Origin of the sequence: Bradyrhizobium sp. 956_D2_N1_4 (assembly GCF_052076025.1) — a bacterium.
In the GTDB taxonomy this organism is placed as follows: Bacteria; Pseudomonadota; Alphaproteobacteria; order Rhizobiales; family Xanthobacteraceae; genus Bradyrhizobium; species Bradyrhizobium barranii.
Genome location: NZ_CP197237.1, coordinates 4204721 through 4315652, shown reverse-complemented (window position 1 = coordinate 4315652; position 110932 = coordinate 4204721). Strand labels below are relative to the sequence as shown.

Annotated in this window: 116 protein-coding genes, 3 tRNA genes and 1 pseudogene (2 of these 120 cut by a window edge); 70 read left to right on the top strand and 50 right to left on the bottom strand. The window is 64.3% G+C overall.

Annotation, left to right across the window (positions count from 1 at the left end):
- A protein-coding gene (locus AB7535_RS20485; protein WP_028150047.1) for an ABC transporter substrate-binding protein crosses the window boundary here: on the bottom strand, positions 1-1237 show its 5' portion. Its footprint begins 53 nt before the window's first position; the window shows 1237 of its 1290 coding nt (coding positions 1-1237); the start codon lies at positions 1235-1237; its stop codon lies beyond the left edge, outside the window.
- Between the two features lie 42 nt (positions 1238-1279).
- On the bottom strand, positions 1280-2266 hold the full coding sequence (locus AB7535_RS20480) for an ABC transporter ATP-binding protein (RefSeq protein ID WP_063982479.1): 987 nt from the start codon (positions 2264-2266) through the stop codon (positions 1280-1282).
- 254 nt (positions 2267-2520) lie between these two features.
- Between AB7535_RS20480 and AB7535_RS20475 the strand changes: the two genes are divergently transcribed.
- On the top strand, positions 2521-3228 hold the full coding sequence (locus tag AB7535_RS20475; protein WP_085398689.1) for a GntR family transcriptional regulator: 708 nt from the start codon (positions 2521-2523) through the stop codon (positions 3226-3228).
- 14 nt (positions 3229-3242) lie between these two features.
- Here the strand turns inward: AB7535_RS20475 and AB7535_RS20470 are convergent, their stop codons facing one another.
- Positions 3243-3449 carry a hypothetical protein gene (locus tag AB7535_RS20470; RefSeq protein ID WP_063982481.1) on the bottom strand — a complete coding sequence of 69 codons (207 nt, stop codon included), beginning with the start codon at positions 3447-3449 and terminating at the stop codon, positions 3243-3245.
- A 355-nt stretch (positions 3450-3804) separates the two neighbouring features.
- Here AB7535_RS20470 and AB7535_RS20465 point away from each other — a divergent pair, with 355 nt between their 5' ends.
- On the top strand, positions 3805-5160 hold the full coding sequence (locus tag AB7535_RS20465; protein WP_071912614.1) for a metal-dependent hydrolase family protein: 1356 nt from the start codon (positions 3805-3807) through the stop codon (positions 5158-5160).
- 451 nt (positions 5161-5611) lie between these two features.
- Positions 5612-7375 carry a CYTH and CHAD domain-containing protein gene (locus AB7535_RS20460; protein ID WP_354114802.1) on the top strand — a complete coding sequence of 588 codons (1764 nt, stop codon included), beginning with the start codon at positions 5612-5614 and terminating at the stop codon, positions 7373-7375.
- Positions 7376-7494: 119 nt separating this feature from the next.
- Here the strand turns inward: AB7535_RS20460 and AB7535_RS20455 are convergent, their stop codons facing one another.
- The 6 genes from AB7535_RS20455 to AB7535_RS20430 all read right to left on the bottom strand — a co-directional run bounded on the left by AB7535_RS20455 (position 7495) and on the right by AB7535_RS20430 (position 13052).
- A complete protein-coding gene (locus tag AB7535_RS20455) occupies positions 7495-8118 on the bottom strand; it encodes a transglutaminase-like cysteine peptidase (protein WP_028154093.1) in 624 nt (207 codons plus the stop codon).
- Between the two features lie 330 nt (positions 8119-8448).
- Entirely contained in the window at positions 8449-9060 is a 612-nt protein-coding gene (locus AB7535_RS20450) for a PilZ domain-containing protein (protein WP_063982484.1), read from the bottom strand.
- A 68-nt stretch (positions 9061-9128) separates the two neighbouring features.
- Positions 9129-10295: an MFS transporter gene (locus AB7535_RS20445; protein WP_135216644.1), complete on the bottom strand. Its 1167-nt coding sequence runs from the start codon at positions 10293-10295 to the stop codon at positions 9129-9131.
- 52 nt (positions 10296-10347) lie between these two features.
- Complete coding sequence (locus AB7535_RS20440; protein ID WP_256376483.1) at positions 10348-11595, bottom strand: MFS transporter; 1248 nt, start codon at positions 11593-11595, stop codon at positions 10348-10350.
- 142 nt (positions 11596-11737) lie between these two features.
- Complete coding sequence (locus AB7535_RS20435; protein WP_439036803.1) at positions 11738-12535, bottom strand: alpha/beta fold hydrolase; 798 nt, start codon at positions 12533-12535, stop codon at positions 11738-11740.
- 37 nt (positions 12536-12572) lie between these two features.
- Positions 12573-13052 (bottom strand): GNAT family N-acetyltransferase, encoded by a 480-nt coding sequence (locus tag AB7535_RS20430; RefSeq protein ID WP_085398449.1) that lies wholly within the window; start codon positions 13050-13052, stop codon positions 12573-12575.
- 326 nt (positions 13053-13378) lie between these two features.
- Here AB7535_RS20430 and AB7535_RS20425 point away from each other — a divergent pair, with 326 nt between their 5' ends.
- The 5 genes from AB7535_RS20425 (at position 13379) to AB7535_RS20405 (ending at position 16920) form a co-directional block, all read left to right on the top strand.
- Positions 13379-14017, top strand: a complete 639-nt coding sequence (locus AB7535_RS20425; protein WP_085398446.1) for a Clp protease N-terminal domain-containing protein — start codon at positions 13379-13381, stop codon at positions 14015-14017.
- A 131-nt stretch (positions 14018-14148) separates the two neighbouring features.
- Positions 14149-15300 carry a zinc-binding dehydrogenase gene (locus tag AB7535_RS20420; protein WP_085398445.1) on the top strand — a complete coding sequence of 384 codons (1152 nt, stop codon included), beginning with the start codon at positions 14149-14151 and terminating at the stop codon, positions 15298-15300.
- Between the two features lie 3 nt (positions 15301-15303).
- Entirely contained in the window at positions 15304-15786 is a 483-nt protein-coding gene (locus AB7535_RS20415; RefSeq protein ID WP_354114801.1) for a DUF5680 domain-containing protein, read from the top strand.
- A gap of 109 nt (positions 15787-15895) precedes the next feature.
- Positions 15896-16312 carry a VOC family protein gene (locus tag AB7535_RS20410; protein ID WP_085398443.1) on the top strand — a complete coding sequence of 139 codons (417 nt, stop codon included), beginning with the start codon at positions 15896-15898 and terminating at the stop codon, positions 16310-16312.
- A 95-nt stretch (positions 16313-16407) separates the two neighbouring features.
- On the top strand, positions 16408-16920 hold the full coding sequence (locus AB7535_RS20405) for a hypothetical protein (RefSeq protein WP_085398442.1): 513 nt from the start codon (positions 16408-16410) through the stop codon (positions 16918-16920).
- Positions 16921-16941: 21 nt separating this feature from the next.
- Here the strand turns inward: AB7535_RS20405 and AB7535_RS20400 are convergent, their stop codons facing one another.
- The 3 genes from AB7535_RS20400 to AB7535_RS20390 form a co-directional block, all read right to left on the bottom strand.
- Positions 16942-17295, bottom strand: a complete 354-nt coding sequence (locus AB7535_RS20400; protein WP_085398441.1) for a cupin domain-containing protein — start codon at positions 17293-17295, stop codon at positions 16942-16944.
- 65 nt (positions 17296-17360) lie between these two features.
- The gene (locus AB7535_RS20395; protein ID WP_063982494.1) at positions 17361-18101 is read right to left on the bottom strand and encodes a metallophosphoesterase family protein; all 741 of its coding nucleotides are present in this window, start codon (positions 18099-18101) and stop codon (positions 17361-17363) included.
- A gap of 54 nt (positions 18102-18155) precedes the next feature.
- Complete coding sequence (locus AB7535_RS20390) at positions 18156-18485, bottom strand: hypothetical protein (RefSeq protein ID WP_094183804.1); 330 nt, start codon at positions 18483-18485, stop codon at positions 18156-18158.
- Between the two features lie 243 nt (positions 18486-18728).
- Between AB7535_RS20390 and AB7535_RS20385 the strand changes: the two genes are divergently transcribed.
- A complete protein-coding gene (locus AB7535_RS20385; protein ID WP_439036802.1) occupies positions 18729-20702 on the top strand; it encodes a DEAD/DEAH box helicase in 1974 nt (657 codons plus the stop codon).
- A 77-nt stretch (positions 20703-20779) separates the two neighbouring features.
- Here AB7535_RS20385 and AB7535_RS20380 read toward each other — a convergent pair whose 3' ends face one another.
- Positions 20780-21073 carry a hypothetical protein gene (locus AB7535_RS20380; RefSeq protein ID WP_231142222.1) on the bottom strand — a complete coding sequence of 98 codons (294 nt, stop codon included), beginning with the start codon at positions 21071-21073 and terminating at the stop codon, positions 20780-20782.
- 117 nt (positions 21074-21190) lie between these two features.
- The gene (locus tag AB7535_RS20375; RefSeq protein WP_085398289.1) at positions 21191-21697 is read right to left on the bottom strand and encodes a GNAT family N-acetyltransferase; all 507 of its coding nucleotides are present in this window, start codon (positions 21695-21697) and stop codon (positions 21191-21193) included.
- A 147-nt stretch (positions 21698-21844) separates the two neighbouring features.
- Here AB7535_RS20375 and AB7535_RS20370 point away from each other — a divergent pair, with 147 nt between their 5' ends.
- A complete protein-coding gene (locus AB7535_RS20370) occupies positions 21845-22231 on the top strand; it encodes a COG4315 family predicted lipoprotein (protein WP_063982498.1) in 387 nt (128 codons plus the stop codon).
- Positions 22232-22761: 530 nt separating this feature from the next.
- Positions 22762-23247: a phasin gene (locus tag AB7535_RS20365; protein WP_085398290.1), complete on the top strand. Its 486-nt coding sequence runs from the start codon at positions 22762-22764 to the stop codon at positions 23245-23247.
- Positions 23248-23539: 292 nt separating this feature from the next.
- Here AB7535_RS20365 and AB7535_RS20360 read toward each other — a convergent pair whose 3' ends face one another.
- The 3 genes from AB7535_RS20360 to AB7535_RS20350 form a co-directional block, all read right to left on the bottom strand.
- A complete protein-coding gene (locus AB7535_RS20360; protein WP_085398285.1) occupies positions 23540-24334 on the bottom strand; it encodes a Crp/Fnr family transcriptional regulator in 795 nt (264 codons plus the stop codon).
- A 143-nt stretch (positions 24335-24477) separates the two neighbouring features.
- Positions 24478-24906 carry a cupin domain-containing protein gene (locus AB7535_RS20355; protein WP_085398286.1) on the bottom strand — a complete coding sequence of 143 codons (429 nt, stop codon included), beginning with the start codon at positions 24904-24906 and terminating at the stop codon, positions 24478-24480.
- 64 nt (positions 24907-24970) lie between these two features.
- On the bottom strand, positions 24971-25525 hold the full coding sequence (locus AB7535_RS20350) for a PAS domain-containing protein (RefSeq protein WP_041958462.1): 555 nt from the start codon (positions 25523-25525) through the stop codon (positions 24971-24973).
- A gap of 466 nt (positions 25526-25991) precedes the next feature.
- Here AB7535_RS20350 and AB7535_RS20345 point away from each other — a divergent pair, with 466 nt between their 5' ends.
- Positions 25992-26798, top strand: a complete 807-nt coding sequence (locus tag AB7535_RS20345; RefSeq protein ID WP_014494322.1) for a rhomboid family intramembrane serine protease — start codon at positions 25992-25994, stop codon at positions 26796-26798.
- Between the two features lie 190 nt (positions 26799-26988).
- Positions 26989-27417, top strand: coding sequence for a CBS domain-containing protein (locus tag AB7535_RS20340; RefSeq protein WP_071912650.1), 429 nt, complete (start codon positions 26989-26991; stop codon positions 27415-27417).
- Positions 27418-27436: 19 nt separating this feature from the next.
- Here the strand turns inward: AB7535_RS20340 and AB7535_RS20335 are convergent, their stop codons facing one another.
- Positions 27437-28480: a patatin-like phospholipase family protein gene (locus AB7535_RS20335; protein ID WP_085398287.1), complete on the bottom strand. Its 1044-nt coding sequence runs from the start codon at positions 28478-28480 to the stop codon at positions 27437-27439.
- A gap of 244 nt (positions 28481-28724) precedes the next feature.
- Here AB7535_RS20335 and AB7535_RS20330 point away from each other — a divergent pair, with 244 nt between their 5' ends.
- Positions 28725-29798, top strand: a complete 1074-nt coding sequence (locus AB7535_RS20330; protein ID WP_354114799.1) for a hypothetical protein — start codon at positions 28725-28727, stop codon at positions 29796-29798.
- 274 nt (positions 29799-30072) lie between these two features.
- On the opposite strand, the gene AB7535_RS20325 is transcribed toward AB7535_RS20330, so the two are convergent.
- Entirely contained in the window at positions 30073-30966 is an 894-nt protein-coding gene (locus AB7535_RS20325) for a LysR family transcriptional regulator (RefSeq protein WP_085405333.1), read from the bottom strand.
- 103 nt (positions 30967-31069) lie between these two features.
- Here AB7535_RS20325 and AB7535_RS20320 point away from each other — a divergent pair, with 103 nt between their 5' ends.
- On the top strand, positions 31070-32053 hold the full coding sequence (locus AB7535_RS20320; protein WP_085405334.1) for an aldo/keto reductase: 984 nt from the start codon (positions 31070-31072) through the stop codon (positions 32051-32053).
- Between the two features lie 276 nt (positions 32054-32329).
- Complete coding sequence (locus AB7535_RS20315) at positions 32330-32560, top strand: hypothetical protein (protein WP_014494328.1); 231 nt, start codon at positions 32330-32332, stop codon at positions 32558-32560.
- Between the two features lie 44 nt (positions 32561-32604).
- Here AB7535_RS20315 and AB7535_RS20310 read toward each other — a convergent pair whose 3' ends face one another.
- The gene (locus AB7535_RS20310) at positions 32605-33597 is read right to left on the bottom strand and encodes a zinc-dependent alcohol dehydrogenase family protein (protein WP_349642925.1); all 993 of its coding nucleotides are present in this window, start codon (positions 33595-33597) and stop codon (positions 32605-32607) included.
- A 103-nt stretch (positions 33598-33700) separates the two neighbouring features.
- On the opposite strand from AB7535_RS20310, the gene AB7535_RS20305 reads away from it, so the two are divergent.
- On the top strand, positions 33701-34549 hold the full coding sequence (locus tag AB7535_RS20305; RefSeq protein WP_085405336.1) for a LysR family transcriptional regulator: 849 nt from the start codon (positions 33701-33703) through the stop codon (positions 34547-34549).
- A 69-nt stretch (positions 34550-34618) separates the two neighbouring features.
- On the opposite strand, the gene AB7535_RS20300 is transcribed toward AB7535_RS20305, so the two are convergent.
- The 3 genes from AB7535_RS20300 to AB7535_RS20290 all read right to left on the bottom strand — a co-directional run bounded on the left by AB7535_RS20300 (position 34619) and on the right by AB7535_RS20290 (position 36138).
- A complete protein-coding gene (locus AB7535_RS20300) occupies positions 34619-35020 on the bottom strand; it encodes a nuclear transport factor 2 family protein (protein ID WP_038944930.1) in 402 nt (133 codons plus the stop codon).
- Positions 35021-35041: 21 nt separating this feature from the next.
- On the bottom strand, positions 35042-35764 hold the full coding sequence (gene mddA, locus AB7535_RS20295; protein WP_094184572.1) for a methanethiol S-methyltransferase: 723 nt from the start codon (positions 35762-35764) through the stop codon (positions 35042-35044).
- 110 nt (positions 35765-35874) lie between these two features.
- A complete protein-coding gene (locus AB7535_RS20290; RefSeq protein ID WP_085405337.1) occupies positions 35875-36138 on the bottom strand; it encodes a DUF1127 domain-containing protein in 264 nt (87 codons plus the stop codon).
- A 152-nt stretch (positions 36139-36290) separates the two neighbouring features.
- Here AB7535_RS20290 and AB7535_RS20285 point away from each other — a divergent pair, with 152 nt between their 5' ends.
- A complete protein-coding gene (locus AB7535_RS20285) occupies positions 36291-37907 on the top strand; it encodes an alpha/beta hydrolase (protein ID WP_085405338.1) in 1617 nt (538 codons plus the stop codon).
- A 1078-nt stretch (positions 37908-38985) separates the two neighbouring features.
- Positions 38986-41448 carry a putative bifunctional diguanylate cyclase/phosphodiesterase gene (locus AB7535_RS20280; RefSeq protein ID WP_085405339.1) on the top strand — a complete coding sequence of 821 codons (2463 nt, stop codon included), beginning with the start codon at positions 38986-38988 and terminating at the stop codon, positions 41446-41448.
- Here the strand turns inward: AB7535_RS20280 and AB7535_RS20275 are convergent.
- From AB7535_RS20275 to thrS, 3 genes are all read right to left on the bottom strand, one after another.
- Positions 41434-42693: a serine hydrolase domain-containing protein gene (locus AB7535_RS20275; RefSeq protein WP_085405340.1), complete on the bottom strand. Its 1260-nt coding sequence runs from the start codon at positions 42691-42693 to the stop codon at positions 41434-41436. The two genes, AB7535_RS20280 and AB7535_RS20275, sit on opposite strands and share 15 nt — an antisense overlap.
- A 63-nt stretch (positions 42694-42756) precedes the next feature.
- Entirely contained in the window at positions 42757-43320 is a 564-nt protein-coding gene (locus AB7535_RS20270) for a nitroreductase family protein (RefSeq protein WP_028154760.1), read from the bottom strand.
- Between the two features lie 93 nt (positions 43321-43413).
- Positions 43414-45456 (bottom strand): threonine--tRNA ligase, encoded by a 2043-nt coding sequence (gene thrS / locus AB7535_RS20265; protein ID WP_085405341.1) that lies wholly within the window; start codon positions 45454-45456, stop codon positions 43414-43416.
- A 185-nt stretch (positions 45457-45641) separates the two neighbouring features.
- Here thrS and AB7535_RS20260 point away from each other — a divergent pair, with 185 nt between their 5' ends.
- On the top strand, positions 45642-46817 hold the full coding sequence (locus tag AB7535_RS20260) for an MFS transporter (RefSeq protein WP_085405342.1): 1176 nt from the start codon (positions 45642-45644) through the stop codon (positions 46815-46817).
- Positions 46818-46908: 91 nt separating this feature from the next.
- Positions 46909-47286: a hypothetical protein gene (locus AB7535_RS20255; RefSeq protein ID WP_028150242.1), complete on the top strand. Its 378-nt coding sequence runs from the start codon at positions 46909-46911 to the stop codon at positions 47284-47286.
- A gap of 60 nt (positions 47287-47346) precedes the next feature.
- Here AB7535_RS20255 and AB7535_RS20250 read toward each other — a convergent pair whose 3' ends face one another.
- Both AB7535_RS20250 and AB7535_RS20245 read right to left on the bottom strand, forming a co-directional pair.
- Positions 47347-47673 (bottom strand): GrlR family regulatory protein, encoded by a 327-nt coding sequence (locus tag AB7535_RS20250; RefSeq protein WP_063982511.1) that lies wholly within the window; start codon positions 47671-47673, stop codon positions 47347-47349.
- A gap of 168 nt (positions 47674-47841) precedes the next feature.
- The gene (locus AB7535_RS20245) at positions 47842-49167 is read right to left on the bottom strand and encodes an alpha/beta hydrolase (protein WP_071912671.1); all 1326 of its coding nucleotides are present in this window, start codon (positions 49165-49167) and stop codon (positions 47842-47844) included.
- 329 nt (positions 49168-49496) lie between these two features.
- Here AB7535_RS20245 and AB7535_RS20240 point away from each other — a divergent pair, with 329 nt between their 5' ends.
- Both AB7535_RS20240 and AB7535_RS20235 read left to right on the top strand, forming a co-directional pair.
- On the top strand, positions 49497-50864 hold the full coding sequence (locus AB7535_RS20240) for an APC family permease (protein ID WP_085405343.1): 1368 nt from the start codon (positions 49497-49499) through the stop codon (positions 50862-50864).
- A gap of 14 nt (positions 50865-50878) precedes the next feature.
- Positions 50879-52075: a hypothetical protein gene (locus tag AB7535_RS20235; RefSeq protein ID WP_085405344.1), complete on the top strand. Its 1197-nt coding sequence runs from the start codon at positions 50879-50881 to the stop codon at positions 52073-52075.
- Positions 52076-52203: 128 nt separating this feature from the next.
- Here AB7535_RS20235 and AB7535_RS20230 read toward each other — a convergent pair whose 3' ends face one another.
- The gene (locus AB7535_RS20230) at positions 52204-52413 is read right to left on the bottom strand and encodes a hypothetical protein (RefSeq protein WP_085405563.1); all 210 of its coding nucleotides are present in this window, start codon (positions 52411-52413) and stop codon (positions 52204-52206) included.
- 101 nt (positions 52414-52514) lie between these two features.
- Complete coding sequence (gene yidD / locus AB7535_RS20225; protein ID WP_085405345.1) at positions 52515-52853, bottom strand: membrane protein insertion efficiency factor YidD; 339 nt, start codon at positions 52851-52853, stop codon at positions 52515-52517.
- A gap of 248 nt (positions 52854-53101) precedes the next feature.
- Here yidD and AB7535_RS20220 point away from each other — a divergent pair, with 248 nt between their 5' ends.
- The gene (locus AB7535_RS20220; RefSeq protein ID WP_085405346.1) at positions 53102-53998 is read left to right on the top strand and encodes a hypothetical protein; all 897 of its coding nucleotides are present in this window, start codon (positions 53102-53104) and stop codon (positions 53996-53998) included.
- Positions 53999-54110: 112 nt separating this feature from the next.
- On the opposite strand, the gene AB7535_RS20215 is transcribed toward AB7535_RS20220, so the two are convergent.
- On the bottom strand, positions 54111-54566 hold the full coding sequence (locus AB7535_RS20215; RefSeq protein ID WP_085405347.1) for an iron-sulfur cluster assembly scaffold protein: 456 nt from the start codon (positions 54564-54566) through the stop codon (positions 54111-54113).
- Positions 54567-54806: 240 nt separating this feature from the next.
- Between AB7535_RS20215 and folE the strand changes: the two genes are divergently transcribed.
- From folE to AB7535_RS20195, 4 genes are all read left to right on the top strand, one after another.
- Positions 54807-55499: a GTP cyclohydrolase I FolE gene (gene folE, locus AB7535_RS20210; protein WP_063982517.1), complete on the top strand. Its 693-nt coding sequence runs from the start codon at positions 54807-54809 to the stop codon at positions 55497-55499.
- Between the two features lie 45 nt (positions 55500-55544).
- Entirely contained in the window at positions 55545-55967 is a 423-nt protein-coding gene (hisI, locus tag AB7535_RS20205) for a phosphoribosyl-AMP cyclohydrolase (RefSeq protein WP_085405348.1), read from the top strand.
- A 140-nt stretch (positions 55968-56107) separates the two neighbouring features.
- Positions 56108-57127, top strand: coding sequence for a lytic transglycosylase domain-containing protein (locus AB7535_RS20200; RefSeq protein WP_231142209.1), 1020 nt, complete (start codon positions 56108-56110; stop codon positions 57125-57127).
- A 180-nt stretch (positions 57128-57307) separates the two neighbouring features.
- The gene (locus AB7535_RS20195; RefSeq protein ID WP_085405350.1) at positions 57308-58483 is read left to right on the top strand and encodes a DUF2336 domain-containing protein; all 1176 of its coding nucleotides are present in this window, start codon (positions 57308-57310) and stop codon (positions 58481-58483) included.
- Between the two features lie 175 nt (positions 58484-58658).
- On the opposite strand, the gene AB7535_RS20190 is transcribed toward AB7535_RS20195, so the two are convergent.
- Entirely contained in the window at positions 58659-59237 is a 579-nt protein-coding gene (locus AB7535_RS20190; protein WP_085405351.1) for an Hpt domain-containing protein, read from the bottom strand.
- Between the two features lie 31 nt (positions 59238-59268).
- Complete coding sequence (locus AB7535_RS20185; RefSeq protein ID WP_008549760.1) at positions 59269-59814, bottom strand: response regulator; 546 nt, start codon at positions 59812-59814, stop codon at positions 59269-59271.
- Positions 59815-59986: 172 nt separating this feature from the next.
- Between AB7535_RS20185 and AB7535_RS20180 the strand changes: the two genes are divergently transcribed.
- Genes AB7535_RS20180 through AB7535_RS20170 form a run of 3 tightly spaced genes read left to right on the top strand, consistent with a single transcriptional unit; the run spans position 59987 to position 61426 of the window.
- On the top strand, positions 59987-60550 hold the full coding sequence (locus AB7535_RS20180; protein ID WP_085405352.1) for a DUF2975 domain-containing protein: 564 nt from the start codon (positions 59987-59989) through the stop codon (positions 60548-60550).
- Positions 60551-60552: 2 nt separating this feature from the next.
- On the top strand, positions 60553-60807 hold the full coding sequence (locus AB7535_RS20175) for a helix-turn-helix domain-containing protein (RefSeq protein ID WP_049807677.1): 255 nt from the start codon (positions 60553-60555) through the stop codon (positions 60805-60807).
- A 34-nt stretch (positions 60808-60841) separates the two neighbouring features.
- Complete coding sequence (locus tag AB7535_RS20170; RefSeq protein ID WP_085405564.1) at positions 60842-61426, top strand: hypothetical protein; 585 nt, start codon at positions 60842-60844, stop codon at positions 61424-61426.
- A 13-nt stretch (positions 61427-61439) separates the two neighbouring features.
- Here the strand turns inward: AB7535_RS20170 and AB7535_RS20165 are convergent, their stop codons facing one another.
- On the bottom strand, positions 61440-62219 hold the full coding sequence (locus AB7535_RS20165; protein WP_063982521.1) for an NAD kinase: 780 nt from the start codon (positions 62217-62219) through the stop codon (positions 61440-61442).
- A 250-nt stretch (positions 62220-62469) separates the two neighbouring features.
- On the opposite strand from AB7535_RS20165, the gene AB7535_RS20160 reads away from it, so the two are divergent.
- Positions 62470-64038 (top strand): S10 family peptidase, encoded by a 1569-nt coding sequence (locus AB7535_RS20160; protein ID WP_231142207.1) that lies wholly within the window; start codon positions 62470-62472, stop codon positions 64036-64038.
- On the opposite strand, the gene AB7535_RS20155 is transcribed toward AB7535_RS20160, so the two are convergent.
- Both AB7535_RS20155 and AB7535_RS20150 read right to left on the bottom strand, forming a co-directional pair.
- Positions 64025-65413 (bottom strand): serine hydrolase domain-containing protein, encoded by a 1389-nt coding sequence (locus tag AB7535_RS20155; protein WP_085405354.1) that lies wholly within the window; start codon positions 65411-65413, stop codon positions 64025-64027. The two genes, AB7535_RS20160 and AB7535_RS20155, sit on opposite strands and share 14 nt — an antisense overlap.
- A 109-nt stretch (positions 65414-65522) precedes the next feature.
- Positions 65523-66065: a tetratricopeptide repeat protein gene (locus AB7535_RS20150; RefSeq protein ID WP_028150223.1), complete on the bottom strand. Its 543-nt coding sequence runs from the start codon at positions 66063-66065 to the stop codon at positions 65523-65525.
- A gap of 251 nt (positions 66066-66316) precedes the next feature.
- On the opposite strand from AB7535_RS20150, the gene AB7535_RS20145 reads away from it, so the two are divergent.
- From AB7535_RS20145 to AB7535_RS20130, 4 genes are all read left to right on the top strand, one after another.
- Positions 66317-66685: a His-rich protein BRANT gene (locus tag AB7535_RS20145; protein WP_085405355.1), complete on the top strand. Its 369-nt coding sequence runs from the start codon at positions 66317-66319 to the stop codon at positions 66683-66685.
- Between the two features lie 212 nt (positions 66686-66897).
- Complete coding sequence (locus AB7535_RS20140) at positions 66898-67332, top strand: hypothetical protein (protein ID WP_187388016.1); 435 nt, start codon at positions 66898-66900, stop codon at positions 67330-67332.
- Between the two features lie 286 nt (positions 67333-67618).
- Positions 67619-68329, top strand: a complete 711-nt coding sequence (locus AB7535_RS20135) for an outer membrane protein (protein ID WP_085405565.1) — start codon at positions 67619-67621, stop codon at positions 68327-68329.
- A 251-nt stretch (positions 68330-68580) separates the two neighbouring features.
- Positions 68581-68823, top strand: coding sequence for a DUF6719 family protein (locus AB7535_RS20130; protein WP_038935984.1), 243 nt, complete (start codon positions 68581-68583; stop codon positions 68821-68823).
- A 33-nt stretch (positions 68824-68856) separates the two neighbouring features.
- Here the strand turns inward: AB7535_RS20130 and AB7535_RS20125 are convergent, their stop codons facing one another.
- Both AB7535_RS20125 and AB7535_RS20120 read right to left on the bottom strand, forming a co-directional pair.
- Positions 68857-69111 carry a hypothetical protein gene (locus tag AB7535_RS20125; protein ID WP_014494365.1) on the bottom strand — a complete coding sequence of 85 codons (255 nt, stop codon included), beginning with the start codon at positions 69109-69111 and terminating at the stop codon, positions 68857-68859.
- Positions 69112-69407: 296 nt separating this feature from the next.
- Positions 69408-69797 (bottom strand): hypothetical protein, encoded by a 390-nt coding sequence (locus AB7535_RS20120; RefSeq protein WP_063982526.1) that lies wholly within the window; start codon positions 69795-69797, stop codon positions 69408-69410.
- 102 nt (positions 69798-69899) lie between these two features.
- Here AB7535_RS20120 and AB7535_RS20115 point away from each other — a divergent pair, with 102 nt between their 5' ends.
- The gene (locus AB7535_RS20115) at positions 69900-70064 is read left to right on the top strand and encodes a hypothetical protein (RefSeq protein ID WP_014494368.1); all 165 of its coding nucleotides are present in this window, start codon (positions 69900-69902) and stop codon (positions 70062-70064) included.
- Positions 70065-70067: 3 nt separating this feature from the next.
- On the opposite strand, the gene AB7535_RS20110 is transcribed toward AB7535_RS20115, so the two are convergent.
- Positions 70068-70286: a hypothetical protein gene (locus AB7535_RS20110; RefSeq protein ID WP_041958446.1), complete on the bottom strand. Its 219-nt coding sequence runs from the start codon at positions 70284-70286 to the stop codon at positions 70068-70070.
- 218 nt (positions 70287-70504) lie between these two features.
- Between AB7535_RS20110 and AB7535_RS20105 the strand changes: the two genes are divergently transcribed.
- The gene (locus AB7535_RS20105) at positions 70505-72202 is read left to right on the top strand and encodes a methyl-accepting chemotaxis protein (RefSeq protein ID WP_085405356.1); all 1698 of its coding nucleotides are present in this window, start codon (positions 70505-70507) and stop codon (positions 72200-72202) included.
- Between the two features lie 226 nt (positions 72203-72428).
- Here AB7535_RS20105 and AB7535_RS20100 read toward each other — a convergent pair whose 3' ends face one another.
- Positions 72429-73190, bottom strand: coding sequence for a dienelactone hydrolase family protein (locus tag AB7535_RS20100; RefSeq protein ID WP_245344275.1), 762 nt, complete (start codon positions 73188-73190; stop codon positions 72429-72431).
- A gap of 87 nt (positions 73191-73277) precedes the next feature.
- Here AB7535_RS20100 and AB7535_RS20095 point away from each other — a divergent pair, with 87 nt between their 5' ends.
- From AB7535_RS20095 to AB7535_RS20075, 5 genes are all read left to right on the top strand, one after another.
- Positions 73278-73991: a class I SAM-dependent methyltransferase gene (locus AB7535_RS20095; RefSeq protein WP_085405358.1), complete on the top strand. Its 714-nt coding sequence runs from the start codon at positions 73278-73280 to the stop codon at positions 73989-73991.
- A 104-nt stretch (positions 73992-74095) separates the two neighbouring features.
- The gene (locus AB7535_RS20090) at positions 74096-75928 is read left to right on the top strand and encodes an outer membrane protein assembly factor BamB family protein (RefSeq protein WP_085405566.1); all 1833 of its coding nucleotides are present in this window, start codon (positions 74096-74098) and stop codon (positions 75926-75928) included.
- Positions 75929-75948: 20 nt separating this feature from the next.
- On the top strand, positions 75949-76362 hold the full coding sequence (locus AB7535_RS20085; RefSeq protein WP_085405567.1) for a GFA family protein: 414 nt from the start codon (positions 75949-75951) through the stop codon (positions 76360-76362).
- Between the two features lie 523 nt (positions 76363-76885).
- Positions 76886-77257 carry a hypothetical protein gene (locus AB7535_RS20080; protein WP_081369447.1) on the top strand — a complete coding sequence of 124 codons (372 nt, stop codon included), beginning with the start codon at positions 76886-76888 and terminating at the stop codon, positions 77255-77257.
- A gap of 115 nt (positions 77258-77372) precedes the next feature.
- On the top strand, positions 77373-78002 hold the full coding sequence (locus AB7535_RS20075; RefSeq protein ID WP_085405359.1) for a TerC family protein: 630 nt from the start codon (positions 77373-77375) through the stop codon (positions 78000-78002).
- A gap of 244 nt (positions 78003-78246) precedes the next feature.
- Here the strand turns inward: AB7535_RS20075 and AB7535_RS20070 are convergent.
- A tRNA-Thr gene (locus tag AB7535_RS20070) sits at positions 78247-78321 on the bottom strand.
- Between the two features lie 357 nt (positions 78322-78678).
- Between AB7535_RS20070 and AB7535_RS20065 the strand changes: the two genes are divergently transcribed.
- Positions 78679-79080 (top strand): hypothetical protein, encoded by a 402-nt coding sequence (locus AB7535_RS20065; RefSeq protein WP_085405376.1) that lies wholly within the window; start codon positions 78679-78681, stop codon positions 79078-79080.
- 99 nt (positions 79081-79179) lie between these two features.
- On the opposite strand, the gene AB7535_RS20060 is transcribed toward AB7535_RS20065, so the two are convergent.
- Entirely contained in the window at positions 79180-79884 is a 705-nt protein-coding gene (locus AB7535_RS20060) for a hypothetical protein (RefSeq protein WP_085405377.1), read from the bottom strand.
- A 122-nt stretch (positions 79885-80006) separates the two neighbouring features.
- Positions 80007-80480 carry a hypothetical protein gene (locus tag AB7535_RS20055; RefSeq protein ID WP_085405378.1) on the bottom strand — a complete coding sequence of 158 codons (474 nt, stop codon included), beginning with the start codon at positions 80478-80480 and terminating at the stop codon, positions 80007-80009.
- A 307-nt stretch (positions 80481-80787) separates the two neighbouring features.
- On the opposite strand from AB7535_RS20055, the gene AB7535_RS20050 reads away from it, so the two are divergent.
- A complete protein-coding gene (locus tag AB7535_RS20050) occupies positions 80788-81273 on the top strand; it encodes a hypothetical protein (protein ID WP_071912719.1) in 486 nt (161 codons plus the stop codon).
- 56 nt (positions 81274-81329) lie between these two features.
- Positions 81330-81845, top strand: a complete 516-nt coding sequence (locus AB7535_RS20045; protein ID WP_063982537.1) for a hypothetical protein — start codon at positions 81330-81332, stop codon at positions 81843-81845.
- A gap of 125 nt (positions 81846-81970) precedes the next feature.
- Here AB7535_RS20045 and rlmB read toward each other — a convergent pair whose 3' ends face one another.
- Positions 81971-82801, bottom strand: a complete 831-nt coding sequence (gene rlmB / locus AB7535_RS20040; RefSeq protein ID WP_085405379.1) for a 23S rRNA (guanosine(2251)-2'-O)-methyltransferase RlmB — start codon at positions 82799-82801, stop codon at positions 81971-81973.
- A 206-nt stretch (positions 82802-83007) separates the two neighbouring features.
- On the opposite strand from rlmB, the gene AB7535_RS20035 reads away from it, so the two are divergent.
- Positions 83008-83093, top strand: a tRNA-Tyr gene (locus AB7535_RS20035).
- 121 nt (positions 83094-83214) lie between these two features.
- Here AB7535_RS20035 and AB7535_RS20030 read toward each other — a convergent pair.
- Both AB7535_RS20030 and AB7535_RS20025 read right to left on the bottom strand, forming a co-directional pair.
- On the bottom strand, positions 83215-84246 hold the full coding sequence (locus AB7535_RS20030; RefSeq protein WP_085405380.1) for an LLM class flavin-dependent oxidoreductase: 1032 nt from the start codon (positions 84244-84246) through the stop codon (positions 83215-83217).
- A 138-nt stretch (positions 84247-84384) separates the two neighbouring features.
- Positions 84385-85308, bottom strand: coding sequence for a LysR family transcriptional regulator (locus AB7535_RS20025; RefSeq protein WP_041958437.1), 924 nt, complete (start codon positions 85306-85308; stop codon positions 84385-84387).
- A 114-nt stretch (positions 85309-85422) separates the two neighbouring features.
- Between AB7535_RS20025 and AB7535_RS20020 the strand changes: the two genes are divergently transcribed.
- From AB7535_RS20020 to AB7535_RS20010, 3 genes are read left to right on the top strand one after another with little or no spacing between them, the layout of a single operon-like run.
- Positions 85423-86781 (top strand): MFS transporter, encoded by a 1359-nt coding sequence (locus AB7535_RS20020; RefSeq protein WP_085405381.1) that lies wholly within the window; start codon positions 85423-85425, stop codon positions 86779-86781.
- Positions 86778-87281, top strand: a complete 504-nt coding sequence (locus AB7535_RS20015; RefSeq protein ID WP_071912729.1) for a GAF domain-containing protein — start codon at positions 86778-86780, stop codon at positions 87279-87281. Before AB7535_RS20020 ends, AB7535_RS20015 begins: the two co-directional genes overlap by 4 nt.
- 12 nt (positions 87282-87293) lie before the next feature.
- Complete coding sequence (locus AB7535_RS20010; RefSeq protein ID WP_071912731.1) at positions 87294-88541, top strand: metal-dependent hydrolase family protein; 1248 nt, start codon at positions 87294-87296, stop codon at positions 88539-88541.
- Positions 88542-88603: 62 nt separating this feature from the next.
- Here AB7535_RS20010 and AB7535_RS20005 read toward each other — a convergent pair whose 3' ends face one another.
- Positions 88604-90661 (bottom strand): ATP-dependent helicase, encoded by a 2058-nt coding sequence (locus AB7535_RS20005; RefSeq protein WP_085405382.1) that lies wholly within the window; start codon positions 90659-90661, stop codon positions 88604-88606.
- Between the two features lie 129 nt (positions 90662-90790).
- Between AB7535_RS20005 and AB7535_RS20000 the strand changes: the two genes are divergently transcribed.
- Positions 90791-91381 (top strand): TMEM175 family protein, encoded by a 591-nt coding sequence (locus AB7535_RS20000; RefSeq protein WP_085405383.1) that lies wholly within the window; start codon positions 90791-90793, stop codon positions 91379-91381.
- Positions 91382-91390: 9 nt separating this feature from the next.
- Here the strand turns inward: AB7535_RS20000 and AB7535_RS19995 are convergent, their stop codons facing one another.
- Entirely contained in the window at positions 91391-91771 is a 381-nt protein-coding gene (locus AB7535_RS19995; protein WP_071917383.1) for a YciI family protein, read from the bottom strand.
- Between the two features lie 196 nt (positions 91772-91967).
- Here AB7535_RS19995 and AB7535_RS19990 point away from each other — a divergent pair, with 196 nt between their 5' ends.
- A complete protein-coding gene (locus AB7535_RS19990) occupies positions 91968-92147 on the top strand; it encodes a hypothetical protein (protein WP_028149875.1) in 180 nt (59 codons plus the stop codon).
- 26 nt (positions 92148-92173) lie between these two features.
- On the top strand, positions 92174-92377 hold the full coding sequence (locus AB7535_RS19985) for a hypothetical protein (protein WP_085405384.1): 204 nt from the start codon (positions 92174-92176) through the stop codon (positions 92375-92377).
- Positions 92378-92387: 10 nt separating this feature from the next.
- On the opposite strand, the gene AB7535_RS19980 is transcribed toward AB7535_RS19985, so the two are convergent.
- On the bottom strand, positions 92388-93101 hold the full coding sequence (locus AB7535_RS19980) for a substrate-binding periplasmic protein (protein WP_085405385.1): 714 nt from the start codon (positions 93099-93101) through the stop codon (positions 92388-92390).
- 319 nt (positions 93102-93420) lie between these two features.
- On the opposite strand from AB7535_RS19980, the gene AB7535_RS19975 reads away from it, so the two are divergent.
- The 4 genes and pseudogenes from AB7535_RS19975 to AB7535_RS19960 all read left to right on the top strand — a co-directional run bounded on the left by AB7535_RS19975 (position 93421) and on the right by AB7535_RS19960 (position 97061).
- Entirely contained in the window at positions 93421-95835 is a 2415-nt protein-coding gene (locus AB7535_RS19975) for an ATP-binding protein (protein ID WP_354133639.1), read from the top strand.
- A gap of 331 nt (positions 95836-96166) precedes the next feature.
- Positions 96167-96240: transfer RNA gene (locus AB7535_RS19970), tRNA-Gly, on the top strand.
- 213 nt (positions 96241-96453) lie between these two features.
- Positions 96454-96621: pseudogene (locus tag AB7535_RS19965) on the top strand (GDP-L-fucose synthase); the annotation flags it as partial.
- A gap of 236 nt (positions 96622-96857) precedes the next feature.
- Positions 96858-97061, top strand: coding sequence for a hypothetical protein (locus AB7535_RS19960; protein WP_063986285.1), 204 nt, complete (start codon positions 96858-96860; stop codon positions 97059-97061).
- A gap of 124 nt (positions 97062-97185) precedes the next feature.
- On the opposite strand, the gene AB7535_RS19955 is transcribed toward AB7535_RS19960, so the two are convergent.
- The gene (locus tag AB7535_RS19955) at positions 97186-97950 is read right to left on the bottom strand and encodes an IclR family transcriptional regulator (protein WP_245344277.1); all 765 of its coding nucleotides are present in this window, start codon (positions 97948-97950) and stop codon (positions 97186-97188) included.
- Between the two features lie 202 nt (positions 97951-98152).
- Between AB7535_RS19955 and AB7535_RS19950 the strand changes: the two genes are divergently transcribed.
- From AB7535_RS19950 to AB7535_RS19890, 13 genes are all read left to right on the top strand, one after another.
- Positions 98153-98983: a transporter substrate-binding domain-containing protein gene (locus tag AB7535_RS19950; protein ID WP_354115495.1), complete on the top strand. Its 831-nt coding sequence runs from the start codon at positions 98153-98155 to the stop codon at positions 98981-98983.
- A 17-nt stretch (positions 98984-99000) separates the two neighbouring features.
- Positions 99001-99717 carry an amino acid ABC transporter permease gene (locus AB7535_RS19945; RefSeq protein ID WP_085405391.1) on the top strand — a complete coding sequence of 239 codons (717 nt, stop codon included), beginning with the start codon at positions 99001-99003 and terminating at the stop codon, positions 99715-99717.
- Entirely contained in the window at positions 99714-100532 is an 819-nt protein-coding gene (locus tag AB7535_RS19940) for an amino acid ABC transporter permease (RefSeq protein WP_245344279.1), read from the top strand. Before AB7535_RS19945 ends, AB7535_RS19940 begins: the two co-directional genes overlap by 4 nt.
- Positions 100529-101275 (top strand): amino acid ABC transporter ATP-binding protein, encoded by a 747-nt coding sequence (locus tag AB7535_RS19935; RefSeq protein WP_085405393.1) that lies wholly within the window; start codon positions 100529-100531, stop codon positions 101273-101275. The genes AB7535_RS19940 and AB7535_RS19935 overlap by 4 nt, the downstream gene beginning before the upstream one ends.
- 86 nt (positions 101276-101361) lie before the next feature.
- Positions 101362-102678 (top strand): NAD(P)/FAD-dependent oxidoreductase, encoded by a 1317-nt coding sequence (locus tag AB7535_RS19930; RefSeq protein ID WP_085405394.1) that lies wholly within the window; start codon positions 101362-101364, stop codon positions 102676-102678.
- Between the two features lie 59 nt (positions 102679-102737).
- Positions 102738-104054 (top strand): NAD(P)/FAD-dependent oxidoreductase, encoded by a 1317-nt coding sequence (locus AB7535_RS19925; RefSeq protein WP_085405395.1) that lies wholly within the window; start codon positions 102738-102740, stop codon positions 104052-104054.
- 475 nt (positions 104055-104529) lie between these two features.
- Positions 104530-105927, top strand: a complete 1398-nt coding sequence (locus AB7535_RS19920) for an MFS transporter (RefSeq protein WP_085405396.1) — start codon at positions 104530-104532, stop codon at positions 105925-105927.
- 119 nt (positions 105928-106046) lie between these two features.
- Positions 106047-106874 (top strand): 3-keto-5-aminohexanoate cleavage protein, encoded by an 828-nt coding sequence (locus AB7535_RS19915; RefSeq protein ID WP_085405397.1) that lies wholly within the window; start codon positions 106047-106049, stop codon positions 106872-106874.
- Positions 106875-107019: 145 nt separating this feature from the next.
- Positions 107020-108225 carry an MFS transporter gene (locus tag AB7535_RS19910; protein WP_085405572.1) on the top strand — a complete coding sequence of 402 codons (1206 nt, stop codon included), beginning with the start codon at positions 107020-107022 and terminating at the stop codon, positions 108223-108225.
- A gap of 137 nt (positions 108226-108362) precedes the next feature.
- On the top strand, positions 108363-109049 hold the full coding sequence (locus AB7535_RS19905) for an outer membrane protein (protein WP_085405398.1): 687 nt from the start codon (positions 108363-108365) through the stop codon (positions 109047-109049).
- Between the two features lie 218 nt (positions 109050-109267).
- Positions 109268-110497 (top strand): CaiB/BaiF CoA transferase family protein, encoded by a 1230-nt coding sequence (locus AB7535_RS19900; protein ID WP_085405399.1) that lies wholly within the window; start codon positions 109268-109270, stop codon positions 110495-110497.
- A gap of 25 nt (positions 110498-110522) precedes the next feature.
- A complete protein-coding gene (locus tag AB7535_RS19895; protein ID WP_085405400.1) occupies positions 110523-110636 on the top strand; it encodes a 3-keto-5-aminohexanoate cleavage protein in 114 nt (37 codons plus the stop codon).
- Positions 110637-110741: 105 nt separating this feature from the next.
- Positions 110742-110932, top strand: the 5' portion of a protein-coding gene (locus AB7535_RS19890) for a hypothetical protein (protein WP_014494475.1). 25 nt of this gene lie beyond the right edge of the window; 191 of the gene's 216 nt are visible here — the first part of the coding sequence; its start codon is at positions 110742-110744; its stop codon lies beyond the right edge, outside the window.

Below are 110932 nucleotides of genomic sequence, written 5' to 3'. Positions count from 1 at the left end.
TCACGGCGTTCCAGCAGGCGACGCCGCCCATGCGGTCCTCGTAGGAGCCGCCGTCGCGTACCGCGCCGGCCTTCTCGAGCAGCGAGCCGTCGGGCGCCTTGATGTCCTTCTCGGCCGGCTTGCCTTCCATCCAGTACGCCCACTCGTACGGCTCCATGTGCGCCTTCGCGGTCGAGAGCACGGCGGAGTAGTAGCCCTGGCGGTTGAGATAGGCACCGGCATAGCCGGACAGGAACCAGTTCACGAACTCATAGGCCCATTCGAGCTTCGCACCCGAGACGCCCTTGGAGACGCAGAAGCCCGAGGCCCAGGAGCGATAGCCTTCCTTCAGCGGCTGGAAGGTGCAGGGGATGCCCATCGAGCGGACCTTCGTCACTGCCGGCGACCACATCGACTGGATCACAGTCTCACCTGACGCCATCAGGTTGACGCTCTCGTTGAAGTCCTTCCAGAAGGCGCGGAATTGTCCCGCCTTCTTGGCTTCGGTCATCACCTTCATGGTGAGATCGATCTCTTCCTTGGTCATGTTGCCCTTGTCGGCATATTTGTACTTGCCGGTGGCTTCCACGACCATCGCGGCATCCATGATGCCGATCGAGGGGATGTTGAGGATCGAGGCCTTGCCCTTGAATTCGGGATTGAGCAGCTCGGACCACGAGCTGATCGGGCGCTTGATCAGGTCGGGACGAATGCCGAGCGTGTCGGCGTTGTAGACGGTCGGGATCAGCGTGACGAACTCGGTCGCCGACGTCGCGAACTTCTTGGAGTCCTTGCCTTCGAGATAGAGCACCTTCCAGGGCGCCGTGCCCTGGCCGCCGATCTTCTTGCCGCCGGGCGTCTCGCCCTTGGTGAAGACCGGCGTGATGTTGTCGAATTCCTTGATCTTCTTGGCATCGAGGGCAAGGATGTTGCCCGACGGCACGATCTTCTTCAGCGAGAAATATTCGGTGTCCAGCACGTCGAAGGAGTTGGGCTGGGTCATCACGCGCTTGGTGACGTCGTCGGTGGTCGCGGTGATGTATTCGATCTTGATGCCGGTGTCCTTGAGGCACTGCTTGGAGATGTCGTCGCCCTCGTTCACGGCGGTGCCGAGATAGCGCAGCACCTTCGCATCGGCCGACTTCACATAGGGAAAGCCGGTGATGGCGCCGGAGCCGGCGGCGAGGCCCGCGAGACCTGCGGTGCCCTTGAGCAGCGTGCGGCGGCTGACGCCCTTCGTCCTGGTGGTCTCGGTCATATCAGTCACTCCTCTGTTGCGCATTCCAGTGATCGATCGGCGCTATTGCAGGCGTTGCGCCTTGGCGGGATCCCAGGTGGCCAGCACGCGATCGCCCGGACGGAACGGGTGGACGTCGAAGGCGGCCTCGGGGAGGTGGGAGAACAGGGCGGTGCCGTCGTCGAGCGTGAGCGAGACGGCGATGTAGGAGCCCTGGTACTCGGTCTGGGTCAGCAGCGCCGGCGCGCCGAACGCGCCCTCGGCGAACGGCGCGATGCCGAGCTGATCGGCGCGCACGGCGATGAGGTTTCCGGCGTCGCTGAGGACGTTGTGGCCGCCGATGAAGCGCGCCACGAATTCGGTGCGGGGGCGGTGGAAGATCTCGCGCGCGGTGCCTTGCTGTTCGATCCTGCCCTGGTTCATCACCACGATGTGGTCGGCGAGCGCCATCGCTTCTTCCTGGCCGTGGGTGACCTGGATGAAGCTGATGCCGAGCTCGCGCTGAAGGCGCTTCAACTCGCCGCGCATCCTCACCCGCAGGAACGGATCGAGCGCGGAGAGCGGCTCGTCGAGCAGCAGGATCTGCGGCTCGGTGATCAGTGCGCGAGCCAGCGCCACGCGCTGCTGCTGGCCGCCGGAGAGTTGGGCCGGGAGCCGGCCCGCATAGGGTGTCATCGCCACCAGCTCGAGCAATTCGCCGGCGCGCCTGTGCCTGGTCGCGCGGTCGACGCCTCGCATTTTGAGCGCAAACGCCACATTGTCGAGCACGGTCAGATGCGGAAACAGCGCGTAGGACTGGAACATCATCGCCGTGCCGCGCTTGGCGGGCTCGAGGTCGGTCACGTTCTGCGCACCGAGAATGATGTCGCCTTTGCTGACCGCCTCATGGCCCGCGATCATCCGCAAGGTCGAGGTCTTGCCGCAGCCGGAGGGGCCGAGCAGGCAGCAATAGGTCCCGGCCGGAATCTTCAAATTGACGGTGTCGACCGCCAGTGTCGTGTCGTAGCGCTTGGTGACGGCGACCAGTTCGAGAGCGGCGGGAGTGGCCATGGCGTGTCCAAGGGAGGGGCGATGCTCCCGTCTCTCCGCAAGGTCCGTGCCAACCGCCCTTGGCCGGCTGAATTCCAGAACTGTGCAGCAGAGTCAGGTCGTTAGATCGAATCCGCCGCCTTCGGCCGTCCCAGCGCCCGTCTGCCTCGCTGCACACAAAACGGGCGCGGATTGTATAAACTTTCGCCTGTGATTGGATACAGGTCGTCGACTAACATTCAAGGCCGAACGTCGCCGATCGAGCCCTCAGACCCATGGCCGCCAAGACTCACCCGAAATCCGACGCGCCAGATGCGAACGATCGCGTCAGCCGTATCAGGGAGGGGGTGACCGCCGCGATCCTCGAGCATCGCCTGCTGCCGGGCACGAAGCTCGGCGAGGACGAGATCGGCGAGATCTACGGCGCGAGCCGCACGCTGGTCCGCACAGCGCTCCAGCAGCTTGCGCATGAGGGCATCGTCAACATCGAGAAGAACCGCGGTGCCTTCGTCGCGCGGCCGACGCCGGGCGATGCCCGTGAAGTGTTCGAGGCGCGCCGCCTGATCGAGCCAACCATCGTCGATCACGCGATCGATGCGGTGTCACCGGCCTGGATCGACCGCCTCCAGCAGCATCTCGCCGAGGAGCGCGAGGCGGAGCTGCGCGGTGACGCGCGCGCCTCGGTCCGGCTCTCCGGCGAGTTTCACCGTCTCGTCGCCGAGATGAGCGGCCACAGCATCTATCTTGGCTTCCTGAAAGAGCTGATCGCGCGCTCCTCGCTCATCATCCTGCTCTACCGCCGCCACGACACGCCGGCCTGTGGCACCGATCATCACGCCGGCATCGTCGCCGCGATCCGCAAGCGCGACAAGCAGGCTGCGCGCGTGCAGATGCTGTCACATCTGGACGAGATCGAGGCCGAGCTGTTCTTGAAGGATCCCGCCGCCGACGAGTTGCGGCTCGCCGACGTGCTGGGCGTGTGACCGCCTGCCGTCTGTCAGAACGGACGTTCCTGATTTCGCCTCATGATCTTGAGCACCAGCAGGACGGCTCCGAGGACGAGCAACAACACGCCGACGAAAGTCATGCCGCTGTATTCGAACGTCACGCCTACGGCCGTCAGCAGGCATCCCAAGATGATTGCGATGAGCCCGCCGAGCTTCTTGGCCAGCAGGATGCGTCCGTCACTCGTTTGCGCCACCATGTTACGCCTCGTCATTTGAATTCTACAGACGACCGCAAGCCCTCCTGCCCAGCGGCTCAAGTCGCGTAGACCGCGCAGGATCGTACTCCCGAGCGAGAAAGTTGCAATCTACCGTTGCTGGCGGGTCGAAATCGATAGTGCGTTTTAATTTGAGTTCGACGCGAGTGCGACAGGTGCACTTACCCATTTGCCTATCCAACTTGATGGGGACGCTTCTCTTCGCTCCGTATGGCTGATTTGCAAAACCTCCCTGTGGTTGCAAATTGACTCGATGCGGTTTGCAGGCATCAATCCATAGCTGCATCGCGCGGCGTCAGCTGGCTGGCGTTCGCCCGGATCTGCGTGGAGATTGGACATGTGGGGTTGGACCACGCCGGCCGGACTCTTCAGAGCCGCCGCATTGCTTGTGTCGATTGGAAGCCTCGGCAGCCCGTTGCCCTTACGAGCCCAGCAGGACTCCGCCGTCCTGTTCCGCAACGTTCGGATCTTCGACGGAAAGAATGCCACGCTCTCGGCCGCGTCCAACGTCCTGATCAGGAACAGGAAGATCGAGAAGATTTCGACCGCCGATATCGCGGCCACCGGTCAGGTGATCGACGGCGGCGGCCGCGTGCTGATGCCGGGACTGATCGACGCACACTGGCACGCGATGCTGGTGCGTCCGACGCCGATGGCAGCCCTCGCAGGCGATATCGGCTACAACAATTTGCTCGCCGCCAGTGAGGCGACGGCGACGCTGATGCGCGGCTTTACCACCATACGCGACATGGGCGGACCGAGCTTCGGCCTCAAGCAGGCCATCGACGAGGATCTCGTCGCCGGACCCCGCATCTATCCGTCCGGTGCCATCATCACCGTCACCAGCGGTCATGGCGACTTCCGGCAGCTCTCCGATCTGCCGCGCACGATCGGCGGAATGCTCAGCCGCATGGAGCTGATCGGCGGCAGCATGGTTGCCGACAGCCCCGACGAGGTGCGCGTGCGCGCGCGCGAGCAACTGATGCAAGGCGCGTCGCAGGTCAAGCTCACGGCGGGCGGCGGCGTCGCATCGCCCTTCAGTCCGCTCGATGTCTCCACCTTCACCGAGCCCGAGCTGCGCGCCGCTGTCGAGGCCGCGGACAATTGGGGCACCTATGTCGCCACGCACGCCTATACGTCGGTCGCGATCCAGCGCTCGATCGCGGCCGGCGTGAGATGCATCGAGCACGGACATCTCATGGATGAGGCGAGCGCGAAGCTGATCGCGGAGAAGGGCGTCTGGCTGAGCACGCAACCATTCCTTGATATCTCCGGCGCCGCGGCGCTGGGACCGTCGGAGCAGGACAAGATGCGGCAGGTCGTTGCCGGCACTGACCGCGTCTATGCGCTGGCGAAGAAGTACAAGATCAAGACCGCGTTCGGCACTGACGTCCTGTTCTCGAAGGCATTGGCGGACAAGCAGGGCTCGATGCTGGCCGCACTGACGCGCTGGTACACGCCGGCCGAAGCGCTGACGATGGCGACGTCGACCAACGCTGAACTCTTGAGCCTGTCGGGCCTGCGCAATCCCTATCCCGGCAAGCTCGGCGTGGTCGAGGAGGGCGCGCTCGCCGATCTCCTGCTGGTCGACGGCAATCCGCTCGACGACATCAAGCTTGTCGAAGATCCCGCGAAGAATTTTGTGGTGATCATGAAGGACGGCAGGATCTACAAGAACAGGCTCGCGCATTGATGCGCGCTGGGCAGGTGTGAGCCCGCGAAATTCAATCGCTTCTAGTCGCGCTCGTCAGGAACCGGCTTTCCTGGTCGAGAGCCTTTTGCGATCTCGGGGAGCGCAGGAGGCCGCGCGGGGCTTGTCACAATCTCCGGCCTGTCACCATCGGAGGCGTGACTTCTGAGCGTCTCCAAAACCAGAAAGAATTTTTCTGCTAGCATGAGTCAAGCTCGCTGACGCGTTCATCTCGGTTTCGAGAACGCCGAGATTCGCTATCAATTCGATCACTTACTGTACGCGGCGGCAATTTAATTCGTCACGCCGGACGAATTATGACAGTCCTGCCCGATCTTTAGCGTCGCGCATGGCGCATGTGGACGATGATGCGTTGCGACGTAACGTTGCTATTCCTTGCGGGCCTGACGAGCTATATGCTGCGCTCTGTCATCAAACTGTCATGTCACCGGAAATGTTGAAATCAGACGCTACACCGGCTCGCAAAACCATGAGCGCGCCGGATGGGAATCCTGTCCTCAAGGACAGGAACAAGAGAACGCAAGTCGTCGCCGGCTTCCTCAGGCAACGTGACGCAGCCGAGCCCGACCCGGAACATGCGATCGTCGAGGGCGCTGTGATTGATCAGACGCCATCGCAAGACACGACGCCTGCACCGGAGCCAGCCCAGTCCGGCACTGCTGCGCGTCCCGCCGGTGAGATCGAGCTCAAGCTGCTCGTCGATGCCGCTCGCATGGCGCATTTCAACGCCGCGCCGGTCATCACGGCCAATGCGCGCAACAAGGGCACGCGCAAGCATCTCAAGTCGGTCTATTACGACACGGCCGAGCGCCTGCTTCGGCGCAATGGCCTCAGCCTGCGCGTCCGCCAGAGCGGCGCGCGCTTCGTGCAGACCGTGAAGACGGACGCTGCGGACGATCCGCTGCGCCGTGGCGAGTGGGAGGCGAGCGTGTCGTCGCTTGCGCCCGATCTCGCTCTGGCGATGCCCTTCATTCCGGAGGAGCTTCGTAGCCACCTCTTGGCGCAGCCGCTCGAAGCCGTCTTCACAGCTAACATCCGTCGTCATGCGAGGATGATCGACTTGCCGTCCGGCACGGTCGAAATCGCCTTCGATCAAGGCGAGCTGACGGCTGGCGATCGCACGCTACCGGTGAGCGAGATCGAGCTTGAGCTGAAGAGCGGCAGCGCCAGCACGATCTACGAGGTCGCGCTGCGGCTCGCGGAGCAGGGCGCGGTCAAGCCGTCCATCCGTACCAAGTCGGCGCGCGGCTTTGATCTTGCCGCCGATGAGCCGCCCCCGGCACGTCGTCCGCGAAAACTTCGCCTCGATGCGTCGGTCACGCTCGACGAGGCCTTCGCGACGATCCTGCGCTCCTGCTTCCTCCATCTGCTTCAGTCGCTGCCGGCCGCCGAGGACGGGCGCAACCCGGAAGGCGTGCATCAACTCCGCGTCTCGCTGCGCCGGCTGCGATCGGCGCTCGACCTGATGCGATCGGTCGGCGCGCTCAGCAATCTCGACGCGCTGCGGTCGGAGGTCAAATGGCTGGCGCAAGACCTGTCCGCCGCCCGTGATTGGGACGTGTTCCAGCTCGATACCTTGCCGACGATCGCACAGGCCTGTCCATTGGTCGCCGGCTTCGATGCGCTGGGCCGGGCTGCGGCCGAGCGCCAGTCGGACGCCTATCGCAAGGCGCATGATGCGCTCGACGATCGCCGCTGCGCCGTGTTCCTGATCGGCCTCGGAAACTGGATCGAGACGCGAGGCTGGCGCAACGACGTTGCCGCCGAAGATCTCGGCCAGCTCGCCGAACCTGCCGTCGATTTCGCGCGACGCATCTTGTCGGAGCAATACGCCAAGGTGCTCAAGCGTGGCCGCCGCTTCAAGTCGCTTCCCGCCGAGGAGCTGCACCGGGTGCGGCTCGCGACCAAGCGGCTGCGCTATCTCAGCGAGTTCCTGCTGCCGCTGTACGAGGATCGCAAGTCGGCGCGACGTTTCTCGCGCAGGCTCGCAGCCTTGCAGGAGGAGCTTGGCGCATTCAACGATATGGCGGTCACGGCATCGCTGCTCGATGGGCTCGGTACTGAACCCGACAGCGCCGTCGCGGCTGCGGCGATCGCCGGCTGGCAGGCACGTGCATCGATCGGCGTGCAGCCCGCTTTGCAACGCACGTGGCGCGATTTCACCGCCGCGCGCGTGCCCTGGTCGTCGCAGGGCTGATTGCTCGCCCCAAAAAAAGTTGCGGCCAGCCATTGGGGGATGGCTGGCCGCGCGCGAACCGGTCTGGGACGGGGAGGGGTGGGGATGTGACCGGGCCGCGTAACTCGTTTTCCTGACTGCTAGTTCTTGGCGCTGGCGGTGGAGACCGCCGGCTTGGTGTCGCCGAGCGAGACCCAGACATTGGGGTCGCTCTGTGACTGGCGCTTGACGAAGCGGTAGCCGGTCTCCGTCCAGGCAACGACGTTCTCGTTCTGATTGTCGAGAACGAACTCGCCCTTGTCGGTCTTCACCGTCAGCACCGCGTGTCCTTCGCCCTTCTTGTCCCGCACGACGGTGATGAGCAGGGCCTCGCGCGGCCATCCGGCATCGATCAGCATCTTGCGCTTCAGCAGCACGTAGTCTTCACAATCGCCGTAACCGTCGGTCGGCAGCGACCACTTCTCGATCACGCCCCAGTGCTCCTGGTCGGTCAAAGGCTTGACGGTCTCGTTGACCCAGCGATTGACCTTGACGAGGTCGCGCCATGCGGCCTGCGACATCACGATGTCGCGCGGTTGCGTCGGCGCGCCCTGGCACTGAGCGGCATTATCCGCACAGAACTCGACCCAGCCGATCGGCGCACGCGTGGTGTCGCCGAGGCTCGCGTAGAGCAGGCGGCCTTCGCCGGCCTGCGCTGCCGCGCTGATCCCGAAGAGCATGGCAGCCAGTGCCAGCCCTTTCCCCTGTCCCCTGAAGTCCAACATTGCGGCCCCCGTTTCTTGTTGGGACCACATTTCGCATGGAGCTTTTGAGTTGCCGCTAAGTCGGCCAAGTCAAGTCGAGACGAATACAAGTAAAAGGCGCGATTAATTCGATCTATACTTGAATCGAATTCGACTAAGATTTGAAATGACTTCAATTGATTCAAATTTTATCTATTAACGCGGAAACGCTGGCGGAACTGTTGTTTGCACGCGCTCGCAGCCCTCGCGTTAACCCGCGCGAGGCGGTCGCCGGACACGAAAAAGGCGGCGTCCGCATCGCGGAGGCCGCCTTCAGGGCTGGAAATACAGGCGTTTTAGCGTCCTTGCGCTTTACCGCGCGGTAACGCTCTCTTCGAGAGTCTCTATCGGCTGCTCGTGCATGAACTCCAGCGCGAAGCCGTCCTCGAGGTTTCGGACCACGCGGCCCTGGACCCGGCCGAGCAGCACGATCGATTTCACCGGCGGGCGGTTCTCCGCGGCAATGGCGGCACCGGACAGCGAGAGGTCGATGATGCGGCAGGTCATCTTGGTGCCGTCCTCGAGCGTCAGCACCGCGATCGGGTTGCGCGGCACGATACGGTCGTGGCGGCGATCCTCCGGCAGATTGAGGATGTCGCGGTTGGCAAGCCAGGTGAGCTGGGCCGCCAGCTTGTCGCGCTTGCGGGGCGTCGCCCCGACCGTCATGGCGAAACCGTTGTCGATGATGCGGGTGATCTTGCCCTCGACCCGCCCAATATGGTCGAGATAGGCGACCACGCGGTCGCCGACATTGCCGATGCCGGGGGCCAGAAGCGCCAGTCCGCCCGGCGACATGTTGATCACCTGGCAGGGGAATTCCCGGCGGTCCGGCAGCATGTAGCGGCCGAGCAGGTGAACCTTCACCCGCTGGAAACGCCGTCGTTCCTCGGCGGCCGGAAGAAATTTTTTGTTCGCCAACGCCATTTTCACAACCCGACCCCCCGCCTGGCGGAGTCCGGGACGACCCTAAGGTGCACAGGGTTAACGCCGCGTTAGGATTGGGCGCGTCGATTACGGACAGACACAATGCGCTCGAAAAGCCACATCAGCGGCGGGCAGGCCAGCACCGTCAGCGCGCCGAGGTCGAGTGCCACCGCGGCCGTCCCGGCCGATTTGGCCAGCCGGCCGGCGACCGCCGGTCCCAGCATCATCGCGGCATAGAAGAGAGTGTAGAACACGCCCATGCCGATCGCCCTTGTTTCCGGCGCGAGCACGCGGGCGGCCAGGCTCATGATCGGGCCGGCCGGATGGCCGCCGATCAGGCCGATCAGGACGAGGACCGTGATCACCGCATCCGATCGCGGCAACCAGGCCAGCAGCCCGGCCACGATGAGGCTGGCTGCGGTCGCGAGCGTGAGCGGACGCTTGAAGCGGTCGGCGAGATAGCCGCCTGCCGGCACCGAGATCACCGACAGCCACATCACGAGGCTGATCGCGGAGCCTGCCGCCGCAATGCTCCAGCCGCGCTCGGCGAGCAGGGAGGGGCCGAACGAGAAGATCATGGCGAAGCCGACATTAAAGAGTCCCCAGATCAGGCCCGCGACGATCACCGCCAGCAGCGCGAGGGGATCGAGCCGGCCTGGGCCGGCCGCGCTGACTGTGGCACCCGGCGGCGACTGATAGAGCGTGACCAGCACAATACCGATGGCCGTGAGTGCGCCCGCCGCCAGGAACACCGCGCTCGCGCCATAGGCCGTGCCGATCGCCGGCAGCACCAGCAGCGAGATCGCGACGCCGGCCGGCCAGGAGTTGACGAAGATCGCCATCGCGGTCGCGATCTCCTTCCCGGCGAACCAGTCGGTGCCCATCTTGGTGAGCTGCACCGTCAGCAGCACGCCGCCGGCGCCGGAGACGAGCCGCCCCGCCATCTGCCAGCCCCAGATGTCGGTGGTGGCCATGACGAGGCTGCCCGCGGTCATCAGCAGCAGCGCTGCGATCGTCGTCGGCTTGTCGCCAAGAGTCCGGCCGATCGCGCCGCCCGGCAGCGCCAGCACGATGCCGGGGGTGAAATAGAGTCCGATCAGGATGCCGATATCGGCGAGCCCGACGCCAAAAGTCTGTTGCAGCAACGGCGCGACAGCGGCCACGCTCTGGAACTGGAACGCGATGGTGAGGCGCACGACGAACAGGATCGCAAGAATGCCCCAGCGATTGCGCAACGTCTCATCTCCCCAAGCCCTCTCTCGAAGGTGCGGTGGAGAGGGACGAGAGTCAACCGGCTGTCTTCCTCGTCGCGCGTCCGTAGAGAAGGCACAGCAGCGCCAGCAGCACCGCGGCCGAGAGCCCGAGCGACCAGTGAATGCCGATCGCCGCGCCGAACAGGCCGACGGTGATGCCACTGAAGGCCCGCATGCCGAGGCCGGCCATGTTGTAAAGACCCACGACGCGGCCGCGGATGTCGTGCGGTGCGTTCAACTGCACCAGCGCCTGCGCCATGGTGTTGAAGGACAGCTCGAAGAAGCCGGCAAAGAACAGCAGCACGATCGCGACCGGATAGATCCGCACCGCGGCGAAGCCGAGCAGCGCCACGCTCCACAGCATGGCGAGCATGATCGCGGTGCGCGGCGTGCCCTTCAACCGTCCCCATGATTCCAGCGCGATGCCGGCGAGCAGTGCACCTGCGGCGTCGGCCGCGAGCAGAACGCTGTAGGAGACGCCGGGATCGCCGTGGCCGAGATCGCCGGCAAAGCCCGGCATCTGGGCGTGATAGGCGTTGCCGATCATGAAGGAGGTGAGGCCGGCGAGCCACGTCATTGCGGTCAGCACCGGTTGCGTGCCGATGGCACGCATCGTCAGCACGATGTCGGCAAGGCCGCGCATGGCGAAGCGCCGCACCGCGACGCTCTTGTCGCGCACCGGCGCCCAGAACAGCCACAGCAGCATCGGCAGGTAGAACAGCGTGTTGAAGATGATGCCGTGCGAGGTGCCCAGCGTGAGCATGATGACGCCGCCGACGGCAGGTCCGACCAGGATGCCGAGATAGCGCGCCATCGCATTCAGGCGCACCGCGCTCGGAAGATCCGCGGGACCGACGAGGTCGTAGAGCAGAAGCTGGTTCGGCGTCTGCCACAGCACGCCGGCGCAGCCGTGGATCACCAGCAGCAACATCGCGTGCCACATCTGGATGGTGTCGGTGATGAAGAAGAAGCCCCATCCGGCCGAGGCCACGATGAACAGCAGCATGCCGCATTGGATGATGCGCCGCGGATCGAACCGGTCGGCGAGCCCGCCGACCGCGACCGAGAACAGCAGGAACGGCAGCCAGTGCGACAGCACGGCAAAGCCCCCCAGCGTCGGCGAATGGAATTTTTGGAACACCACCCAATAGCTGATCACATGCTCGATGTTGTCCGCCATCATCGCCAGCACGTAGGCGATGAACTGGAGCCGGTACGGCACCGACTTCATCGCCGCGAACGATCCGGACGCGACAACAGGATTTTGGGGAAGGGGGTTCAAGCGATCACCTGGGTGGGACTGTTCGGGCCTTACACGTTCGCCGCCGGCCGCTCAAGACACTTGGGTGTATGTCCGTAGCCCGCAACCCGGGACCGCCGACCCCGCATTCCGCAGAGCTCCATGCGGGCTACGAAGCAGCGCGTCACGCGATCTCCGTCGCCAGAAACGACCTGACCACCGCAGCAAACTCATCCGGCTTGTCATATGGCAACCCATGGCCCGCATTCGCGATCACCTCATGGCGGAGGTGTTGATTGAGCCCCTGCAGCTCCCGCGCCGTCTCGACGGAGACAACGCCATTGTCTCCGATGACAAGCAGGCTCGGCACGGCAATGGCTTTGACAAGCTCGCGATAATCCGGGTTCGGCGGCGTGAGAACCTCGAAGGCGCTGATCTCGGTCCGCAGCCGCGCATCAACGATCAGGTCAAGCAGCTCGGATGAGCGGTGCGGATGCCGCCGCCGGGCCTCGGCCAGTACCTCATCCTTGTCCTGCCCCAGAAGCCGGCGATGCTGCTCGGCGACATCACTCTCGTAAACCTCGCGCTGGCGCTCCGGTGGCAGGAAGGTCGGATCGGCGAGGATAACGCTGCGAATGGCCGTACCCATCTCGCTCGCAACCACGGCAGCGGTCATGCCGCCCATGGAATGGCCGAGCAGGATCGGGGCAGTCAGCCCGAGCGCGTCAATGAGGCCGATGACGTCGTCTGCGAGATCGCAGTACCGATACTCGCCGGACGGTGCGCTCGACGCGCCATGTCCTCTCGCAGAGGGCATGATGACGTCGTAGCCGTCCTCGAGAGCGCGCGCCAGCGGTGTCCAGCAGGCGCCGCTTCCGGTCAGACCATGCAGCGCAATCAGCGCAGGCTTGTCGTCCCCGGTCCGTAAATAATGGATGTCGATGCCATTTGCCGCGCAGGTTCGGCTCGTCCAGTTTGTCATTCGCAACGACTGTCAAAGAATCAACGCCGACGCCATCCTACCCCAGCGCCTTGACGTAAACCGCATAGGGCACGCCCAGAATATCCGGCGCCTCGCGAACCCTGGTAAATCCCATCCGCTGATACATCGGCAATGCGACCGTCATGATCGGCGTTGTGTGCAGGGCGATGACCGGCGACCGGTCGCGCTCGGCGCGGCGCAGGCATTCTTCGGTCAATTGTCGGCCGATGCCCTTGCTGCGCGCGGCCGGATCAACCACCAGCATGCGGATGATCGGCCAGGCCGGATCGAAGAAGGCCGGCTTCGGGGCTTGCGGACCGACATAGGCGACGGCGCCGACGATCTGGCCGCCATCCTCGGCGACGATGATCTCGCCGGTTTTGGCAAGCTCCGGCATTTTCGCGACATGGGTCGTAAACAACGGCCAGTCGGAATAATCCTGCTCGAATTGCGCGAAAGCCGCGAGAGCGACGCGCACGATCGCTTCCGCATCAGTCGGCTGATAGTCACGTAGCATCGGCATCATCCTCGATCGTAGCCCGGATGGAGCGTAAGCGTAATCCGGGACCGCCTGTCCCGCATTCCACGCTGCGCCATACGGGCTAGGAGCCGTCTCATCCTAACCCAGCGTCCGGGTGTAGGCATTTACGGGTTTGCGCGAGTCGTCAGTATTGACACTTGGCGGCCGTCGAGCCACCTTTCTTTCAGGTGGATACGACCTGCCGCTTGCACCCTTTACGGGATGGTGAACGTATCGCATGCATCGTCTTGGCCCCTTTGCCGAACAACGGGTCAGCAACGCAAGCACTGGCTTCCCGAAGTGTTCAAGCAAAGGAGTAAGCCATGCGCGACTTTCGCGATGCTAAAGCTATGGCGCGCACGCTGCGCGCCTCTCTCGCCTCCAAAGGTCTCAAGATTTCGGTCGCCGAAAGCCTTGAGCTGACTGCCGAGCTGTTTGGCTTGGCTGACTGGAATACGCTTGCTGCCGCGATCCGACGCGAACCGCCGGCGTCTGACACGGCCTCGTCTCAGCCACCGCGTGCGAGCATCAAGTGGCCTTCGGGATTTACCCGCGAGCTCGATCTGACTCTGAACAGGGCTCTCACTTACGCCAAAGCGCGAAAGCACGAGTTTGCGACGCTGGAGCATCTCTTGCTTGCGCTGCTGGACGATCCGGATGCCTCGGAAGTGATGAAGGCCAGCGAGGTTGACCTCGAAGCCCTGAGGCGAACCACAGTCTCCTATATCGACGATAAGCTGAGCACTTGGGTGATGATCCGCGACGAGCGCGACACGACGCCGACGGTTGCATTTCGACGTGTGGTGCATCGTGCGACCGTGCGCAGCCTGAAACGTGAAACGAGCGGTCTGGACGTGTTGGCGACCATGTTCAGCGAAACTGCAAGTCCTGCGGTTTGGCTCCTGAGCGAGCAGGGCATGACCGGCGAAGGTCTTGAGAGAGCGCCTCCTCGCGCAAGTTGAGAGAACAGTGAACCTTCTGCCCCGGTGCATTTGAGGTACGCACCTTGGTATTTGCAACGCCCCACGGCTGTCATAGGCTGATCGTCGGCCGCACCAATCAATCATAACAAGCAGGCCGCGAGGACACACCCATGGACCAGATCCGCGTCTGCACTCACGCAGGACCGGGCTCGGAGCCCGTCATCAAGACCGTGCCATGGCCGAAGGTCGGCCGGAAGGCTGCGCTGATCAAGGTCGGCGCCTGCGGCGTCTGCGGGACCGATCTGCACATTCTCAAGGGGCATTGGCCGAAGCCGCTGCCCTGGCCGTTCACGCTCGGCCACGAGCTTGGTGGAATCGTCGTCGAATGCGGTGACGAATTCACCGAGGACTTCATGAGCAAGCCGCTGAAGGTCGGCTCGAAAGTGATGATCCCGCCGCTGATGCCCTGCGGCCATTGCTATTACTGCATCCATTATCCGCAGACCGCCAACAAGTGCCTGACGCCGGTCTATTACGGCCGCTATCTCGGCTTCGACAAGGCGCCGCATATGTGGGGCGGCTGGGCCGAATATGTCTATGTCGATCTCGAGATGCTGCCGGGCACCAAGATCTACAAGCTGCCCGACGACATGTCGCTGCGGCTGGGCGCGCTCTCGGAGCCGCTGACCTCCTGCATCCGCGCCTTCAACCGCGCCAGTCGCGCCGGTGGTTTTTCGTGGGGCGACACGGTGGTGATCCAGGGCTCGGGTCCGATCGGCATTCTCGCGGTCGCGGCCGCCAGGGAGATGGGAGCGGGGCGCGTGATCTGCGTCGGCGCGCCGGAAGAGCCGCGGCTCAAGCTCGCGCGCGAATTCGGCGCGGAGGCGACGGTCAACATCGAGGAGATCAAATCGCCGCAGGAGCGCATCGCGCGCGTGCGCGAGATCGTAGGCCATTTCGGCGCCGATCTCGTGATGGATTGCTCGGGACATCCGACCGCCGGCCCCGAAGGCATCGAGATGCTGCGCGACGGCGGCACCTATGTCGAGATGGGTCAGTTCACCGACGCCGGTTCGATCGAGACCTCCTGGCACCGCATCTGCACCAAGGACCTCAACGTGCTGGGATCCTGGGGCTTTACCGGTAATGATCTCCCGCTCGGCGTCGACATGCTCTACCGCACGCGTGACAAATATCCCTGGCTGAAGATGCAGACGATCTATCCGTTCACGGAAGCGGGCGTCGCGCAGGCGGTGAGGGATGCGATGGCGATGAAGACGGTGAAATCGACCATCGTGCCGTGGCCGGAATTGGTGGACTAGACAATGCCGTCCATTCCACCCGATCTCGCTGCGTTCCTGGTCGAAGCCAAGCGGCGCACCTATGCGGGGCTGGACGACGACGCGACCGTGGCCGCGCCGCTGCTCGCCGGCTCCAAGCAGCTCGAGCATCGCGCGCCACCTTATGCCTATCGCGATATCTATTTCGGGATGGGATTTTTCGTTGGCCAAGAGACCGTGTCACGGGATGACCGTGTCATCTGGTCGATGAGCTACGGCGGCGGCGTCCGCGCGGACATCACGGATCGGTCCACGCTGCTCGAGATCTACAAGTTCCTGCGCCGGGCGCTATTGGGCGCAAGCGTCGAGGAGCCTTATCGGGGACCGCGCCTGTTCGAGCAGAGCGGCATGACTTACCGCAACGAGGTCGAAAGGGTGCTCGATCGTTTCCACGGCATCGAGACGATCGCGCGGCATGATGGCGCGCCGCTGTACGAGCTGCGCTATAGCGGTGGTTTGTTGCGATAATTCTTGAACCTTGTAGCCCGGATGGAGCGCAGCGCAATCCGGGGCCGCCGGTCCCGCATTCCGTTTCGCTCCATGCGGGCTACGAGCCTGAGTTTGGAAGAGGGCTACAATGACAGACGAACCTAACCCGCGCACCCGCTCCCCTTTCCACGCCATTCGCGCGATCGACTACACCGTCATCTTCGTGCGCGACATGGCGGTGATGCGCCGGTTCTACGAGGACGTTCTCGCCTTTCCGCTGCTGCGCGAGCTCTCGCCGAACTGGATCGAGTACGGCCTGGGCGGCAACACGCTGGCGCTGGCGAGACCGAGCCGGACCGCGGCCGACGCGCCGACGCCGGCGGGCAGCGCTTCGCTGCAACTGGCCTTCAAGGTGTCCGCGACCGAGGTCGATCAATGTGCCGATGAACTGGTGCGGCAGGGCGTGGCGCTGCTGTCACCGCCGACGAACCAGTCATTCGGACACCGGACGCTGTTTTTTCGCGATCCCGACGGCAATTTGCTGGAGGTCTATGCCGAGATCTGAGGCGCCCAAAAAGTTCCATCGGGAATCCCCGATCTATCCATGTTAAGGTGAAACTTAGGCCCAGGTTCCGACTTTCACTTCACGGGAGAGGTATCGTGAAGCGAATCCTGAAACCCGTTACTTACATCCTGGCGGCCATCTACTTCCTAGTGGATGCCGTCTTCATGGCCGTCGCGCGGCCAATGGCGCGCTGGATTGGGCGGCATTTCGAATTCAAGTGGTTGCGCACCTGGATCAGGTCGCTGTCCCCTTATCCCTCGCTCGCCCTGTTTTCCGTGCCCGTGATCATTCTGGAGCCGATCAAGCCGGTGGCGGCCTACCTCGCTGCAACAGGTCAGATCGTGAGCGCCGCCGTGACTTTCATCGTCGGCGAATTGCTCAAGCTCGTGCTGGTCGAGCGCCTGTTCCATCTTACGCGCGACAAGCTGATGCGGATTCCGGCGTTCGCCTGGGCGTACGGCAAGTTCTCCGAGGTGAAGGCGTGGCTGCAGGCAACCGACGCCTGGCGCGCCATCCGCGCCCTGAGCCGCGCGGCGAGGGACACAGTTGCACGGGTCAGGGCGAGGCTGGTCGGCCGCTTCAGCAAGCTGGCGACCTCCAGGGATTAGACGCGCGCCAAGCGTTGTCCTCTATGCGAGCTTGCGTGCTGCGGCGGTGGCCTTGTCGCCCGTGTTCGGCGTGCCGGTGGGCTCGATGAGCAGGAGGTGAACCTCCTCGCGTGCCACCGGGCGATGCTCGACCCCTTTGGGCACGACATAGAGTTCGCCCGGACCGAGCGTCACCGTGCAATCCCGCAATTCAATGTCCAGACTGCCTTTCAGGACGAGAAAGAAATCGTCGGTGTCATCGTGCTTGTGCCAGGTGAACTCGCCCTTCACCTTCACCACCATCACGTCGCAATCGTTGAAGGTCGTGACCGTGCGCGGCGACCAGAAATCCCCAAAGGTCGCGAGCTTGTCGGCAAGCGATATCTTGTCGGCCATGTTTCACCCCGTTGCTCTCTCGTGAGGCACGATTTGGGATCGAATGACCGACGTGGCAAGGCCAGCTATTTGACATGTCCTGATAACATGGCCTCCGCCCATTCCGGGCGGCCGTTGGCGAGCGCCTGCGCGGACGCGGCTTCCCAGTCGTATTCCAGGGCCAGCAGTTCGACTTGCCAGCCTCTTGTTCGTTTCGTGAGGATCGCGTAGCGGGCGTGAGGCGAGCGATGCTCCAGGTTTGCGGCAAAAGGAATGTCCGCGAACACCGGGCAACCAACGCTGCCGGGATTGAGGACCAGGCGGTCGCCCGGGCCCTGAACAGCCGCTTGGCGGTGGCTGTGACCACACAGCACGACACGCGCCGTTGGCGCGCTCGAAAGGCGCGCGGTCAGCACGTCGCGACGCGCCGGCACGAAGCGGCCGTCCTCGAGCGCTTCTTCGAGCAGGCACGTCGTATCGTCGTCGGGTGTGCCGTGGCAGGCCAGGATCCCGTCGTCCAGCCGTATTTGGGAGGGCAGGCTGTGAAGTGCGCGGCGCTGCTCCGCGGTCAATGCGCTACGCGCAAACAGACCTGCCGGCGAGAGCTTGTCGTCTGGAAACTCCTCAATCCAGCGATCATGATTTCCGCGCACCGTCGGCAACGACAGCGACTGGAGAGCCTCGAAAGTTTCCTTTGGCCACAGCGGGCTGGTGACGCAATCGCCGAGGTTGACCGTACGATCGACGCCGCGCGCCTTGATGTCGGCCAGCACCGCTTCCAACGCAGCGAGATTGCCGTGGATATCGGAAATGACTGCCAATCGCATCGTCGTGCTCCCCGTGCTGCTTTGCCTGAACTTAACTCTGCCAGGTCACCGGACCTATCTAGCATCGGCTGATGGGACGTTCACCAACCAGCCATGGCTGATCTGATGTTCCTTCACCACCGTCGCGCCGACGACCTTGGTCCCCTCCAGCTCCCGCACGATCCGCTCGTCCGGCCCGACGATGCCGCGATCGAACTCGCGGTCCGGCGTGACGAGGATCATGCGCTGGCCCATGATGGCCGGGCGTTCGGCATAGATCGCGCAGCCCTGGCCGGGTTTGCAGTGCCGGCACCAGCTTCCAGCCGGTATGGCCAACGCCTCGATGGCCATGACCTTGCAGCAAAGCGTGCAATCGCCGCAGGCGCGTTTGGCGGAAGGCGTCACGCGGTCGTTCCCTCTAAGCCGGTTGGCTTCAGGTTAATGGAGGTGGCCGCAAAGGTCCGCTGCAACCTTCAGGCGCGGTTCTTTCCGTCAAGCCATGCATCATAGGCATGGTGATTCAAGAGCACTTGGCGTAAAGAGCGCCCTGATCACATCCAGCGTGCGGCCGGGCCGTTTGCCGCGCACGCAACTCAGGTCCGCCGGTTCACCGTTCCGCGCCTGACATTAACCAAGGTTCTCCATCCCGTGTCTTTTCCGGCCCTGACCCCGCCGCTCGCCCACGCTTTGGCCGAGCGGAACTATGATTCACCCACCCCCGTCCAGCTCGCCGTGCTCGCGGACGAAGCCGCCGACCGCGACCTCCTGGTTTCGGCCCAGACCGGCTCCGGCAAGACCCTCGCGTATGGCCTCGCCATGGCCAAGGATCTGTTTGGCGATGCCGAGCGGTTCGAGCAGGCGGGGGCGCCGCTCGCCCTGATCGTGGCGCCGACCCGCGAGCTCGCCTTGCAGGTTCAGCGCGAACTGGCATGGCTGTATGGGCATGCCGGCGGGCGGGTCGTCTCCTGCGTCGGCGGCATGGATCCGCGGCGCGAGCAGCGCGAGCTTGCGGCGGGCGCTCACATCGTCGTCGGCACGCCCGGCCGGTTGTGCGACCATTTGCGTCGCGGCCGTCTCGACATCACGGAATTGAAAGTGGTCGTCCTCGATGAGGCCGACGAGATGCTCAATCTCGGCTTTCGCGAGGACATGGAATTCATCCTCAAGACCACGCCGGAGACACGCCGCACTTTGCTGTTCTCGGCGACGTTTCCGCGCGGTATCGTGGCGCTGGCCAAGCAATATCAGCAGCAGGCGTTTCGGATCGAGGTCGCCGGCGATGAAGGCGGTCACGCCGACATCGAGTACCGTGCCATCCGGGTCGCCCCCGGTGATGTCGAACATGCCGTCGTCAACGTGCTGCGCTTCTTCGAGGCGCCGAGCGCGCTGGTGTTTTGCAGCACGCGCGATCACGTCAGGCATTTGCAGGCGGCGCTGCTGGAGCGCGGCTTCTCCGTGGTCGCGCTGTCAGGCGAATTGACGCAGAACGAGCGGACCACGGCGCTGCAGTCGATCCGGGACGGACGCGCTCGCGTCTGTGTGGCGACCGACGTCGCCGCCCGCGGCATCGACCTGCCGAGCCTCGATCTCGTCATCCATGCCGATCTGCCCAACGACGCCGAGGTGATGCAGCATCGCTCCGGCCGCACCGGGCGGGCGGGCCGCAAGGGGACGAGCGTCCTGCTGGTGCCGCCTGTACGGCGGCGACGTGCGGAAATGCTGCTGAATGTCTCGGGGATCGACGCGGTCTGGGGAACGGCACCGCAGGCGGAGGAAATCCGCAAGCTCGATCACGACCGCATGAAGGACGTGTTGTTCACCGAGGAGACGACCGCGGACGATCTGGTGCTGGCGCAGGCGCTGCTGGCCGAGCGGTCGGCCGAGGATATCGCAGCCGCACTCGCGCGGCTCTATCGCGCACGGCTGCCGTCGCCCGAAGACATCATCGATCCCGGCGAGCGAGCCGGCCGGCCGCGCGACGATCGCGGGCGCGACAATGTCCGCGCACCGCGCGACGATGCCCGCACTTCGCGCGGCGATGATCGCCCCGAAAGAGCCCGACCCAAATCAGGAAAATCGTCGGCGAAACACGGCATGGCGGACGGCAGCGTCTGGTTCCGGGCCAACATCGGACGAAGAAAGAATGCGGAAGCACGCTGGCTCTTGCCGATGATCTGCCGCCGCGGCGGCATCGACAAGGGCGACATCGGCGCCATCAAGATCATGGACACGACGACCGAGTTCGAAATTTCCGAGCGGGTCGCGGAATCCTTCGCTGCCAAGATCAAGCGTCCGGACAAGGAAGACAATATCCGCCTCGAGCCGATGACCGATGCGCCGCAGCGGCAGGCGCCTTCGGAGGAGCGGTCAAAGCCGCCCCGGCGCGAGAGCGGCGACAGCGATCATCGTGAACGTCGCGACGATCGCCCGCGCGATGCAGCTGGGTTCAAGCCCCGCGACAAGGCTCACGGCGAGCGCAGGCCGAAATTCGACGATGCTCCTTCGTTCGGAAAGAAAAAGAAGCACAAGAACAAGCCTGGCCATGCCGAGCCGGCGGTCACGCCGTGGCCGTTGAAGGGCGCGCCTGGAAAAAAGAAGGCGAAGAAAAAGCATCGGGGCTGAACTGCGCCTGATTGTGCAGACAGCAATGATGCCGCCGGATTGCGCCGGCGACATCATCTGAAAAGTCAGCTGCGAACTCAGCGGCCACCGCCGCCGCCGCCACCACCTCCGCCGCCGCCACCGCCGGCATCACGCATCGACGAGCTGTAGCGGGGGTCGGTCTGCTTCATGTAGATGGGCGAGGTGTCGTGCGTGAGGTTGACGCGGCTTCTGCCGCCCGGGGTCGGCGTCTCGACCAGGATACCGCAGCCCTCGAAGAAGGCGGAATCGCAGCCATAGGTCCGGACCTGTGCCGCGTTGGCACTGGTCGCGGTGAACGCGGCCGCCGCGGCGAATGCAATCAAAGCAACTTTCGACAATGTAAGTTTCATGGAAATTCTCCAGTCTCGATTCGGCGAGACCAGAACGGCCCGCGCACACCTTCGACGGGGGGTGATCGAAGGCGGTTCGAGTGACGGCTTCACGCCCGCGTGAGCCGGGCGGGGACGTTATGTCGCAGCGAGGTCGCGAAGCATGTAGGTCGCGCCTTCGCCGTAGGAAGCGAGCTTTGCGCGCGCCTCCGCATCCGCCGCGACGGGCCGAAAGCCGAGACGCTCCCACAACGGCCGCGTGGCGTAGACCGAGACCAGCGCGAGCGTTGTGATGTGTGATGCGCGCGCGAGCTTCTCGATAGCGGCAATATAATCGCGCGCGACGCCACCGCGGAAATCGGGCAGCACGGCGACGTCGTGCACGTAGAGACAATCCGCATCATCGGGCAGTTGTTGAAGGAAGCCGTTGAGCGGCGGAATGCGGTGCTGCTTCCACGGATGCGCGAGCCCGTAGCCGGCGATCTCTTCGTCGGCGATGAGCAGTCGGCAGCCATCGGGATAGAGCCGCATCTTCTCCGCGAACACGTCGGGACTCTCGGGGAGATCAGGATGGATCCGCGCTGCGATCGCGCTGATCGCGACCAGGTCGGAGGCGCGCGCGGGACGCCAATGCGGCTTGCTCATGTCGGTCCGTTGGTCGGTCTCACCCATTCCAGTTTATTCCGTCGCGACGATGCGCGCAGCGAAAAATATCTTTGCCGCCGTCTCAGGAATACGAAGCGTTGCGCGGCGTCCTACCCCATGCAAGCCAATTGCATGACAGGAGAACCCATGACGTCCTCGATCCGCCTCGCGCTCACGCTCGCCGTATCGCTCGCCATCATCCCCGCTGCCTTCGCCGCGCCGCCGACCAAGACCGGCAAGTCCGACAAGGGTAACGTGCTCACCGACGCCAAGGGCATGACGCTCTACACCTTCGACAAGGATGCGGACGGCAAGTCGGCCTGCAATGGACCGTGTGCGACAAACTGGCCGGTGCTGAAGGCCGAGGCGAGCGATGCTGCGGCCGACGGCTACACCGTCATCACGCGCGACGACGGATCCAGGCAGTGGGCTTACAAGGGCAAGCCGCTCTACACCTTCGCCAAGGACCAGAAGCCCGGCGACATCACCGGCGACGGCTTTCTGAACGGCGCCTGGCACCTGGCGATGCCGTGAGCTGACAATCCGCCGCGGCAATGCGAGGTGGTATCTGACATTGACGAGATGCCACCGGTCTTGTGCCTCGGACGCAGCGCAGCGCCGTGTTGGCGATGCGACGTATCGTTCAATGCGGTGCGCTGCGGAGCGGCTCCATCAACTCAATTAGTGACAGGGCGCCATCTGGAAGCGGCCGAATCCTCGCCGCGCCCCCAGCGGAAGGCCACCGGCGCCGGCGCCTCCGAACCGCTTGCCGGACTGATCTCAAATTGGCGGAAGTAATGGCGACAACTTCGAAGAAGTAAAAACGCCGCCCGTGGCGCGTCGTCGCTTGAATTGAATTTATTCATGTCGAGAGTCCGAAAGCGAACCGAAGGCCCGATTTTGGTTGGTCATAGTTGGTTCCGGCAGGGGGCGAGAGCGGCATATCGGCAACAGCATCCCTCCATTTGAGAGTAGGGGCACTGGTTTCCCGGTGCGGTCCGCACCTGGGAGCTTCTGGGAGTCTTCAATCCATTATCTGGTTTCGCGTGAGGGGATGAATGACCATGAATGATGCCAATCTGAAAGCCGAGACGAACGCCACTGCGCTGAATGGGACGGCGAATGGCGGTGCAATGCCCAGGTTCGACATGCCATTTTTCAACTTCCAGGCGATCTTCGGCGATCTCGCCGAGCAGGGCGCCGCCCGGGCCAAGGCAAATTTAGAGCGGATGAGGGCGGCTTCCGAGGAGGTCACCGAAGCGCTCCGCGAAGCCTGTTCGACCAATGCCACGCGTGCCGCCGATTACGGCACCAGGGTCATCGAAATATCAAACATCAATACCAGCTCCGCGCTGGAGTTCCTGTCCCAGCTTGCGGATGCGAGGTCGTTTGCGGATGTCGTGAACCTCTCCACCACCCACAGCCGCAAGACCTTTGAAGCGGCTTCTCGCCAAAACCGGGAGCTTTGGGACCTCGCCCAGAAGGTCGCAACCGAGACGGCCGAGCCGATCAAGAAGAGTTTCAAGTTGGTTCTGCATGGGGCTGCTTGAATCGAGGCTACTGGCCGCGTGGATCGGCTGGACGAGCGTCTTGGCCAGAAGGGGCGCGGTCCAGCCGAGGCGGTGAAGCCTTGCCGTGAGAAGCCTTGCCGTGAGGTGATGCCAAGCTGGAGGAAGTCAGGATGGGTATGGTGATGATCAAGTGCCCGGAAACGGGCCACGCCATTCCGACGGGCATCGAGATGGATCGTGAAAGATTTCGGTGCAGCACGGTGTTCTTCTCGCGCACATATTGCGGGATGTGCGCGGCGACGCACGAGTGGTTCGCCAGAGAGGCCTGGGTCTATGAATCGGTCTTGGCGAACGGGAAGTCCGGGGGCGGGCAGCCATTCCGCGCGGGCGCGGTGTGAAGCAGCCTGACGGCATCCTGCGAAACGATCCGGTCGATCCTGCGGCTCATCACCTTGTAGCACTCGCAGGCGACGACCTCGAGTCGCGGCCTGTCGATCTCGAGTTGGCCGCGCCGACTGGATTTCAGGGCCCTTGAGGTTCGAAGTGCGCTCACGACGTGCGTGACGGTGGTCCGCCGGACGCCGAGCAATTCCGACAACGTCTCTTGCGTCAGGTGCAGGACGTCACCACCGCCCTCCGTCCGATCGTGAATGTGAAGCAGCCAGCGGGCAAGGCGGGCCTCGACGGAGTGCAGTGCATTGCAGGCTGCGACGTGCAGGAATTGCGTCATCATCGCCCTGGTCACAATCTGAACCGCGTTTGCGAGGGCGGGACTGCGTTCGAGTGTCGCTTGAAATCGCGCGGGCGAGATCTGCAGTGCGGTCCCGGCCACGCGGACAACCGCCGTCAGGGGAGATCGGACGGGGCCGAGCGCCGTCATGAGGCCGACGACGCCGTCGTTGCCGATCACGGCGGTTGCGGCTGCCTGTCCGTTCGGCAACTCCATGATGAGAGCGATCGCGCCGCTGCACGGGAAGCAAAGGTGCTCGACCCGGTCGCCCGATCGAACCAGGACTGCATCGTGCTGGAGCGGTACTTTCCGGAGATACGGTGCAAGCAAAGCGAAGTCGGCCGGCGGTAATGCAGCTAACAGGCGATTACCAACTCTGGTCGCGTGCTCCATCACTGGGAATCGTCCCTCGACGGAGGCCCGGCGGCGAGCAAACGCATCGTCTCCGGCCGAGCCGCGTTGCCGTGCAGGCATACGCCCGGCAAACAGCTAAACGTCCTGCAGCAGGTAAGGTGCCAATGATGGATCGCGAGCCTGGCTCACGCTGCCGGCGCGGGCACCAGTCCGTAGCGCAGCATCGTCTCTTTCATCTTCGCGGGATCGGGTGGCGCGCCGGCCGACAGGAGTGCGGCCATCTCCGTGAAATATTGCGGGCCCAGCACCCCGGGGCTCAGGATGCACAGGCATGTTGCCGGTCCCGTCGAACGGTTGGTGAAACCGTGCACGATGCCGCGCTTGATGAAGACCGACTCTCCGGGGCCGAGATCGTTCTGCTGGCCGTCGATCGTCCAGGTCGATACGCCGGACAGCCCGTAGATGGTTTCGTCCCAGCGGTCGTGATAATGCGGGATCGGCATCCGTGCATTCGGCTGGAGCGTCATTTCGAAGATGTCGACGCTGCCGCCGGTGTCGTCCTTGCTGTGCAGGAAGCGGAGCTGAAGCGTACCGAAACTGATGATGTCGGACATGGCTGTGTCATCCCGGTGAGAGACTGTATCGAGGTCGCGGCGTTCGCCCTCGTCGAAACGAAAACTACCTCAGCCCCTCATACACCATCAGCCCGCGTGCGATCTGCAATTTGCGGATTGCGCGCGGCAGCAGCTTCTCCGGCTGATGCAGATAGCGCCAGGAGGTGAGGGCGAATGCGGACAACGCGCCGCATTCGTCGTTGAACGGTGCGAGCACGCCGGTGACACTCACCGGCGTATGGGGGCGGGCGTTGAAGGGCAGCAGCAGCAGCTCGAGATGCGCCTTGCTGCCGTCCTCGCGCGCGGCGGTGACGCCGGCGATCGCACCTAACGTCTCGTCGGCGACGATCGTGGTGATCTCCTCGATCTCGCTGCGGCTGGCCTCGGTGAACAGCGCCGCGAAGCTCTGGTCCTTGAGGTCGAGCCCCGCGAGCGCGCAGACGCGCGTGCCGGCGACGCGGAACGGGAAGCCGAGGTTTTGTTCGCAGGACAGCACGAAGATATCGCCGAGCAGGCCGCGGACCGCGGCCGGATCAATATCGGCCCGATCAGGGGCCCGCGCAGTGCCGCGCTTCTTGTCCCAATACGCGAAGAACGCGCGGCTCGACGGATGTTTCATGACTGAACGCTTACCCCGGGGCGCTAGCTCGCGGGACAAACCTGTCCCGCTTCAGTGCACCCGCGATCCCTTTCGTTGTTGTGCAGGAGGGGATTTGCAGCGTCCATGCCGTGGAGGCGTTTTCGGGCCCCCGGAGGCTGTCTTTACGTCGTTAACGTTAAATTAACTATCCGCTTTCCGTCCAGCGCGCCGCTGCTATGGTGATCGCGGTCGCAAGCCTCGCCGCTTTCATCCAGGTTCTCGGCGGGGCCTGTACACGGGCGTCAAACAGTTTGGTCGCGGGCCGCGGGGAGGGGTGGGGATACACCTTATTCCTCTGGGTACCGGAAGACCGACACGGACAGGCAGGGCTTTCCCAGGGCCCTGCCTTTTCCTTTTGTGCACTTGCGCAAGGCCGGCAAAGGCGACTATCTCCAAGGCTGTCGTTAAGCCTGTCGCTCCGATCGCGCCTGAAAGCGAAGCTGCCTTGGATTCCCCGCAAGATTCTCCGCCGGAGATACCGGCCGTTGTCGAGGAAGCTCCGCGCGAGCCGATCCTGACGCTGCCGGTCGCGCTGACCGCCTATATCCTCCTTTTGGCGGTGATCCATCTGCGGGTGCTGCTGCCGCCGGAACTCGAGAACTGGACCATCGACGTCTTCGGCTTCATCCCGAAGCGTTACGATTCCTCGCTGCTCAATCTGCAAATCCCCGGTGGGGCCGGCGCCAAGGTCTGGACTTTCGTCACCTATTCGCTGCTGCACGCCAATCTGACCCATCTCGGCTTCAATGTGCTGTGGCTGCTGCCGTTTGGCAGCGCGCTGGCGCGGCGCTTCGGCGCGATCAGGTTCTTCCTGTTTCTCGCGGTGACGGCAGCGGCCGGCGCGCTCGCCCATCTCGTCACCCATGAGCACGCGGTGGCGCCGATGATCGGCGCCTCGGCCTCGGTGTCCGGCGCGATGGCGGCGGCGATCCGCTTTGCCTTTGTCCGCGGCAGCTTCCTGTCGTTCAGCCGATCAGACGCCGATACCGCCGCAAGGGTTCCGGCACTGCCGCTGTCGCGCGCGCTGCGTGACGGGCGGGTGGTCGGCTTCCTCGCCGTTTGGTTCGGCGTCAACATCATCTTCGGCGTCGGCGCGATCGGCGTCGATTCCGAAACCACGAGCGTCGCCTGGCAGGCGCATATCGGCGGCTTCTTCGCGGGCCTTCTGCTGTTCGCGCTGTTCGATCCCGTGCCGCGCGTGCGAAACGATGCTGCGGATGCGTCATCACAGGACATTTCGAACCGCATTTGAAGCGGCGCTTGCGGCGCCGCCCGAATTCATCCATCATTCCCGAGAAGAATGTTCCGAAGCGACAAGCCGCTAGCGGCGATGCTTCGCAAAGCGCCTCAGCGTGCAACCGGCGCCTAAACTGTTAGTTGAAGACTCGACGAACAAGTCCGGTCCGCGAAATGCGGACGGATCCGATTCAGGGAGGCCGACAATGACGGTACGTTCCATTCTCAACACCAAGGGCCACCAGATCATGAGCGTCGAGCCCGACGCCAAGCTGGCTGCCGCGGTCAAACTGCTCGGCGAGAAGAAGATCGGCGCGGTGCTGGTGATGAACCAGAGCCGGCTCGAAGGCATTCTGTCCGAGCGCGACATCGTGCGCGTGATCGGCGAGCGCGGCGCCGGCGCGCTGGAGGAGCCGGTCTCTCAGGTCATGACCCGCAAGGTCGTGACCTGCAAGGAGACCGACACGGTCGCCGAGCTCATGGAGACGATGACCACCGGCAAGTTCCGCCATCTGCCCGTCGTCGACGATGGCAAGGTGGTCGGCCTGATCTCGATCGGCGACATCGTCAAGCGCCGGGTCCAGGAATACGAGGCCGAGCAGGAAGCCCTGCGCGACTATATCAAGACGGCCTGAGCGGCCTTACTCGTCGGCCTTATTCGTCTGTCTTGGGCTCGCCCGTCTTGGGCGCGTTGCCCGCGGGCGCTGGTGCGAGCACCTCGATCGCCTCCTGGATCGACTCCAGCGCGCGCTCGGCGGCACGGGTGCCGTGCGCGATCAGATCCTCGCCGCGGTGGAAGTCGAACCAGCCGAAATGACCGACCCGCGGCGTGATCAGGAGATCGGGCGGATCGCCGGCGAGGCGCGCGCGGGTAATGCGGTCCTGCATGATGTTGAAGGCGTCGACCATCACCGAGGAGATGCCGGGCCGTCCGGCGCTGCCGAAGAACTCGCGCTTCATGGTTTTCTCGGGCGAGAACAATCGCGGAAAGCGCCGCTTCGCCGTGGTCGCCTCGGCCGCCGGCGGGACCGTCTCGGGCACCGCGCCGTGCGAATAGATCGTCGTGGAATGGGTGAAGATGTCGCTGGAAAGATTTGCGGCGATGACGATTTCGGCGCCGAGCGCGCGGGCGGCCGAGACCGGCACCGGATTCACCAGCGCGCCGTCGACCAGCCAGCGGTCACCGATCAGGACGGGTGAGAAGATGCCGGGCAGGGCGTAGGAGGCGCGCATGGCATCGACCACGCGGCCGCGCGTCAGCCAGATCTCGTGGCCGGTACGGACCTCGGTTGCGACGGCGGCGAACTTGATCGGAAGATCCTCGATCAGGGTCTGGCCGACCGCGTCCTCGAGCCGGGTCGCCAGCTTCTCACCGCCGATCAGGCCGGAGCCGCTCAGTCGAATGTCGAGATAGCCGAGGATGTTGCGCATCCCCTGCAGGCTGCGTCCCCACTCCTGCAGTGTATCGAGCCGGCCGGCCGCATAGAGGCCGCCGACCACGGCGCCGATCGAGGTGCCGACCACGACGTCAGGCACGATGCCATTGGCGGCCAGGGTTCTCAGGATGCCGATATGGGCAAAGCCGCGCGCCGCGCCACCGCCGAGCGCCAGGCCGATGACCGGCCGTCGCACGCTGCCAAGACCGACCTTCTCTCCATTGGAGCCGTTCGCGCCCCGACCCTTCAAGATATCAAGCACCGAAACCCTCCTACCCCGGGCCAGCCCTCACAGCAGAGTAGGCGCCGTACTTCCGCTCCGCCAGAACGAGGGCAAAGCATGGTTTATACCGTTCGGGAAGCAGGGGGCAGGAGTGTGGCGAGGAGCGGCTGCCTCCCGTTTAATCACGCAGGCGTCAACCGGGTTCCAAAGAACTGTATCCGGCCGTATTCCCCGGGGATTCGGAGGCTTGAATTTGCCGCGTTTTCGGTGAAAAGCAGGTGGCATGACTCTCGGGGGTGACGGCATCATCGGATGGCGGCGCAGCACATCGCTGCTGCCGACACTAATCCTTGCTGCCTGCCTCTATACCCTTGGTCAAAATGCAGCGCGGGCGCAGCTTTTCTCCGATCGTCCGCCCCCGGTGCCGCCCGCCTCGGTGCCCGACCCCGGCGGCGCCGTCAGCCTCGCGCCCCCCACCGGCCCGGGCGCTGGCCCGCCGAGCCTGCCGCCGACCCTGCTGCAGCCGAACACGCCCAGCATGCCCCCGCCTGCGGTCAGCACCGTGCCGGCGGCCCCGCCGCTCAACGCGGCCGTGCCCGGCCAGGGCGTTCTGTCGCTGACCGCGAAATACGGCAAGGACACACCCGCGATCACCAGCGGCCTGGTCTGGCGCGTGTTTGCCGACCGTCCTGACGAGAACGGCACCTTCAAGCTGATCCGCGAGGATCGGAACGCCACGCCGAACATCGTGTTGCCGCCGGGCAATTACGTCGTGCACGTCGCCTTCGGCCTCGTCAGTGCGGTGCGCACCGTCAGCCTGAAGGCCGAGACCGATCGCGAATCCTTCGTGCTGCCGGCCGGCGGCCTGCGCATCGAGGGGCGCGTCGGCACCAGCCGCATTCCGCAGAACCAGATCTCGTTCGCGATCTACAAGGGCAGCCAGTTCGAGTCCGGCGAGCGCGCCTCGCTGGTCCCGAACGTCGCCGCCGGCGACGTCGTGCTGATCCCGGAGGGCACCTACTACATCATCTCCAATTATGGCGACGCCAATTCGGTGGTGCGCTCGGATATCCGCGTCCAGGCTGGCAAGCTCACCGACGTCACCATCACCCACCGCGCCGCCGTGATCACGCTCAAGCTCGTCAGCGACAGGGGCGGCGAGGCGCTCGCCAACACCGCCTGGTCGGTGCTGACCCCCGGCGGCGACGTCATCAAGGAATCGATCGGCGCCTTCCCGCGCGTCGTGCTCTCCGAAGGCGAATACCGCGCCATCGCCAAGAACGAGGGCAAGGTCTACGAGCGCGGCTTCAACGTCGTCAACGGCGTCGACGGCGAAGTGGAAGTGGTCGCGCGCTAGTCTCGTGTCCCGGACGCGGTGCGGCATGCAATGCCGCTCCGCAGAGCCGGGACCCAGGAAGCCACAAGCACATATCTCGATAGATGGGCCCCGGCTCAGCGGGGCACCGCTGAAGGAGCGCTGCGCCGCGTCCGGGGCACGAGAGCGCAGTTTCGACGCGCAGCTGTTTCCCCACCGTCATTGCGAGCGCAGCGAAGCAATCCAGAGTACCTCCGCGGAAAGATTCTGGATTGCTTCGCTGCGCTCGCAATGACGAGGAGGAGGGCCGCGCCCCTCACTTCCGATACCGCAGCGCCTCCACCAGCACCGCGAACGCCGGCGTCGGCTGCCGACGGCTCGGATAATAGAGGTGATAGCCCGCAAACGGTGCGCACCAGTCGGCGAGCACGCGGATCAGCCGGCCGTCGGCGATCTCGCGCTTCACGAGATCGTCGGGGATATAGGCAAGGCCAAGCCCCGCCAGCACGGCATTCATCCTGAGCAGGCCGGTGTTGAACACGAGCTGGCCGTCGACCCGCACCTTCATCGCGCGGCCGCGCTTCTCGAACTCCCAGGCATAGATCCCGCCATAGGTCGGCAGGCGGAGGTTGATGCAATTGTGCTCGGTGAGATCCTGCGGCAGCTTCGGCTTGCCCCGCGCGGCGAAATAGGCGGGTGCGCCGACCACGGCCATGCGCATCTCCGGCCCGATCCGCACCGCGATCATGTCCTTGGCGACCTGCTCGCCGAGGCGTACGCCGGCGTCGTAGCGCTCGGCGACGATATCGGTCAGGCCATAGTCGACGACGAGCTCGACCTTGATATCGGGGTAGCGCGGCAGCAGCTTTGCGACCGCCGGCCACAGCACTGTCTGTGCGGCGTGCTCGCCGGTGGTGATGCGGATGGTGCCCGCCGGTGTCTCGCGGAGCGCGGTCAGCGCCGACAGCTCTGCGTCGATCTCCGCAAAGCGCGGCCCGACATTGCGGAGCAGACGTTCGCCCGCTTCCGTTGGCGCGACGCTGCGGGTGGTTCGGGTGAGCAGCCGCAGGCCGAGCCGTTCCTCCAGGCCGCGCACAGTGTGGCTGAGCGCCGACTGCGACACGCCGAGCTGGGCTGCCGCGCGGGTAAAGCTGCGCTCGCGCGCGACCGCAAGGAAGGCCAGGAGGTCATTGACGTTGGTGCGGGTCATTCATGAATCCATCTCATCAGTACATACCGATTTTATCATCTAATCGCGGGCCGGTGCGTGGCCTAAATTCGCTGCCGAACATGAACCTCAGGGAGAGCTGACGATGCAGATGCGAACACTGGGCAAGAGCGGCCTCGAGGTCTCGGCCCTCGGCCTCGGCTGCATGGGCCTGAGCTACGGTTATGGCCCGGCGACCGAGACGTCGCAGGCGATCGCACTGATCAGGACCGCCGTCGCGCGCGGTGTGACCTTCTTCGACACCGCCGAGGCCTATGGGCCCTTTGCCAACGAGGAGCTGCTCGGCGAGGCGCTTCAGCCATTCCGCGACAAGGTCGTGATCGCCACCAAGTTCGGCTTCAAGGGCGGCAAGGTCGAGGCCGGGCTCGACAGCCGGTCCGCCAACGTCAAGGCGGTGGCGGAGGCTGCCCTGAAGCGGCTCAAGACCGATCGCATCGATCTGTTCTACCAGCACCGCGTCGATCCCGACGTGCCGGTCGAGGAGACCGCGGGCGCGGTCAAGGACCTGATCCAGGCCGGCAAGGTGCTGCATTTTGGCTTGTCGGAGGCGGGCGCGCAGACCATTCGCCGCGCCCATGCGGTGCAGCCCGTGACCGCATTGCAAAGCGAGTATTCGCTGTGGTGGCGCGAGCCGGAGCAGGAGATCCTGCCGACGCTGGAAGAGCTCGGCATCGGCTTCGTTCCGTTCAGCCCGCTCGGCAAGGGTTTTCTCACCGGCGCGATCACCGAGAGCACGACGTTCGATGCGAGCGACTTCCGTAACATCGTGCCGCGCTTCTCATCCAGCGCACGCAAATCCAATCAGACCCTCGTCGATCTGCTTGGCGAGATCGCCGCAATGAAGAAAGCGACGCCGGCGCAGATCGCGTTGGCCTGGCTGCTCGCGCAGAAGCCGTGGATCGTGCCGATCCCCGGCACCACCAAGCTGCACCGGCTCGAGGAAAATCTCGGCGCGGCTGCGGTGACGCTGTCGGACGCGGATCTCACTGCAATTGCAGGGGTGCTGTCCAAGGTCGCCGTGCAGGGCGACCGCTATCCTGCGCATCTCCAGGCGCGAGTCGGCCGCTGAGCTGCGGCGTGAATGCCCGGTGAGCGTTCGCTTACCGGGCATACGCGTCTTGTGTTCCGACTTGAATACCTTTGCCAGCGCTACCAAGCAGCGTTGCAAGCAGCGTTGAAGGAATCGATTAACACCGCCAGCACAGGCTTATTCCGCAAGCGTCGCGACTTCGTCATAGCCGGTGGAAGATACGGATTTCCGATAATCAATTTTATTCTCTTTCCGTCCTGCTGCGCTATATGTCGGGCATCCGTCTAACGGGGGAGGCCGGAGCAGGCGCATGCCTTGCGAGACCGGCAGAAGCAGGGGACCAAGCCCGTCGGCATGTTTGAAGTGATCATCACCAGGCGTAAGCGGTTTGGCTGGCGATGGCAGGTGTGCCAGTCCGGCAAGATATTTGCCGATGGCTTCGAGCGCACCCGGCCGTCCGCCAAATATCATGGCGAGCGCGCACTGTTCTTCCTGTTGTCGCAGGCTTACTTGCGCAATCGCTCAGCGGCGGCCAGCGAGGACTAGCGGCGGGTGCAGCAGACAGCTCCATCCGGGCTACGAGCCTCACCTCAGAAGTCGACGACCAGCTTGCCCTTGGCGGCGTGATCCCGGATCAGAGCGTAGGCATCGCCAACACTCTCCAGCGTGAAGCGCCTTGCATCGACCAGCGGCGCGAGCTTGCCGGCTTCAACCAGGCGCGTCGCTTCCGCCATGATCTCACCGTGATGCGAGCGGCCTTCGCCTGATAGCAGCGGCAGCAGCGTGAACACACCGGAATAGCTGGCGGCGCGGAACGACAGCGGCGCAAGCGCGTGCGTGCCCCAGCCCAGCGCGCTCACCACATGGCCAAAACGGCGCACGGCTTCGAAGGAGGCATCGAGCACCTTGCCGCCGGCGGTGTCGTAGACGATGTCGAAGCCGCGGCCGCCGGTATGCTCTGCAACGTAAGCTTCGATCGCAGTGCCGCGGTCGATGAACACTGCGCCAAAGCCTTCGATGGTGGCGCGCTGCGCTGCCGAGCCGGTCGCGAACACGTCTGCTCCGATGGCGCGCGCGATCTGGATCGCGACATGGCCGACGCCGCCGGCACCGCCATGAATCAAAACCTTCTGGCCGGCCTTCAGCGCCGCGCGATCTATCAGGCCTTCCCAGGCCGTGATGAAGATCAGCGGTAGGGCGGCCGCTTCGCGCATGCTGAGATTGGAGGGCTTGGGCGCCAGCAGGTCGGCATCGACCGCGGCGAATTCGGCGAGCGATCCCGGTACGCCGCCGACGCCGCCGGTCATGCCATAGACCTCGTCGCCCGGCTTGAACCGCGTCACGTCGCGCCCGGTCTGCTCGACCACGCCGGCGAGATCGATTCCGAGAATGGCGGGCAGCGGATGACGCGCATGCGCCGCCGCACCGGCATGGATCTTTGTGTCGAGCGGATTGACCGCGCTCGCGCGCACCCGCACCAGCACCTCGCGCGGCCCGACCTCGGGCGTGGAGACGGTTGAGAGGCGCAGTGGCACGTTGTGGGTCTCCAGGATCGCCGCCCGCATCGTCGATTGTCTCGTCATGATCGTCTTGCTCCGTTGTCGGCCTCCAATATGCTCATGAAATTTTGCATGAGAAGGAACAAGAATGTACGATGATCGTGCATTTCTGTATGGGGTCATTTCGATGGACTGGAGCGATCTGCGCATCTTCCTGGCGATTGCGCGCGAAGGCACGCTCGGGGCTGCCGCGCGCAAGATCGGCCAGACCCAGCCGACGATGGGGCGGCGGCTTCGCGCGCTCGAAACCGCGCTGGGACAAACGCTGTTCCAGCGCACCGCCGATGGTTTTGTGCTGACCGACGAGGGCGCCGCCGTGCTGCGCCACGCCGAGCGGATCGAGGAGGAGGCGCTCGCGCTTCAGCGCCACGCCTCGGGTGCGGAGACGCAGCTCGACGGCATGCTGCGCCTGTCGTCGTCGGACTGGTTCGGCACGGTGATGCTGTCGCCGGTGATCGCCGCTTTCGGCAAGCGCCATCCCAAGGTGATCGTCGAGCTCCTGACCGATGCGCGTCTCTACAGCCTGCCGCGGCGCGAGGCCGATCTCGTCTTCCGCATCAAGCCGTTCAGTGAGCCCGAGGTGATCTCGAGAAAGCTGCTCCACATTCCCTACGCGCTGTATGGCAGGAAGGGCAGCAAGCCGCCGCGCGCCGGCGACGGAAGCGGCGCCCGTGTCGTCACCATGAATGCCGAATTCGCCGACATGCCAGATGCGATCTGGTTGAAGCGCGCGCTGCCGAATGCGGAGATCGCCTCGCGCAGCAACAACCGCCAGGCGCAGGCGGAGCTGTGTGCCGGCGGCGGCGGGTTTGCCGTGCTGCCACGCCCCCTCGGCGACCGCGACCGCCGTCTCGTCGCGCTCGACATCGGCGTGAGCCCGCCCGGCCGCGACACGTATGTCGGCTATCACCGCGATCTCCGGCGCCTGGCGCGCCTGCGCGCGCTGCTCGATCTGGTGATTGAACGGTTGGCATGATGACCTGCAGGGTGGATTAGCCTTTCGGCCGTGCGAAGCGCAGTCGACAGGCGTAACTCACCCTACGGACTAGATTCGCTCGAAACAATCGTAGTTGCGAATCCTGAAGATCAGCCCGTCACGGAATTCGAAGAACTGCGCAAAACGGGCGCGCATAGTGTCGCCGGGAGCAAGCTTGCCGACGCCGACCGCCAGTGTTGCAGTCCAGATCGTCTCCATCACCACGCAATTGCCTGACGCAAGGGCGTTGACGATTTCGAACGATTGCGAGGCAAGGATGTAACGGGATCTGTCGTAAGACGCTCGCAAGTTGATGAAATCGCGCACTGCGCCCTGCGGCAGGAGAAGGTTTGGAAATTCCTCCTGCACGATATCATCGGCATAAAAGGCCTCGACGGTCTGGCGGGGCTTCGCCGCGGCGACTGCCGCGACGAAGGCTTTTGCACGATCGATCAAATCCTGTCCGGTCACGATGGTGCCTTTCCAATCTGTTCAGAAAAGGCCCGGCAACAGCATCGCGACGCGCTCCCGATACTTTCGGTACTCGTCGCCGAAGAGCGCCACCAGATCGCGCTCCTCGAGCCAGATGCCGACGAAGATATAGGCCGTTGTCACTGATGCGAACATCAGGTGTCCGAGCGTCATCACCGGTGTCGACCAGAAGGCGATGATGAACCCCAGATAGATCGGGTGGCGGATGAGGCGATACAGGCCCGGCGTCTTGAACTTGACGGGCGCGGTGAGCCGGCCGGCAAAATGGCTGATAACCTGTGTCAAGCCGAACAGTTCGAAATGGCTGATGAGGAATGTGCTGTAGAGCACAATCAGCCAGCCCAGGAACTCGCCCGCAATCACGAGCCCGGCCAAGGCGGGAGACTCGATGTTCCAGATGACCGTCGGAATCGGTTGCCATTGCCAGAACAGCAGCAAGAGCGTCAGGCTTGCCAGCAGCACGTAGCTGGAGCGCTCGATGACCGGCGAAGCGAAGCGCGCGAACAGCCGCTTGAACCCCTGCCGCGCCATGCCGCTATGCTGAAACGCGAAGGTCGATAGCAGCAGCAGATTGATGGCGAGCGCGTTGGTTAGCGAGGTCGGCGCGCCGGTGTCGATGGTCTTGGGCACGATATATTGCGTGACGAAGCCGATGGCATAGAGGAACGTGCCCAGAAAGATCAAATAGGCACTGGTCCCGTAGACGAGGGCCGCGGACTTCATCGCCAGCGCGAAGGGGCGAGTGGGTGCTGTACCTGGCCCGTTTTGAATCGTGATAGACATCATCTTCTCCTGGTCTTTGGCGAGGATCGAATTGAACTGATGTGGTCGTCTCACGCCTGCCGGAAGCGGCTCCATCGAGACCGTGCAGCGCGTTCGATGCGGTCATCGAACGGGCCGCGATAGAGACCCACATCCTTCAACGCCCGGTCGTCCAGCGGGCGCAGGGCGACGAGCGCCGCCCGGCGCTCGTGATGGGCAATGGCGGCGGCGATCCAACCGTTCAGCAGGCGCCGGAACCTCGCGAGAAGCAGCGGAATGCCTCGGCGCCCGAAGGGCGCCGCGAGGCTTGATGTGGATAGGGAAATCAGGGTCACGTGTTTGTGCCTTTTCAAATGTGCGCCGGGTAGCGCGTTGTCTCCTTTCTAGAGGACGGCGGTGAGCGGCTCGTCAGGGCAGGCGTGAAAAAACCGTCAAAAACGCGGTCGAGGCTGCTAGAATTGCGCCATTTGATGCCGAGAGGGTGGGAATGCTGCGGTTGACCTTGCTGGGTTCGTTTTCCATGGACCGGGGCGGGCCGGTCACCTTGCGCAACAAGAAGGCGCAGGCCCTCGTGGCATTTCTGGCCATGAACCCTGGGGTCGTCCATGTTCGTGAGCGGCTTGCGGCGTTGCTCTGGCCCGACAGTCACGAGGACGCGGCGCGACAAAGCTTGCGCCAATGCATCAGCATGCTGCGACATGATTGCGCCGAGCTGCCGCTGTCCGCCGATCACGACCTGCTTGGCTTCGATATCGGCGCCGTCACGACCGACGTCGTCGAATTCAAGGATGCGGTATCCGATCCGTCCATCGCCAATTTGAAACGTGCAGCGGAGTTGTATCGCGGCCCCTTTCTCGAGGGACTGAACGCGCGGTCCGATCTTTTCGACGAGTGGTTATTGGGCGAGCGGACCCGGTTGCGCGCCGTCGCCACCTCTGCCTTCCATACGCTGCTGCAGGAATTACAGCTTATCGGCGCACGGGAGGAGGCGATCGCGTTGGCGCTCCGTTTGTTGGCGATCGATCCGTTGCAGGAAGAGGTGGATTGCGCCTTGATGCGGCTCTACTCCGAGCAGGGGCAGACCGCGTTGGCGTTGCGGCAATACAAGCGCTGCGAGGCGATCCTGCGCAAAGAGCTCAACGTCGAGCCGGATCAGGAGACGAGGGCGCTCTACCAGCAACTCCTGCGACATCGGTCGCAGCATCGGGTGCCACCCGAGGATGTGGCCGCCGCTGAGCCGGCGGCTTCGCCGAGGCAGCTCAAGCAGAACGTTCGAACCTGCACCGCGCGCGACGGGGTGCGCATCGCCTATGCGTCGGTCGGCGCCGGGCCGCCGCTGGTGAAAGCCGCCAATTGGCTCAATCATCTGGAATTCGACTTTGCGAGCCCGGTCTGGCAGCACTGGATCGAGGCGTTGAGCCGCGACAACACGTTCCTGCGCTACGACGAACGCGGTACGGGCTTGTCGGACTGGGATGTCTTCGACATCTCCTTCGACGCTTTCGTGCGTGATCTCGAGACGGTCGTCGATGCGGCGGGGCTCGAGCGTTTTCCCCTACTTGGCATTTCTCAGGGCTGCGCGATCTCGATAGCCTACGCCGTGAAGCACCCGGAGCGTGTCAGTCATCTCGTTCTTTATGGCGGATACGCAAAGGGTTGGCGCCATCAGGACCCGTCAAACGTGGCCCGCCGGGAGGCATTGACAACTCTGGTCCTCGAGGGGTGGGGGCAAGAAAGTCCGGTGTTTCGCCAGATATTCACGTCCCTCTTCATTCCTGAAGCAAATGCCGAGCAGGCGCAGTGGTTCAACGATCTGCAGCGGATTACGACGTCGCCGCAGAACGCCTTCAAGCTTACGAATATCTTCGGCGAAATCGATGTGCGGCATCTGCTGCAGGATGTACGAACGCCGACCCTGGTGTTGCACGCTCGTGCCGACGCGAGCGTAAAGTTCACGGAGGGGCAGGAACTCGCTGCTCGGATTAAAGGCGCAACATTCGTTCCGCTCGAGAGTCCCAATCATATCTTGCTGGGGACCGAGCCGGCCTGGTCGGTATTTCTGGACAGTGTAAGAAGGTTTCTCGCGCCCGATCGCTGTCGGTGATCGTGCTTGCCGAGTTTTGCCCGACGGGCAAAACACCGAACTCAGGGCAGAACGCTGTCAATCGCCTTCAACGAAAATAATTCGCTTTATAAGAATTCGGAAACGGCGTATGTGTTGCCTCACTTCGGCCCGAGGAAGAGGGGCGTATCGCGATCGTCACGAACGCGGGCCGGGCGGCGGTGGACGTGGGCCACACTGGTGCGAAGGTGATCGCAGGGCGGGCAGCCGTGAGCGAAGCACGTCGCACGCACGACCGGTGTGATTCACGTACGGCCAAATCGTGTCGTCCTGGCGCCCGGGGTCTGTGCGCCAAGTCTTGTGGTGGTGCGTGTTGCCCAACCGGGCGCGCGCATCAGCCATCTTCAAGGCGACGGGGGCAATAGTGCATCGCTCCCCGGGGAGAGCACGACATACGCCGTTCCAACCACTGCGCAGGGAAGGCCGGGATGTCCTGGCTACACCTGTATGCCGCTGTGCAGACTTCTCACTACAACTCCGCACAGTGGACCTCGGGTGCCAGCGGGCTCCCGGTCTTCCCTGCGCCCTCTTTCATTCGAGGGTGAGGCGATCAGGCAAAGCTCGGGCGAAATGCGCCGCGAGGATGCGAGCCCATGTCAGTCACTCAACGACGCTCTCGTGCCCCGGACGCTGCGCAGCACGAAGTGATGCGCTGCAGAGCCGGGGCCCATGCGTCAGTGTGTTGTGTCATCTGCTGGGTCCCGGCTCTGCGCCGCACCGCTACGCGCTGCGTCGCGTCCGGGACTCGAGAGAGGCGGGCGCGGCTCCTGCGCACTCCGTCATTGCGAGCGCAGCGAAGCAATCCAGAATCTTTCCGCGGCGGCAGTCTGGATTGCTTCGCTGCGCTCGCAATGACGAGGATGAAGCAGCTGTGCGCCATAACTTCACTCTCGCGCACGCATCGCATTTTAGGCAACCGTCATAGTCTCTAACGCGCACTAACCAACACCTGACTTAAAACTGTCATAATCGCCGAATGGAACCCGCGGCTGCGTCCTTTTTACACGGCATTAAGCGCGGCTGCATTGGATGCCCCAGGGAAAGTGCGTTGGGGACTGCAATGACTGCCGCGAAGAAGATGCCGGGAAAACCGGCCGCCGAAATGTTTGACGACATCCCGGTGCTTCAACGCAAATGGCGTGCCGCGTTGAAGCCGGGCGAACGGCTGCCGCGCTATGAGGACGTGATGCTTGGGAGCCTCGGACGGCTCGCCGACCACATCGCGCTGCTGAAGAACGATGGCGCGCTCGAATTGTCGCGCAGCGGGCGTTACGTGCAGAAATGGCTCGGCGAGGAGCGCTGGGATATCCCGGTCGCCGAGCTCTCGCCCGATTGCGCCACGGCGCTGTCGGAAGCTGTGACGAGCGCGCTCGAGAACGGACGTCCGCACCAGGGCAGCGCGCATTGCGTGCGCGACGGCATGGTCCGGACCTACGATGTGCTGGCGTTGCCGACCGCCTCGCGCTGGGGCGCCACGCTGGTTGGCGCCTACATCAACGAGCGCGGCGCGCAATACAATCTCTTGGACGCGATCTTCTCGTCGACCGATGACGCCGTGGTTTCGCTGGCGACGCTGCGCGATACCGCAGGCAAGCCGTTCGATCTCCAGATCGTGCACCACAACAAGAGCGCCGGAGCGCTGCTGAAAGCCGCGAGCGCGGGCCTCTTGTGGCGGCGGATCGGCGAGGGGAATACGCTATTGGCCGCGCCCGAAATCATGGACTTCCTGCTCAAGGTCGTCTCCGGCGGCCGCGGCGAGCAGCTCGAGATCGAGGAGGACGGACGTTACCTTCGGCTCAGTGCCACCGCCTTCGCCGATCTGGTCTCGTTGACGATCTCCGACGTCACCGCGTTGAAGCGGCGCGATGCCTCGTTTCGCCTGCTGTTCGACAACAACCCGATGCCGATGTGGGTGTTCGAGGCACAGACCAAGGAATTCCTCAGCGTCAACGATGCCGCGGTCCAGCACTACGGCTACAGCCGCGCCACCTTCCTACGGATGAAGCTGCACGAGATCTGGCCCGAGGACGAGTGGGACAGCCACGCCGAGGCGCTCGAACGCATCGGCGACACCTATCATTCCTCGCGCAACTGGCGCCATTTGTGCGCCGACGGCAGCGAGATCGAGGTGCTCACTTTCGGTCGCCGCGTCGCCTTCGACGACCGCGACGGCTATCTGGTCGCGGTGGTCGACATCACGGAGCGGCGCAAGGCCGAGGCGCGGATCGCCCACATGGCGCACCATGACGGGCTCACCGATCTGCCGAACCGCGAACATTTCCAGCAGTGCTTGAAGCAGGCGCTCGACCAGGCCGGCGGAAAACGGGTCGGCGTGCTCTATATCGATCTCGACCTGTTCAAGAACATCAATGATTCCTTCGGGCATCCGGTGGGGGATCGCCTGCTGAAGCAAGTTGCCGAACGCCTCACCACCGCGGTCCGCGGCGGCAATCTCGCGGCCCGGCTTGGCGGCGACGAGTTCGCCGTGATCCTGGCAGCCGATGTCTCGCCGAACGAAGCCAGCGCCTGCGCGACCTTGCTGATCGACATGCTGAAGGCGCCCTACGACCTCGACGGCCAGGAGATGGTGATCGGCGCCAGCATCGGCATCGCGCTGTCGCCCGGCGACGGCACGACGTCGGAGGAGCTGATGCGCAACGCCGACATGGCGCTGTACCGGGCGAAGTCCGATGGCGGCGGCGTGCACCATTTCTTCGAGCGCGAGATGGACCTCCAGGCGCAGAAGCGCCGCGACATGGAGCTCGATCTGCGCCGCGCCTTCGCCAATGGCGAATTCGAGCTGCACTACCAGCCGCTGGTGTCGATCGCGTCCGACCGCATCTCCGGCTTCGAATCGCTGTTGCGCTGGCGTCATCCCGACAAGGGCATGATCTCGCCGGCGGAATTCATTCCGGTCGCCGAAGACATCGGCCTCATCACCCAGCTCGGCGAGTGGGTGCTGCGTGAGGCCTGCGCGGAGGCGGTGAAATGGCCTGTCGACGTCAAGGTCGCGGTCAATCTGTCGCCGGCGCAATTCCGCAGCCGCAACCTGGTTCAGGTCGTGATTTCCGCGCTTGCGCAGTCCGGCCTGTCGCCGAAGCGACTCGAGCTCGAGATCACCGAGTCGATCTTCCTGGCGGAGACCGATGCCAATCTTGCGATCCTGCATCAATTGCGCGAGCTCGGCGTCAGCATCTCCATGGATGATTTCGGCACCGGCTATTCGAGCCTGAGCTATCTCCGTAGCTTCCCGTTCGACAAGATCAAGATCGACCGTTCGTTTGTGAAGGATCTGGCGCAGCGGCCCGATTGCGTCGCGATCGTGCGCGCGATCTCCGGCCTCGGCCGCAGCCTCAACATCACCACGACGGCTGAAGGCGTCGAGACCGAGGATCAGCTCGACTGGCTGCGCGCCGAAGGCTGCAACGAGGTGCAGGGGTTTCTGTTCAGCGCGGCGCGGCCCGCCGCCGAGATCGCAAAGCTGCTGGCCGATTTCGGCCAGCGCGCCTCACGGGCGGCGTAGCCCTTCGGGATAGCAGCCGTAGACCAGTTCCTTGAAGGCGGGCGTGATGCGGCTGCGCTCGTTCTGGGTCTGCTGCATCAGGAGGTAGACCATGTCGAGCTTGGGATCGACGCCGAAATAGGTGCCGCTGCCTGAGTCCCATTTCAATTCGCCGATCGATCCGGCCGGCGGCGGCTTCGCGTTACCGGGATCGGTGCGCACACCGATGCCGTAGCCATAGCCAAAGCCGTCGCCCGGGAAATAGAAATAGTCGCGTCCCACGCCGGAGCCGGGCCCGACGTGATCGGTCGTCATGGCCTTGAACACGGCGGGGCTGAGGTAACGCTTGCCCTCGAACTCGCCGCCATTGAGCAGCATCTGCGAGAAGCGCTGATAGTCGGTGATGGTCGAGAGCAGCCCGCCGCCGCCGGATTCCCATTCGGGATGGTCGAGGCGGTCGCGCTCGCCGGCGAGCAGGACCGGGTCGCTCGGCAGCGGCCGCGCCATCCGGGCGCGCTCCTCCGGCGTTTTCAGCACGAATTTGGTGCTGTTCATTCCGAGCGGATCGAGAATGCGCTGCTTGAGGAATTCATACAGCGTCTGGCCCGAGATGATCTCGATGACGGCGCCGAGCACGTCGGTGGAATGGCCGTAGCGCCACAGCGTTCCGGGCTGGCGCGTGAGCGGCAGCTTGGCGATGCGGTCGGCGAATTGCCTGTTGTTGAAGGGCCCCTCGAAAATATCGGCGGCCTGGTAAACCTGCATCACCCATGGAGCGCCGATATAGTCGTAGCTGATGCCCGAGGTTTGCCGCAGCAGATCCTCGATGTTGACAGGACGGATCGGCGGCTCGAGTTCGACCTTCGAGGTGCCCTCCGGCTCCAAGCCCACCTTGGTGTCGGCGAAGAGCGGGACGTATTTCGACACGGGGTCGGCGAGCGCGAGCTTGCCCTCGTCGATCAGCATCATCGCGCCCAGGCACGTGATCGGCTTGGTCATGGAGTGGATGGCGAAGATCGTGTCCGGCGTCATCGCAAGGCCGGTCCTGGTGTCGCGCACGCCGAAGTTCTTCAGATACACCGGCTTGCCGTGCTGCTGGACCAGGACCACCGCGCCCGGCAGGCGGCCAAGCGTCACCTCGTTGTCAAAATACGCGGTGATGCGCTCAAGTCCGTCGGCCGACGGGGCAGGGATGTCGGCGGAGCGGCTGCGCCCCATCGTGCCGGCCAGCAGCGCGGCCCCGACCAGAAATTCACGACGCTTCATCCGGGCTTCCTCCCTCGCCGGGATCAAAGCCGCAAGACGTCGGAGGCGTCAACAAGGCATCGATTAAAAACGCGTCACGATTTCCGAAAGGAACGGCCGCGGACGGTCTTCGCTGGGCTTGGTCGGCGTGCCGATATGGACGAGGCCGGCGAGCTTTTCGTCGGGCTTGAGGCCGAGGCCGTCCAGCACGTCGCGATCGAAGGCGAACCAGCCGGTCAGCCAGCAGGCGCCGTAGCCGAGCGCGGTCGCGGCCGTGACAATGTTCATGACACTGGCGCCGGCCGACAATTCCTGCTCGAACGCCGGCACCTTCGGATGCGGCTTGGTGAAGCTGACGATACCGATCACCAGCGGCGCGTCGGTGAGGCGTTTGCGCTCGGTCTCGATGTTCGCCGCCGGTGCGTCCGGATTCTTGCGGGCAAAGACCGTCGCGATGACCTCGCCGGCCCGCTCGCGGGCGTCACCCTCGAAAATGATGAAGCGCCAGGGCGCGAGCTTGCCATGGTCGGGCACGCGCGCACCGATGGTGAGGATGGTTTCGAGCTCGGCGGGGGAGGGGCCGGGCCCGGTCATCTCGCGCGGCTTGACCGAGCGACGGGTTTTCAGGAGTTCGATGGCGTCGGGCACTGCGATGTCCTCTTCGGCTGGTCGTCGGGCGTGCCATGCCGAGATAAGCATGCACGCCCGCAACCGGAAGCGAATTTAGATCGATTTCAGGACTCAGGCCGCCTCGCGCGCCCGCCGGACGTCCGGTGGGGTGGCCTCGTCGACGAGGGCGGCGAGCGCCTCCACCGTCGTCATCACCTTCTGGCCGTCGCTGCCGAGCCGGCGGACGGAGACCGACTGCGTCTCGGCCTCCTTCTTCCCGCACACGAGCAGCGCCGGAATCTTGGCCAGCGAGTGCTCGCGGACCTTGTAGTTGATCTTCTCGTTGCGCAGGTCGATCTCGGCCCGAAGCCCCGCGCGCCGGACCTGTTCCAGCACCTGCTTGGCATACTCGTCGGCCTCCGAGGTGATGGTGGTGACCACCACCTGCACCGGGGACAGCCAGAGCGGGAAATTGCCGGCATAGTGCTCGATCAGGATGCCGATGAAGCGCTCCATCGAGCCGCAGATCGCGCGGTGCACCATCACCGGCGCCTTCTTGCCGCTGTCATGGTCGATGTAGAACGCACCGAACCGCTCCGGCAGGTTGAAGTCGACCTGCGTGGTGCCGCACTGCCAGTCGCGGCCGATGGCGTCGCGCAGCACATATTCGAACTTCGGCCCGTAGAAGGCGCCTTCGCCCGGATTGATCTCGGTCTTGATGTGATTGTTCTGCGACTGGATCTCGCGCAGCACCGTCGCCATCACGCGCTCGGCGTGATCCCACATCGCATCGGTGCCGACGCGCTTCTCGGGCCGGGTCGAGAGCTTCACCGTGAGATCGCCGGTGAAACCGAAATCGGCATAGGTCGACAGAATGAGATCGTTGATCTTGAGGCACTCGTCGGCGAGCTGATCTTCCATGCAGAAGACGTGCGCGTCGTCCTGGGTGAAGCCGCGCACGCGCATCAGGCCATGCATGGCGCCGGAGGGCTCATAGCGATGCACCACGCCGAACTCGGCGAGGCGCAGCGGCAGGTCGCGGTAGCTCTTCAGGCCGTGCTTGAAGATCTGCACGTGGCCGGGGCAGTTCATCGGCTTCAGCGCGAACCAGCGCTTGTCCTCGGCCTCGTCGCCGGCGGACTGCGCCGCGAACATGTTCTCGCGATACCAGCCCCAATGGCCCGAGGTCTCCCACAAGGACTTGTCGAGGATCTGCGGCGCATTGACCTCGCTGTAGTCGCCGGCGAGGCGCCGGCGCATATAGGCGATCAGCTGCTGGAAGATGGTCCAGCCCTTGGCGTGCCAGAACACGACGCCCGGACCTTCCTCCTGGAAGTGGAAGAGGTCGAGCTCGCGCCCGAGCTTGCGATGGTCGCGCTTCTCGGCTTCCTCGATCTGCTTCAGATAAGCGTCGAGGTCCTCCTGCTTGGCGAAGGCCGTGCCGTAGATGCGCGTCAGCATCGGGTTGTTGCTGTCGCCGCGCCAATAGGCGCCGGCCACCTTCATCAATTTGAAGGCGTTGCCGACCTTGCCGGTCGAAGTCATGTGCGGGCCGCGGCAGAGATCGAACCAGTCGCCCTGGTAGTAGATCTTGATCGGCTCGTTGCCGGGAATGGCGTCGACCAGCTCGACCTTGAACGCCTCGCCCTTGTCGCGGAACACCTGCTTGGTCTTCTCGCGGTCCCAGACTTCCTTGGTGAAAGGTTTGTCGCGCGCGATGATCTCGCGCATCTTCTTCTCGATTGCGGCAAAATCTTCCGGCGTGAACGGCTCGTTGCGGAAGAAGTCGTAGTAGAAGCCGTTCTCGATCACGGGACCGATGGTGACTTGCGTGCCGGGCCACAGCGTCTGCACGGCTTCGGCGAGCACGTGGGCGCAGTCGTGGCGGATCAACTCGAGCGCGCGCGGATCGTCGCGGTTGATCAGCTCGATCTTGGCATCGGCTTCGATGGGATCGTCGAGGTCGGCGACCTCGCCGTCGAGCGCCATCGCGACCGTGCGCTTGGCCAGCGACGGCGAAATGCCCTTGGCGATCTCGAGGCCGGTGATGCTCTTGGCGTATTCGCGCCGGGCGCCGTCGGGGAAGGTGAGGGTGATCTTTTCGGGCGGGGTCACGGGTCTCAGATTGCTGAGGCTGTATTGAAAGCCGGATTCGGATTTGGGCTGGTCGGTCATGCTTTTCTCCTGAGGCTCACTCCTGCGAACGAGCGCAGGTAAGCGGGAACGAGCGATATATCAGGCGATTCGGCCTGTGCAATCCGGCATTTCCAAGAAAGTCGCGCGCAAAAGCTTGGGCGATGCTCCAACTATTTCGCACCGCGCCCTTTAACTGGTCGCAGGCCTGCTCTACATGCACTTGCATGGAAAATCCGCCCGTGGCCGGCCGTTTCACGCCAACCGCCCTGATGTTCGGCAATCTCGTCACCGGCTGCTCGGTGCTGGCGCCGGCGGGCATGCTGCCGGAATTGTCAACCGGGCTCGGCATCACCATCCATGCTGCGGGGCTCCTGATCACCTTCGGCGCGATTACGCTGTGCATCGGCTCGCCGCTGACGGCGTGGCTGACCAGCCGCATCGAGCGGCGGACGCTGCTTGCGACCACGCTTGCGGTGCTCGCCCTTGGCAATCTCGCCTCGGCATTTGCCCCTGACTACACGAGCCTGCTCATCATTCGCCTGCTGGTGCTGGCGGTCGGCGCGCTCTACACGCCGCAGGCTGCGGGCACGGCGGCGCTGATCGTGCCGGTGAAGCGGCGCGGCAGCACCATCGCCTACATCTTTCTCGGCTGGTCGTTAGCTGCGGCCGTCGGTCTTCCGCTGATCACTTTCATCGCCAGCCGCTATGGCTGGCGCGCGGCCTATGGCGGGATCGGCGCGCTCGGCTGCATCAGCTTCCTGCTATTGCTGCTGCGCCTGCCGGCGGGATTGAAGGGCACGCCGGTGGACCTGAAGACCTGGAGCGCGGTCGGCCGCAGCCGGACGATCCTGCTGCTGCTTGCGATCACGATGCTGCAAATGTCCGGGCAGTTCGTGGTGTTCACCTTCATGGGTCCGCTGCTCAAGAAGCTGACCGAGGCGAGCCCGGATGCAATCGGCATGGTGTTCGGCATCTACGGTGTTTGCGGCTTCCTCGGCGTCGTCATCGCGACCCGCATCGTCGACACCTGGGGGCCCTATCGGACGTCGTTGCTGTTCACCTGCCTGCTGCTTGCGGGCATCACCGGCTGGGCGCTCGGTGCGGGGAGCCTGGTGTTCATGGCGTTCGCGGTCGCGATCTGGGGCCTCGGCTTTGCCTCAACCAATTCGATGCAGCAAGTGCGGCTGGTCGCGGCTGCGCCGCCGCTCGCATCGGCGACCGTCGCGCTCAACACCTCCGTCCTCTATGTCGGCCAGGCTGTCGGCTCCGCCATCGGCGGGCTGCTGTTCGCCCGCGAACTGCTGCATCCGCTTGGTTTCGTCGCGGTCGGCTTCGTCGTCCTGGCGCTGATCCTCGTGGTTCTGACCCGACCCCGGCCGGCTGCTGCCACCACGGCCTGAAGGGTGCGTTTTCCTATGCGCAAGGTGCTTGGCAAACCACGCGCGGGAGCGCTAGAAGGCGAGGCATGGGGACCAAAGAGAGTTGACTGACATGAGGATGATTCTGGCGGTTGCCGCGGTGCTCTATTCAGCCTCCGCGTTTGCACAAACCGACAAGCCACCCATGGTGGGGGACAAGCCGCTGGTGCAGGTCACGCCCAAAGGGACCAAAGAGGCCGCGGCCAAGCCGGCCGCAGCGCCGAAGGGCAAGCCGCAGTCGATCGCGGCACGGCTCCAGGCCTGCCTCGACCTCGATGACGGCACCAAGGACCGCCTCAACTGCTACGACGCCGTGATCGCGCCGCAGCCGAAGCCGAAACCGGCGAAGGCCAAGGGTTACGCCGATTGCCGCTTCTTCAAGGAAGAGGACGAGCGGCTGGCCTGCTTCAACGGCTTCGCCGAGAGCATTCCGAAGCTGCCCAAGACCTGAACATCAAGACCTGACCATCAATACCTGAAGATCAAGAGCCGAGGTCTGGAAGCCGGACGGCTAGTCGCTGATCCGGCTGAGCACGGCCCTGAACGCAACGCCCGGCACCTGCAGCGCGGTGCCTTCGAATTCCGCCGTGTCGCCGTCCTCACGGCCGGCCAGCGTCAGCGTGATCCTGTCGTGCCCGAACAGCGGCTTGAAGGACGGATCGTCGTTGTAGCGCTGGGTCGAAATCTTGACCTTGATGCTGTCGCCCTCCCCGACGTAGGTCCCGATGAAAGCGAAGGCGGAATTGCCGCCGCGCATCTTGCCATCCGTCACATAGACGACGCCGCAGCCGGTTCCATGAACCGTGTGGAAGTCGACCTTATACAGTCCCTGACGCACCGTCTGTCCCCGCAGAATTCAAGCTAAAACTTGGCCGGCAAATTATGAGCGTTGCCAGCGGAAGCAATCCGGTGGCTCCCGGGGATGTCGGCCATCAACATCACATTTTGATCAAAGCCAGCGACAATTGCGGGCAGCGCGGCCAAATGCCGACGCGCGCAATATCGGCTAGCGGCTCGATGCGGCCGGATTGGTGGACGCAACGCGCGTCAGCGCCAACGACGGCGTCGCCGACATCTTCACCAGCACGTCCTTGAGCGGGTCCCGGGTCCAGGCGCGCGTCACATAATCACGATGCGTGATGCCGTCGCCGGTTTCGACGAACACCACGCTGCCGGGACGGAGCGGCCCGTCCATGTCCTCGGAGACGCTGATGCCCTTTTGCCGCAGCATGCTCATCAGCTCGCGGTCGCGCCGCGCGGTGTAGCGGGTGTAGGAGCTGACGAAGAAGCCGGACCGATGGCTCTCGATCCAGGAGGCGAACTTGTCCATTTCGCCGTAGACGGCATCGAGCAGGACGACGCCGCGGACGCGGTCGCTGATGCCGCCGACCTCGAGGCTCCAGGCCGTCGGCAGGAAGCCACCGCTGTAGCCGACGATCACGATCGGCATGTTGGCGAAGGCGCGGGCGTTGTTGGGATCGCCGGTGAGCCGGGCCAGATGGGCCGCCGACTCTTCCATGAAGCGCTTGAGGCCGCCCGCCTGCCAGAACTTGCCGGCGCTGGAATCGGCGGCATCGACCGCCATCTGCGGCGCCAGCAGGATGGCGTTGGCGCCGGAATCGGTGACCTGCTGCGGTACGAGTTGGCGGTCGCGCACGTCGCGCTCCAGCGTTGCGCCGTTGCCGTGGAAGAACACCACGATCACGCCCGGCTTGCGTACGTCGAAATGCTCGGGCACGTGCATCAGCACGCGGCTGTCGCTGTAAGTCTCGTCCTGCCAGTAGACGCGCCCGGAATAGCTGCGGTGGCCGCGGCGATCGCCCTTGGAGATGTTGAGGAATGGCGCGTCGGAGGCGGGGTTGTTGCCAAAATAGGGGAAGGCCGACGATTTCATGCTGACGAGTGTCGTCAGGTCTTCACGTGCCGGACGCTGGTAGGGGATTTGCGGTGCGAGTGAGGCGACCTTGTACGGCGCCTGCTCCGGCTGAGGCTGCTGCTGGACGGCGCGTTTGGGCGAGAAGTCCGACATCTGCCGTTGCAGAAGACTCTCGCTCGCCGACGGGAAGCGCTCCTTGAATTGCGGAGCGGGGAAGCGATCCTCGAACGTGTCGCTGCTTGCGACCTGAGGATTGGTCTTCGCTACGATTTGGACGTTGGCCTGCGAGTTCGCCGCGAGCGCCGCCGGGTTGGGGGCCCTGCCGCATTGAACCAGCGTGAGCGACAGCGGCACCAAGGCTGAGACCAGCGCGATCCGGCGCGCACCACTGCGCGCGCCGGACAGCGTCCGATCAGCACGAATGTCAGCTCTCAATTTCGGAGCGGCCCCGACCATCCACCCATGACCCCAAGTCATGTCCACAAGCCCAGCGGCAATATTCAAGCTAATTGAGCCGACTGGCGTTTAGGCGACGTTAAGTGTCCGGAGAAACTTCCCCAAATCCGGAATGCTCAAGGGGACCATGCAATCGTGTCCTGATTGTGGGGGTGCGAAACGGGATTCTCAGGTGTTTACGGGGCTTTGTTGCCCAGGATCGTGCACAAAAGGTGCCGCAATACCGATTTCATGCGCCTCATTTAACCCTTGTTAACCCTGCTTGAATTGACTGGACCAGACTGCACGATGCTCTCCACGACACGTGACGCCTGAGGTTGAGGACCCCGATGACGGCATCAGATGCGGGACCCGCGCCCTGGACTGGCCGGCTGACGGGGAGCGGGCCGGGGGTCTCCGTTCTGGTCGCAACCGCCATCGTCGTTGCCGACATGATCGGGGTCGGCGTCTTCACCAGCCTCGGCTTCCAGGTCAAGGACATCCCGTCCGGCTTCTCGATCCTGTTGCTATGGACCATCGGCGGCATCGTCGCGCTGTGCGGGGTGTTCTCCTACAGCGAGCTCGGCGCCATGTTTCCGCGCTCGAGCGGTGAGTACAATTTCCTCGGCCGCGCCTATCATCCCGCCTTCGGCTTTCTCGCCGGCTGGGTCTCGGCGACGGTTGGCTTCGCAGCGCCCGTCGCGCTCGCGGCGATGGCGTTCGGCGAATACGCGAAATCGGTCGTCCCCGATCTGCCGCCGATCCCGCTTGCCATCGGCGTGGTGTGGCTGGTCTCGATCGTGCAATTGACCGGCGTCAGGCACTCATCGACCTTCCAGCTGATCTCGACCATCCTCAAGGTCGTGCTGATCGTCGCCTTCCTGCTCGCCGGCTTCGTCATCGGCACGCCGCAGCCGATTGCCTTCACGCCGCAGCCGGGTGATCTCGCGCATATCGTCAGCGCGCCCTTCGCGATCGGGCTCGTCTTCGTGATGTACTCGTTCTCCGGGTGGAATGCCGCGACCTACATCATCGGCGAGATGAACATGCCGCAACGCGATCTGCCGCGCGCGCTGCTCGCGGGCACGCTGATCGTGCTCGTCCTGTACGTCGCGCTGAATGCGGTGTTTCTCTACTCGACGCCGGTCAGCGCGCTGGCCGGCCAGCTCGATGTTGCCAGCGTCGCGGGCAGCGCGATCTTCGGCAGCCTCGGCGGCCGGATCGTCGGTGCGATGATCTGCGTCGGCCTGATCTCCTCGATCAGCGCGATGATGTGGATCGGCCCGCGCGTGATGATGACGATGGGCGAGGACATTCCGGCCCTGCGCGTGTTCTCGAAGCGATCGGTGAGCGGCGCGCCGGCCTATGCCATCCTGTTTCAGCTTGCCGTCGCCAATCTGCTGTTGTTCACGCGCAGCTTCGAGGCGGTGCTCGACTTCATCCAGTTCGCGCTGTTGTTCTGTTCGTTCTTCACGGTCGCCGGCGTCGTCAAGCTGCGCATCACCGATCCCGACCTGCCGCGGCCCTATCGCGCCTGGGGATACCCGTTCACGCCGCTCGTTTTCCTCCTCGTGACCGCGTTCATGATGTACTACCTGTTGACCGAGCGGCCGGTGCAGTCGCTGGCGGGGATGCTGCTCATGCTCTCGGGCCTGTTGATCTATGCTGTTTTCCGCAGGCGGCCGGTCGCCGCTGGTACGTCATCACACCGCGAATAGACATGTTTCGACCCATGAGAATTGCGGCCGTCGCTCTTGCCCTGCTGGCCGCGGCCGTCTCGTCTGCACGTGCCGCCGACGTCACCTTCGATGATACCGCGCGCTTTCTCGCGGGCATGCAGCCTTCGCCGGACTCGCCGCTGGTGCCGCTCACCAAAGACCCGGGCTGGCAGCGCCACGCAAAATTCTTCGACGGCGCCTTCGCCCAGCTCGAGCAGCGGCAGCTCTCGAAGATCCGCAATTGGGCCGACGTCAATCTGGCCGCGCCCCGGCCGACCATGTTCTACTTGTTCAGCGGCCCTGACTTCCTCTACGCAGATGCGTTCTACGCCAAGGCCAGCACCTACGTGCTCGGCGCGCTGGAGCCGGTCGGCGCGGTGCCTGACCTGACGCGGCTGCCGCGCGGCTCGGTCGGTGCCGCGCTCTACAATGTCGAGCGTTCGCTCGGCTCGATCCTGAGCTTCTCCTTCTTCATCACCAAGCACATGAAGGTCGACCTGCACGCCAACCAGGTCAACGGCACCTTGCCGATCCTCTATGTCTTCCTCGCGCGCTCCGGCAAGACCATCCGCAATGTCGAGATGATCGCGCTCGACGACAAGGGCGGGGTGCATACGGGAGGCGACAATCCGGGACGGAACGCGACGCGCGGTGTCCGCATCACCTTTGCCGGAAGCGACGGCGAGGCGCGCACGCTGTACTATTTCTCGACCGATCTCTCCAATGCCAGCGCGCGCAACACGGGATTTCTGAAATTCTGCGAGACGCTCGGGCCCGGCAACAGCCTGCTCAAGAGCGCGTCCTATCTCCTGCACAAGGGCGACTTCTCCGTCGCTCGCAACTGGCTGCTGGCCAACAGCGCGACCATCATCCAGGACGATTCCGGCATTCCGCTTGCGAACTACAATGCGCAACAGTGGCGGTTCTTCCCGTTCGGCCGCTATCTCGGACCGATCGACGAATTCCCCGGCCGCTACCAGGAGCGCTACGCCGACCTGTTCACGCGCGCCCAGCCGATCGATTTCGGCGTCGGCTATCGCTGGCGGACGCATGAATCGAACTTGCTGCTGTCGGTGAGGGTGCCGGGAAGCGAGACGGCGCCGGCTGCGGAGACCACCTCGTCCGCCGAGCCGTCGCCAAAGCCGCCGCGTCCGAAGCGGCTGCGTCCGCCCGAGTCGATCCCGCCCGGGCGCTTTTTCTGGTTTCGTTAGCTTGCCTGTTGAGGCGGGCGTCACGCGCTCCGGGCGATGACAACCAGCCGTACGAACGCGAACGCCATCTGATGATATGTCGCCAAACCCGGTGCAGATCGGATGGTGCTCGATCTCTAACGTCCAGCCTACCAGTGCACGCTCTGGCTCGGCACGATGAAGGCCGTGGTGCTCGGCGCCGTGGCAAGGCTCGTTGCCAGATACCAGCCGGAGCCGACGACGAGCGCCAGCAGCGCAATGATGGCAATCATGTCGAGGGTTCTGGGGTCGTGATGCCCTCTGGAACCAGGATGTGGACCAAGCCTGAAGTGAAAATGAGGGCTGATTTTCCAGCGCATTCTTGTTTCCTCCCGTAGGAGCATCACAACAACGCGAGGGGGAAGTTCCGGTTCCATTCAAGGCAGCGATGCGCGAAGCGCCGCGGCGTTCCTGGTGATATTCAGGACGCGTTGACGCCGCGCCAGCGGCCGTAGCGCCAGGGTAGATACCAGTGCGCGCCTTGCGGTGCGGTGAGGGGCACGTTGTCGATTCCCGATGTGCCGAAAGGATTGCAGCGAAGCAGTCGCGCGAGCGTCATCCAGCCGCCGGCCCACAGCCCGAACCGTTCGATCGCCTCGTCGCCATAGACCGAGCAGGTCGGCAGGTGCCGGCAATTGTAGCCGACCAGCGGCGAGAGCGTGTGGCGGTAGAGCCAGATCAGTGCGCGGCCGAATCGGCGCGGGAGCCGGAGCGCGCCCTCGATGGGAGTGGAACAGTGCTCGCAGGTTGAATGCTTCATGGGCGCTGTGCTGCGATCGTGAGCGAGGTATTGCGCGGTTCCGGCGCAGGGAACCGCAAGTTGTTGTTTCTGCGCCATATTTCCCGTGCTTTTTGGGAGCAGTGCAGCAAGTACCTGTGGACGATCTGTATTCCCCCGGATACCATTTTTATGACGACCGTGTGTAGAAACATACGCCCGTATGATGGACTCAGAGGGCGCTACCGAGGACTGTTGGGGAACCTTTGGGGCTTGGGGAAGGAACCAGATTGAGACTTCTGAACTCCCTCGACCGTCGCGGCTGGTTGTTGCTTGGGGCAGCCGCGCTTGGCGCCGCGCTCTTCGGAGCTGTCGCCACGACCGGCACAACGGCTCATGCCGGCGCCGCCCTCGAAGAGCGCAAGCTGCCGATGAAGTTCAACTGGGTCGCCTGCGACCCGAACTGCCGCGGCTGGGTCAGCGCGGTCGGCATCATCACCGCTGATACGCCGAGGGATTTCGAGGAGTTTTCGCGCGGACGCCAGCTTGGCGGCGCGACCGTGGTGCTCGACTCCAGCGGCGGTTCCGTCAACGACGCGATCACGCTCGGCCGGCGCTTCCGCAATCTTGGACTTTCGACCACCGTCGGCATCAGCGTTCAGAACCGCAGCGGGCAGTCGGCCCGTCCGGCGGTTGCGCCCGAAGCCTATTGCGAATCCATGTGCGTGTTCCTGCTGCTGGCCGGCAAGAAGCGCTACGTGCCGGAAGCCGCTCATGTCCGGGTCCACCAGATCTGGATGGGCGATCGTGCCGACGATGCCAAGGCGGCGAGCTACAGCGCGCAGGACCTGATGATCGTGGAGCGCGACATCGGCCGGCTCGCCAAATACACGTTCGATATGGGCGGCGCCGGCGACCTGCTCTCGCTCGCGCTCAGCGTGCCGCCGTGGGAAGATCTGCACGAGCTGGATGCTGGCGAGCTGAAGCTCACCAATCTCGTCACCACCAATCTGGTGGCCGACGTGCTGCCGCATGTGGACGTCGCGGCGCCCGCGGTGGCGGAACTTGCACCGAAGACGCAGGCGAGGTTCGGCGCGGAAGCGGAACCGCAGCCCGTCAAATCGACCAAGACGGCGGAAGCCTTGGTGCCGACCGGTGCAGCGCAAAGCGCAGGCTCGCAAAAGTAGGATTTCCCTGATCGTCATTCCGGGGCGTTCGCAAAGCGACGAAGCCGGAATTCAGATATCGTAGCGCGACCGGGTTCGCGCCGGCGCAGGCGTCGGAATGACCTCGACCAAATCAGCCCTGCGCCGCGGCTAGCTGTTTGGCTTTCGCCTCGATCTGGCCGATGGCATCGACCACGGCATCGAAGGTCAGGAGGGTCGAGGCGTGTCGCGCCTTGTAGTCGCGGACCGGCTCGAGGAACTTGATCTCTTCCCATTTGCCTTCGGGAGGCGCGCCGTTCTCCTTGAGCATCTTGCGAACGGTTTCGCGTAACTCGCGGAGTTCGCTCGCGGTCGAGCCGACGACGCGACTTGCCATGATGGATGAAGAGGCTTGTCCGAGGGCACAGGCCTTCACGTCATGGGCGAAGTCGGTGACCTTGTCGCCCTCCATCTTGAGGTCGATCTTCACGGTCGAGCCGCACAATTTGGAGTGGGCGGTGGCGGTGGCGTCGGGGTCCGGCAGCCGTCCGAGGCGTGGAATATTCCCGGCCAGTTCGATGATCCGCTTGTTATAGATGTCGTTCAGCATGTGATGGAGTCCAACACTTCCGCACCGGATCGGCCTTGGCGGGCGCCGTCCACGGTCCTATATAGGGGCGGAACTGGCGGAAAAACAGTCCAGCGGTGCGGCACAGCGGTCCAGACCTGCGCTGCCAGCGTGATGACCCAAGGGCCTTTTTCGTCAAAACTGTTCTCTTCAGGCGTCCGGCGGCTTGCCGCCCCGTCTGCCGGTGACACTCCGGCCGTTAGGCCGTCGAACGGAGTAGACATGGACGCTACGATCAAATCCATCCGCCCGGGCAAGCCCTCCGACCGCCAGCCCGAGAGCCGCCCGGCTGAGCTCGACCCTGCCGAATTCCTCGCGGCCGCCGTCCGCGCCGACCAGCCGCGCCCCGCGCGCGCAGAGGCGGAAGCGGCGGTGAAGACGCTGCTCGCCTATATCGGCGAGAACACCGCGCGCGAAGGCTTGCTCGACACGCCGCGCCGTGTGGTCGAGGCCTTCGACGAGCTCTATCAGGGCTACCACCAGTGCCCGGCCGAGGTGCTCGACCGCACCTTCGGCGAGACGGCCGGCTATGACGACTTCGTGCTGGTGCGCGACATCGAGTTCACCTCGCAGTGCGAGCATCACATGATGCCGTTCTACGGCAAGGCGCACATCGCCTATACGCCGGTGGAACGCGTCGTCGGCCTGTCGAAGCTTGCGCGCCTGACCGACATCTTTGCCCGCAGGCTCCAGACCCAGGAGCACATGACGGCGCAGATCGCGGCGGCTATCGACGAGATCCTCAAGCCCCGCGGCGTTGCCGTGCTGATCGAGGCCGAGCATACCTGCATGTCGGTGCGCGGCGTTGCCAAGCATGGTGCCTCGACCTTCACCAGCCGCTTCACAGGCATGTTCCGCGACAATCCGGCGGAGCAAGCTCGTTTCCTGTCCCTGGTGCGAGGCACGACGCGCTGACCTCGCGAAGGTCTATGTTCGCGTCATGCTCTAGCGAGGACGCCCGTGTCCGCTCACTCCCATGAGATCGAGGAAGGCCTCGCTTTCCTGCCGAAGTTCGACGCCGGCGGCCTCGTGACCTGCGTGGCGACCGACGTCGCCACCGGTGACGTGCTCATGGTCGCGTACATGAACGACGAGGCGCTGCGCAAGACGATTGCGACCGGCGAGGCCTGGTACTTCAGCCGATCGCGCAATGCCTTGTGGCGAAAAGGTGAGACGTCGGGTCAGACCCAGCGCGTGATCGAGATCCGCACCGATTGCGACCAGGACGCGGTCTGGATCCGTGTCGAGCAGATCGGCGCGGCCTGCCACACCGGCCGCCGGTCCTGCTTTTACCGCAAGGTCGACGCCGAGGGCGGCGGCGCCAAGCTGGTCTTCATCGATGCGGACAGGTTGTTCGATCCGGACGCCGTCTACAAGAAATAGCCGGCCGTCACCCCGAGTTCGGGCCGCAATGACGGCGAGCGGCCAGATTAACCCCGCATTAACCATACCTGTCCCACGGTGAGACGACAGGCGCCGAATTGCCGGCGTCGCTCAACGCCGCACGGGGCGGGCACTCCATCATGTCGGTCGACAATTCCAGTGCCTCTCAGACGACGGGTCTCGATCCGTCGCGGGCACGCGTCGCCGGCGCGATCAAGCAGGTCTCCAACCGGACGGGCGTCAGCTTCCAGTACATGCTGACCACCGCCAAGATGGAATCGGATTTCGATCCGACGGCGGAAGCCACCACGTCGTCCGCGCACGGGCTCTACCAGTTCATCGACCAGACCTGGCTGGGTACGGTGAAGGAGGCGGGCACCCAGCTCGGCTATGGCAATTATTCCGACGCCATCACCAGGACGTCGTCGGGCAGTTACGCGGTCGATGATCCCGCCATGAAGCGGTCGATCATGAAGCTGCGCGACGATCCGGAAGCCGCCTCCACCATGGCCGCAGCGCTGACGCAGTCGAACAGTTTCAAGCTCACCGGATTGCTTGGCCGCAGGCCGTCTGACAGCGAACTCTACATGGCGCATTTCATGGGTGTCGGCGGCGCCGCAAAGCTGATCGCCAATGCCGAGGACAATCCGCAAGCGGTCGGCGCGCGGCTGTTTCCCAATGCGGCCTCCGCCAACCGATCGATCTTCTACGCCAGGGACGGCCGCGCCCGCAGCGTCTCCGAGGTCTATTCGGTGCTCGACGCGCGCTACGCCAGCGCGGCGAATTCGAAGACGACGCGCAGTGCGATGGCGATGTATGGCGACACGCCATCCACGACGCAGGTCGCAAGTGCCAATGGCGTGCAGCCCAGCGCGCCTGTCATCGACAACGCCGCCTATCTGCAGACCTTTCCGGAGGCGCGCGGCGTTACGCCGGTGAGTGCGACGTCGTCGTCAACGGCTGCGGACAACACGCCGATCACACCCGCATTCCGCTCGATCTATCAGCCCGGCGATACCACGCAGCCGGTTTCGACCACGGTGCAGAAATTGTGGGGCAGCAACGCCTCGCTAGCCTCGATCGCATCGGCGACGCCTGACGTGCGTCCGCCGCAACCACTCGATCTCTTCAGCGATCGCAGCGGTACGTTCTCGAGCTGATCGTTGCGCGAATAACCCGCTCTCGTGTCCCGGACGCGTGGCAGGCGGCTTTGTTCCCTTAACAAAACGTCAATAAAACCAGCCAGTTATGGTGAACGCTTTGTTAAGCGTCGTGGTTTATTTTGTGTTGCAGGTGACAAGCCGTCACCGTTTTCGTTTGTTGTGTAAGCCGGAAGCAGCATGATTGTTCGGCAGTTCATCAATTGGATCAGGACGGCGCCCGCCGGCGAGCGGGCCGAGGCGACGCGGGCATTGGCCCGGGCCTGGCTGATCTCAGACCTTTCCCATGACGACCGTATCGCGGCCGAAGGCGCGCTCCTGATGCTGCTCGACGATCCCTCGCCGCTGGTGCGGCAGGCGATGGCCGAGGCTTTTGCGCGCAGCACCGATGCGCCGGCGTCGATCGTGCGGGCGCTGTCGGCGGACCAGCCGACCGTCGCGCTGCCGGTGCTCGAACATTCTCCGCTCCTGATCGACGCCGATCTCGTCGACATCGTCGCAACCGGCAATGACGAGGTGCAATGCGCGGTCGCCCGCCGCATCGCGTTGCCGGTGTCGGTCTGCGCCGCCATCGCCGAAGTCGGCTGCGCGGCGGCAGCCCTCGAGCTGATCGAAAATCCCCACGCCGAGCTCGCGCCGTTCTCCTGGAATCGCATCGTCGAGCGCCACGGCCATCTCGCCGCGATCCGCGAGGCGATGCTGGTGCTTGAGGATTTGCCGGCCGCGACGCGCGCCGCTCTGGTGGCAAAACTTTCCGAGACCCTTGCGCAGTTCGTCGTGGCGCGGAACTGGCTGAGCGCCGACCGTGCCGAGCGCATCGCGACCGAGGCGCGCGACCGCTCGACCATGAACATCGCGGCGCGCTCGCGCGGCGAGGACATGCAGGGCCTGGTGCATCATCTGCGCGTCACCGGCCAGCTCACCGCGGGCCTGATCCTGCGTGCGCTGCTGTCGAGCAATCTCGATTTATTCGATGCCGCGCTCGCTGAACTTGCCGACCTGCCGCTGGCACGCGTCTGCGCGCTGCTGCACGACCGTGGCGGCAACAGCCTGCACGCGCTGCTCCGCCGCGCCGGGTTGCCCGAGGCGACATTCGCGGCGTTCCAGGTCGCACTCGATGCCTGCCACGAGCAAGGTTTTGTCGATACCGATGACGGCGCGGCGCGGCTGCGCCGGCGCATGGTCGAGCGCGTGCTCACCCATTGCGAGACCGACCGCGGCGCCACCGAACCGCTGATGGTCCTGCTCCGCCGCTTCGCCACGGAATCCGCGCGCGAAGAGGCAAGGTTGTTCTGCGACGAGCTCGTCGCGGATGACGCGCTCGATCCCGTGTATGACGATCTGATCGCGGCGTAGCGAGATGCCGTAGGGTGGGCAAAGGCGCGTAGCGCCATGCCCACCATTTATCCGCACAGCTTATATTGGTTGGTGGGCACGCTTCCGCCTTCGCTCTTCGAGCTACGGCGGACGAGTCGCTTTGCCCACCCTACGACACTTGCGCTCGCAATGACGCGAGGAGAGCGCCGGGGCGCTACTCCGCCGGCGCGATGCTCGGTGCCAAAATCACCTCGAGATGCTCGGGGCGGTCGCGGTTGGCGTGGGCGAGATAGTCGTCGGCGACCTTGCGCAGGCGGCGGCTGAGCTCGGCCGAGACGCTGATGCTGTCGAGCTTGGTGTTTTCATGCACGATGGCGAGGATGGCGTTGATGTGGTGCGTGAACAGCTCGGCCGGCACCTTGTCGAGATCGGGTGCGTGCTCGATGACGCGGCACAGGCTCTCCGCAACTCCCGCCGCCGCCGGATAGCCGAACGTCGCAGCGTCGCCCTTGATGTCGTGCGCGGCGCGGAACAGCTCGTCGCGCCGCTCCTTGGTGAAGCCCTCATGGCGGATAGCGACATAAGCGGCCGACAGACGATTGACCTCGGTCGCCATCCAGTCCTTGAACTCACCGGCGAGGCCCGCCAGCGCCTGCTCGGCGCGGGCGACCGGATCGTCCAGGTCCTTTTCTTCGACACGGCGCAGAACCTTGCGCAGCGGATTGGGCTGCGTGATCACTTGGTGCGTGGCGAAGGCCGTGACCTCGATGTCCTTTGCGCCGTTCTTCGCCATGATGTCTGCCCCGATCGTGTGAGACGTTGCGCTAGATGGAGGAACGAGCCTTGTCGAGCAGCGAGGGTTGCTGGAGCACCTCGTGCTTTTCGCCGACGCGGCGCTCGGGGCCCATATAGGCGGAGTTGGTGTTGCGGCGCCGGTCCGGACCGAAATAGGTCTTGGTCTTGATGAAGGGCCGGGGATTGGCGACGACGTTGAGGATGCGCTGGTAGAGGCCCTTGGCGGAGATCGGCTTGGCCAGGAATTCGGTGACGCCGGCATCGCGCGCGACCGTGACGCGGCGTTTCTCGGAATGACCGGTCAGCATGATGATCGGCGCGTAAGGATTGCCCTTGGATTCCGGCTGCCGGATCATCTGCGCGAGCTCGAGCCCGTCGAAGATCGGCATCGCCCAGTCGGTGATGACGATGTCGGGCACGTAATGGCTGTACATTTCCAGCGCGGTGGCGCCGTCCTCGGCCTCGTAAACCTCGCGCGCGCCGAAGGAGTGCAGCAGCGTCCGCAGGATGCGGCGCATGTGCGGATTGTCGTCGCAGACGAGGAAGCGCAGCTTGTTGAAATCGATGCGGAACATGACGCCTGGGCCGGAGCGGTCAACTTTCGTTAACCATATCGCGGCGGGGGTTAAGGAAGGGTTGCTGCCGGCATTTCGCGGAGTACGTGACGAGGGAAGGGATTAATATCGTAATTCTGCCATTTTTTATTGTAAAACGATAAAAATATACAATTAAATGGGAGCTAGTCCGATGAGCGTCGTCGCGTTTCCTTTTCCTGCGCCGGTCGAGCCGCGGTTGCGGCGCATCGGACGGATCGTGGCCGTCGGCGCGCTCCTCTGCGTCGCCGGCGGTGTGCTTGCGGTGCCGCTGCTCTGGTCGAGCGACGAGATGCTCCGGCACTGGATCGCGACCCAGTCCCCGCTGGGGGCGCGGCCCTTCACGCTCAACCTCAGTACGCGCCTCGCCGGTGCCCTGATCAGCCTGATCGGACTTGCGCCTGTCCTCTACGCCTTGTTGCAGCTCTCGATGCTGTTCTCCCGTTTCGCGCGCGGCGAGGTCTTCGTGACCGACAACGCCTGGCGCATCCGCCGGATGGGCCTCGCGCTGATCGCCAACGCGTTGATGTCGCCGCTGGTGCAGATGCTCACCACGCTCAACCTGACGCGGGCCAACCAGCCGGGCCAGCTCGTGGTCATGTTCGGCATCGAGCAGTCGCATGTGCTGTCGGTGCTGAGTGGCCTCGCGCTCGTCGCCTTCGCGACCGTGATGGCCGATGCCGTTCGCATGTGGCACGAGAACAGCGAGATCATCTGACCATGCCGATCATCGTCAACCTCGACGTCATGCTCGCCAGGCGCAAGATCAGGTCGCGCGAGCTTGCTGCGCGCATCGAGCTCACGGAGGCGAACGTCTCCCTGCTGAAGTCGGGCAAGGTGCGCGGCATCCGCTTCGACACGCTCGAGCGGATCTGCGCCGTGCTCGACTGCCAGCCCGGCGATATCCTGGAATATGTCCCCGACAGCGCGGACGACGCGCTGGAGCCGCGCGGGGCTGGCCGGAAATCGGCCTAGCCAATCCTTCAAGTCCAGACTGGAGATGCCTGCGATGAACCGCCTGGCGCGTGTTCTTGCGAGCGCGGCTGCGCTCATGCTTGCCGGTTGCAGCTCGGTGCCGCTGACATCGATTCCGCCGCTTGCCCGCATCGATGCCAGGACGACGGATCTGTCGATGCTGCGCGTCGCCGTGCAGTTGCCTGACGCGCTGCGGCCACGTTCGGGCGGCGTCAAGCTCGACGTCGTCACCAAAGTGTCCGGCGAGGCCGAGACCAGGACGAGCTTCGCCATGATGGAGATGAGCGACCCGCGAGATCGCGCCGGCCTGCCTGCGCCGTCGCTGGGCTCCTCGACCTACGCCTATCGCTTGTCGCCAGGCGATGCTGCACGCTTCGAAGCGCTACGTGCGTCGATGGTCGAGCAGGGGAGGCAAGGCAAACGCGGGTCGATGGGGCTCGGCGTGGCAGCCAGGGAATTCTGTCGCGCCAACGCGGCGCCGCAGGGATCGCTGCCTGTCACGATCTATCTGATGACGTCGGAGACGAAGAGCTTCGTTCCCGTTGTCAGGGATTTTGATCTGCTCGGAGATCCCGCCATGGCGGGCGGCCTGGAATCGATTCAGCCTTGCGGCCAGTGATCCGCGCCGGCGCTCAGTAACCGAACTGCTCGCGCAGGATGCGCTCTTCCAGGCTGTGGCCGGGGTCGAACAGCATGCGCATCGAGATGGTCTTGTCGGACAGCACCTCAACGCGGCGGACGTCGCGCACCTCGTCATGGTCGGCCACCGCCGCCACCGGCCGCTTGTCGCCCTCCAGCACCTCGATCACGACGTAAGCCGTATTGGGCAGGAGCGCGCCGCGCCAGCGGCGCGGGCGGAAGGCGCTGATCGGCGTCAGCGCCAGCAGCGCGGCGTTGATCGGCAGGATCGGTCCCTGCGCGGACAGATTGTAGGCGGTGGAGCCGGCAGGCGTCGCCACCATGATGCCGTCGGCAATCAGCTCAGCCATGCGCTCGCGCTCGTCGATCAGGATCCGGAGGCGCGCGGCCTGGAAGGTCTGCCGGAACAGGGCGACCTCGTTGATGGCGTGATGCAGGTGAACGCGGTCGTTGACGTCGGTGGCGCGCATCAGGAGCGGGTTGATCTCGGATTCCTGCGCTGCCTCGAGACGGGCGCGAAGGTCGACCGTCGAGTACTCGTTCATCAGGAAGCCGACGGTGCCGCGGTGCATGCCATAGATCGGTTTGCCCGAGTGCATGTTCTGGTGCAGCGTCTGGAGCATCAGTCCGTCGCCGCCGAGCGCGACCACGACATCGGCGTCGTTCGGGTCGCAATTGCCATAGTCCCGAGTGAGCTGGCCGAAGGCGGTTTGCGCCTCGCTGCTTGGGCTCGCGACAAAGGCGATCCGGTTGTATCGCGCTGGCTTGGTCATGGCTTCCGGGCAGGGCCGCTGGCTGGAGAAAGTTCCGCCGGGCTCGTCTATACGACCTGGGCCTGCATTGTCGAGAAGGACCGCTGTTCAAGGCAAACAGCGTCCATCCCGATTCAGGGCAAATCCGGGTCGATTTGTGCTCGCCCGGCTTCTTCAGGCGCCGCCGGGCCGGCCATCCCCCAAACCGTCGCAATTTCTCGCTAGCCTTGCGATGCTCGCCGGCTCTCGCAGCCGGACAAGGAGAACGATCATGGTCATGCGTTTGCCGGCGCTCCGCCGCGCGACCCTGGTACTGGCGGTGTCGACTTTCGCGCTCGCGGGATTTGCCCGCGCGGACGATCCGCCGCAGCCGCGCGCCGAGACGACGGCCCCAGCGGGACAGAAGGGTGGGCGCGGCGGCAACGCGCCAGGTGCGTCACAGGGTTCATCGTCCGCCGCCGAGCTGCATCGTCTTCCGTCGGATTCGACCACGAAGCAGACGCTCGATCTGCCGGGCCGTGCTCTCGACTTCACCGCGACTGCCGGCTCGATCCGCGTGTTCGACGGCAAGGGTGAGCCGCTCGCCGACATCGCCTATACGTCCTATGAGCTCGATGGTGCCGACCGCGCGACGCGCCCCGTGACGTTCCTGTTCAACGGCGGTCCCGGCGCGTCCTCGGCATGGCTCCAGTTCGGCGCTGCGGGTCCGTGGCGGCTGCCGCTCGATGGCGAAGCCCTGTCGCCGTCCGCCTCACCCGATGTGAAGCCGAACGCGGAGACGTGGCTCGACTTCACCGATCTCGTCTTCATCGATCCCGTCAGCACCGGCTACAGCCGTTTCGTTGCCAGCGGCGAGGACGCGCGCAAGTCCTTCTACTCAGTCGACGGCGACGTCAATTCGATCGCGCTCGTGATCCGCCGCTGGCTGGAGAAGCACGACCGGCTGACCTCGCCGAAATATGTCGGCGGCGAAAGCTATGGCGGCATTCGCGGGCCGAAGGTCGTGCGCCAGTTGCAGCTCCAGCATGGCGTCGGCGTCAGGGGATTGATCCTGGTGTCGCCGCTCCTGGACTTCCGCGAGTTCACCGGCACCAGCCTCCTGCAATATGTCGCGACGCTGCCGAGCTATGTCGCGGTGGCGCGCGAAGCCAAGGGGCCGGTCAAGCGCGCCGATCTCGCCGACGTCGAGGCTTACGCGCGGGGCGAGTTCCTGGCCGACCTCGTCAAGGGCGAGGCGGACAAGGAGGCCACCAATCGCCTTGCCGACAAGGTTGCCGAGCTCACCGGGATCGACCAGGCCGTGAGCCGCCGGCTCGCCGGCCGTTTCGACGTCGGTGAATTCCGCCGCGAGTTCGACCGCAAGAACGGCAAGGTGACAGGGCGCTACGACGCCTCGGTGCGAGGCTTCGATCCCTATCCGGATTCGAGCAGCTCCCGGTTCGGCGATCCCTCGGGCGATGCGCTCCAGGCGCCGCTGACGAGTGCGGCGGTCGATGTTCTCACGCGCAAGCTCAACTGGCGGCCGGATGGCTCCTATGAAGTCCTCAACGGCGCCGTCGAGGGCAATTGGGATTTCGGCCGCGGCATCAACCCGCCCCAGTCGGTGTCGGAGCTGCGCCAGATCCTCGCCACCGACGGAAAGCTGAACGTGCTGGTCGCGCACGGCCTGTTCGATCTCGCCACGCCCTATTTCGGATCGAAGCGGGTGCTCGACCAGCTTCCGGCGTTCGCCACGCAGCGGGTCAAGTTCGTCGTCTATCCCGGTGGCCACATGTTCTATTCGCGCGACGGCTCGCGGCAGGCGTTTCGGAGCGAGGTCGAGGCTCTTATCCGAGAGTAGGCCGCCGCTTGCGCGGCGGATATCTCCGCGCGATCTCGCGCGCCACGACACGCTCCGGCTTGATATTGGCGCCGGCGATCCAGATGTCGCTGACCTTGCCGCGCGCGTCACGGACGCGGCGCACCGGCTCGCCGTGGCTGGAGTACCCGGCAGCCCAGGCGAGCTTGCCGGTGTCGCGGCCGGTGACCTCGATCTCGGCGGCATCCATGAACGGATTGATGAACTGCGGATTGGCGACCAGCACGCGGTTGCCCGCGGGGACGAGGTCGGTTGCGCCCCAGATCGTCCACCAGCGGCCGTTCCAGTCGCGGACGCGGCGGTCGGGGGCGCCGCGAGTCCTGAACACGCGCAGGATCTGCATCGCGCCGTCCATCCAGAACGGCGCCGCGCCGTCGATGGAGTTGCTGAGGATGCTGATCGCGAGCTCGCAAGCGGGGATGGAGCAGGTCCGGGAGATGTAACCCTGAAAATGGCCGCCATGGCCGAACCAGTCCCAGCCGTCGGTTTTGCCGGCGTTGATGCCAAGGCCGTAATAGGCCTCGAAACTCTGCGGGATGCGCCAGTGATGCCGGGTCATTTCGCGGCGGCTTGCGACTGAGAGCACGCTCTTCCTGGCGTTGGGCGCAAGCTGCGCGAAGAAGCGGGCCGTATCGCCGGCGGTGGCGGCGAAGCCCGTAGCGGACGCCATCGCGTGCGTCGGATTGTCGCCGGGGATCACGCAACGCTCGCCCAAGGGCACTTTTCGCGTGTGGCCGCGCGCGAACGATGCGCCCTTGGGAAGCGGCGCATCCGGCTCAGTCTCGCGCAGGCCTGCGGGCTCGATGATCTCGCGCTTGATCCAGGCGGAGTAGGGCTCCTTCGACACGGCTTCGATGACGAGGCCGAGCAGGCCAAAGCCGTGGTTGGAGTATTTGAAGCGCGTCCCCGGCTCGATCGCGGTCGGCAGCTTCAATTCCGCGAGCAACTCCCTGGCGTTGAGATAGGGACGGTTGTCGATGAACTGTCCGGAATCGGCGCCATCGCGCGTCAGCCCCGCGCTGTGCGAGAGCACCTGCGCAATCGTCGTCTCGGCGACGCGCGGATGCAGGCCGCCGACATGTTGGCCGACCGTGTCGTCGAGCCGGAGCTTGCGCTGGTCGCGCAGCTTCATGATGCCGGCGGAGGTAAAGCTCTTCGAATGCGAGGCGATACGGCAGCGGTGGCGCGGGGTGAGCTTCTCGCCAGTGTCGAGATTGGCAAGACCAAAGGCGTGCTCGGCGACGATTTCGCCGCGATGGGCAAATGCGATGATGACGCCGGGCTGCTGGAATGCCGTCTGTTGGAATTCGATCCAGGAGCCGATGTAGTCGATCGCGGATCGCAGCCACGTATCCATTGCGCACCAATTTGCGAGGGGAGCACTTGATGCGAGAGGCTAACCGAGAAAGCGGAACGGGCACAACCCCGAGGTTGTGCCCGTTCGTTTCGTTCGAGGATGCGATGTCTCAGTAGACGAGCGTCGCGCCGGTCGGCTTGTCGAGCGCCGCGGCGAGCGAGCGATACTCGGAGCTGTCGGTGCCGGCGAGCGAGGCGATCTTGTTCAGGTGGTACTGCGCCTGTTCGCGGTTGCCCTGCTCGAGCTGCCAGAGGCCGTAATACTGCCAGGTGCGGACGTGGTTCGGATCGTCCTTCAGCGCGATCTCGTAATAGACCTTGGACGACTGGTAGTCGCCGAGCTTGCGATAGGAGTAGCCGATCAAATTGGCGACGTCGGCGACGTCGTCGCGCTCGAGCGACTTCAGCTGACCGATCGCGCTCGTGTAGTCGTGACCGTCGTAGATCGTGGTGTAGGCGGTGCGATAGGCCGCGAGGAATTTGGGATCGCTGATGGAGGAGCTCTTCTTCTTCCCCTTCTTGGCCGAGCTGTCCGACTTCGGCGGCGGCGAGGGCTCGTCGCTGCCCGCGGCGTAGGCGCTGGTCAGCATCGGTCCGGCGGCCAACGCCATCGAGACAAGCCCCGGTACCAGAAGCATGGAAAGTTTGCGCATCTATCTTCTCCCGTATGGAACGTGGCGATCCTACACGATTGCCCAAAGACCGGAACACCCAGAGGGCAAAAACATTCCCGCTTCGCACGATCTATTCGCCCCTCCGCAGATGACAAACTTGTCATCGAGATGAACAGAAGCCTGCAAGGGACTTCAGACTGGGTTCAGCGCGCGCCGCCTAGGCTCCCACCCACGATCGAAGAGTAGGCGAGAGGGCGCCGCCTCAAGATCCTTCCAAGAGGAGACCAACCATGTTGAAGACCATTTCCGCAGCCTTGCTCGCCGCTTCCGTAATCGCAGCCCCGGCCTTCGCCGCTGAAGCCGGCAAGACCACCACGACCGCGCCGGTGATCAAGGCGGACCAGAGCCAGACCAAGGTGTCGACCACCGCCGTGAAACCCGAGGCCGGCGTCAAGGCCGACACGAAGGCCGCCGACGTCAAGGCGGACGCCAAGGTGGATACCAAGTCGAAGGCGATGAACGCCAATGCCGCGGTCACGCCCGATGAGCACAAGGCCGTGCGCACGCATCGTCACCACCACAAGCATCTGTCGGCCAAGAAGTCGCTGAAGGCGCAGCCTGACGTGACCAAGCCGGCGGCCATCGACAAGCGCAGCTAACGACTGATCCGGCGCGGCGGCATCCCTGGCATTGCCCGCCGCCGCGTGCGGAATTCAGGCCCGGCCCGTCGTCTCGGCGTCAGCGCGAAAGCGCAGGCGCCGGCGGCGGGGCGGTGCGTTATTTGCGCAGCATACGAGCAGGACCGAATTCCCTTCGTGCAACCTTGGGGCTAGAACATCCTCCGAGTCTGATCGAGCGGAGAGCGTGGCCTGTGGGGCGGTTGGCGAAGCGTGCGGTGATCTTGGCGTTGGTTCTGGTCTTGCCGCTGGCGCTCGCGGCATGTTTCGGCAGCGACGGTGATCGTCCATCCCTGATGGAGGGGACCCAGGCGGGAGGGCCGCAGCCGTTTCCCGACAATTTTCGCAGTGACACGCTGGCCTTGATGCGCGCTTACCTCAACAATCCCGTCGGTGTGCGCGAGGCCACCATGGCCGATCCGGTGCTGCGCGAGATCGGCGGACGGCAGTTCTACGTCGCCTGCCTGCACTTCACGCCACGCGAGACCGACGGCAGCTACAAGGGCATGCGCGAACGGGCCGCCGTCTTCGTCAACGGGCGGGGCGACCGCATCGTCGATCGCGCCGGCGAGCTCTGCGCCGGTGCGGTTTACGCACCCTTTCCGGAACTGGAAAAGATGGCGCGGTAGCGCAAAGCCGGCCTTCATCGGCAGGTGCTAGGACAGAGGCCGCCGGAGCCGCTGGATCACAATTTGGCGAGCTTTGAACGGGGCTGGTTTGCCTTGCGACAGATCGTTACAGCCCGCCTTGCGCAGACGACGAAAACAGTCGGTGCAAGCAGGTGTGACGGAACAAATCGCGTTGTTGCCACCCCGTCACAGTTACAGACGATCAACGTTCCGGCATCGCCGCGAAGCAACCTAATTCACGCCACGTTGTTTCCTGAGTGTCGAATTTGAAAGAACGGGGATGATCATGAAGACGATTTTGCTGGGCGCAGCAGCCGCTCTGCTGGCGCTGGTCGCACCGGCCGCTGCGGCCGACATGCAGCCGCGCACCTATACCAAGGCGCCCGCCTATACGCCGCCGCAGGTGATCTACAACTGGACCGGTTTCTACATCGGCGGCCATGTCGGCGGCGCGTTCGCCGGTGACAGCAGCTTCCAGTCGAGCGACGCCCGTTTCCTGGGCGGCGTGCAGGGCGGCTTCGACTACCAGTTCGCGCCCAATTGGGTGGTGGGCATCGAGGCCCAATATTCCTGGCTGCCGACCAACAACAACGGTGTCACGTTCCCGCTGGGGACACAGGTGACGTCCAACACCGACCAGCTCGGGTCGGTGACCGGCCGCATCGGCTACACCTGGGGACCGGCGCTGGTCTATGCCAAGGGCGGTTACGCCTGGCGTAATGGCGGCCTCGGCGTCAATGTCGCCGGCGTGGCGCAGCCCTTCACCGCCACTGGCAACAACAAGGACGGCTATACTGTCGGTGCCGGCCTCGAATACATGTTCGCACCGAGCTGGTCGGCCAAGGCCGAGTATCAGTATTACAACTTTGGCAGCACGACCTTCACCTCCGGTCCGGCCGACGTCGTCGGCGTCCGGGGCCGGGAGGACGAGCATACCGTCAAGGTCGGTGTGAACTACCGCTTCGGCTGGGGCGGGCCGGCAGCCTCGCGCTACTGACGCTCAACAGCGACCACGACCTGACAAGGGCCGGCTCACGCCGGCCTTTCGTTTGCCAGGCCCTTGTTTGCCTGCCTGTTGTTTGCTTTGCGTGAACCATCTGGCGCGTCATTTGCAAGCAAATGGTCTGGGGCGCGCGTTCTCACGCGCGTCATGGGACTGGCGTAAAGCAAAAATAATTTTTGCCGCCTACGGAACTCGCGCTCCGGAAGGCGTTATATGAGAATTACCGGGCTGGTGGGACGACGGACATGCGTATCTTTGTGTCGGCAGTAGTGCTCTCGTGCTTCATCTCCCTGCCGTGCGCTGCACAGACAATCCTCAAATCCGAGCCTCTGATGCTGGCACCCTATGAGGTGGCCTTCGTCAAGGACGCTTCCTGCCCATCCGGTAAGGTGCTGAAGGTAACGGGCGCGATCCGCGGGCTGCACCGTCGCAAGGCCTGCGTGGTGCTGGCGGGCGAGCAGGCCTCGCTGGCGACCGCGACCCCCTGAGAGATCCCATCCTGAGATACCCTGGGTCTAACCTCAGGAATTCAGCGCAAGCTCCATCCTCGACTGCTGTTCGGCCTCGGCCTTGTTCCTGGCGGGGTCCTCGCCCTGGGCGGCCCGGCAGGGCTTGATCTCGTAATCATTGTCCAGGACCCGGCGCGGCCCGTGGCGCTGGTCGTCGGTGCTGACATCCACGACGAGGCCGCTTTGCTGCGCGAGCTGCCAGACGTCGGCCTCGCTGGGATAGGCCTTGCTGATTTGGGCGTCGTTGCAGAACAGGGCGTAGGGCATTCTTCCCGCTCCCGGAAAGCGCGTTAACGGCTTCATGGGGCAGGGGGTTCCGGGACGATTACGGGGGCGTGATCGGAGCCGTGGACCCTGAGTCTTTAACGAGTCCTGAATCCCAAAAAAAAGAATCCCTGGGACTCATTTGCCGGAATCAGCGGATGTTTTCGGCCATGACGACCGACCTCAAGACCTGCTGCGGGCACATGCTGCTGCCACTGACGCTGGGATTGCTCAGCGCCTGTGCGGCCAATCTCTGGTTGGTTTGGTCCTGGCTGTAGGTGTCTGATCGACCGTCGGCCTTAGTTTTCGGCTGGCGGACGGAGGGAGGGGTCGCGAATGGCCGCGCGGAGCCTGGTCAGGGTCGCCGCGCAATACTCCTCCCGCTCACGCTCGAATCGCTCCTGATGCTTGCGGAAATTGGCGATGCGGGCCTGCATCTCGGAACGGAAATCGCCGCTTGTCCGTGCTGGCGGGATCATGACGGGCGGGGCGAGCGGGACTGGCGGCGGCTTGATCTCGACCGCCAATGTCTCGACCGCCACGGTCTCGACGGTGACGGTCCCCACCGGCACGTCCGGTGCAGCCGTCGGTCTCTCCGGCGGATGGAAGTCACCCTTCTTGCCGGTTACCGATTGGACGAAGGCCATTGTCTGCGCGATCAGTGCGTCGCGCTCGCTGATCCACTTCATGGTCCACCTCTGTTGGAGCTATTCCAGCAAAGCTAGCCGGCCGAATCAAGGAGGTGTCCGGCTGGGGATTGCATATTTTTCCCGACCGCCCGACAGTGGGGAATGGACGTCAAATCCGACCAGTCGGACGAAGCGCAGGGCCTGAGGCTGGTCCGTGCGTTCTTGTCGCTGCCGCCCGACAAGCGGGCCGAGGTGATCGCGTTCGTGGAGGAATTGGCGCGGGCTCAAGGCCGGCCCGAGGCGGGCACAGAGGCATCGCCGACGTGAGCGCTATCGCTCGCGCGGGTTGATGTTGGGCTCGAACGGCGCGCCCACCACCCGGACCGGTGTCGGCGCCGTAACGTCGATCGCCGCGCGTTCGGCGACCTGCGTTGCCGGAGCCGGCCCTGGTGCCAGTTCGAACAGCGCAACGGTGCCGGCCACCGCGACACAGCACAGCGTCACTGTCGCCAGCAGAAACATGTTTCGGTTTTCTTCCTTGATCCGCATGGGCCGACAACGGCTGACGCCGGCGACCGGTTCCGGCCGGTCATGTCCGGATCACGCCCCCAAAACAGGCAGAAGCTTACACGAGGCTTACGCCGACCCCCCGAATAGTTATTTTTCCGTAAGACTACTCGGGGGATTTGGCATCAAATCTTAACGTCCGCCGGTTCCAATGCCCGTTGCTGGGATTATGCGTCGGCAGAAGCATTGGGGCGGCTGTTATGAGCTTTCTGAACAATCTGAAAATCGTGTGGAAGGTCGCGCTGATCGTGGCGGTGATGGGATGCGCGATGCTTGCCGTCGCCGGCTTCGCGGCGCGCGAACTTTCGGCGACCGTCGACGGATTTGCCGAACTCTCCGCCGCGCAATCCTCGGCGCTCAACCTGACGCGGGCCCAGCGCCGCGCCGAGACCTATCATGCCGCGCTCTATGCGGTCTTCACCGAAGCGACGGAGGCGGGCAACGCTGGCCGTCTCAAGATCGCCAACCAGAACCGCAGCGAAATCGGCCAGTACCTCGATGCGGCCGTGCAGGACGACCCGTCGCGCGCCAGCCAGGTCAAGAGCATCGGGGACCAGCTGAAGGCCGCGTTCGCCAGCTGCGATCCGGTACTTCAGGCCGGCGCGCAGGCAAGCAGCGTGGAGGAGAATGCCAAGGCCGCCGAACGTGCGCACAAGGAGTGCGATCCGGTGCTGGACGCGGCGCTCGCACGCATCGTCCAGTTCGTGACCGAGTCCGCACAGGCGGTCAGCAACCGCAAGGAAGCCATCAACCGCGACGCCAGGTCCGCGACCTGGACCGTGATCGGAGTCAGCGCCGGCGGCCTGATCGTCGGCATCGCGATCGCGCTGTTCATCGGCCTCAATGCGATGTCCCGGCCGATCGCCCGGCTCAAGCTCGCCATGGAGGGTCTCGCCCGCAACGATCTCAAGACCGAGGTGCCCGAGAAGGACCGGAGCGACGAGATCGGCGACATGGCCAGGACCGTCGAAGTCTTCAAGACCAACGCGCTCGAGGTCGAACGTCTCAAGGCTGCGCAGCTCGAGATCGAGAAGCAGGCTGCCGAGCAGCGCCGCCGTGACATGGTCAACCTGGCCGACGGCTTCGAACGCGCGGTCGGCGAGATCATCGAGACGGTGGGCTCGGCGTCCACCGAGCTCGAAGCGTCGTCCTCGACGCTAGCCACCACCGCGCAGCGCGCGCAGGAGCTGACCTCGGTGGTCGCGGTCGCTTCGGGTGAAGCCACCGGCAACGTGCAGTCGGTCGCGACCGCCACGGAGGAGCTGTCGTCCTCGGTCAACGAGATCAGCCGGCAGGTGCAGGAATCCGCGCGGATGGCGGGCGAGGCCGTCACCCAGGCGCGCACCACGACCGAGCGGGTCAGCGAGCTCTCGATCGCGGCGACGCGGATCGGCGATGTCGTCGAGCTGATCAACACCATTGCCGGCCAGACCAACCTGCTCGCGCTGAACGCCACGATCGAGGCGGCACGTGCCGGCGAGGCTGGCCGCGGCTTCGCGGTCGTCGCCTCCGAGGTGAAGACGCTGGCCGAGCAGACCGCGAAGGCGACCGGCGAGATCAGCCAGCAGATTTCCGGCATCCAGACCGCGACCCAGGAATCCGTCAACGCGATCCGCGACATCTCCGCGACGATCGAGCGGCTGTCGGAGGTGTCGTCCACCATTGCCGCGGCCGTCGAGGAGCAGGGCGCCGCGACCCAGGAGATCTCGCGCAACGTACAGCAGGCCGCTCACGGCACCCAGCAGGTCTCCACCAACATCACCGACGTGCAGCGCGGCGCGGCCGAGACCGGCTCGGCGTCCTCGCAGGTGCTTTCGACCGCCAAGATGCTGGCGACCGACAGCAACCGGCTGAAGGACGAAGTCGGAAAATTCTTGCGGACCGTGCGCGCGGCGTAAGTGTGTGCGGCGGCACTCGTCCGCCGCGCTCACCGCGCCTAATGCGGAAGCAAGAGGCCGAGCGCGAACACCAACAGCATGGCCGTCATGACGACGGCCGTCACGGCGCCGGCAACGATTTTGGCCTTCTCTTTGCTGGTAGTCGAGCGCATGCGGCCTGCATGCTACCTCATGTTGAACTTCGGTCCAATCTGCGGTCAGGAGCCATCTTCGTGACCCGCCTCGATCAGGCGGCGAGCCTTGGCTGGAAGAACCGTGTGACGCGATCGATCGCATCGGATGTCATCGGGTCGGTGTCGGAGAAATCAAAGCCGTGGGCTTTGCCTGGATAGGGCACGAATTCGGCCTCGGCGCCGACCGACTTGCCGAGCTCGACCAGTTGCCGTCCCTTCGCGACCGGCACGTTCCTGTCCGCCTCGCCATGCAATGCGATCAGGGGCGGCAGGTGCTTGACCTTGGCGGCCATAGCGTCGGGCATGCCGCCATAGAGCACCGCGAGCGCGGTGATACGCGTGTCCCGCGCGGCGGTGTCGGCGGCGACGTAGCCGCCCAGCGAGAAGCCGAGCAGGACGATGCGCCCGGAACTGTCGGACCGGCCCAGGATGGCCGTCACGGTGGCGGAGACCGTGTTGGCCCAATCGTCGAACCGCGTCGTGTCATAGGCATCGCGGCTCTCATGCGTGCTGGACTTCGGCGTCAGCGCGGCCGTATCGGCCGGTGTCATATAGCGGAGAAAATAGACGTCGATGCCCTTGGCGGACAGCGCATCGGCATATCGCTCGTAGGCGCGGAGCCTAAGCTCGATGCCGCGGGACCCGTGCAGCACGATCACGGCAGGGCGCTTCCCGGCCACCGTCGCCGCGTAACGCGATACGGGCAGGCTGTCATTGCCGGAGGTGACGCTGAACTGTTCGCCTGGTGCACCGTGTGCAGGGATAGACGTCAGCAGCGCGGCGATGCCGGTCATGGCCGTTCGTCGGGTAATCATCAGCGAACTCGCGCCAGGGAGATTTCGGAGGCGACGCGTCGGCTGTATAGTGTGCTTGCGACGGAATCTTGACGCGAGTCCCGCCCGATGATCACCAATCGTCCACCCGTGCTCGCCCATGAGCGCTTCGTTGCGGACCGCGAGAACTTTGACGGCCTCGATCTCGCCGCGCGGTTCGAGCGGATCGAGCAGACCAACCTGTGGGGCGCGGCCACATCCGTCTCGGGCCTCGGCTCGGAGGACCCGGCGACCGCTGCGATCCGGGAGGAGCTTCCTCCCCTGCTGCAACGGCTCGGCGCGAGCTCGCTGCTCGATGCGCCCTGCGGCGATGCCGGCTGGATCGGCCGCATCAAGCTCGACCTCGACTACACCGGCATCGACATCGTGCCGTCGCTGATCGAGACCAATCGCCGGCGTGTGGCCGGCGGCGATTGGTCTGGCCGGTTTCTCGTTGCCGACGTCACGCGCGACGCGCTGCCGCGCGCGGATGTCATCCTGTGCCGGGACTGCCTGGTTCATTTGAGCTTCGACAACATCGCCCGCGCCGTTGCCCGCTTTGCCCAGAGCGGCGCGGGCTTCCTGCTGGTCACGACATTTCCCGAATGGGATGCAAATCGCGATTGCGCGGATGGCGATTGGCGCGCGCTGAACATGGAGAAGGCACCATTCAACTGGCCCGCGCCGCGCGCGCTGATCAACGAGCGTTGCGAGGAGGGCGGCGGCGGCTGGCGCGACAAGAGCCTTGCCCTATGGCGTCTGGATGAACTGCCCGATCGTATCCGCACGGCCACAGCGATGTGACGGACGCAGGCGGAACTCCATTGCGTCCGTGACCGCACTGGCGATACACTTCAGGTTGTGTGACGCGATCTTTGGGTCGCGTGTCGACGATGCCGGAGAACGCCATGAGGCCGAGTTTTGCCGTAGCGGCTCTGTTGATCTGGTGCTCCACGCCGGCACTGGCGCAGCAGGACGGCGCCGCGCTCTACGCCACCCACTGCGCGCAATGTCACGATGCCGGCGATGCCCAGAACCGCGCGCCCGCGCGCGGCGCCATGCAGGCGATGTCGTTCGATCACGTGCTGGGGACGCTGACCTCCGGCAGCATGGCCGCGATGGCGAAGGAGCGTAGCGACGACGAGCGTCGCGCGATTGCTGCTTTCGTCACCGGCAAGGCCGCAATCAACAGCGCATCCGACGCGCAGGGCCGCTGCACGCAGCAGATCAGCGGCTTTCCGCAACCGCTCGACGGTCCACGCTGGAACGGGTGGGGCGTCGATCTCAACAACAGCCGCTTCCAGCCGGCCGACATGGCGGGGCTGACCGCGGCGCAGGTGCCGCGCCTGCGGCTGAAATGGGCCTACGCGTTTCCCGGCGCCTCGGTGTCCTTTGCGCCGCCGACGATCATGGGCGGCCTGCTGTTCATCGGCGGCACCGACCGCAAGGTACATGCGCTCGACGCGCGAACCGGCTGCACGCTGTGGACGTTCGCGATCGATGCGGCGGTGCGCGCCGCGATCACGGTCGCGCCGCTTCCCGGCTCCGATCAGTTCGCGATCTTCTTCGGCGATTTGCGTGCCAACGCCTATGCCGTGAACGCGCTGACGGGGGCGCTGATCTGGAAGACGAAGGTCGAGGAGCATCCGGCCGCGCGCATTACCGGCGCGCCGGTGCTGCATTCCGGCGTTCTCTACGTGCCGGTGTCCTCGCTTGAGGAGGCCGCCGGCTCGCAAGCCTCTTACGAATGCTGCACCTTCCGCGGCAGCGTGGTGGCGCTGGAGGCCGCGACCGGCAAGCCGGTCTGGCAAGCCTATACGATCCCCGAAGTGCCGCATCCGACCGACAAGAACGCGAAGGGCGTGCAGCTGTTCGGCCCGTCCGGTGCCGCGATCTGGTCGGCGCCGACGATCGATGTGAAGCGCGGCGCGATCTATGTCGCGACCAGCAATTCCTATTCGAATCCGCCATCCGCGACGAGTGACGCGATTCTCGCCTTCGATCTTGCGACGGGAAAGCTGCTCTGGAGCCAGCAGGCCACGCCGAAGGACGCTTATGTCGTGGCATGCTACGGCGTGGACAAGACCAATTGTCCCGAGGATCACGGACCCGACCACGATTTCGGCCAGTCGCCGATCCTGGTAACCCTGCGCGACGGCAGGCGCGTTCTTGCCATCGCACAGAAATCCGGCGTCGTGCACGGGCTCGATCCCGACGACGGCGGCAAGATCCTGTGGCAGACGCGGATCGGGAAGGGCGGTGCGCTTGGCGGCAGCGAATGGGGCTCGGCCGCCGATCAGGATCGCATCTATGTCGCTAACTCCGACGTGCGTTTCCTGCGTGACGGCACCAGACGTCTCGACTCCACGCAAGGCGGCGGCCTGTTCGGCCTCGATCTCGCCAGCGGGACAGTCGTGATGGAGGTGCCTCCTGTCGCCTGTGGCGATCGTCTCCAATGCAGCCCCGCGCTTTCGGCGGCGGTGAGCCTGATCCCCGGCGTCGTGTTCTCCGGCGGCGTCAGCGGCTTCCTGCGGGCCTATGCCAGCGACGGCAAGCTGCTCTGGGAGTTCGATACCGCGCAGGATTACAAGGCCGTCAACGGCGTCCCCGCCCATGGCGGCGCGATCGACGGTCCCGGACCGGTCATCGCCGGCGGCATGCTCTACACCAATTCCGGCTACGGCCAATGGAGCGGCGTCGCCGGCAACGTGCTGCTGGCGTTCGAGGTGGGGACGGAGTGAGCGCGACGTTCGGAGGCGCGATGATCGATGCCCGATGCAGTTGTGGCGCCGTTGCATTGTCGCTCGCGGGGCCATCCCGCGCGGTCGTTGCTTGTCACTGCATGGACTGCCAGCGCCGAACCGGTGCGCCCTTCGGCGTCGGTGCCTTCTACGCGGCTGAGGCCGTCACGAGCTCGGGGACCCCAAGCGAATACGTTCGCAAGGCCGCGAGCGGCGGCAAGGTCCGCAGCTATTTTTGCACCCATTGCGGTTCGACGGTCTATTGGAAGGCGGACAATCTGCCAGGGATGATCGGCGTCGCCGTCGGCGCGATGGCGGACCCGAATTTCCCGGCTCCGCTAAGATCGGTTTTCGAGCAGTCGAAACATGGCTGGGTCGAAATCAACGGTGCGGAGCACTTTCAGCAAAGCAGTGCGCCGAAGAATGCAAGCTGAGGTTTCCGCCTCAAGCGCTGTTGCCGGCTGAGGGGATTGAACCCCCGACCTTCAAGGGGATCTACGAAGCTTGACCACAGCGCTGGGCATGTGGTGCGCGTTCCCGTTCGCTGTGGGAACGCTAGGTTCTTAGTTCCGGTTCAGCAATGAAGGTCAGCTTAGACTTGCCACATAAGTCACCTTGCCGCGCGGTGAAAAACCGCGCGACGATGAGTAGCATTGCTTTTTTGATCGCCCAGTTCGTTCTTCTTGGAGAGCAGATCTTGTCGATCGTGGGTGCACTCTCGCGAGAAGCCAGCACGTGATTGAGCTTTGGAACAAGTGGTACGGGACCTTGGCCTCTGTCGAGGCGCTGGCAGCCGTCGTCGTTATTGCCGTGGTGACCGCTGGCATTCTTACGTTAATTGAGAGTCAGCGGCATAGGACAAAACATTGATGGGGAGACGTCGGAAAACGATCAGCTAGACCAGAGTAGTTCAGCAGGTGAGTGGCGCTAAAAAATGCTCCTATGCAGGAGGATCAAATGATCCTTTCTCGTGCAAGTTGGACAAACAGGAATGCTTCTTGGCGGCAAGCATTTTGCACATGCGCGGTGTTGAGCATACTGGTCGCAGCTCCTGCATTCTTGATGATACTCCTGCTGGATTCCCAGCTCGTCTTGCCAGCGCTCAGTATTCTATTTTTCTCAGACGCGATGATCACTGCGGTCTTGGCTTGGGCAAAGTCGGGAAATGCGACATTAGAAAATGTAACGCTATGGGATGTTGCCGGGGCATTGACCATGTTGGGTTGTGCCGCCGCGATTCTTGGCGAACCAGATCAAGTGGCACTTCTTTTCGAGCAACCGGTCAGACTACATTCGGACGCGGCTCTAGGCGATAGCGCTAGCCCCTGATAACCGGCGGCGTTAGGACCCCCGTTTCTTGGTGGCAGGTATCGGTCAACCGATCCGATAGACGTATGCGATCTCGCTTGCAGCTGCCCATTCCCCCGCGGCGGGGACATGACCCGTGCCTGATTATTTCGATACAGATGTCCTTAGCGTATTCTTGCAGATCGTTCTGATCGACCTGGTGCTTGCTGGCGATAACGCCATCGTCATCGGTCTTGCTTCAGCCGGACTTCCTGAGGCGCAACGAGGCAAGGCGATTTTGATCGGTATTGTTGCCGCGACGATACTGCGCGTCTTACTCGCCGGGTTGGCGACGCAAATCCTCCAGATCGTCGGCCTCTTGCTCGCCGGCGGGATCCTGTTGTTGTGGGTATGCTGGAAAATGTGGCGAGAGTTGCGCACATCCTCCACAGAGCCAACAGGTGCGATGGACGCCGCTGGAGCAATTGCAGGCAGCAAAGCTCGCAAAACACTCGCTCAAGCGAGTTGGCAGATTGTCGTGGCCGACGTTTCCATGTCTCTCGACAACGTTCTGGCCGTGGCAGGGGCAGCACGCGAGCATCCGATGATCTTGATTTTCGGCCTGGGGCTTTCCATCGCGATGATGGGCGTGGCCGCTTCTTTCATTGCGCGCCTTCTGCAAACTTATCGATGGATTGCTTACGTCGGTCTCGCCGTCATCCTTTATGTGGCGGGTGACATGATCTTTCGCGGGACGTTGGATGTCATCAACGTTGCGTCGATATGAGATGCTGTTTCACCCTAGGTATCCTAGGTCGTCAGGCAGAATTCGAACGCGGTACGCATAGGCTGCAGATGGGGTGTGAAGCCCGCAGAAGAAAGGGCCGCCTTTGTGGGGCGGCCCTGTCCAAAGTCTGTCGACGCCGGTCAAAAAAATTAGGTTAGAGCAAAGCCAGCCCCGGGAATGAAAACAACTAAGGATACAACGCCGCGCCCGGTTGAGGGACATCGAAATAAAACAAGCTAAGCGCTGGTGCCGGCTGAGGGGATTGAACCCCCGACCTTCGGTTTACAAAACCGCTGCTCTACCGCTGAGCTAAGCCGGCAAAACCAAACAATTATAAGCAGTTAACGAGAAGAAACTTGTCCAGTCGGCACGTTGGGGTGCACGGTCGGGCAGCGTTTGCGTCGATATAGCCGCAGTCGGGGTGTAGGTCTAGTCTGACTGGCTTGCGCTCTTCTCCGCACCGCCGCCTGGCAGAAAATGTGTAGAGCCGGAAACCAGACTGCCCCCGTTGGAGGTACGGGCGAGGGATGTCAGACCAAAAGAACGGATGATCGTCGACGCAACCGTCAACCGATTCTTGGAAGACTAAAGCTGACAAAACGAATGGTGCTCCAAAGCTGTCGAAGCCTTGCGCGGTCTCGGAACCAAACACGTCCCTTTGGAGTGAGGACGAGACATGAAACGCTTTCTCGCCGTCGCCGCTGCACTCGCGGCCGCCGACGCTCACGCGGCGCCTCTTGACGATGCAATCAACTGCGCGAATTACGCGACTATTGATGCGGTCTGTCGTGAGCAAAAAGACCCAAGCGACCCTTTGCTCGGCAAACTCAAGACTGCAGCAGGCGTGTTGCACGGTCGCAGCATTCGCATAGGTGCGCAGGCTGGCGTTTCCAAAGAAGCGGTTGGAGCCTTGGCTACGGTCGCCAACGACAAGATGACAAACGAGATGTCGCGCAAGTGCGACAACATCAAAGTGTTGCGTGATCAATTCGAGGGCACTTGCCGCCCGGTGATGGATCAAGCGTATAAAGATACGCTCATGATGATAGACGAGATCATGAAGGGAAAGGGTCGCTAAGATGATAGCGAACGCGCCGCGCTAAAGCACTAGCGACCTTTTTTGTGCCTGCGCATTGCAGGGCAGAGCGAGAATGGTGACGGAGGGTGAGGGCAAACTTCATGGCTTCATACCCTCTTCGATCATGCGCAGCGTCTTGGGAGCGCCAGCGCACCACTTGGCCATCGCAGCCTTGTCGCCGTTCCACGACCCGATGATAGCGGCGCTGCCTATCATCACTATTTTCTTGCCGACGTTTTTCAGCAATAGCTCCTTGGCCTGCTCGACAGCCGGGGACAGCTTGATCTCGCAGACCGATTCGTACAACGCGATCCTGATTGCCAGACTGATCTTGGTGCTTTCCACGTCGGATGCTTCTTCGGTCGCAGGAACGGCCAACAAGGTCGCATTCTTCTGGTTCAATTGTTCCTGCGCTTCGTTTTCTTTAAGTTTTCCGTCGGCGTAGTCTTGCAGGATGACCCGTACCTCCGGGGCGATCCTTAACCACTTTTGTCGTGAGGCTGCATCGACACAGATCGACCAGAGACTGGACATGTCGCGCCGCTCACGATTGGCGATGTAGTCGTAACCCTCGGCGTAGTCCTTTTTCCAGCGTGAATTGTTTCGGTACATCCGGTCGAGCTTGGCTTTCTCCTTCGCATCGGCCACGGTCAGGATACCCTTACAATAGAGTTCGAGGGAGGCGTTCGCAAAACCGTAGTCACTGGCGGCCTTGCCGTGATCGACCGCGTGCGCGGCGCCGGTCAGGGCGAGCAGTGTTGCGGAGGCTAGGACGATGCCGGCGGTGCCGGGTAGTCGTTTCATGTGTCACCTCATATCCGCGAAGTGAACTTTTCGGCATTCCATGCTTCCAGAGGTGCGTTTCGCCGCCATGAAACAGGCGGCCCGTAGGGCCGCCTGATCCTCTTCACCCGACTTGTGCGGTGTTACTGGCAGATGTGCTGGAGGCCGTCCGCTCCCTTGTACCAGGTCCCGGGCCGGCAAACGATGCCGTTGCGGGCCGCATAGGTATCCCAATTGCCGTACCAGCCCATTTCGCTACGGCCGCCGGCATATCCACCGGAATTGTCATAGGCGTAGGAATTGTCCCAGCCGCGGAACGGCGCGGATGCAACGGCTGCCGCGGTGCCGACGGCGGCGCCAGCAACGGCGCCTGCGGTGTCGACCGGCCAGAAGCCCGATCGAGTTCCGTCATCCGGATTCACTTGGCCGCGGGCCATGTGCCGGCGCCGATAGGCGCGATCGGTGGTGGGATTGCCGGGGGTGAGATTCTGGCAATTGGGATCCTGGAAGAGCCCCGTGCAGCGGCCCGAATTGTCGACTGTCGTTTGCGCGAAGGCCGGTGTTGCCAGCGTGGACGCGACGATCGCGGCCAAGCCAAGAAGCTTCAGGCTCGTCATGGCATTTGCTCCATGTTGTTGAGACCTGTGCTAAGCGCGCCATCCGGCAGTCGTTCCGCGGCTTCTCGCATGTGGGGTCACATCGACGTGAGCCCGCCGAGGATGTACAGTTTGTGCCACGCAACCTCGTGCGATCCAGCATGTGCGGCGGGTTTGTGTCCCGTTAACGCTTCGCTAGCGCAGCTTGCGGCATTTGAGCCGCTATCGACCCTTGCACGTTAGGCTTACCGGAAATTGGTGAGCGGGCCTTAACCTTCTCCGCGTGGCGATCGGATAGGTTGAGCGTCGGATAAACCGGGATCCTTCCATGCGCGCTCTCGCGCTCGCCGCCTTTCTGATCGGATTGCCCGCGACGGCGTTTGCCGGCGGCGGCTTCGATATCGTCGTTCCCGGCCGCCCGGGCGTGCCCATCATCATCGACAACATCGACGCGTCCTACAGCGTGGTCGAGGGGGTCTGGGGCCTCGGCAAGAACGTCCAGGTGCAGCCGACCATCTATGGCGGGCGCTACATCGCCGAGCGGCAGCCCGAGGACGTCGGCCATTATTATCCGACCATGGGCTTGCGGCCGGGCTACGGCCGGCTCGAGGTCGAGCCGCCCGCCAACCGCAAATTGCCCAGGCCCGCCGAGAGCTATCACCAGAGCTGGGGTGTGCAATCGGCGCCGCTGCCGCCGCAGATGGACGTGCCCGTCAATCCGCCGCCGGTGATCTTTGCGCCTGAGATCAACGACCGTCCGCGGCGTCCTCGGCCGCGGCCGCATGCACAGGCGCCCGGAAGGCCGCCAACTTAAGAAACGTCAAAAATTCAAGAAAAAATCCAAGATACGAAAATCAACAGGAGAGAGTAATGCGTCAGATGATTTCGGGACTGGTTGCGGCGGCTGCCGTGATGTTCGTCGCCACCGCGCCCGCCGCGGCTTGCGGCTTCAGCACGTGCGCACCGGTTGCGCCGGTCTATAGCGGCTGCAACACGGGTTGCGGTAGCTGGGGCTATGGCCCGGGTTATGGCGGATGGGGCTTTGAGCACCTCGCCGAGCCAGCCACGCAGTATTACTACGTCAACCAGGGGCCGACCTACACCGGACCGGGCGCATTCGCGCCGTACCCGACCTATCGTGAGGACGCAGTCGTCGCGCCCGCCAACTACGGCTACGGCCGTGGTTATGGCTACGGCAACGGCTATGGCTATCGTGCCGCCGCCGCCTATCCCTATCAGCGCCCGTACTACCGTCCGTATCGCTACGGCTATGGCCCGCGCTACGGCTATCTGCCGCGCACGCACTACGGCTACGGTCCGCGCTACGGCTACGCCCACCGCGCGCCGTATTACGGCGGCCACCGCGTGCTGCGCCGCTATTACTGATCGTTTGATTGGTTGAGTTGACGAAGCGCCCGTCCGCGCGATGCGGATGGGCGTTTTGTTGTTTGGATTCTTAGTTTGACGCGTTTTCTTGACGCGAAGCGGTATCCAATTCGCTCGAAAACGCTCTACCGCTTCATCAGCCCGAGACGGCTCGCGCCGACATAGAGCGAGAGCACGGCGGCGTTGGAGACGTTGAGGCTCTTGATCTCGCCGGGCATGTCGAGCCGCGCCACGACGCTGCATGTCTCGCGGGTCAGTTGCCGCAGGCCCTTGCCTTCGGCACCAAGCACCAGCGCGAGCGGCTCGCGCAGCGTGACGTTCGAGAGGTCCTCGCTGCCTTCGCTGTCCAGCCCAACGGTCTGGAAGCCGCGCTCGTTCAGCGCGGTCAGCGCTCGGGCGAGGTTCTGCACGGTCACCATTGGCACCAGCTCGAGAGCACCGGAGGCGGCCTTGGCCAGCACGCCGGTTGCCTCGGGGCTGTGCCGTGCCGTGGTGACGATCGCCTTCACCGCGAAAGCCGCTGCGGAGCGCAGGATGGCGCCGACATTGTGCGGATCGGTGATCTGGTCGAGCACCAGCACCATGCCTTCCTGGTCCAGGGTCTCGATGTCGGGCGAGGGCAGGGCGTCGGCCTCGGCCAGCAGGCCCTGGTGCACGGCGTCGGGCGACAGCAGGCGGTCGATCTCCTGGGGCCGGACGATCTCGGGCGCGACGCGGGTCGCGATGTTCTCGTCCGCAAGCCGCTTTGCGGCGTTCTCGGTCAGCGTCAGCTTGCGGATCTGCCGCTGAGGGTTGGCCAGCGCCATGGTCACGGTGTGCCAGCCATAGAGGATGACCGGTCCGTCGGACTGCGAATCGCGGTCGCGCCAGGCCGGCCGGCCGGCTGATTTTCCGGGCCTGTTGAAGGGCTTAGCCCCGCCGCGGGGGCCCCTTGGGGTGAATTTTCGATCCTTCATGGGCTCGCTTGTGTCACGGGTCCCGGAATATGGCAATTTGGGTGGCTTCGGGGGCGATTTTAGCTGTTCGCCTCGGTTGACTTTGCCCCACCGCATCGCCCATAAACGCGCCCGGTCGCGCCCCCATCCGGGCTGTCGCGGCCTTCACGTTCCATGGCCGTCTTCGGTCGCCGGCAAGGTCCGGCCCGATTGTGCTGCCGTCGAGCGGGGGAGTGTCCCGAGTGGCAAAGGGAGCTGACTGTAAATCAGCCGCCTCATGGCTTCGCAGGTTCGAGTCCTGCCTCCCCCACCAGCCTTCGCTCGCTTCGCGAGCTACGGCTGGGCAAGCCAGACCAAATCACCGTCACGCGAAGCTAGCGAAGGCTGTCACGCCGTAGCCGGGAGGGCGCAGGCGGACTGGCCCAGAGCGTAAGTCACCCCATCATCTCCCTGACGATCGGCACCACTTTCCGCCCGTAAAGCTCGATGCTTTTCATCAGCTTCTCGTGCGGCAAAGGCCCCGCCGAATATTTCAGCTGGAAGCGCGAAATGCCAAGCGCCTTTGCGGTCTTGGCGATCTTGCGCGCGACGGTTTCCGGCGAGCCGACATAGAGCGAGCCGTGCTCGGCCTCATTGACGAACTCGTCGCGGCCCATCGGCGGCCAGCCGCGCTCCTTGCCGATCCGGTCGCGCATCGCCTTGTAGTCGGGCCACAGCTCTTCGCGCGCCTGTTCGTCCGTCTCGGCGACGTAGCCAGGCGAGTGCACGCCGATCGCCTGTGCCGGGCGACCGAACTCCTTGAAGGCGCGGTGATAGAGATCGACGTAAGGCGCAAAGCGCGTGGGATCGCCGCCGATGATCGCGAGCATCAGGGGCAGGTCGTAATGCGCGGCGCGCACCACCGATTGCGGGCTGCCGCCGACGCCGATCCAGGTCTTAAGCCGGCCATTCTCGACCGGCGGATAGACCAGTTGATCTTTCAGCGGCGGACGCAGCTTGCCCTCCCAGGTCACCGGCTGCTGCGACAAGAGTGCCGTGAACAGGTCGAGCTTCTCCTCGAACAGCGCCTCGTAAGCGCGCAGGTCGAAGCCGAACAGCGGAAAGGACTCGGTGAAGGAGCCGCGGCCGAGGATCACCTCGGCACGTCCGTTGGAGAGCGCATCCAGAGTCGCAAAGCGCTGGAACACGCGAATGGGGTCGTCCGAGCTCAGCACCGTCACGGCCGAGCCGAGATGGATGCGCCTGGTGCGCGACGCGATCGCGGCGAGCACGGTCTCGGGCGAGGAGATCGCGAAATCGGCACGGTGGTGCTCGCCGAGGCCGATGAAGTCGAGGCCGAGCTCGTCGGCCAGCACGGCTTCGTCGACGACATTGCGGATCACCTGCGCGTGCGCAAGCATGGCGCCGGTGGCGTCCCTGGTGACGTCGCCAAAGGTATCCAGTCCGAATTGAAGCGGTGGGGTCATCGATCAGGTCTCTGAGGGGGGCGCGAGCGGCGCCCGCATGTGGGAAATTGTTTACTGTGCAGCTAGGGCGTGGAGGCCGCTTCGACAATGCTGCTCCGGGAAAGGCATGGTTTCCAGTTTTTCACCGCGCCGGCGGGATCAATCGGACCTGGCGAACATCTCCACCAGGGTCTCGCGCAGCCAGCGCTGCGCCGGTACGGTGTCGTTGCGCTGGTGCCAGAACAGGCTGACGATGCGCGGCGGTGCCTTGAGTGGCAGCGGCATGGCGTGCAGGAACGGCGCGTGCCGGGATTGCGAGCGCAGATCGCTCGGCAGCACGGCGATCAGGTCGGACTGACGCACGACCTCGTAGGCGGCGCTGTAATGATTGACGGTCGCGACCAGATTGCGCGACAGCCCGCGCGAGGCGAGGAAAAGATCGTAGGACGGCAAGGTCTTGCCGGCGAGGCTCACATCCACGTGTCCCGCGTTGAGGAAGCTGCGCGTGCTCAGCCGCTTCATCGCCGCGAGCGGATGGCCGCGCCGCATGAAGCAGGCGTAGTCGACGGTCCACAGCGAGCGCGAGCGAATGGCGGCCGGCTGTTGCGCCTCATTGACATAGACGCTCAGCACGCAATCGACCCTGTTGTCCTCGAGCTGGTCGGCGATCTCCAAAATGGTGTTGGGCACGGTGTGGATGCGCGCCTTGGGCGCGACCTTGCCGAGATGACCGAGGAGGTTCGGCATCACTAGCGAGGCGACGTAGTCCGACATCGACAGGCTGAACTCGGTCTGCGCGCGGGCGGGATCGAACACCTGCTCGTCGAGCGCGCCACGGACGCTTTCCAGCGCCTCGCCGATCGGTTCCCACAGCACCACGGCGCGCTGGGTCGGACGAATCCCGGTGCCTGATCGGACGAACAGGGGATCGCCGAGCGCGTCGCGCAGGCGTGCGAGTGCGTTGCTGACCGCGGGCTGCGTCATCGTCAGCGCGCTCGCCGCGCGCGTGACGCTGCCTTCGGTCATCAGCGCCTCGAAGACTTTCAGGAGGTTGAGGTCGAGCGCGCGGAACGACACAAACATTCACCATGGTGATATATTAGATCATGATTATAAATTATGACGATAATGTCACTTTGTCTATGGTTCCCCAAGGGACACGCGGAGCGCCGGGCCGCCAAGACTGAGGGGACTTTCATGTCGATGATCTCGGCGCGCATCGAGCGCCTTCCATTCGCGCGTTTCCACACGCATCTGCTGTTGATGGGCGGGCTCGGCTACGCATTCGACGCGATGGACGCAGCCGTTCTGGCGTTCATCCTGCCTGTGCTGCGCACTGCCTGGAACCTGTCGAGCGTGCAGATCGGCGTGCTCGGCAGCAGCACCTATATCGGCTTCCTGTTCGGCGCGTTGTTCGCCGGTACGCTCGGTGACCTGATCGGGCGCCGCGCGGTGATGATGTCGGCGCTGGCGCTTTACTGCGCGGCATCGATCGTGAGCGCGATGGTCGATACCTGGCCGTCCTTCTTTGCTGCCCGCGTTGTCGCCGGCATGGGGACCGGCGCGGAGAGCGCGATCATCGCGCCCTATCTCGCGGAGTTCGTCGCGCGGCGTTATCGCGGCAGCTTTACCGGCGCACTCGCCGGCTTCTTCTCCTTCGGCTTCGTCGCCGCAGCCTTGCTCGGCTACTTCATCGTTCCCGCCTACGAGAACGGCTGGCGCATCGTGCTGGTGATCACAGCGGTGCCGGTCGTCATGCTGCTGTGGTGGCGCCGGGCGCTGCCGGAATCGCCGCGCTGGCTCGAAAGCCGGGGACGGGAGAAGGAAGCCGAAGCCGTCCTCGACGGGATCGAGGCAGGCTTTGCGCGCGCGGGCCATGTCCTGCCGCAGCCGGTCGTCGAAGCGACGGCGCCGGCCGGAGCTACCGGAACGCTGCTCGCCAATTTCGCGGCGCTGCTCGCCGGCCGCCAGGCGCGCATCACCATCATGACCTGGATCATGTGGCTGGCGATCACCTTCAGCTATTATTCCTTCTTCGTCTGGATCCCCGGCCTGCTGGTCCAGAACGGGATGAGCATTACCAAGAGCTTCGCCTATTCGATCGCGATCTATTGCGCGCAGATCCCCGGTTATTTCAGCGCCGCGTATTTCAACGAGCGCATCGGGCGGCAGGCGACGATCGCGACCTACATGGTGCTCGGCGGTGCCAGCGCGCTCGGGCTCGCCTTCGCGCAAAGCGACCAGCAGATCATGGCGGCGGGGATCTTCCTGTCCCTGTTCATGAACGGCACCTATGCGGGCGTCTATGCCTATACCGCCGAAGTATTCCCGACGCCGGTCAGGACCACGGGGGCCGGGCTCGCCTCCGCAATCGGTCGCATCGGCGCGATCGTCTCGCCGATCCTGGTCGGCTATCTCTATCCGAATTTCGGCTTCGCCGGCGTATTCGGGGTCACCACCACTGTGCTGCTGCTCGGGGCAGTCACCGTCGTGCTGATGGGCGTGCCGACGCGCGGCCGCTCGCTGGAAGAGATCGCGGCGGGTGAAGTTGCATGACGCGGACGAAAGTTACCGCTGATCCCTGGCTCTGCGCCGTCGCGGCGGCGCAGAGCAGGGCGGATCAGCCGGATGCACTGTTCGCGGCACTCGACGAAGCCGTGAAGTCGGCGATCGGGCACAAGCTGTTCACGATCCTGACCTACGACGGCGACAGCGGCGAAGCCGCGCGGGTCTATTCCAATCTTCCCGGTCCGTATCCGACCGGCGGACGCAAGCGCCTCGCGCCGGGCCCGTGGACCGAGGCCGTGCTCGACCGCGGCGAGGCCTATATCGGCCGAACGCGGGACGATCTGCGCAAGGTGTTCTCCGACCACGAGCTGATCGCCTCGCTCGGCTGCGCGAGCGTGCTCAACATGCCCGTGCGCTGGCGCGGCCGTACGCTCGGCTCGCTCAATCTGCTTCACGAGGCGGGCTGGTATGGCGAGGACGATATCGCCGCGTGCCTTCCCTTTGCCCAGCTCACCTTGCCGGCGCTGCTTGCGCCGGCCGACTTCTGACAGGATTCCGCGATGTCCAGCATCCTCTTCAAGAACGCCGCGCTACTCGATCCGCTCCAGGCGGAATTGCTGGCAGGCCATGATGTGCTGGTCGAAGACAGCCTGATCAAGGAGGTCTCGGACCGGCCGATCCAGGCCACCGCCGATCGCACCATCGATCTCAAGGGCAGGACGCTGATGCCCGGCCTGATCGACCTGCATGTGCACGCCATCGCCGTTGAGCTCAACCTGGCGCAGCAGGTGCACATGCCGAACGTGCTGGTGACGCTGCGCTCGACGCTGCTGCTGCGCGGCATGCTGCGGCGTGGCTTTACCACCGTCCGCGACGCCGGCGGCGCCGGCCATGCGCTGAAGCAGGCGATCGAGACCGGCCTGACCGACGGGCCGCGGCTGTTCGTCTCCGGCCGTGCGCTCAGCCAGACCGGCGGCCACGGTGATATGCGGGCGCGCTCGGATTACCTCGCGAGCGACGCCCCGTGTCCCTGCTGCGTGCGTGTCGGGGCGCTGGCGCGCGTTGCCGACGGCGTCGATGGCGTGCGCAGGGCGGCACGCGAGGAGCTCCAGATGGGCGCCGACCAGATCAAGATCATGGCGTCCGGCGGCGTCGCTTCACCGACCGATCCGGTCGGCGCCTTCGGCTACTCCGAGGACGAGATCCGCGCCATCGTCGAGGAGGCGCGCGGGCGCCAGACCTACGTGCTCGCCCACGCCTACACCGCTGCCGCCATCGAACGCGCCGTTCGCTGCGGCGTGCGCACCATCGAGCATGGCAATCTGGTCGATGCTCCGACCGCGCGCCTGATGGCCGAAAAGGGTGCCTATGTGGTGCCGACCCTCGTCACCTACGAGGCGCTGGCCAACGAGGGCGCCCAATACGGCCTGCCGCCGGAGAGCGTGGCCAAGATCGCCGATGTCCGCGACGCCGGTCTGCGTTCGCTCGCGATCTATCGCGACGCCGGGGTAAAGATGGGATTTGGCAGTGATCTGCTTGGAGCTTCTCAACGCCTCCAGAGCGACGAATTCCGCATTCGCGCCGAAATTCTGGGAGCGCGCTCCGTCATCGCCAGCGCGACTTTGATCGGCGCCGAAGTGCTCGGCATGGAGGGCAAGCTCGGTCGGATCGCGCCCGACGCTATTGCGGACCTGCTCGTGGTCGACGGCAACCCGCTGCGCGATGTGGCCTGCCTGCTCGGCCAGGGCGAGCACATCCCGATGGTGATGAAGGCAGGCAAGGTCCAGTTCGACCGGCTGAACGCCTAAAGCGTTTTCGAGCGAAGAGGATACCGGTTCGCGTTAGGAAAACACGTCTAAACAAGCCTGCGCTACCGCCACATCCCCCGCATCCGCGCCCCGATATCGATCTTCGGGCCCTGCGCCGCCGCGCGGGCCGCAGCCGAAGCCGCCTTCGGCCAGGCGGTGCGCTCGAACAGATAGACGAGGGATTCCGGGATGAAGCGGGTGCGCGAGGCGTAGACGTGGCGGTCGCCCTTGGCGGCCTGTCCGTGCACGAAGAAGCGCTGCGGCACGACGAGGTGGAGATCGTCCTTGGCGCGCGTCATCGCGACATAGAGCAGGCGGCGCTCCTCCTCGAGCTCGGCCGAGGTGCCGGCGCCGAGATCCGACGGCATGCAGCCGTCGACGACGTTGAGCACGAACACCGACTTCCATTCCTGGCCCTTGGCGGAGTGGATGGTGGAGAGGATCAGATAGTCCTCGTCGCGAAGCGGAGGACCTGATTTGTCGCTGGTCGCATCCGGCGGGTCGAGCGTGAGCTCGGTTAGGAATTTTTCGCGCGAGGCATAGCCGCTCGCGATCTGCTCGAGCTGCATGAGATCGGCGCGGCGCGTCTCGGAATCCTCGTGGATGCGATCGAGATGCGGCTCATACCAGAGCCGTACGCGCTCGAGATCGGCGGGCCATTCCGAGTAACGCAGATTTCCGACCGTGCGGACGAAGTCGGTCCACTCGGCGCCGGTGCGTGGCGGCACCGCAAGCTGGCCGAGCGCGGCAAGCGGGTCGATGCTCTCCGCCATCTGGTCGAGCACGCGCTGCGCGGTGGCGGGGCCGACGCCGGGCAACAGGTGCAGGATGCGGAAACCGGCGACGCGGTCGCGCGGATTTTCGGCAAAGCGCAGCAGCGCCAGCACGTCCTTGACGTGCGCAGCATCGAGAAATTTCAGTCCGCCGAACTTGACGAAGGGGATGTTGCGGCGGGTCAGCTCGATCTCCAGCGGACCGGAATGCGAGGACGTCCGGAACAGCACCGCCTGGTGCTTGAGCAGCGCGCCTTGCTCGCGGTTGGCCAGCACCTCCTCGACGATGTAGCGGGCCTGGTCGGCCTCGTCGTGGACGGTGACGAGCTGCGGCTTCTGCGACGAGGTGCGGTCGGTCCACAGGTTCTTGGTGAAGCGTTCGCGCGCAAGCCCGATGACGCCGTTAGCCGCCGCCAGCACGGGTTGGGTCGAGCGATAGTTACGGTCGAGCGTGATCATCTCGGCGCGGGGGGAGAAGCTTTGCGGAAAATCCAGGATGTTGCGGACAGTGGCGGCGCGGAACGAATAGATCGACTGCGCGTCGTCGCCGACCACGGTTAGCCCGCGTCCATCCGGCTTCAGCGCCAGCAGGATCGAGGATTGCAGGCGGTTGGTGTCCTGATATTCGTCGACCAGCACGTGATCGAAGCGGCCGCCGATCTCTTCGGCGATCAGCGTATCGCCCATCATCTGCGACCAGTAGAGCAGGAGGTCGTCGTAATCGAGCACGTGCTGGGCCTGCTTGGCCTCGACATAGGCCGCGAACAGGCCCTTCAGCTCGGCGGCCCAGCCCGCGCACCAGGGATAGTGCTGGCCGAGCACTTTTTCGATCTCCATCTCGGCATTGACGCAGCGCGAGTAGATCGACAGGCACGTGCCCTTGGCGGGAAAGCGGCTCTCGGTCTTCGACAGGCCGCGCTCGTGCCGGACCAGATTCATCAGGTCGGCGGAATCCTCGCGGTCGTGGATGGTGAAGGCTGGATCGACGCCGATCCGCTCGGCATATTCGCGCAGGAGGCGCGCGCCGATGCCGTGGAACGTGCCGGCCCAGGTGAGGGCGTCGCGCATGATCGCGGCGTTGTTCTCGCCCAGCACCTTTCGTGCGATGCGTTCGACCCGGCCGGCCATCTCGGCCGCGGCGCGGCGGGAGAACGTCATCAGGAGGATGCGTCGTGGATCGGCGCCCGCGACGATCAGGTGCGCGACGCGATGGGCGAGCGTATTGGTCTTGCCGGAGCCCGCGCCGGCGATGACGAGCAGGGGCGCGCCCACGGTCGCGCCGTCAGCGACGCCATGCTCCACGGCGCGGCGCTGCTCCGCATTGAGCGTGTCCAGATATGTCGCCACGAATCGCCCCGGTGAAAGGGTGAGAGTCGGCGATCCCGGCGCGAATCGCAATGCGGCTGGACGGAACCAATGTTAAGACCTAGGGACAAGACGGCCCGAAGTTCCAGCCCGAGAAGCGCGCAACCCGGCATGACCGAGCTCAAGCCCGACCAGTTCGAGATGCGGCGGCTGGAGTCGCTCAGCAACACCATCTTTGGTGTCGCCATGACGCTACTCGCCTACGACCTGCCCAAGGCCGCGGTGTTCACCAGTGCCCCGAGCTGGAGCGATCTCGCCCATGTCTACTCCGGCAAGCTCGCCGGTCTCGCGCTCAGCTTCATCATCGCCGGCGTGTTCTGGATCAGCCACCACCGCCGGCTCGCGCGCCAGCCCGTGGGCAGCCGCGGCATGGTGATCCTCAACCTGTTCTTCCTGCTGTCGATCGTGCTGCTGCCGGTGACCAACGGCCTCTACATCAATTACAGCATGAGCAGCGCGGTGGCCGTGCTCTACGGCCTGCATCTGACCGCGATCGCCGGCCTCAATGCCTGGCTGTGGTGGACGATTTTGGGCGGCTGGCGCCACGAGACCATGGCCTCGATGTTTCCGCTGCTGGTGTTCATTCCGGGCACGATCGTTGCGGCCTTCGCGCCGCACGTCGCGCCCTTCCTGTGGTTCATCGCCTTTGGCGGGCTGTTGATCCAGCGCTTCTATGCCGCGCCGACCGGGCCAGGCGCGTGAGGCGGCGGCTCACCCTTTTGTCGCGCCGAACCCGTCGGCCGGCACGTAAAGCTTGACCGGGCGGATTTCGTAGACCGCCGACGGGTTGACCTCGCGCAGCTTTCGCGCCGCCGCGATCGCTTCCTCATCGGTATCGTAGTCGACGAGATGGAAGCCGAGAAGCTGCTCCTTGGTCTCGGCAAACGGGCCGTCCAGCACCATGCCCGCGCCGGGGCCGCGCAAGGTGTGCGCCTTTCGGGTGTCATCCAGACGGGCGGCCGGCCCAAGGTGTCCGCTTGCCCTCAAGGGCGCCTGAACCTCGATCACTTTGGCCACGACCGCGGCGTCCTGCTCCGGCGCCCAGGACAAGATCTCGTCTTCCACATGGTAGGCCAGGATGGCGTAAAGCATCGTCACCTCGTTTGTTTTTGAGCTCGCAGTCCGAAGCATGTATGAGCGCGGTCGATACCGACAATCCCGGAGACTAACATATTGCGTCGCGCAAGTTGCGACGAAACCGTCCTGAAACCCGATTGCCGCCCTCGGAGGTGAACGCCGCCCAAAGCCGAGGCGACTGATTGCCACCAAGAACACTTCGGAGGCGGCCATGTCGACCATAAAGATCATCTGCGACGCGCGTCGGGCGGGAAAATCGGAAGCCGCGGATTTGCACGACCAGTCCGGCCATCACCGCTATTACGGGAGCTCGGCCGAGAACGGCGGCGAGCGGATCGTCGAAAGCCGCCGCGGAAAACGCCCGCGCGCGCTCAATGTGTGCGGCTTCTGAAGCCTTCGGCGACACCGTCTTTCGACATGGACGTCCTGCAAATATCGATCGCGGCGATGCCGTTCCTGCTTGCGCTGATGAGCCGGACGCGAAAGGCAATCGCGCCGTGCCTGCTGACGAGCATCATCACCGTGGTGCTCGGCGCCGAGCCTTATCGGGCGGTCATGGCCTGGTGCGTCGGCGTGCCGATTGCCGCCGTTGCCCTGCGTGAGCGGCTTCGCGCGAGCTGACCCGGCGCCGTCACGGCGTACTCAGGACCTGTTTGACCAGCGCCTCGCGCAGCGTTGCCAGCTCGCCGCTCGCTTCCATCTGCGCGATCACCTTGCCGACCTTCGGCACCAGATCGCGATGGCGTTCGTGCAAATAATGGTAGATGTGGATGCGCTCCAGCGGTGGCGAGAGCGGGACAATCCTGGCCTGCAGATTGAGTTTCCTCACCGCCACGAGCCCGCTGAAGAGGTCGGTGACCATCAGCTCGAAACGGTCGGCGTCGAGCATCCTGATCATGTTCTCGAGGCTGGTGGTCGCGGTGACGCGGGCCATGCCGCGTGTCCCGGCCTCTGAGGAGCCGACGCCGCGGACGATTCCGATGCTGTACTCCCTGATCGAATTCCAGCCGGCCACGTCGAAACGAAGTTTCGTCGCGAAGACCGTCGGCTCGATGTAGTTGATCGCCGGCGTCACCTGAATCAGCGTCGGGTAGTCGCTGGAGAGCGTTCCGATCCGCTGGATCTCGCCATCGACCTCGCCGGCGCTCGACAGCGCCAGCGCGCGCTTGCCGGGGACGTCCTCGAACGCCAGCTTGATATTCAGCTTGGCGTAGACGGCCCGCAGCATCTCGCCGCCGACATATTGATCCGGGATGTCGGCGATCCGCGCCAGCCGGATCAGCTCCTGCGCGTGCGACGGACCTGCGGCGAGCAATGACAGGCAGGCGACGATGATCCGCCACATGACGCGTCTCCTTTGCCCTGCATAGCTACCATTGGATTCGGATGGCCGCGATCCACCTGGGGTGGCACCCGTGTGGCGGCCGCACCGCTCGCTTGTCTTGCAGGCGACTGCGGACTTTAGCCAATGTCATTCTAGTACGCGAAGTGATAGTTTGCGCGAGAATCCTGCTGCTGGGCGCAAGACAAGACCCCGCCAAGCCGCCCATGGGCCGGCAGGATCGCCACGCAGGTCGCGTGATGAGAGAATTTCAACTGTCGAATTGCTCGCGGCTGCGCCCCGCCGTCCGGAGCAGGGTGCCGCCATTCCGGGGACGTGGTGCATGGGCAACGCAGGCGACGAGGACTCCAAGCGCAGCAGTCGCGCCGGTCCCCCGGCGGCCGCGAAGCAGGATTTGAGCGGGATCGGCACTGCATTTGCGCCAGGGATGATCGGAGCGCTGCTGTCGCGGATCTTCAACTGGTCGCGCAGCGGCGTCGGGCCGCGCCTGCTGGCCGCCGTGCTGCTGTTCTCCTCGATCGTCACGCTGATGCTGACCGCGCTTCAGCTCTATCTCGACTACGACCGCGAGGTCGGTGTCATCGAGACGCGGCTCGACGAGATCGGCCGCAGCACGACCGGCAGCCTCGGCGAGAGCCTGTGGAATCTCGACCAGAACCAGCTCAAGCTCCAGCTCGACGGCATCATGCGGCTGCCCGACATCCGCGCCGCCGAGGTGCGCGAGGTCGCCGATCGCCCCAATCCGATCCGTGTCGCGGTCGGCGAGCCGAGCACCCGCTCAGCCGTGACACGCGACTATCCGCTGAGCTACAGCGTCCAGGGGACGTCACGCCCGATCGGCGTGCTCCATGTCGAGGCGACGCTGGCCGAGGTCTATCAGCAATTGCTGAACCGGGCCCTGGTCATCCTGGCAAGCCAGGCTGCGAAGACCTTTGTCGTCTCGCTGTTCATCATCTACATGTTCCATCTGCTGGTGACACGGCATCTGGTCGCCATCGCCGAGTTCGTCGGCCAATACAGCCTGTCGCGGCCACCGCCGCCTTTGCACCTCGAGCGCCGGCCGCCCCGCGATCCCGACGAGCTGGACAAGGTGATCGACGCCTTCAACGCGATGTGCGCGAACCTCGGGCGCGCCTATGGCGAGCTGCGCGAGGCCAACGCAAATCTCGAGCGCGACCTGAATATCCGCCGGCGCGCCGAAGAGGACGCGCGTGCCAGTGAAGAGCGTTTCCGCGACTATGCCGAGACCGCGTCCGACTGGTTCTGGGAGACCGGACCGGATCATCGCTTCACCTACGTATCCGACCGGGCCGGCGCCTTCGGCATGGACAACAAGGCGCTGGTCGGCAAGCACCGCACAGATGCCGCCTCCGACCGCGACGCCGAGCCTGAGAAATGGCGCGCGCACGTGGCGACGCTGGACCGCCACGAGCCGTTCAGGAAGTTCGAATATCGCGGGCGCGACGTGGCCGGCCGCATGCATCATTTCAACGTCAACGGCCAGCCGATCTTCGCCGCGGACGGACGCTTCATGGGTTATCGCGGGTCGGCCACCGACCTCACGGCGCAGCACGAGGCCGAGGAGCGGCTGCGCCAATCCCAGAAGATGGACGCGATCGGTCAGCTCACCGGCGGCGTCGCTCACGACTTCAACAACGTGCTCACGGTCATCACCGGCACCATCGAGATCATCCAGGAAGGGCTTGCCGACAAGCCCGAGTTCGCCGCGATCGCACAGCTGATCGACGATGCGGCGGCGCGCGGCGCCGAGATCACCTCGCAGCTCCTGACCTTCGCGCGCCGCCAGCCGCTGGAGCCCCGCGACATCGACGTCAACGCACTCGTGGTCGAAACGGCGAAGCTGCTCAAGCCGATCCTCGGCGAGCATATCGAGATCGTGACCCGGCTCGCGGACGGCGCCTGGTCCGCGATGGCAGATCCGTCGCAGCTCTCGTCCGCGATCGTCAATCTCGCCGTCAATGCGCGTGACGCGATGCCGGGCGGCGGCCGGCTCACGCTGGAGACCGCGAACCGCGACCTCGACGGCACCAGCGGTGCCGGCGACGGCGATGTCATGCGCGGCGCCTTCGTGATGATCGCGGTGGCCGACACCGGTCACGGCATCCCGGCCGACATCCGCGAGCGCGTGTTCGAGCCGTTCTTCACCACCAAGGGCGTCGGCCGTGGCACCGGGCTTGGGCTCAGCATGGTCTACGGCTTTGCCCGCCAGACCGGCGGCACCGTCGTCATCGAGAGCGAGGAGGGGCGCGGCACGGTGATGCGGCTGTTCCTGCCGCGGTCGAAGGGCGAGGCGCCGGCCAGGACGGCGCCGGTTCAGCCGCCCGCGTCGGCACGCGGGCACGAGACGATCCTCGTGGTCGAGGACGATCCGCTGGTGCAGGGCTATGTCATCGCCCAGCTCGGCACCCTCGGCTATCGCACGCTCGCCGCCAGCGACGGCGCAGCCGCGCTTGCGCTGGTCGACCAAGGCGTCAAATTCGATCTCCTGTTCACGGACATCATCATGCCCGGCGGCATGAACGGACGGGAATTGGCCGAAGCCGTCCGGCTCCGCCGGCCAGGAGCGAATGTGCTCTACACCTCCGGCTACACCGACGACACCATCGTCCACGAAGGACATCTCGATCCCGGCCTGGCGCTGCTCAGGAAGCCGTACCGGAAATCGGAGCTTTCGCAGAAGATCCGCGAGGTGCTTGCAGGCGAGCCGTCGGCCTGAGCGGAGCCATCCATGCAGGCGCCCACCCATGAAAAAGGCGCGGCGGGGAGGCCCCGTCGCGCCCGATTTCTTGCTCGCTGGTCCAGGGCTGAGAGCGCCCCGATGCCAAGCCTTTCGTCAAAGCCTAGCGGGCGATCCCAGCGAGGTGACAGCGCTTGAGATAAGACACTGGATCACCTCCTTTCGTTTGGTTTCGGGACTCTGAATATAGGACGAAATCCCGCCGCCGTTAAGGGGCGCCCGGGGGCGGGAACTAGCCTGTCCGCAAGACGGGAAAGACCGGTCCGGAGCAGTTGAGACTGCCGCCCGGTCGTGTTAGGGAGCCAGTGATGCGGGTGTAGCTCAATGGTAGAGCAGCAGCCTTCCAAGCTGAATACGAGGGTTCGATTCCCTTCACCCGCTCCAAATTTTTCGAAGATTTTGCGAGAGTGGTCAGGTTTCAGTCTGACAAATCGGCTGCTTGACACGTCCTGATGCTCGCTTTGCGATCGACTGTTTCGCGGTGGAACGATCGTGGTGTGTACTCTGGCGGGGGCCGCGCTCGGACCGCGGCTACTGCGGTGGTGAGGTGTTGCGTCAATACCGACGTCGAACTCGAAACCGCGACAAATGCGTGTCGGCGATATCAGTGTCGATAGCTCGCGTCCCGATGGAAGGCCGCGCAAACTGCTCGACGTCAGCCGTCTCGCCAAGCTCGGCCGGCGCGCCACGACCTCGCTTCACGATGGCTTGAAGTGCGCCTATGCGGGGTATCGGGCCGGCGCGCCGGTGGCGGCGCGAGAGTAGGAACCTTCACCGCAAGCAAGAGTTGGCCGGTCGGGCAGGGCGAAAGGCCACACGAGGCCGACCGTGCAAGGAGCTGTGCGCGTGCGCTCCACCGCGCAAATCGCGGTTCATCCGATGCTGGTGCCATCGACAAGACCGGCGCATTGCTGGTCGCCGACGACAGCGGCAACGCCGTGTGGCGGGTGACGGCGGCCCATCCGCAGGTCACGCAGCGCTGGATATCGAGGAGTTGCACCATGGGCCTTGCTCAATACGCGATCGTGCCGGTCGAGGACGAATGGGGCGTGCTGCATGACGGCGACGTCAAAAGCAAATACGCGACCAAGGAAGCCGCGTTCGAGTCCGCGGTCGCTGCCGCCTCCCTGGCGATCCGTCAGGGGCATGAGGTGCATGTCAGCGTGCCCGGTCGCGAAGCCGGCGAGAATGCGCTGGGAAGCTAGGGATACGATCAAGCCCGTGCGCTTGTGATCCTGAGCGAGTACCGCGCCACGACTGCGCATCATCCCTACGTGAACGAGATCCGCTAACCTGTTTCCGGCCGTCGCCACGCCACCCTGATCCTTCCTACTGACCGACGATGGCGTCGATTTCCTCTTTCAGGAGGGCGCCGTAATGTTCGAGGACGCCCGGCGTCAGCTTGGCGCAGAGCAGCGTGAAACTGAGCGCCGCGCCCGGCTTTTCGCCCGGCGTCATGATCGGCAATCCAACTCCGGCAATGCCGGGAATGAGCTCGCCCACATCCACCGCGTAACCGCGGCGACGGGTGTCGGCGATCAGCTGTCGAACCTTGTTCTCGGTGAGGTTGCGATAGGTCGCGTAGCGCCCGAGGTTGGCGCGGATGATGTAGTCCTGCTCGTCCTCGTCCAGGAATGCGAGCATTGCGATCGAGCCCGGGCCCACGCCGAGGGGGACGAAGCCGCCGATCGATCCCGTCAGCGTCGGCACGATGCATTCGCCGTCGCGCCGGTCGAGACAAACGGAATCGTGGTTGAAGCGGGCCATCAGATGGGTCGTGTCGCCGGTGCGGCGCCTGAGCCGGGACAGCGCGATCTCGCAGCGGCTGATGATGCCGGGGCCGCGAGCCGCGCGGACGCCGTAGATCGCCATGCGTGCACCCAACCTGTAGCGCCGTTTTTTGTCGTCGCGGGCAAGCAGCTTGTGACCGACCAGCGTGTTGAGGATGCGGTGACAGGTGGCGGTGTTTAGCCCGGAGCGGGCCGCCAGGTCCTTGAGCGATAGGCCCTCGACGCCGCCATCGGCGACGAGATCCAGCAGGATGACGGTCCGGTCGAGCAGCTGGGCTCCACCGGAGGGCGGTTGGGCGATCACCGGCACAGTATCTCACATTATGAAAAAAGAGGCCTCGGCAACTTGTACATTGAGAAAGATGCGTCTCCAATGATGAAAATTAGGTCGCTTGAGATTGATGCATATTTTTTGAGCGACCTGATTTCTGCATTCGCAAAGCTGATGGCTGACGCGGCGCTGTGGCAACAGCGCTGGAAGGCCGTGATTTATCCAGAGGAACAGGATGACAGGCTTCAAAACGATGATGGGCGTTTCCGCTGTTGCGCTCGCTGCTTTTTTTGCTGGTAGCGCCGCCGTGGCGGGCACGCTTGAGAACGTCAAGGCACGCGGCAAGCTCGTCGTCGGCGTGAAGAATGATTACGTGCCCTATGGCTTTCTGAACGACAAGGGCGACATCGTCGGCTTCGAGGTCTCGCTTGCGAAGTACGTTGCCAAGGAGCTCCTTGGCTCCGAGGATAAGATCGAGCTCGTGCCTGTCGTCGCGTCCAATCGCATCGAATTCCTGACCGCCGGCCGCATCGATGCGATCTTCGCCACGCTCGGCGTCACGGCCGAGCGCGCCAAGGTCATCGACTTCACGACGGAATACGTTTCCGCTGCCGGCCCGTCCGTGCTGGCGGCCAAGGAAGCGACGGTCTCCAAGTGGGAAGAGCTGAAGGGCAAGTCGGTCTGCGGCATCCAGGGCTCCTACTACAACAAGAAGATGACCGAGGAGTACGGCATCAATCTCGTGGCCTTCAAGACCCAGCCGGAAGCCTATCGTGCGCTGAAGGACAATCGTTGCATCGGCTTCGTCTTTGACGACATGACGCTTCAGCAGAAGCTCAAGGAGCCCGATTGGGCGAGCTACAAGATCGCGGTGGCGCCGTATGAATTCCAGCCGATGGCCGGCGGCCTCCGCAAGGGAGACACGGAATTCCACGAAGCCGTCGACAAGGCCATCGCGAAGGCCGAGGCCGAAGGCAAGCTGATTGCGTGGGAGACCGAGTTCGGCATGCCGCACTCCGACTACATCGCCGCGCGGGCGAAGGCTGCGGTCGCGAAGAAGAACTGACGCACACGGAGCGGCCTTTGTTCGGACTCGACTATTCCTGGCTCGCGGATCCTGCGTACCAGCAATGGCTGCTGACCGGTGTTGTCAACACGCTGAAGCTGGCGGCGCTCTCATCGGCGGCCGCCATCCTCATCGGGATGCTCGGGGCCCTCGGGCTCACGCTGCGGATTTTCTGGCTCGATGCCCTGATCGAGCTGTTCGTAGAGGTGTTCCGCAACACGCCGCCGCTGTTGCAGATGTTGTTTGCCTATTTCACCTTCTCGAACCTCGGCCTCAAGGTGACCGATCCGTCGACGGGATTATCAGTTCCGCTTCTCAGTGCCTTTGCCTGTGCTGCGATTTCGCTCAGTCTCTTCGGCGGGGCGCTGGCGACCGAAGCCTTCCGCTCCGGCATCGAAACCATGCCGCGGTCGATCATCGATGCCGCACGGTCGCTGGGGTACGGCCGATGGGGCCGCTTCTGGCGCATCGAGGCGCCGATCGCCACCCGCATCTGCCTGCCGGGACTGACGAACATCCTGACCAACCTCTTCAAGACGACGTCGCAGGCATCCGTCATCACCGTGCCGGAACTGATGTACTACGCGGGACAGATCTACAATGACACGTTTCGCACGCTGGAGGTCATGATTCTGGTCCTCCTCATATACGTGGTGCTGGTGTCCATCCTCACATTTGCGATGGCGAGGCTCGAAGCCTTCATGGCCTTCCCGGGTTACGGGAGGGGGCATTGATCGCGGGCTCCATGCTCTCCTATGAGGGAAAGAAGCGCGCCGTTCTGCTGCTGATCGCCCTTGGCGTCGCGGTCTGGATCGCGGTCGATGCGGCGGCGGGCGGCGCGGCGCACTGGAGCCGCGTGCTGGCGCGGCTTCCTCTGCTTCTCACCGGCTCGGCGTCCGGCTGGCCGATCACGGGCGGCTTTGCCCTCAATATCATTCTCTCGATCGCCTCCATGGCACTGGCGACGGTGCTCGGTACGATCATGGGTCTTGCGACGCTCGCCAGGTTCGGACCGATCCGGGTCCCGTCTCTTCTGCTGATGAATTTCCTGCGCAATTCACCCTGGCTCGTTCTGCTTTTTGCAACGCTCTATTTCCTGCCGTTTGAGATGCATGTCTTCGGCACGACCATTGCGTTCCCGCCGTTCGTGAAGGCCGTGATTGGCCTTGCGCTGCCGACGGCGGCGAATTTCTCCGAGGTGATCCGGGGCGCCGTTCAGTCCATTCACAGCGGTCAGTGGGAAGCGGCACGTTCGCTCGGCTATGGCACCGGCCAGATCTATCGCCACGTGATCATGCCACAGGCGCTGCGGCGCATGATCCCGGGCTGGATGAATTCCTACGCGTTGCTGATGATCGCGACAGCGCTCGCCACGGTGACCGGTATCCAGGACGTGCTGACAATTCTGAATACTTTGCTCGCCATGGAGAACGAGCGCGTGATCGTCTACTTCTATTTGACCATCCTCTTCCTGTTCATCGCCTATTGCTATCCGATCGCGGTCGTCGCGCGCCGGTTGGAACGCGCCGTGAAGGGAGAAAGCCTGTGAGCCGCATCGACGCGCTGATCGAGCTCGACAACGTCCGCAAGTCCTTCGGTGACGTCCCTGTTCTCAAGGGCATTTCGATGTTCGTGCAAAAGGGCGAGGCAGTCTGCATTATCGGTCCTTCCGGGTCGGGAAAGTCCACCATTCTGCGCTGCATCAACGGCCTGATTCCCGTGGACGAAGGCTTTGTCCGCGTCGGCGCACACCGGGTGCATGAAATGAGGTCGGAAAAGCAGATGCGGGTGCTGCGCCATCAGGTCGCGATGGTGTTCCAGCAGTACAATCTTTTCCCGCATCGTACGGCACTGGAAAACATCATGATGGCGCCGATCCAGGTTCTCGGACACGATCGCGCCGAAGTCGAGGAGCGGGCCCGCAAGCTCCTGAAGAAGGTGCGGCTCTCGGAGAAGGCGGACAGCTATCCGGGGCAGCTGTCCGGCGGCCAGCAGCAGCGCGTGGCAATCGCCCGCGCACTCGCGATGCAGCCGGAAGCGATCCTGTTCGACGAGGTGACGGCTGCGCTCGATCCCGAAACGGTAAAGGACGTGCTGTTCGCGATCCGCGAACTGGTGGAGGAGGGCCTCACCTGCATTCTCGTGACGCACGAGATGAAGTTCGCCCGGGAGGTCTCGCAACGCGTTTGTTTCACCGATCGTGGTCTGATCGTGGAAAGTGCGCCTCCTGCGGAACTCTTCGACAATCCGCGAGACCCGCGCACGCGCGAATTCCTCGGTCAGGTTCTCTGATCGCACCACCGGGGCGGACGCGCTGCGTGGTGCGGCCATCCCACGTGCAATGAAAATGAAAGGTGAGCCGGAAGGCCCAATACATCATGCCTCGTTTTGATGACATCTACGCCAAGGACTTCAAGGAGACGCCTTACTGGTGGGAGGCCGCGGAACCGGAGACTGATCTCGATCCGCTGCCGGAGCGAGCCGACGTCGTGGTCATCGGCTCGGGCTATGCCGGGTTGAATGCAGCGACTCATCTGGCGCGCGCCGGGCGCTCCGTCGTCGTCATCGACGGTGACCGGATCGGGGAGGGAGCCTCGACGCGTTCGGGCGGGATGGTGTCGAGTGGCCAGAAGCTGGTGGTTAGTGGTGCGATCAAGGGAATCGATCCCGTGCTCTTCTCGCGCCTGATCGGCGAGAGCAACGAGAGCTTCGATTATCTGAAGATGCTGGTCGAGACGGAGAAGCTGGATGCGGGGCTTGCGCTCAGCGGCCGCTTTTTCGGCGCCCACGCCGTGGGCGATTACGAAACTCTGAAGCGGCATGGCATGCTTCTGGCGGAAAAGACCGGCGTGACCGCACATTTCCTCGATCGCGCGCATCAGCGATCGGCGATCGGTTCGGACTATTATCACGGCGGCATGGTGATCGACGAATATGGCGGTCTGCATCCGGGCAAGTATCACAAGGCGCTGCGCGACCGGGCGCGCGCCGCCGGCGTCATGCTGCGCTCGCATGCGCGCGCGGGTATGGTGCAGGATGGTACGAAAGGAGAGAAGATCGTGCCGACCGCTCGAGGTGCCATCCGGGCTGCCCACGTGGTCGCAACCACAAACGGTTACACCGCCGCCGATGCGACGCCTGGCCTCGCCAGCCGTATCGTGCCGGTCAAGAGCTATCAGATTGCCACCGCGCCGCTGCCGGCCGATCTCTTGGCCGAGCTCGTTCCGCAGGCCCGCATGGTGTCCGACACACGCCGTGATTTGATCTACGCCAGGCCGTCGCCTGACGGGACACGGCTTCTGTTCGGTTCACGCCCGGGCATCTTCGACATGCCCGACAAGCTGGCCGCGAAGCGGCTTTATGCGCGCATGTTGGCCATCTGGCCGCAGCTTGCGGGCGTGAAGATCACTCATGCCTGGAGCGGGCGCGTGGCCATGACCGTCGACAAGATAGCCCATCTCGGGGCTCGCGACGGCGCGGATTTCGCGGCTGGTTGCAATGGCAACGGTGTCGCGCTGATGACCTTTCTCGGCTACCAGACAGCACGCAAGATTCTCGGCGAGCAGAACATGCCATCGGCCTTCGATCGCGAGACATTCACGGCCGTGCCCTTCTATTCGGGCAAGCCCTGGTTCGTGCCGCTCTTTGCCGGCTGGTATCGCCTGCGCGATTTCCTCGACCGTCCGGGACGCTGAGCCCGGGCGGCACATCCGGCCCGGCTCGCCTTCCGCGTACCCGTTTCAAGGAGGACCACGTGTCCAGGATTATTCCTGATCTTGTCGTCGCGCCGCAGGAGCTGCCTGCGCATGTGGACGTCGTCGTGATCGGCGGCGGCATCATCGGCGTGTCGACCGCGCTTTCGCTGGTTGAGCGTGGCGTCTCCGTTGCCCTGTGCGAAAAGGGATTGATCGGAGCAGAGCAGTCGTCGCGAAACTGGGGCTGGGTACGCCAAATGGGGCGCGATCCGGCCGAGTTGCCGCTCGCGATCGAGAGTCTTCGGCTCTGGCGTGGCATGAACGAGCGTATCGGCGGCGAAACCGGCTTTCGGCAGGCCGGCATCGCCTATCTCTGCGACACGGATGCCGACGTTGCGATGTATGACGAGTGGTTGAAACACGCCACGTCCTTCGATCTCGACTCTCGCTTCGTAAGGGGCGAGGCGCTGAAGACGCTCATGCCGGGTATGGCGAAACCGTTCCGTGCCGCGCTGCATACGCCGAGCGACGGCAAGGCGGAGCCGTTTATCGCCGTCCCTGCAATCGCGCGCGGCGCGGCCGCGAAAGGGGTGCATATCCTCACCAACTGCGCGGTCCGTTCCATCGAGCGATCGGCGGGCAGGGTGAGCGGCTGTGTCACCGAGCGCGGCGAGATCCGCTGTTCGTCCGTCGTGCTGGCGGGAGGGGCTTGGTCGCGCCTCTTCGCCGGCAACATGGGCATCGATCTTCCGGTCCTGAAGATCCTCGGCAGCGTCGCCCGCGTTTCTTCGATCGAGGGCGTTCCGGATTTTGCCGTTGGTGCAGGCAACTTCGCTTTCCGCCGCCGTCTGGATGGAGGGTTCACTGTCGCCCAGCGCAACGCGAACGTCGCCCCGATTACGCCGGACAGTTTTCGATTGTTCTGCGACTATGCGCCGACGCTCATCAAGAGCTGGAACGAACTGACGCTTCGCATCGGCGGTCAGTTCGTTCGCGAGGTGAAAATGGCCCGCAGCTGGAAGAGTGATGAGGTTAGTCCTTTCGAGCATGTCCGCATTCTTGATCCCGATCCGTCGCTGCGGTTCGTCCATGGCGGCGTCACCCATCTGTGCGAAGCCTTCCCGGCGTTCCGCGACGCCAGGATCATGCAAATGTGGGCTGGCCTGATGGATGTCACGCCGGATGCCGTTCCAGTTATCGCGCCGGTCGGCTCCGTTCCAGGCTTCTATCTCGCGACCGGCTTCTCGGGCCACGGCTTCGGTATCGGTCCTGGCGCCGGCGCCCTGATGGCCGATCTCGTGACCGGTTCGACGCCTTGCGTAGATCCCGCACCCTTCCGGATGGAGCGCTTCAAGCGCTTGAAGAGGGCCGCCTGATTTTTGATGCCCACGCCAAACAAGGTGTAGTCGTCACGGGAGCTCTTCTCGTGGCAGACGGCGGCGGCCGGTCTCCCACACACAGTCGCGCTGTCTGATGCGGGCAATCTTGCTGGCACGGGAGAAGCGAGCCCAGCGTGCGCTTGTGGCGAAAAGCGTGTTTTGAACTGACGGTCTGAAAATATCTGGTCGTCTCTGCGTCGGATGTCGACGACGCGTCTCCGCCGGAGCGCTGCTGATCGGCGCACAATCGCCAACTGTGTTCAAGTCCGGCGAAAATAACATCATGTTAGGTTTATCGCATAACTGGGTAATTGTGTTAGCCCGGCGAAAGCCTATTGTCGCGACCAATCGGATACCCATCGGCAGTGACAAGCGCTCGCGGAAGTCGGCAGAGCGCCCGGAGAATGCTGCCCAATTTCTAGCGAAGCCCGACAACGGGACGTCAGCAAACCCAGTGGAGGAATTTTCTGCGATGACCACGACTCGCACGATCCGTCACATGAGTCAGTCCAGGAAGGCCGCTGCCAGCGGCTGGATCGGTTCGGCTCTCGAATATTATGACTTCTTCATCTACGCGACCGCCGCGTCGCTGATCTTCCCGCAAATCTTCTTCCCGTCGGAAAATCCCACCGTCGCCATCGTCGCATCGCTGGCGACCTATGGTGTGGGATATGTGGCCCGGCCGATCGGGGCCTTCGTCCTCGGACATTGGGGCGACACCCATGGCCGCAAGACCGTTCTCATCGTCTGCATGTTCCTGATGGGCATCTCGACGATGGCGGTGGGTTTTCTGCCGACCTATCAGCAGGTCGGCATCCTGGCGCCGATCCTGCTCGTCATCCTGCGCCTTGTGCAGGGATTTGCGGTGGCCGGTGAAATCTCCGGCGCGAGCTCGATGATCCTGGAGCATGCGCCGTTCGGCCGGCGCGGCTTCTATGCCAGTTTCGCCCTTCAGGGCGTGCAGGCCGGACAAATCCTCGCGGCAGCCGTGTTCCTGCCGCTGGCGGCCTATATGCCGACCGACGCATTCAATAGCTGGGGATGGCGGATTCCGTTCCTGCTCAGCTTCTTCGTCATTGTCGCAGGCTACATCATTCGTCGCGAAGTCGACGAAACCCCTGCCTTTGCGCAAGAGGGCGCACGGGGAGAAACGCCGCGGTCGCCCATTGTTCAGGCCATCAAGCTGAGCTGGCGCGACATGCTCAGGGTCATCTGCATGGCTCTGATGAACGTCATCCCGGTCGTTGCGACCATCTTCGGTGCGGCCTACGCAGTGCAGCCGGCCTATGGCATCGGTTTTGCCAAGGACGTCTATCTGTGGATCCCGGTCCTCGGAAATATGCTGGCCATATTCGTCATTCCCTTCGTCGGCAATCTCTCCGACAAGGTCGGTCGCAAGCCTCCGATCATCGTGGGCGCGCTGCTCTCAGGCTTGCTTGCCTTCGTCTATCTCTATGCCATCAGCATCAGGAATGTGCCGCTGGCGATCCTGGTGTCGCTGCTGATGTGGGGCGTCGTCTATCAGGGCTACAACGCCATCTTCCCGAGCTTCTACCCGGAGCTGTTTCCGACCCGCACGCGGGTGTCGGCGATGGCGATCTCGCAGAACATCGGAACGACCATCACCGCGTTGCTTCCGGCCCTGTTTGCGACCGTGGCGCCTCCCGGCTCGGACAATATCCCCTTGACGGTGGGAGCGATCGCCTTCGGTATCACTGTCATCGCGGCGCTGGCGGCCGTGACGGCCCGGGAGACCTATCGGGTCAGTATCGACGATCTCGGCAATCCCAAGGCCGTTCCGATGCCGCGGGCCGACTATGAGCGGCAGCGTGCGGAGGCGGCGAGCGGTGCGGCCGCAATTCCGACCTGAAGGGCACGCAAGGAGCCTGCCGCTGCGATCGATGATGTTTGCAGCGGCAGGGCTCGATGCGTTACTTGAGTCCTATTCGAACTCCGTGCGCGCGAGCGCGATCATCATGAGGTCAAGGGATGAACCCCGTTGTTGTTGCTGTCGCCATCACCGGCTCCGTTCCGCGCAAGAAGGACAATCCCGCGGTGCCGATCTTGCCCTCCGAGCAGATCGAGTCGACGCAGGAGGCCTTCGAGGCCGGCGCCACGCTTGCCCATATCCATGTTCGCAACGATGACGAGACGCCGTCCTCCGACCCCGCGCGCTTCGCGCAGGTGCAGGAGGGGATCAAAAAGCATTGTCCGGGGATGATCGTTCAGTTCTCGACCGGCGGGCGGGGCCGCGATCCCTCGGCGCGGGGATCATCGCTTTATCTGAAGCCGGACATGGCCTCGCTGTCGACAGGATCGGTGAACTTTCCGACGATCGTCTACGAGAACGGCGCCGCCCTGGTCGAGACTCTCGCGACCGGCATGAAGACAAATGGCATCCGTCCGGAAATCGAGATCTTCGATCTGTCGCATCTACACGGTGCGCGGCGTCTGATCGAGGCGGGGCTGATGGACTCGCGCCCGCACGTGCAATTCGTCATGGGCGTCAAGAATGCGATGCCGGCCGACGAGCATGTCCTCGACATCCTCCTGGGAGAGCTGAAGCGGCTGATCCCGACAGCGACGTGGACGGCGGCCGGGATCGGACGCCATCAGGCCGAGGTCATGGGCTGGGCGCTTGCGCGCGGCGCCGACGCGGTGCGCACCGGGCTCGAGGACAATATCAGGATCGACAAGACCCGCCTGGCCGCCAGCAATGCTGAGCTCGTGACCATCGCCGGCGAGGCTGTCGCGCGCCACGGCCGGCGCGTCGCGACCGCGGCCGAGGCGCGATCCTTGCTCGGGCTCGCGGGGTAGGGGCTACTGCCTCCTGCTGACATGCTCCCGGCCGCCTTCTGCCATTCAGCGGCCGGCGTTCCGCTGCGCCAGGACTTCCGTTATCAAGACTCCCGCTATGACGTGTCTGTGCGCACGCATGCAGCTGGGGCAGGCGACGATCGGAATGCGGTTCTTGAAATCTGACGGCAGGCTCATCGGGGTCCTGCTGGTGCTTGCAATCACCCAGCTCATTGGATGGGGCACGATCGGCCTTCCGCCGATCGTCGGCCGTGACCTCGCGGCCGATCTCGGCATGAGCCTCCCGATGGTGTTTGCGGGCACCTCGACGCTCTATGTCACCATGGGCCTGTGCGCGCCTTGGCTCGCCAAGGCTTTTGCGCGGCACGGCGCACGCAAGGTGATGATGGTGGGCACCGTCGTGGCCGTGCCGGGCTATGTCCTTCTGTATTTTGCGCACGAGCCGATGCTCTATTTCGTGGCCTGGGTCATCCTCGGCATGGGCGGCAGCGCCACGCTGTCGACCGGCGCCTATATCATGCTCAACGAGGTCGCCGGGCGACAGGCCAAGAGCGCGATTGGCGCGCTCATGCTGGTGACGGGACTGTCCGGCAGCATCTTCTGGCCGACCACCTCGTTCCTGAGCGGCCATTTCGGCTGGCGCGGCACCTGCCTCGTCTACGCCGCCATGCTGTTTCTCGTTTCGCTTCCGCTTTATGCTTTCGCAACTCCGCGCCGGGCCGTCGCGAAGGAGGGAGGCACCGTTCCCGCAAAACAAGCCAACGCGCTGTCGATTCCGCGGAGCACGTTCGGCCTCGTCGTCGCCGCGATCACCGTCAATGCCTTCGTCACTTTCGGCCTGAGCGCCGTTTTCATCGAATTGCTGCGGGCCGAGGGGCTGGCGCCGGCGCAGGCGATCGCCTTCGGCTCGATGCTCGGCGTGATCCAGGTCAGCGCCCGCGGGCTCGACTTCCTCGGCGGCGGGCGCTGGGACGGCATCACGACGGGGCTTGTCGCTGGCACGGCGCTGCCCGTGGCCATGCTGCTCTTGATGCTGAGCGAGGGGGCGACCTGGGCGGTCGCGGTCTTCATCCTGCTCTACGGCGCCGGCAGCGGCGCCATGGCGGTGGCGCGGGCGACGATACCGCTGGTGTTCTACGACCAGGCCGAGTTCGCCAAGGCGTCGTCGATGATCGCGCTGCCGCTCAATCTGGCCTCCGCGATCTCGCCGCCCGTTCTTGCCGGCCTGCTCACCCAGTACGGCAGCCGCGGCGCGCTCGGTCTCACCTTCGTCTGCTCCTGCGCAGCGGTGCTGATCCTGGTTCTGCTCGGCCGCCGCCGACCGCAGGTGGCCGCGGCCGGTGTGGTGTGAGGTCGGCGGCACGTCGGTTGCCGCGAGTTGCCGGTCGCTTCCTATTCGTTTTCACCGAGTGTCGCCCGGCCGCCACAGCAAAAGCGGGGGGAACCCGCTAGAGTTGGAATCGTCAATCCCATGGGCTGGAATATGCAATGAAACGCACGCTGATCTGCCTCGCCGCGCTGGCCTGCTCCGCCGTCGCTGCGGATGCTGCCGACTTGCCCGTTAAGGCAGCGCGCTCTGTCGCCGTGTCGCCCTTCGCATGGACTGGCTTCTATGCAGGTGTCCAAGGTGGTTACGCGTGGAGCCAGGATCGCACTGTCGAATTCTTCTTGGGCGGGCCTCCGACCGGCTTCACGCATGGGTTCCGCGCGGCCGGCGGCTTCGGCGGTGTCCATGTGGGCTACAACCATCAATTGGACAGGCTCGTTGTTGGCCTTGAGGCCGATGTAGACGTGGGCCCGGTGAACGGCGGATTTAACATCCCGTTTTTCCGATACGACGCGCGCAAGGAGTGGGAGGCCTCCGTTCGCGGACGGCTCGGCTTTACACCGACTGAGCGCCTGCTGCTCTATGTGACGGGTGGCTTGGCGTTCACCGAGCTGAAGTACCGGTGGACGTCGACATTGGCAGTTCCCACGGTGGATGCCGACATTTCGAAGACCGGATGGACCGCAGGCGTCGGCGGAGAAGCGGCGCTGACCTATCGGGTTACGGCGCGCCTGGAATATCGCTATAGCGATTTCGGCACGTCCCGTTTCGACTGGCCCGACGTCGGGAGCTACGAGCAGCATCCTCGCTTCCAGTCCGTGCGCGGTGGAATCAGCGTCAGGTTCTAGCCGTCATCAGCGGCGCGGATCGCCGTGGCGGAGCGCCGGCGCAGGCGTGATAGCCGTGGCGCGGAAATTCGCCCGCCGCAGGGCCGCTCCTGCTGCCGGGCGATGGATAGCCGTATGCCCCGAACGCAGTGCTCAGAACTCCAAAATGGTGTATCCGCAGGGAGCGCGGCCAGGGCTTAAGGCCGCCGCGCCAATATCAGTTCCCGGAGGAAATCGACATGTCGGCCTTGCCGCTCTCAGGCATCAAGATCCTTGACCTCACCCGCGTGCTGGCCGGGCCCCTGTCGGCCCAGATGCTGGGTGATCTCGGCGCGGAGGTGATCAAGATCGAGCGGCCGGGCACCGGCGACGACGCGCGCGCCTTCGGCCCGCCTTATCTGACCGACCCCGAGGGCAAGGCGAACAACAACAACTCCTTCTATCTCTGCGCTAACCGCAACAAGAAGTCGGTCACCGTCAACATCGCCAAGCCCGAGGGGCAGGCGATCATCCGCGCGCTCGCCAAGGACGTCGACGTCTTCATGGAGAACTACAAGGTCGGCGACCTCAAGCGCTACGGCCTCGACTACGAGACGATCAAGGCGATCAACCCCGGCATCATCTATTGCTCGGTGACCGGCTTCGGCCAGACCGGCCCCTACGCCCCGCGCGCCGGCTATGACGCGATCCTGCAGGCGATGGGCGGCCTGATGAGCGTCACCGGCCATATCGACGGCGAGCCCGGCGAGGGTCCGATGAAGGTCGGCCCGTCGATCGTCGATTACATGACCGGCATGAACACCTCGATCGGAATTCTCTCGGCGCTGTACCATCGCGACGCCAATGACGGGCAGGGGCAGCACATCGACGTCTGCCTGTTCGACACCGTCATCGCATCGCTGTCGCACTGGCTGCAGATCTACCTCGTCAACGGCAAGATGCCGCCGCGCCGCGGCACCTGGGGCAATGGCGGCATGCCGGCCGGCGTGTTCCGCTGCACCGACGGCGAGCTGATGCTGGTGGTCGGCAATGACGGCCAGTTCCAGCGCACCTGCGCCGTGCTCGGCGAGCCCGAGCTCGCCAATGACAAGCGCTTCGTCAAGAACAACGACCGCGTCGTGCACGGCAAGGAAATCATGGCGATCTTTGCCGGCCTGTTCCTGAAGCAGCCGGTGGCCTACTGGCTGGACAAGCTGGAGGAGGCCGGCGTGCCGTCGGGGCCGATCAACAATTTCGAGCAGGTGTTTTCCGATCCGCACGTCCAGTCGCGCGGCATGCGGGTGAAGGTCGACCATCCGTTCGAGCCCGATCTGTCGCTGATCCGCAACGCGCTGACCCTCTCGGAGACCCCGATCGAGACTTATCGTGCTCCGCCGCTGCTGGGCGAGCACACCCAGGAGGTGCTCGGCGGCAAGCTCGGCTATGATGCCGGCAAAATCGAGCAGCTGAAGCAGCAGGGGATTATCTAGCTTCGCTTCCTGATCCTCCCAGGGCGTGCCGGCGAAGACCAATGCGGAGTTGGTCGCGCATGCGACAGCGATCCTGACCAGCCTGGGAGCGACGGTTGCGACCACGGACGACGCGCGCGCCATGTTCGGCCTTGCCTGAGGCTTGCGCGCAATCCCCAGATAAACCCGGTCCGTACCCGCACAGGCTTCCGCTTTGCGCGCGACTCTGATGCGATCCTCCTGACGCAAGTCCGGGAGGGAACGCATGTCCTACACGATCGGGTTTCAGGCCAAGGACCAGAAGGCAATTCTGGCGACCGAGGCAGCAACGGCCAATCAGGCCGTCGCCATCATTGCAGCGCTGCGGCAAAGCGCCGACGAGATAAAGTTCATCCGTTCGCCCCAGGAAGGCGAGATGGGCATCGAGATGCTGCTGCTGCTCGCCAAGGAAGAGGC

Coding starts and splice junctions, on each gene's coding strand:
- AB7535_RS19990 (WP_028149875.1), top strand. CDS start 91,968: ATGTCGACCATAAAGATCATCTGCGACGCGCGTCGGGCGGGAAAATCG.
- AB7535_RS19975 (WP_354133639.1), top strand. CDS start 93,421: ATGGGCAACGCAGGCGACGAGGACTCCAAGCGCAGCAGTCGCGCCGGT.
- AB7535_RS20200 (WP_231142209.1), top strand. CDS start 56,108: ATGTCGGTCGACAATTCCAGTGCCTCTCAGACGACGGGTCTCGATCCG.
- AB7535_RS20060 (WP_085405377.1), bottom strand. CDS start 79,884: ATGAAACGACTACCCGGCACCGCCGGCATCGTCCTAGCCTCCGCAACA.
- AB7535_RS20130 (WP_038935984.1), top strand. CDS start 68,581: ATGCGTATCTTTGTGTCGGCAGTAGTGCTCTCGTGCTTCATCTCCCTG.
- AB7535_RS20145 (WP_085405355.1), top strand. CDS start 66,317: ATGTTGAAGACCATTTCCGCAGCCTTGCTCGCCGCTTCCGTAATCGCA.
- AB7535_RS20425 (WP_085398446.1), top strand. CDS start 13,379: ATGCGCGACTTTCGCGATGCTAAAGCTATGGCGCGCACGCTGCGCGCC.
- AB7535_RS19960 (WP_063986285.1), top strand. CDS start 96,858: ATGGGCCTTGCTCAATACGCGATCGTGCCGGTCGAGGACGAATGGGGC.
- AB7535_RS20010 (WP_071912731.1), top strand. CDS start 87,294: ATGTCCAGCATCCTCTTCAAGAACGCCGCGCTACTCGATCCGCTCCAG.
- rlmB (WP_085405379.1), bottom strand. CDS start 82,801: ATGAAGGATCGAAAATTCACCCCAAGGGGCCCCCGCGGCGGGGCTAAG.
- AB7535_RS20150 (WP_028150223.1), bottom strand. CDS start 66,065: ATGCGCAAACTTTCCATGCTTCTGGTACCGGGGCTTGTCTCGATGGCG.
- AB7535_RS20395 (WP_063982494.1), bottom strand. CDS start 18,101: ATGCGATTGGCAGTCATTTCCGATATCCACGGCAATCTCGCTGCGTTG.
- AB7535_RS19980 (WP_085405385.1), bottom strand. CDS start 93,101: ATGTGGCGGATCATCGTCGCCTGCCTGTCATTGCTCGCCGCAGGTCCG.
- AB7535_RS20245 (WP_071912671.1), bottom strand. CDS start 49,167: ATGGTCGGGGCCGCTCCGAAATTGAGAGCTGACATTCGTGCTGATCGG.
- AB7535_RS20470 (WP_063982481.1), bottom strand. CDS start 3,449: ATGGTGGCGCAAACGAGTGACGGACGCATCCTGCTGGCCAAGAAGCTC.
- AB7535_RS19995 (WP_071917383.1), bottom strand. CDS start 91,771: ATGCTTTACGCCATCCTGGCCTACCATGTGGAAGACGAGATCTTGTCC.
- AB7535_RS20355 (WP_085398286.1), bottom strand. CDS start 24,906: ATGTCCGACATCATCAGTTTCGGTACGCTTCAGCTCCGCTTCCTGCAC.
- mddA (WP_094184572.1), bottom strand. CDS start 35,764: ATGAAGTCCGCGGCCCTCGTCTACGGGACCAGTGCCTATTTGATCTTT.
- AB7535_RS20260 (WP_085405342.1), top strand. CDS start 45,642: ATGGAAAATCCGCCCGTGGCCGGCCGTTTCACGCCAACCGCCCTGATG.
- AB7535_RS20475 (WP_085398689.1), top strand. CDS start 2,521: ATGGCCGCCAAGACTCACCCGAAATCCGACGCGCCAGATGCGAACGAT.
- AB7535_RS20240 (WP_085405343.1), top strand. CDS start 49,497: ATGACGGCATCAGATGCGGGACCCGCGCCCTGGACTGGCCGGCTGACG.
- AB7535_RS20165 (WP_063982521.1), bottom strand. CDS start 62,219: ATGACCAAGCCAGCGCGATACAACCGGATCGCCTTTGTCGCGAGCCCA.
- AB7535_RS20370 (WP_063982498.1), top strand. CDS start 21,845: ATGACGTCCTCGATCCGCCTCGCGCTCACGCTCGCCGTATCGCTCGCC.
- AB7535_RS20420 (WP_085398445.1), top strand. CDS start 14,149: ATGGACCAGATCCGCGTCTGCACTCACGCAGGACCGGGCTCGGAGCCC.
- AB7535_RS19950 (WP_354115495.1), top strand. CDS start 98,153: ATGACAGGCTTCAAAACGATGATGGGCGTTTCCGCTGTTGCGCTCGCT.
- AB7535_RS20065 (WP_085405376.1), top strand. CDS start 78,679: ATGAAACGCTTTCTCGCCGTCGCCGCTGCACTCGCGGCCGCCGACGCT.
- AB7535_RS20190 (WP_085405351.1), bottom strand. CDS start 59,237: ATGGCGAAGAACGGCGCAAAGGACATCGAGGTCACGGCCTTCGCCACG.
- AB7535_RS20160 (WP_231142207.1), top strand. CDS start 62,470: ATGGTCATGCGTTTGCCGGCGCTCCGCCGCGCGACCCTGGTACTGGCG.
- AB7535_RS20450 (WP_063982484.1), bottom strand. CDS start 9,060: ATGGCGTTGGCGAACAAAAAATTTCTTCCGGCCGCCGAGGAACGACGG.
- AB7535_RS20100 (WP_245344275.1), bottom strand. CDS start 73,190: ATGATTACCCGACGAACGGCCATGACCGGCATCGCCGCGCTGCTGACG.
- AB7535_RS20090 (WP_085405566.1), top strand. CDS start 74,096: ATGAGGCCGAGTTTTGCCGTAGCGGCTCTGTTGATCTGGTGCTCCACG.
- AB7535_RS20000 (WP_085405383.1), top strand. CDS start 90,791: ATGACCGAGCTCAAGCCCGACCAGTTCGAGATGCGGCGGCTGGAGTCG.
- AB7535_RS20460 (WP_354114802.1), top strand. CDS start 5,612: ATGTTGAAATCAGACGCTACACCGGCTCGCAAAACCATGAGCGCGCCG.
- AB7535_RS19985 (WP_085405384.1), top strand. CDS start 92,174: ATGGACGTCCTGCAAATATCGATCGCGGCGATGCCGTTCCTGCTTGCG.
- AB7535_RS20365 (WP_085398290.1), top strand. CDS start 22,762: ATGAATGATGCCAATCTGAAAGCCGAGACGAACGCCACTGCGCTGAAT.
- AB7535_RS20030 (WP_085405380.1), bottom strand. CDS start 84,246: ATGACCCCACCGCTTCAATTCGGACTGGATACCTTTGGCGACGTCACC.
- AB7535_RS20320 (WP_085405334.1), top strand. CDS start 31,070: ATGCAGATGCGAACACTGGGCAAGAGCGGCCTCGAGGTCTCGGCCCTC.
- AB7535_RS20015 (WP_071912729.1), top strand. CDS start 86,778: ATGACGCGGACGAAAGTTACCGCTGATCCCTGGCTCTGCGCCGTCGCG.
- AB7535_RS20170 (WP_085405564.1), top strand. CDS start 60,842: ATGAACCGCCTGGCGCGTGTTCTTGCGAGCGCGGCTGCGCTCATGCTT.
- thrS (WP_085405341.1), bottom strand. CDS start 45,456: ATGACCGACCAGCCCAAATCCGAATCCGGCTTTCAATACAGCCTCAGC.
- AB7535_RS20305 (WP_085405336.1), top strand. CDS start 33,701: ATGGACTGGAGCGATCTGCGCATCTTCCTGGCGATTGCGCGCGAAGGC.
- AB7535_RS20185 (WP_008549760.1), bottom strand. CDS start 59,814: ATGTTCCGCATCGATTTCAACAAGCTGCGCTTCCTCGTCTGCGACGAC.
- AB7535_RS20415 (WP_354114801.1), top strand. CDS start 15,304: ATGCCGTCCATTCCACCCGATCTCGCTGCGTTCCTGGTCGAAGCCAAG.
- AB7535_RS19900 (WP_085405399.1), top strand. CDS start 109,268: ATGTCGGCCTTGCCGCTCTCAGGCATCAAGATCCTTGACCTCACCCGC.
- AB7535_RS19910 (WP_085405572.1), top strand. CDS start 107,020: ATGCGGTTCTTGAAATCTGACGGCAGGCTCATCGGGGTCCTGCTGGTG.
- AB7535_RS20080 (WP_081369447.1), top strand. CDS start 76,886: ATGATCCTTTCTCGTGCAAGTTGGACAAACAGGAATGCTTCTTGGCGG.
- AB7535_RS20410 (WP_085398443.1), top strand. CDS start 15,896: ATGACAGACGAACCTAACCCGCGCACCCGCTCCCCTTTCCACGCCATT.
- AB7535_RS20155 (WP_085405354.1), bottom strand. CDS start 65,413: ATGGATACGTGGCTGCGATCCGCGATCGACTACATCGGCTCCTGGATC.
- AB7535_RS20050 (WP_071912719.1), top strand. CDS start 80,788: ATGCGCGCTCTCGCGCTCGCCGCCTTTCTGATCGGATTGCCCGCGACG.
- AB7535_RS20375 (WP_085398289.1), bottom strand. CDS start 21,697: ATGAGCAAGCCGCATTGGCGTCCCGCGCGCGCCTCCGACCTGGTCGCG.
- AB7535_RS20085 (WP_085405567.1), top strand. CDS start 75,949: ATGATCGATGCCCGATGCAGTTGTGGCGCCGTTGCATTGTCGCTCGCG.
- AB7535_RS20115 (WP_014494368.1), top strand. CDS start 69,900: ATGGACGTCAAATCCGACCAGTCGGACGAAGCGCAGGGCCTGAGGCTG.
- AB7535_RS20045 (WP_063982537.1), top strand. CDS start 81,330: ATGCGTCAGATGATTTCGGGACTGGTTGCGGCGGCTGCCGTGATGTTC.
- AB7535_RS20455 (WP_028154093.1), bottom strand. CDS start 8,118: ATGTTGGACTTCAGGGGACAGGGGAAAGGGCTGGCACTGGCTGCCATG.
- AB7535_RS20275 (WP_085405340.1), bottom strand. CDS start 42,693: ATGAAGCGTCGTGAATTTCTGGTCGGGGCCGCGCTGCTGGCCGGCACG.
- AB7535_RS20025 (WP_041958437.1), bottom strand. CDS start 85,308: ATGTTTGTGTCGTTCCGCGCGCTCGACCTCAACCTCCTGAAAGTCTTC.
- AB7535_RS20340 (WP_071912650.1), top strand. CDS start 26,989: ATGACGGTACGTTCCATTCTCAACACCAAGGGCCACCAGATCATGAGC.
- AB7535_RS20350 (WP_041958462.1), bottom strand. CDS start 25,525: ATGAAACATCCGTCGAGCCGCGCGTTCTTCGCGTATTGGGACAAGAAG.
- AB7535_RS20480 (WP_063982479.1), bottom strand. CDS start 2,266: ATGGCCACTCCCGCCGCTCTCGAACTGGTCGCCGTCACCAAGCGCTAC.
- AB7535_RS20285 (WP_085405338.1), top strand. CDS start 36,291: ATGCTGCGGTTGACCTTGCTGGGTTCGTTTTCCATGGACCGGGGCGGG.
- AB7535_RS20435 (WP_439036803.1), bottom strand. CDS start 12,535: ATGACAAACTGGACGAGCCGAACCTGCGCGGCAAATGGCATCGACATC.
- AB7535_RS20230 (WP_085405563.1), bottom strand. CDS start 52,413: ATGCGCTGGAAAATCAGCCCTCATTTTCACTTCAGGCTTGGTCCACAT.
- AB7535_RS20310 (WP_349642925.1), bottom strand. CDS start 33,597: ATGACGAGACAATCGACGATGCGGGCGGCGATCCTGGAGACCCACAAC.
- AB7535_RS20095 (WP_085405358.1), top strand. CDS start 73,278: ATGATCACCAATCGTCCACCCGTGCTCGCCCATGAGCGCTTCGTTGCG.
- AB7535_RS19905 (WP_085405398.1), top strand. CDS start 108,363: ATGAAACGCACGCTGATCTGCCTCGCCGCGCTGGCCTGCTCCGCCGTC.
- AB7535_RS20180 (WP_085405352.1), top strand. CDS start 59,987: ATGAGCGTCGTCGCGTTTCCTTTTCCTGCGCCGGTCGAGCCGCGGTTG.
- AB7535_RS20215 (WP_085405347.1), bottom strand. CDS start 54,566: ATGCTGAACGACATCTATAACAAGCGGATCATCGAACTGGCCGGGAAT.
- AB7535_RS19920 (WP_085405396.1), top strand. CDS start 104,530: ATGACCACGACTCGCACGATCCGTCACATGAGTCAGTCCAGGAAGGCC.
- AB7535_RS20465 (WP_071912614.1), top strand. CDS start 3,805: ATGTGGGGTTGGACCACGCCGGCCGGACTCTTCAGAGCCGCCGCATTG.
- AB7535_RS20195 (WP_085405350.1), top strand. CDS start 57,308: ATGATTGTTCGGCAGTTCATCAATTGGATCAGGACGGCGCCCGCCGGC.
- folE (WP_063982517.1), top strand. CDS start 54,807: ATGGACGCTACGATCAAATCCATCCGCCCGGGCAAGCCCTCCGACCGC.
- AB7535_RS20235 (WP_085405344.1), top strand. CDS start 50,879: ATGAGAATTGCGGCCGTCGCTCTTGCCCTGCTGGCCGCGGCCGTCTCG.
- AB7535_RS20020 (WP_085405381.1), top strand. CDS start 85,423: ATGTCGATGATCTCGGCGCGCATCGAGCGCCTTCCATTCGCGCGTTTC.
- AB7535_RS20135 (WP_085405565.1), top strand. CDS start 67,619: ATGAAGACGATTTTGCTGGGCGCAGCAGCCGCTCTGCTGGCGCTGGTC.
- AB7535_RS20110 (WP_041958446.1), bottom strand. CDS start 70,286: ATGCGGATCAAGGAAGAAAACCGAAACATGTTTCTGCTGGCGACAGTG.
- AB7535_RS20325 (WP_085405333.1), bottom strand. CDS start 30,966: ATGACCCGCACCAACGTCAATGACCTCCTGGCCTTCCTTGCGGTCGCG.
- AB7535_RS20280 (WP_085405339.1), top strand. CDS start 38,986: ATGACTGCCGCGAAGAAGATGCCGGGAAAACCGGCCGCCGAAATGTTT.
- AB7535_RS20125 (WP_014494365.1), bottom strand. CDS start 69,111: ATGCCCTACGCCCTGTTCTGCAACGACGCCCAAATCAGCAAGGCCTAT.
- AB7535_RS20330 (WP_354114799.1), top strand. CDS start 28,725: ATGACTCTCGGGGGTGACGGCATCATCGGATGGCGGCGCAGCACATCG.
- yidD (WP_085405345.1), bottom strand. CDS start 52,853: ATGAAGCATTCAACCTGCGAGCACTGTTCCACTCCCATCGAGGGCGCG.
- AB7535_RS20400 (WP_085398441.1), bottom strand. CDS start 17,295: ATGGCCGACAAGATATCGCTTGCCGACAAGCTCGCGACCTTTGGGGAT.
- AB7535_RS20255 (WP_028150242.1), top strand. CDS start 46,909: ATGAGGATGATTCTGGCGGTTGCCGCGGTGCTCTATTCAGCCTCCGCG.
- AB7535_RS20430 (WP_085398449.1), bottom strand. CDS start 13,052: ATGCTACGTGACTATCAGCCGACTGATGCGGAAGCGATCGTGCGCGTC.
- AB7535_RS20105 (WP_085405356.1), top strand. CDS start 70,505: ATGAGCTTTCTGAACAATCTGAAAATCGTGTGGAAGGTCGCGCTGATC.
- AB7535_RS20380 (WP_231142222.1), bottom strand. CDS start 21,073: ATGAAACTTACATTGTCGAAAGTTGCTTTGATTGCATTCGCCGCGGCG.
- AB7535_RS19915 (WP_085405397.1), top strand. CDS start 106,047: ATGAACCCCGTTGTTGTTGCTGTCGCCATCACCGGCTCCGTTCCGCGC.
- AB7535_RS20120 (WP_063982526.1), bottom strand. CDS start 69,797: ATGAAGTGGATCAGCGAGCGCGACGCACTGATCGCGCAGACAATGGCC.
- AB7535_RS20175 (WP_049807677.1), top strand. CDS start 60,553: ATGCCGATCATCGTCAACCTCGACGTCATGCTCGCCAGGCGCAAGATC.
- AB7535_RS19930 (WP_085405394.1), top strand. CDS start 101,362: ATGCCTCGTTTTGATGACATCTACGCCAAGGACTTCAAGGAGACGCCT.
- AB7535_RS20055 (WP_085405378.1), bottom strand. CDS start 80,480: ATGACGAGCCTGAAGCTTCTTGGCTTGGCCGCGATCGTCGCGTCCACG.